Source organism: Sphingomonas canaveralia, from assembly GCF_047238125.1.
In the GTDB taxonomy this organism is placed as follows: Bacteria; Pseudomonadota; Alphaproteobacteria; order Sphingomonadales; family Sphingomonadaceae; genus JBDFMH01.
On the sequence record NZ_JBDFMH010000001.1, the window covers coordinates 2,995,016 to 3,103,464 of the forward strand.

The window sequence follows — 108,449 nt, forward strand, 5'->3', positions numbered from 1 at the left end:
CGCCTCGACCAGCGGCACGATCTCGGGCCGAGTCTTGAAGGCGGCACGATTGACGATCAGGCGCGCCGAAACCTCGGCGATCACCTCGACTTCGACGAGCCCGTTTTCCTGGAGCGTGCGTCCCGAGGAGACGAGATCGACGATGCGATCGGCGAGGCCGAGCTTCGGTGCGATCTCCATCGCGCCATTCAGCTTCACGCATTCGGCCTGCACGCCGCGCGCTTCGAAATGGCGGCTCGTCAAAGCCGGATATTTGGTGGCGACGCGGACATGGCTCCAACTGCGCGGATCGTCCGCAGCGGCCAGACTGGCGGGCTCGGCCACCGAGACGCGGCAGTGACCTATGTCGAGATCTACCGGGGCATAGAGTTCCGAATAATCGAACTCCATCAGTACGTCCGACCCGACAACGCCCAACTGGGCCGCGCCGTGGGCGACGAAGGTCGCCACGTCGAATGCGCGGACCCGGATCAGGCCGATCTCGGGGCGATTGGTGGCGAAGGCGAGCGCGCGGCTATCCTCGTCCGCAAAGGCAGGCTCGGGCTCGATCCCGACGGCAGCGAGCAGCGGCAGCACCTCGCCCAGGATGCGTCCCTTCGGAATCGCGATGATCAGCTGTCCGGCCATGCGGCGCGCCTTAGGACGGCCGCACGGCCATGGCAATTTGGCTCAGGCGCTGCGGCTGGCTTCGAACAGGAACCACGCGCGCTCCTCGGCCTGGTCGGTCCAGTCGTCCAGGATGCCGCTGGTCGCATTGTCCTTGGCTTCGTCGACGATGTCCTTGGCGTCGCGCAGATATTCCACGAGCTTCAGATTGTCCTCGCGCAGCTCGATCAGCATGTCCTGCGGCGACACGAAATCGGCGTCATTGTCCTTGATCCGCTGGCGGCGGTGGATGTCGCCGATCGACCGCAAGGTGACGTTGCCGGTCTTGCGCACCCGTTCGGCAATGGCGTCGGTGGTGCCCAGGATCTGGGTCGCCTGATCGTCGAGCATCAGGTGATAATCGCGGAAATGCGGGCCCGAGACGTGCCAGTGGAAATTCTTGGTCTTCAGGTACAGCGCGTAGCTGTCCGCTAGGATTCCATTCAGCGCATCGGCGACGGTGCTGACCGCGTTGCTGGACAGGTCGGTCGGGGTCGCGAGCTTGGGCTTGGGCGCTTTCGCCATGGCAATTGGCCTCCATCGGGCTGGTTTCGATTCGCTGGCCCAACGAACTATCGCATGTTTGGTGGCATCGGGGAGCCCGCGGCGACCGATTAAAAATCGCGATCAGGCTGATCGCCGGCAGTGACTCAGATCAAGCGCAGCGCATTCAGCGCGACGATCGTGCCGATCAGTACGAGCAGCGCGCCGGCGGTGGCGCGCATCGGCCGCAGCGGCAGCCGATCGGCCAGCTGCCGGCCGGCCAGCGCCACGGGCAGCGTCGCCGCCAGCGCGCCCAGGCCGCCGCCGATGCCGGCCAGCACGACGGAATCGGCCCGTGCCGCCAGGGCGAAGGTCAGGAACTGGGTGCGATCGCCGAACGCCATCACGCCGATCGCGAATGCCGCCGCGCCGAACGCGCCGAGCCGATCGTAGATCGCCTCGCGCGGCGTGGCCGGGGGGCGGAACATCGTGATGCCTGCGAAGATCAGGGCGAGCCCGCACATCAGCGAAACGGCTCTGAAATTGACGAGATCGGCAACCAGCGCGCCGCCGGCCGCGGCCAGCAATGCGGTCGCCAGCAACCCAGCGGCGATCCCGCAGAGCACCGCGCCGCGACGATCCGGGAAGCGCGCGACCAGGGCGAGCGCCATCAGCTGGCTCTTGTCGCCCAGTTCGGCGACCAGCGCGGCAAGGAATGTGGTGAGGAGCGCGTCCACGGGGTGGCGGGCGCGCGATGGATCAGGGGCGCAGTGCGGCGGCAAGCGCGTGGCCGGCAGGGCCATAGAGCGCGCTGCGGCCATCGTTCGCCAGGCCGGCAGACAAAGCTGCGGCGGCATCGACGATCGCACCATAACCGTAGAGGCCAGCCAGACCGGCGATCGAATCGATACGGCGGCCAAGCTCGCGCGTCGAGAAGAGGCGGTGATCGCGGGTCACCTGATCGATCCGGGCGCGAAGCTCCGCCTCGATGGCGGGATTTTCGAACGTGGTGTCTGCTGCCGTCGCCATCATGGCCTCCTTGATGGCAGCACCTTGGCCCGGCTTTGGTTAGCGGAGGCTTAAGCACGCTGACAGCCAAGGTTCAGCAAGGCCGCGACCATATGGCCGTTCGGCTTGACTTTCGGGGCGGGGTCCCGCATTGGCCGCGGCTCCAGCGGAATCGGGCGGCGGCGACGCCGCCTTGTTTTTTCGTGCCACCGATCATTTCGTCCAGAAGGTTTCAGGGTCATGGCCAAGCCGACCACCGTCAAGATCAAGCTCGTCAGCACGGCCGATACGGGCTTCTTCTACGTCACGAAGAAGAACCCGCGCACCCAGACCGAAAAGCTGAGCTTCCGGAAATATGATCCGGTCGTGCGCAAGCATGTCGATTTCAAGGAAGCCAAGATCAAGTAAGCGGGCAGTCACGCGCTGCTTGTCGGCTGTGTGACTAGACCAGCGCTTCGACCGACTGGATGAAGCGCATCACCGAGATCGGCTTCGAAATATAGCCTTCGGCTCCCGCCGCCCGGATCCGATCCTCGTCGCCCTTGGCGGCATAGGCGGTGACGGCGATGATCGGGATCCGCGCCAGCGTCTCGTCCTGTTTCATGGCGTCGATCAGTTCCAGCCCCGACACATGGGGCAGCTGGATATCCATGATGACGAGTTCCGGCTGGAAGCTGCGCGCCGCATCCAGCGCGTCACGGCCATCGCTGATGGCCATGGCATCGAAATCATGAGCGCGCAGCAGATCGCAGAACAGCTTCAGGTTGAGTTCGTTATCCTCGACAACCAGAACTTTCTTCGTCACCTGCGACCCTCTGCTGCGGAGGCCCGACACTAGGTTATGCACGTCAAGGACACAATCGCCGAGGACGACGCCCAGACGGTGGCGCTGGCCGCGCTGGCCTGGACGCTGAGCGAGGATGCGCGCGCCCAGCGGTTGCTGGCGCTGACCGGGCTCGACGGCGATTCGCTGCGTATGCGTGCGACCGATCCGGCCTTGCTGTCCGCACTGATCGGCTTCCTGGAAACCCATGAGCCCGATCTTATCGCCTGCGCCGATGCGATCGGGCGAACCCCGGCCGATCTGGTCAGCGCCGGGCAGCGGTTGGGCGGCGATCGGGCCGGCAGCGATTTATGAGCAGGCCGCTGCTGATCACCGATTGCGATGAAGTGCTGTTGCACATGGTGACGCATTTCGGCGATTGGGTGGGCGAGGCGCACGACGTCGATTTCGCGCTGGAGACTGGCGAGTTCGCATCCGCTCTGACCCGGCGGGCAGACGGCAGCGTGCTCGAGAAAGAAGCGGTCTGGCCGCTGCTCGACGGGTTCTTCGCAACCGAGATGCACCGCCAGACGCTGGTGCCGCATGCCCGCGAAGCGCTTGTGGCGATCGGCGAGCATGCCGAGATCGTGGTGCTGACCAATCTCGGCGATCATTGCCACGCCGGGCGTGTCGCGCAGCTCGAGGCAGTCGGCATCCGGCACCGTGTGGTCTGCAACCAGGGCGGAAAGGGCCGCCCGGTCGCGCGGCTGATCGAGGAATATCGGCCGAGCGTGACGGTGTTCGTCGACGATCTGCCGATCCATCACGCGTCGGTCGCGAAACATGCACCGTCGGTGTGGCGGCTGCACATGGTGGCCGAACCGCGGCTCGCCCCCGGCATCCCGGCGGCGCCCGAAGCGCATGCGCGGATCGACGACTGGGCCGATGCCGAGCCCTGGGTGATCGCGAAGCTACGTGCCGGCGCACCCGCTGACGCCTGATCCGCCTCGCCTTCACGCCAGTTGAGTGAGTCCAACCGGCGCGCCAAGCTCGGCCGGGCGATCGGCGGGGACACTGCAATGACGAGCGAGCTTTTCACGGCCGAGGATCGCGCCCGGCTGAACCGGCTCACCGACGAGGCCGAGCTTCGGGCGATGCTGGCCGATGTCGCTGCCCGCATCGACTGGCTGGACTGGCCCGGCCTGGCGGCGTTGTTCTGGCCGGACGCGCAATTCGACTTCGGTATGTTCAAGGGCGATCTCGCTGCATATCTCGAATTCGTGCGGACGCTGGAAGAGGGTTATCGGCGGCGCATGCATCTGTTCGGCATGCCCACCATCCGGATCGATGGCGCCCGCGCGCGACTCGATGCGCCGTCGATCATCGTCTGCCGCACCGACAATGGCGGCGGCGGAATCGAGGATGTGTTCACCGGGCGCTACGTGCTGTCCGCCGAACGACGCGGAACGGAGTGGCGGTTCGCTTCGCTCGATTATCTGATGAATTCGATCGACCGGTGGGACCGCGAGACTGACGATCGCACGGCGCCGATGAATTTCTTCGAAGGGTTCGGACCCGATCACCCGTTGGCCTGATCCGTCGTTCCGCATTCCCGCTAAAGCCGGACTCCGGGGGAGCGCCGCCGATCAGCCGGTCAGTCCGGCCGCGGTGGCGAGGCCGAGGAAGGCAAGGAAGCCCATCGAATCTGTCGTCATCGTGACGAACACCGACGAGGCGACCGCGGGGTCGGCATCGAACCGGTCGAGCGTCAGCGGCACCAGCACGCCGGCCAATCCGGCGATCACGATATTGGCCAGCATCGCGCTGGCGATGACGCCGCCCAGCGCCATGTTCTGGAACACGATCGAGACGCCGGCGCCGATCACGACGGCGATCGTCGCGCCGTTCAGCAAGGCCACGCGCAATTCGCGCGTCACGCTGCGCACCATGTTGGATCCGGTCAGCTGGTTCGTGGCCAGCGCGCGCACAGTGACCGCCATCGTCTGCGTGCCGGCATTGCCGCCGACCCCCGCCACGATCGGCATCAGGGTCGCCAGCGCCACCATCTGCGCGATCGTGCCTTCGAACAGCGCAATGATCGACGAGGCGACCAGCGCCGTCAGCAGATTGGCGAGCAGCCAGCGGACGCGGCTGCGATAGCTGTCGAACACCGGCTCGTTGATGTCGCCTTCGCCCGCGCCGGACAGCTTCAGGATATCCTCGCCGGCCTCTTCCTGGATGATGTGGACGATGTCGTCGACGGTGATCATGCCGACCAGCCGGCCCGATCCATCGACGACGGCGGCGGAGATAAGGGCATATTTCTGGAACTTGAGGGCTACTTCCTCCTGATCCATGTCGACCGGGATCAGCGTCTGTTCGCGCTGCATGACATCGGCGATGGCGATGCCCCGCGGCGTGCGCAGGATCCAGCTGAGCGCGCAGGTGCCGACCGGGTGATGGCGACCGTCGACGACGAAGATCTCCCAGAAATCGGTCGTCAGATCCTCGTTGCGACGCAGATAGTCGAGCACGTCGCCCACCGTCCAATGTTCGGGCACCGCGATCAGATCGCGCTGCATCAGCCGGCCGGCCGATTCCTCCGGGAATGACAGCGCTTCCTCGATCGCGGCGCGATCGTCCGGCTCCAGCGCGCGCAGCACGGCGCGCTGGTCCTCGTCGTCCATCTCCTCGATGATGGCGACGGCATCGTCGGTATCGAGCTGGGCGGCGATCTCCGCCACTTCCTGCGGATTGAGCGCGTCGATCAGCTCGTCGCGCACCCATTCGTTCATTTCGGAAAGGACTTCGCCGTCGAGCAGCTCGGCCAGCGCGGATGCCAGCGGGCGGCGTGCATCGGTCGGGGCAAGCTCGAACAGATCGGCAATGTCGGCGGGATGGAGCGGGGCGACCGCATCACGCGCCGCTTCGACATCGCCTTCCTCGACATAGGCCACGATCCGCGCGACGAACTCCGGCGTCAGCCGATCTTCCTCGTCATGGCTGGCGCGCGCTGCCGGGGCGTCGAAATCGGTTTCCGTCATGGGCGGGCTCCCTGCCGCAGGCGCGAAGCGGCGATCTAGGCCGGAAATTCGCGGCTGTCAGCCTTTGTCAGGGGGATTCCGCTGCATAGCGGCTTATGGATGTCGGCGCGGTTTCGGCCGTGCGGGCAGGATGTCAGACGCGACCCGCATCCTGTCCGGTTGGACGGCGCACCGAAGGGCTACTCCCTGCGGCTGCGTCGTCCGCCTCCGCATCAGTGGCCCGCGTCGACCGGCACCGATGTGCCGCCCCGGGCCGGACGCATCACCGCGACCAGCGGCGCCGCCAGCAGCGCGATCCACATCATCAGCCAGAAATCGTCGACATAGGCGATCATCAGCGCTTGGCGGTTGATCTCGCCATCGATCATCGCCAGCAGCGCGTTGCCCTGCACGCCCAGCCGTTCGAGCAGGCCGCCGTCGAGATAGGGCAACGTGACCGCGGTGATATGGCCGCCCAGATCGCTGTGGCTGGTCTGCAGGTTGGAGGCGAGCATCGCTGTCATCACCGAGATCGCGATCGCGCCGCCGATGTTGCGCATCAGGCTGTAGAGCGCCGCACCCTCGGTGCGGAGCGCAGGTTCCAGCGTAGCGAAGGCCAGCAGATTGAGCGGCATCACCACGAAGCCGAGCCCGAGCCCCTGGATGACGCCGGAAATGACGACCGGGCGACTGTCCATCTCGAGGCTGAAGCCGGACATCATGTGCAGCGACCACGCGATCAGCAGCATGCCCGAGAAGATGGTGATCCGCGGATCGATCTTGCCCGCGATCCGGCCGGCCACGATCATCGCGATCAGCGTGCCCACCCCGCGTGGCATGATCAGCAGGCCGGCATCATAGACCGAATGGTTCATCAGCCGCTGCAGCAGCGGCGCAGTCAGCGCGGCGCCGGCCAGCAGCACGCCACCGGCGATGGTGACGAACAGCAGCGCGGTGGTGAAGTTGCGGTTCGTGAACAGCGCCAGCGGCACGATCGGGTCGCGCGCATTCATCGAGTGGAAGACGAACAGCCACAGCGTCGCGACCGCAAGGCCCGCCTCGATCCAGATCTCGGCCGAGTCGAACCAATCGAGATGGGTGCCGCGATCGAGGAACAGCTGGAAGCTGCCGAGCATCACCGCCAGCAGCGCGAAGCCGATCAGATCGAACCGGCGTGCGGGGCCGCGATCGTCGGACAGCAGCAGCCAGGCACCGACCACGGTGACCGCGCCGATCGGCACATTGATGAAGAACACCCAGCGCCAGTCGTAATTGTCCGTCAGCCAGCCGCCCAGCACCGGGCCCATGATCGGCCCGATCATCACCACCATGCCCCAGATCGTCATCGCGCGGACATGGCGTTCGGGCGGATTGATGTCGTAGGTGATCGCCTGGCCCATCGGCAGCAGGAACGCGCCGAAGATGCCCTGCGCCACGCGAGCAGCCACCATCATCTCCAAAGAAGTGGAGACGCCGCAGAGCGCCGATGTGATCGTGAAGCCCAGCGTGGCGATGGTGAAGAGCTGGCGGCGGCCGAAGCGATCGGACAGCCAGCCGGTCAACGGCATCGCGATCGCGCTGGCGACGACATAGCTGGTCAGCACCCACGCCACCGTTTCGCTGGTCGCGCCGAGCGCGGCCTGCATGTGCGGCAGCGCCACGTTGGCGATCGTGGTGTCGAGCACGACCATCAGCGTGGCCGACATCACGACGATGGTGACGAGCAGCCGCCGCGCGGGGGGCAACGGATGAGTGGCATCCATGCCGACGCAGCTAGGCGCGCCGCGAGCGGGGGACAAGGGCTGCAGCCTGCGCCATGATGGCGGACATGGTGGAAACGGGGGGCGGGCCCCCTATCTTGGTTCGCATGACCTATCGTCTCTCGGTGCTGGACCAGACTCCGATCGCGGAAGGCAGTAACGCTGCCGAAGCGGTGCGCAATACGCTGGACCTGGCGCGCCAGGCCGATGCGCTCGGCTATCACCGTTACTGGCTGGCCGAACATCACGCTTCGCCCGCATTGGCGGGAGTGGCGCCCGAGGCACTGATCGGCCCGGTGGCGCTGGCCACCAGCCGGATCCGGATCGGATCGGGGGGGATCATGCTGCCGCACTTTTCTCCCTTCAAGGTGGCCGAGACGTTCCGGCTGCTGGCGGCGATCGCGCCGGGTCGTATCGATCTGGGGCTGGGCCGCGCGCCGGGCAGCGACCAGCGGACGGCCTATGCGCTGCAGCGTGATCGCAGCCGGCGCGTGCCCTCCGACGATTTCCCCGAGGCGCTGAGCGAACTGCTGGCCTATCTGGGAGAGGGCCTGCCATCCGACCATCCGTTCGCGCCGCTTGCGGAAACGCTGCCATCGGGCGGCGGTGGATCGCCCGATCCGTGGCTGCTCGGCTCGTCCCCCGATTCGGCGCGCTGGGCAGGCGAACTGGGGCTGCCCTACTGCATCGCCGACTTCATCAATTCGTCCGCGGTGCCGCTGGCCGAGATCTACCGCCAGAATTTCCGCCCATCGCGCTGGGCCGATGCTCCGCAGCTGATCGTGGCGAGCTGGACGATCGCCGCGGACGACCGCGAGACGGCCGACCGGCTGGCCGCGCCATCGCGAATGATGATGGCGCACTTGCTGGCCGGCCAGCTGATCGCGGTGCCGTCGGTCGAGACGGCGATCGCCTGGCTCGCCGATCACCGCGCGCCCGAACGCGGGCGGCGGATGATGCTCGGCAGCCCGGCCGAGGTGCATGCGCAGCTCGACGAGGTCGCTTCGATCTACGGCGCGGACGAGATGATGCTCGTCAACATCCTGCCCGATCATGCGCCGCGCGTGCGCAGCTATGCACTGATCGCAGCCGAATATGGGCTGGCAGGGCTGGCTGCCGCCGCCTAAGCGCGCTTCCACAATTTCAAACGGAGATGACTATGGCCGATCAGACTTTGACGCTTTCGCTCGATTCGGGCGGCGACGTGACGATCAAGCTGCGCCCCGACCTGGCCCCCGGCCATGTCGAGCGGATCACCGAGCTCGCCAAGGAAGGCTTTTACGACGGCGTGGTGTTTCACCGCGTGATCGACGGCTTCATGGCGCAGGGCGGCGACCCGACCGGCACCGGCACCAGCGGATCGAAGAAGCCCGACCTGAAGGCCGAATTCTCGGCCGAGCCGCACGTCCGCGGGGTCTGCTCGATGGCGCGTACCGCAGCCCCGAACAGCGCCAACAGCCAGTTCTTCATCTGCCTAGACGACGCCACCTTCCTCGATCGCCAGTACACGGTTTGGGGCGAAGTGACCGACGGGATGGAATGGGTCGACAAGCTGCCCAAGGGCGAGCCGCCCCGTACCCCGGGCAAGATCGTGAAGGCGACCGTTTCCTGATCCGCGTGCGTCAGCCTCGCTTCGGTGGGGCTGGCGCCGCTGCCGGCTGGCTGTCCGATCCTTCGAACAGCCAGTCGTGGAACAGCCTGACCGCACGGTTGGCGAGCGCCGGCCGGCGGCAGGCGAACCAGTAATTATAGCTCGATTCCACCGGCAGATCGAAGAGCGCGACCAGATCGGGATCGTTCGCATTTTCGAGATGGATGTCGAGCATGAAGGCGATGCCGAGACCCTGCGCGGCGGCATCCAGCATCAGCTGACCCGAATCGAACATGTCGATTTCCTGCGGTTCGAGCCGATCGAGCCCCGCCGCGGCGCGCCAATTGGCGAAGGTCTCCGGCATGTCGCGGTGCAGCAGGATCGTGTGCCCGGCAATCTGTTCGGGGCGCACGAGCGGATCGATGCCGTCGCGCAGCCGCCGGGGGCCGATCGCGACCACCTGATTGCGATCGATCCGCCGCGAATAGAGCGCGGGATCGACATCGCGCGCCAGCACGATCGCGGCATCGATACCGTCGCCGAGCCGCGACAGCGCATGGCCGCCGGTTTCGAGATCGAGATGCAGCCCGGGATGGCGCGCCCGCAGATCGGGCAGCCGGCCGACGAGGCGCTGCGACGCGTAGAGCGGCAGCACCGCCAGGCGAAGACGAAGCTGCTCACCCTCGCCGGTCAGCGCTTCGATCGCTTCACCCAGCGTATCGAGCGCAGGCGCGATCCGGGACAGCAGCTGCTCACCAGCCCGCGTGAGCAGCATCTGCTGATGGCGACGTTCGAACAGCGGCTGGCCGAGATGGCGTTCGAGGGCCTGGACCCGACGGCTAAGCGCGGGCGACGATAGCGCCAGTTCTTCCGCAGCGGCTTTCACCGAGCCGAGCCGCGCCACCTGTACGAAAGCCTCGATGGCAGTGAGGGGCGGCAATCGGCGCAAGGAACACTCTCCTTCGTGACCGAACTTGTGCGGTGCAACGCGCGAGGGGCTCAAGCGCTGCAGCAGCCATCCGGCTTCCTACCGAGTATGAAACCGGTTGCGAAATTTGCAAGCAGGGATGACTTTTTTTGCAATTGCACGATTCGTCGCTGCGATGCACAACGATCAGGCCTTTCAGGCATCCTCTCCTAAAACTTTCGGGTCGGCCCATCGGGCTGGCCCGTTTTTTTTGCCTGCGCGGGATCGCAATCGGGGCCGCCCTGCCTATCTCGCACAGCAACGAGCGGGCAGGACATCGATGGCTGATAGCGAGACGACCGGCAAGAAACTGCAAGTGGCGAACGCACGCCCCGATGATAGCGGGCGCGGGTTGGCGCGATTGTCGCGCACCACGATGAACGCGCTCGGGCTTGTCGAAGGCGATGTCGTGGAGATCGAGGGCAAGCGCGCCACGCCGGCCCGCGCGGTGCTGCCCTATGCCGAGGACGAGGGGCTCGACATCCTGCGGCTCGACGGGCTGCAGCGCGCCAATGCCGGGGTCGGTTCGGGCGATTTCGTCGAGGTGCGCAAGGCCGAGAGCAAGCCGGCCCAACGCGTGGTGTTTGCCCCGGCGCAGCAGAATCTGCGGTTGCAGGGATCCGGCCAGGCCCTGAAGCGATCCTTCGGCATGCGGCCGCTGGTGGCGGGCGATATCGTCGCCACCGCGGGCCAGCAGCGTGTCGATCAAGACCAGATGCCGCCGCAGCTGCGCCAGATGCTCAACGCGCCTGCCTTCGCGCTGCAGGAAATCCGGCTGACGGTGGTTTCGACGGTGCCAAAGGGCATCGTCCATATCGACGCCGAGACCGAAGTCGAGTTGCGCCCCGAATATGAGGAGGCAGCCGACGCGCGTCGGGCAGACGTGACCTATGACGATATCGGCGGGCTCGGCTCGACCATCGATCAGGTGCGCGAGATGGTGGAACTGCCGCTGCGCTATCCGCAGCTGTTCGAGCGGCTGGGCGTCGATCCGCCCAAGGGCGTGCTGCTGCACGGCCCGCCCGGCACCGGCAAGACCCGGCTGGCCAAGGCGGTGGCGAACGAAAGCGACGCCAGCTTCTTCTCGATCGCGGGGCCCGAGATCATGGGATCGGCTTACGGCGAGAGCGAGAAGCGGCTGCGCGACGTGTTCGAGCAGGCGACCAAGGCCGCGCCGTCGATCATCTTCATCGACGAGATCGATTCGATCGCGCCCAAGCGCGGCCAGGTGACCGGCGAGGCCGAAAAGCGGCTGGTGGCGCAGCTGCTGACGCTGATGGACGGGCTCGAATCGCGCGCCAACCTGGTGGTGATCGCGGCGACCAACCGGCCCGAGGCGATCGACGAGGCGCTGCGCCGGCCCGGCCGGTTCGACCGCGAGATCATCATCGGCGTGCCCGACGAGCGCGGCCGGCGCGAGATATTGGGGATCCACACCCGCGGCATGCCGCTGGGTGACAAGGTGGATCTGAACGCGATGGCACGCCAGACCTATGGCTTCGTCGGCGCCGATCTTGCCGCGCTGACCCGCGAGGCCGCGATCGAGGCGGTGCGGCGGATCATGCCGAAGCTGGACCTTTCGACCAACACGATCCCGCCCGAGATCCTGGATTCGCTGGCCGTGACCCGCGAGGATTTCGAGCAGGCGATCAAGCGCGTGCAGCCATCCGCGATGCGCGAGGTGATGGTGCAGGCGCCGAACGTGGGCTGGGACGATATCGGCGGGCTGGACGAGGCGCGCGAGAAATTGCGCGAAGGCGTCGAGCTGCCGCTGAAGGATCCGGACGCGTTCCGGCGGCTGGGCATCCGCCCGGCCAAGGGCTTCCTGCTCTATGGTCCGCCCGGAACCGGCAAGACGCTGTTGGCGAAGGCAGTGGCGCGCGAGGCGGAGGCGAACTTCATCGCCACCAAATCGAGCGACCTGCTGAGCAAATGGTATGGCGAGAGCGAGCAGCAGATCGCCCGGCTGTTCGCGCGCGCCCGACAGGTGGCGCCGACCGTGATCTTCTTCGACGAGCTCGACAGTCTGGTCCCCGCGCGCGGCGGCGGCATGGGTGAGCCGCAGGTGACCGAGCGCGTCGTCAACACCATCCTGGCCGAGATGGATGGGCTGGAGGAACTGCAATCGGTGGTGGTGATCGGCGCCACCAACCGGCCGAACCTGATCGATCCGGCGCTGCTGCGGCCGGGCCGGTTCGACGAGCTGATCTATGTGAGCGTGCCCGATGCCGGCGGGCGGCGGCGGATCCTGGGCATCCACGCGCAGAAGATGCCGCTGGCCGACGATGTCGACCTCGACGCGATCGCCGAGCGGACCGAGCGCTTCACAGGGGCCGATCTCGAGGATCTGGTGCGGCGCGCGGGCCTGACCGCGCTGCGCGAATCGCTGGACGCGAAGAGCGTGACCGCCGCCCATTTCGAAGCTGCGCTGGAGGAGACGCGGGCAAGCGTGACGCCCGAGATCGAGCGCGAATATGAGCAGATGTCGGCGCGGCTGAAACAAGATTCGCTGTCGCTGGATCCGGTCGGCTTCATCGCGCCGGGCATGCTCACCCCGCGCGGGCCGAAGGGGTCAGAGCCCTGAGCGCATAGCCCAGCAGCAGGATCAGCGCGGCCGCCGCGGCGAGATAGGGCAGCGGCCGCGCCACCTGATACAGCGCGATGCCGATCGCGGGGCCGACGACATAGACCGCGCCGTTTATCGACGTGACGCGCCCGGCGACCGCGCCCTGTTCGCGGCTGCCGACCGCCAGGCTGGCACCCGCGGTGAAGCCCGGACGCAGCAGTCCGAAGCCGAGCGACGCAATCGCGAACGAGGTGGCGAGCGCGTGGATCGTATCGGCCAGCGCGATCAGTCCGCAGCCGGCGGCGCCCGCCATTGCCCCCCACAGGATCAGCGCGCGCGGTGACAGCTTCAGGCGCGGAATGATGCCCCACTGCGCCAGCAATGCCGCGCCCGCGCCGGCCATCAGCACCAGACCGATCAACGGCTGCGCGGCGATCGGCGGCAGCGCGAGCCGATCTATGATCAGGAAGCCCATCGCCTGGCTGGCCATCGCCTGGGCGTGACCGGCTACGACTCCGCTGACCATCCACGGCCAGAGCCGGGCATCGTTCCAGGCAAGCTGCCCCGGCGACTGCGTGTTGACCGCGGCGATCACCGCGGCGCCCGACGGCTCGCCCCCGATCGACGGTTCGGCATTGGCGGCGCCGCCCACGTCACCCAAGTCGCGTTCGTCGCCCAGCAGCCGGCCGACCACCAGCCAGGTCGCGACGCCGAACAGCGCGAAGATATAGGCCGGCCCTGCCAGCCCGACGCCGGGCAGCATGAAGAAAGGCGCGAGCGCCGGGCCGAGGATGGTGCCGAGCCCGAACGCGGAGGCGAGCAGGGTCAGCGCCTGCACGCGCTCGCCCGGGCCCGTGCGCGCCGCCACCAGTGCCTGCGCGGCGGGCGGAGCAGCCGCGCCGAAATAGCCGTAGAGGATGCGCCCGCCGACGAAGAGGATGAAGGTCGCGGCCGGCCCGGTCCAGCCCCACAGCCCTGCCGTCAGCGCCAGCGCACACACGAAGCAGGATCCGGTGAAGCCGCCGAGCCCGATCAGCACCATCTGCCGCCGGCCACGACGATCCGAGCGCCGTGCCCAGACCGGCGCGGCCAGCGACCACACCAGCGCCGAGAAGGAGAAGACCAACGCCACCACGAGATCGGGCAGGCCGAGCTGCCGACCGATCGCGGGCAGCACCGATTGCAGCGCGGTGTTGCCGGCGGCGGTCGTCAGCATCACCAGGAACAGCAGCGCGAAATCGCGGCGATCGGCGTCTGCGGTCAAGCCGGGCGCGCCCAGGTATAGCCGCGCGTGACGGTGGCGACCGTGATCCGGTAGCTCTCGTACCAGCGATCGCGACCGGCATCGCGCGCGGCGCGGTGCGCGGGATCATCGCGCCAGGCGATCGCATCCGCCTCGCTGGCCCAATAGCTGACGGTGAGGCCGAACCCATCCGCCCCGCGCGTGGCTTCCATCCCCAGATAGCCGGGCATGGCGGCGGCGCGCCGATCCATCTCGGCGGCGGCGGCGGCATAGCCGGCCGCGTCGCTGCCGTTGCGGGTCGACGAGAAGATCACCGCGACCGCGTTTGCGGGAATGACATCCATGGGGGGGACATAGCGGCGGCCGGCGACCCGCGCCACGACCAGTGCGCGAGGCGAAGGCGCGCGCGGCAGCGCAAAAGGGTGACCATCCCGCCGATCATGCTAAGGCGCGGATGCGGGCAATGATACCGCACCGGGGCGATAGGAGAAGATGCGTGCTTTTTCACACCATGATCGGATCGAACGACATCGATCGTTCCAAGCGCTTTTATGACACGGTGCTCGGCACGCTTGGCGTGGGGCCGGCGATGGTGAATGTCGCCGACAGCGGCCACACCCGCCTGATCTATCGGGGCGAAGGCGGGACCAATTTCATCGTCACCCAGCCGATCGATGGCCAGCCGGCCACGGTCGCGAACGGCAGTACCGTCGCTTTCTCCTGCAATTCGCCGGAACAGGTGAAGCAGTTTCACGATGTCGCGGTCGCCAACGGTGCCGTGTCGATCGAGGCGTCCCCCGGCCCGCGGCAGACCGCCACGATGGGGACGATCGAGCTCGCCTATTTTCGCGATCCCGATGGCAACAAGCTGTGCGGAATCCATTTCCCCACCTGAGCGATAGCAAGGCAGTTAGGCTGCCGCGGTGCGCGGTCAGGGGCCGGCGCGCACCGCTAATCGCCGCGCTGGCGGTCGCGGCCGAGCCAGTCCGCGCCGCCGATCAGCAGCATCACGCCGGTCAGCGCCAGCATGAATGTGGCGAGCGCGAGCGCGGCTTCGAGCCCGCCCGGCGGGGCGGCCGGTGACGGGCCGATCGCTTCGCGGTGGAGCAGCGAGGTCGCGCAGCCAGCCAGGAACAGGGTGGCGCCGATCGCGCGGAAACGGAAATCCCTAGCCGTCATGGCGGGGCTCCCCGGCGATCCGGTGCAGCACGACCAGCGCACGCGCGTGCGGGCCAGTGCCGAGCGGAATCAGCGCGCGATCGAAGTCTTCGTCGCGCGGGATCGAATCAGGCGGCCGATCGGCGGGTGCGGTGACGATCAGCGTATCGCCGGTGGCGGCGCGGAGCCGTTCCGCCACAGCGGGGCTGTGCGCCGTGCGGCCCGCGGCCAGGATCAGGTCCGCGCCGTCGCGCTCGGCAGCGATCGCGCTGGCGGGATCGGCGACGTCGAACTGCCAGCCGATCGCCGGATCGCGGTGGGCGGCACCGGCCCGCCGCGCCGCGGCGATGGCGAGCGGAGAGCGATCGCAGCCGCGTGCCTCGATCGCGAGGAAACCCTTTGCGCGGGCGCGAGCGGCGATATCGATCAGGCGGCGGCCCGACCGGCAATCAAGATCGACGATGCGGATCGCGCGACGGCCCCGGCGCCGGAGCGCGGCAAGCACATCATCGATGACGCTGGCAGCGGATCGGGCCGGTCGGACGCGGGACAGGATGGTGGCGGCCATTCGGTTCTTCCTGAGCGCGCGGCCGGGATGGCGGCGCGGCCCTGGAATCTAGGCAGCCGCGGCGTTGGAATTCGAGATCGATCCGGGCCGGGGGCATAGCATTTGCGTATCGCCGCGCGCGCCAGCCTCCGTCCGCCGCGCGGGACGCTGCCGGAACTTGCTTTCACGTGCGGCATTTGCAACGGAGTCGCCTGTCTCTGCCCCCGCACCGGGAGTTCCCATGCCGTCTCCGTCCGCCGATACCGCCCTCGAGCAGCGCCGCCGCCGAGGTGAACCGGGTCCGATGGGCATGTTCTTCCGCGAATTCCTGAAGCATCCGGTGATGGTCGGCTCGATCATCCCGTCGTCGGACAAACTGATCGCGCGGATGCTGGCGCGCACGGATTGGGCGAACACCAAGCTGTTCGTGGAATATGGGCCTGGCGTGGGCACGTTCTGCCGCCCCATCCTGGAGCGGATGGCGCCGGACGCGACCCTGCTGGCGATCGATACCAATGCCGACTTCATCAACTATCTCGGCCGGCGGATCACCGATTCGCGGTTCCGCCCGGTGCTTGGATCGGCGGCGGACGTGCGGCGGATCATTGCCGAGCATGGCTTCCAGCAGGCGGATTATATCCTGTCCGGCCTGCCATTTTCGACGCTGCCGCCGGGCATCGGCCCGCGCATCGCCGCCGAGACCCATGCCGCGCTGCGGCCGGGCGGGGCATTCCTGGTCTATCAGTTCAGCCCCAAGGTGAAGCATTTCCTGACCCCGCATTTCGAGCGGATCGACCATGCGTTCGAGCCGGTGAACATCCCGCCGGCGCAGCTTTATTGGGCATGGAAGGACTGACCCCGCCGCGCCTGGTGCCGGATGCCAAGCTGCTGGCAAAGTAGGATTTCGTCTGTCATCACCGGATCATGGTGATTCGCCTTTTGTTCCTGATGCTGTGCGCGCTGGCCGCGGCCCCGCTGCACGCCGAGCCGCGTGCCGACGCCTGGTGGAAGCATGTCGCGGTGCTGGCCGACGACAAGATGGAAGGCCGGCTGACCGGCACCCCGGGCTATGACCGCGCTGCCGCCTATGTCGCCGGGCGGTTCCGGAAATATGGGCTGAAGCCTGCCGGCACCGATGGCTATCTGCAGCCGATTGCGTTCGAGACGCAGGTGGTGGACGCCGCAGGCTCGACAGCGACGCTAATCGCGAAGGGCGTAGAGACTCCGCTGGCGATCGGCGCTCAGCTGCTGATCAGCGCGCGCGGCGGGCCGCGGCCGGCCGCGACCGAAGCGCCGCTGGTGTTCATCGGCTATGGGCTGCACATCCCCGAGGCGGGGCATGACGATTTCGCGGGCGTGGACCTGAAGGGCAAGATCGCGGTGTTCGTGGCCGGGGGGCCGCAATCCATTTCCGGCGCGCTCAAGAGCCATGCGCGTGCCGAGCGCGGCAAGCTGCTTGAGGCGCGGGGCGCGGTCGGGTTCATCTCGATCGACACGCCCAAGATGATGGAACAGCCATGGGCGCGCGCGGTGGCGCTTTCCACCCAGGCCGGCCTGTATTTCGCGGACGCCGCGCTGCGCGACGTGAAGGGCGTGCAGTTCGCGGGCAGCTTCAACCCGGCCGAAGGCGAGCGGCTGTTTGCCGGATCGGGCCGGCGTTTCGCCGAGATCGCGGCGCTGGCCGACGCATCGAAGCCGATCCCTGGGTTCGCCCTGGGGCAGGTGCTGAAGGCGACGGTGGCGACCCGGCTGGGCACTGCCGCCGCCGCCAATGTCGTCGGTGTGCTGGAGGGCAGCGACCCCGCCTTGAAGGCGGAGCATGTCGTGCTGTCCGCGCATCTCGACGGGCTGGGGATCGGCGCGCCCGAGGGCGGCGATGCGATCTACAATGGCGCGATGGACAATGCCGCCGGCGTGGCATCGCTGCTGGAGATCGCGCGCGGCTATCGCAAGGGCAAGGTGCGGCCGCGACGATCGATCCTGTTCCTGGCGGTGACCGCTGAGGAGAAGGGTCTGCTGGGCTCGCGTTATTTCGCGCGCCGGCCGAGCGTGCCGAAGCCGAGCCTGGTGGCCGACATCAACCTGGATATGCCGCTACCGCTGTGGCCGCTGACATCGCTGCTGGCGTTGGGACAGGAGGAGAGCAGCCTAGGATCCGACGTGCGGGCCATCGGCGTGGCGATGGGGCTGCCGGTGATCAACGACCCGCTGCCCGATCGCAACAGCTTCATCCGATCGGACCAATATGCCTTCATCGAACAGGGGGTGCCGGCGCTGTTCCCCAAATTCGGCTTCAGCAGGGGATCGGCGGCGTTCGACATCGAGAAGCAGTTCCGCGCGACCCGCTATCACGGGCCGTCCGACGACCTGGCGCAGCCGGTGAACAGGGCCGATGCGGTGCGGTTCAACGATTTCCTGGCGGCGCTGGCACTGCGGGTGGCCGATGCGGACCAGAAGCCGCGTTGGAACACGAACAGCTTCTTCCGCAGGTTCGCAAAGCCCTGAGGCTGGCTATCGCGCTCGGGAAGCGGGCTTTTCACAGGGATGCGGAACGTCCGCCGATTGCGGGTCGTTCACCCTGAACCCCATCCGGAGACGCCCCATGATCCGCACCCTCGCCATCGCAGCCATATTCGCGGCCGCGCCTGCCGCCGCCCAGCTTTCGACATCGCCGTCGACCGGTGCTGCCGGCGGCACATCCGGTTCGCTCTCCACCGGCACGGGAACCGGCGCCGGGACCGGGCTGAACTCGACCGCGATCGGACGGCCCCCCGCGCCGCTCGGTTCGACATCGTCGTTGAGCGAGCGGATCGATTCCGCAGCGGGCCTGTCACCCGTGCAGCGCCCCGGCGCACGATCAACGCTGGACCGGCCGACCGGATCGATCGGCAGCGGCGGCGGCGTATCGGGTGTGGCCAATTCGAACTTGGATGATCGCCTGCGCCCGGCCGGCCAGCCGCTCGGCCCGACCACGACCGGTCAGGACACGCGCACGGCCGACCCACTGGTCCCCCGCCTTTAATTCACAACGGTTTGCATTGATGCTGCAATGCGGCGAAAGGGAGTGATGAACGCTCCCACGCCAACATTCGCCCGCGCACCGATCGGCTTTGCCGAGTTCGTGACCTTCGTGGCATCGCTGATGGCGATCAACGCGATGGGGATCGACATCATCCTGCCGGCGCTGCCCGCGATCGGCACGTCGTTGGGCATCGCCGACGAGAATAGCCGCCAGCTGATCATCGCCTGCTACATGCTCGGCTTCGGCGCGATGCAGATCGTGTACGGGCCGCTGGCAGACCGGTTCGGGCGCCGGCCGGTGCTGCTGTGCGGACTGCTGGCGTTCGTTGCGACGAGCCTGTTCGCGAGCTTCGCCACCGATTTCCTGACGATCGTCGCCGCGCGCACGCTGCAGGGCATGACCGCGGCGACATCCCGCGTGCTGGCCGTGTCGATGGTGCGGGACCGGTTTTCGGGCCGACAGATGGCACGGGTGATGTCGCTGACCTTCATCGTCTTCCTGGCGGTGCCGATCCTGGCGCCGACGCTTGGCCAGATGATCCTCTACATCGCGCCCTGGGAGGCGATCTTCTACGCGCTGGCGATCTATGGCGCGCTGGTTGCAGTGTGGGGGTTCTTCCGCATTCCGGAGACGCTACACGCCGAGGATCGCCGCGCGATCGCGGTGCGGCCGCTGCTGGAGGCGGCGCGGCTGGTGCTGACCAACCGTTATTCGCTGGGCTACACGATCGCGATGACCTTGCTGTTCGCCGGGTTGATGGGGTTCATCATGTCGGTGCAGCAGATCTTCTACGACGTGTTCCGGCGGCCCGACATCTTCACCTATGTGTTCGCGCTGGTGGCGAGCGGCATGGCGGTGGCGTCGTTCGCCAACTCGCGGATCGTGGAGCGGCTGGGGACGCGGTTCGTATCGCACTGGGCGCTGATCGGGTTCGTCACCTTCGGTGGGCTGCACACCGCGTGGGCGCTGGCGGGCTTGGAGACGGTCTGGTCGTTCTCGGTGTTCCAGACCGGGCAGATGATGTGCTTCGCGCTGGCAGCATCCAATTTCGGCGCGATGGCGATGGAGCCGGTCGGGCATATCGCGGGCACCGCATCGTCGATCCAGGGCACGGCATCGACGATCGGCGGTGCGCTGCTGGGGCTGGCGATCGGGCAGAGCTTCGACGGGACCACGCTGCCGGTGGCGATCGGCTATCTGCTGCTGGGGCTGGCATCGCTGACCGCAGTGGCGATCACCGAGCGTGGGCGGCTGTTCAGGAGCCATCCGGTGGCACAGGTCGAGGCCTGAGCCTACCCAGCCCGCGAGCCCGCCTGTGCCGAGGTCGTAAAAGCACTGTCCGTCTCGCCCGCGAAAAAGAAGAAGACGGCCTTTCGACGGGCTGAGAGCGAGCGGAGAGAGGGAATCTCCCGGTCCTCAATAATCCTTCGAGATGCGCACGTTCGCGCTCTGGCGGCCGATCGTGGAGATCGAGGACAGCAGCGACAGCCAGCGCGTGATCTGGAATTCGACCCGCGTGGCCGAATAGCCGGCGCCATCCGAGATCACTTCGACATAGGTGCGGCGGCCGAGATATTTGCCGGCCGCGACCGAGGTGCCCTGACCGGTGGTGGGATCGGCGGGCAGGATGCGGAGCCGATCGAGCCCGGCGGCGCGGCGCACGGAGTTGATCGGGTTCAGGCCATCGCCGCTGCCGCCGGCATTCAGCGAGGCGACCGCGGCGGCGAGCTGGAGCGCCTCCGGCGCGGACAGGTTGGTGATCGACGATCCGAACAGCAGGCGTGACAGCAACTCGTCTTCCGGCAGTGCGGGGACGCTGGCGAAATCGATGTCGGGCTTGAGGCCGGTGCCGGTGACGCGGATGGTGGCGTTCAGGCCCTGGAGATTGGCCTGGGCCACGATATCGAGCGCGGGATCGGGCGGTGCTTCGCCATTGAAGCGGATCGCGCCGCGATCGAGATCGAAGCGCCGGCCGGCGAATTCATAATTGCCACGGATCAGATCGGCGGTGCCGGTAATCGCGGGGTTATCGACCGTGCCCTTGATGACGATGCGCGTGCGCCATTCGCTGTCCAGCCCGAGGCCCGAGACCATCAGCCGGTTCCGCGCATCGGCCTTCAGATCCAGCCGCCACGGGCTCGGCGGGCGAGTGGCCTCGGGCTCGTCGGCGGGGCGGTTGATCTCGCGGACGGCGAGACGGGGCACGGCGGCGGCGGCGGCACGGCCGAGCCGAAAGCGTGAGGCGATCAGATCGACGTCGCCGGCGATCGTGCCGCCCGAGCCATCCGACCGGATGGTGAGCGGGCCGGTGACGGTGGCGCCGATATCGTCACGCGCGAGCAGGATCGCGCGGTCCGCAGTCAGCGCCAGATCCATGCCCAGCCCCTGCGCGGCGGCCAGATCGAACACGCCGCGGCCCGCAACCGAGCCGCCATTGGCTGTCGCGCCGACGAAGCGATCGATCACCAGGCGCGAGCCGTTGAAGCGGCCGGCGGCAGCGATCTTCTGGATGACCGTGCCGGTGACCGCGCTTTCGAGCCGGGCATTGTCGGTGCGCAGCGATCCCCGGATGCTGGGATCGGCCAGCGTGCCGCGCATATCCGCCCCGATCGAGACCGGGCCGGACAGATCGATCGTCTCGACCCCGGTCAGCCGCCAGAGCGTGTCGGCGGGGCCGGCGTAGCGGAGCTGGGCGAACAGCGGGGCACGCTGAAGCCGGGCCATCAGATCGGCGCCTGGGCCGAGCGGCGAGAGCCGGGCCTGGGCGCGGCCGATCGTCTTGCCGCCGCTGGCGACGATGGCGCGCCCGGCGGCGCCACTGGCGCCGAGCACGGCAGTGAGGCCAACATCGACCGGCTGCGACGACAGCACGAGCCCCGAGCGCGTGAGGCCGCGGACGCGCAGATCGGTGCGGCCCGTGGGGATGCCGCCGGCGGGCAGGCGATAGGAGAGCGTGCCGCTGGCCGATCCGCCGAGGCCGAGGCCCGGGAAGCCGATATCGAGCACGGTGAGCGGCATGCGCTGCAAGGTGGCGTCGAACTCGGTGGCGCTGGCCCCGAACCGCCCGCCGACCCGCGCCTCGCCGCCGGCGAAGGCGAAGCGGGCTGGGGCGAGCCGCCAGCCATCGCCGTCACGGGTCAGGCGGGCCGCTTCCTCCAGCCGGATCGGCCGGCGATCGACCGTGCCCGCGCCGGTGAGCGCGACACTGTCGGGCGTGACATCGGCCGCGACATCGAGTGCGAAGGCGCGGCCGCGGGATCCGGCGACGCGGCCCTTGATGATGCCGGTGCCAGCGCGCAGCGCGGCGGTGGCGGACAGGCTGGCGAAATAGACCGGGCCCACGCGCGCGCCCTGCGCCATCGCGCTGCCATCGATCATCGCGCCGGCCGGGGTCAGCAGGATCGCGCCGTCGAGTTTGCCGCGGCGGAGGACGATCGGGGTGGCGGCGGTGAGCGTCGCGCCATCGGCGGTCAGGTGCGTCTCGATCCGCTGATCATCGCCGACGGGGGCGAACAGCAAGCGGCCGCCGAGCCCGCCGCCAGCGAGATCGAGTGCGCCGGTGAAGCCGCCGGGGTCGGAGCGCAACGTGCCGGTGGCGTTCGTGCCGGAAACGGCGAGCGCAGCGACCCGGATCAGCGCCGGCGCGGCGCGCGGCAGATCGATACGCCCGCTGGAGGTGAACGGGCCGAGCGTGGAACCGCCGGCGGCGGCATAGGCATAGCCCTGAGCATCGGGATCGAGCTGGAGCTTCACATCGGCCAGACCCAGCGCCTCCATCGGGCTGGCGAGCGCGATCGCGAGGCGGGGGCGATCGATGCGGCCATCGAGCACCATGCGCAGCGGGCCATATTCGCGCTGGCGGCCACCGCCTTCGAAGAAGAAGGTGCCATCCTTGCGGCGATAGCCGTTGCCGGTGAGCGCGATGCCGGGGGCAGTGAGCCGCAGCCCCATGAAGCGCACGATGCCATCATTGCCGCGCACCAGCCGCGTATCGATCGCGGGCAGGCCACCGGCGAGGCCGGCCAGGAAGCCATTGTCGAGCCGGCGGACCCAGGCGCGGCCGCGCCCTTCTACGCGCGTCCCACGGCCGCTGGGATCGGGGACGACGCGAAGCTCGCTCGTCACATCGACGATGCCGAGACCGGGGATCAGATAGCGGGTAAGCCCGCCCGACAGCGTGACGGTGTAGCGCCCGGTAACAAGATCGAGCAGCAGCGCGAGCTTGCCCTTCAGCTTGTCCGACCCGAGCGCGATGTTGCTGCCGGTGACCGTCTTGGCAGTGACATCGAGCGTGCCCGACAGCGCCAGATTGCGCAGGATGCCGCCGGCGACATCGCCGACCCCCGTGACGCGAGCAGCAGTGAGGCGGACGGGCAGCTTGACCGGGCTGGGCGACAGGCGACCGGTGCCGACCGCGCGCACGGTTTCGAACCCCGTCTGATCGAAGGCGACGCGATCGGCGACCAGCCGGTAATCATAAGCGGCGGTGGCGAACGGGCCATCGAGCGTGGCTTCGAGCCGGATCGCCCGCCCCGTCATGTTGGGGAACAGGGCGGGCGGGCGCAGCAGGCTGGCCGCGATCTTGAGCTTGTCGAATCCTGATTCCGCCAGATCGATCGTGCCATCCGCATCGACCGACAGCGCGGGCGTACGCAGCTTGAGCAGGCCGGCCAAGCGGCGATCGGCCAATGTCGCCTGGCCATCGATCAGGATCCGCGGCGCGGACAGGCGCTGCAGTTTGCCGGCGAGGAAGGGGGAGGGCGCGGCCTGCCCTTTCAGCAGATAGCGGCCATCGCGCACGCCGAGCGCCAGATCGACCGTACGGCGGCCCGACAGATCCATCCGCGCGACGCCGTTCCAGCGCGCCCAGCTGCCATCGCCGGTGACGATCAGTGCGATCGGCCGGCGCGTGCCGACGATGCCGCCGACCACGCTATCCGCCGGGGCGGCGAGCCGGGCTTCGAGATCGAAGCGATCGCGATCAGGTTCGGCATCGAGCCGGATGCGGAGCCGATCGCCACCGCCGGCGACGCGCGCATCGAGCGTGATCAGCGCACGGCCGCGGCGGATATCGGCGCGCCCGTCGAGCCGGGCGATGCGGCGGGTGCCCGCGACCGGCGGCTCGATCCGGATCGCGGCGATGGCGAGGCGATCGATGCGGATGTCGAAGCCGGGCAGGATCGGCGTCTGGCGACCGGTGGGGCGCAGTTTCGGCAGGCGGTGCAGCACGACCAGATCGGATTCGAGCCGGCGGATATCGAGCATGTTGGCCAGCCAGCGCGTCGGCCGCCAATCGAGATCGACCTCGGGCGCCTCGAGGAACAGGCCCTGCGGATCATAGAGGCGCAGATCGCGCAGGGTGGCGCGGCCCCAGATCGAGCCATCGATGCGGCCGATGCGGATCTTGAGCCCGGATCGGATCGGCAGCGACGCGATGCGATCGACGATGAAGCGATGGCCGGGGCCGGTATCGATCGCCCAAATCGCTACGCCGATCGCCAGCGCCAGCGTGAGCAGCAGGCCCAGCGCCCAGCGCAGCGGCCAGGGCCAGCGGCGCCGCACGGCCGGTGGCGGCAGAGACTCCCCCGCATCGGGCATCAGAAGGCCTGGCCCAGCGAGACATAGACCGCGACCCGGGCATCGCCTGCGCGGCGATTGAGCGGCGTGCCGACATCGACGCGGATGGGGCCGAAGCTGCTGTGGTAGCGCGCCCCGATGCCGGCACCGTAGCGCAGGCCCGAAAAGTCCGGATAGGTCTTGGTGTAGAGATTGCCCGCGTCGAGGAAGGGCACGACCCCGAAGTTGCCGAAGCGGACGCGGGTTTCCACCGCGAATTCGGCCAGGCTGCGGCCGCCGACCGGATCGCCATTCACATCGATCGGGCCGATATCCTGGAAGCCATAGCCGCGCACCGAGGCGCCGCCGCCGGCATAGAAGCGGCGCGACGGCGCGATGCGATCCCGCGACGCACCCAGGATCGAGCCGAGCCGAATGCGGCCGGCAACCACCACGCGCTCGCCGATCGGCTGATAGGCCGATGCATCGATCTGAGCGCGGGCATATTGAAAATTGCCGGCCTGGAACGAGGCTTCGGGCGAGAGCCGGCCCGACAGCCGATAGCCCGTCTTCGGATCGAGCAAATCATCCGAGCCATCATAGCTGAGGCTGGTGGGGAAGGCGGCGATGAAGAAGGTGCGTCGGCGCGGAATACCCGACAGGCCGGTGGAATCGCGTTCGTCCGACGCGATCAGTTCCGCGCCCAGGCTCCACGTCCATTTCTTCTGCCAGATGATATTGGTCTGGCGTTCGAGGCCGCCGGCCAGCGTGAACGTCTTGGCATCATAGGCATCGCGGCGGATGCGCGCGGCCGAGACCAGCCCGGTCAGCACCCGATCGCGGCCCTTGTAGTTGTTGCGGCGGAGCGAGAGCGAGGCGAGCTGTTCGCGCGTGCCGGCGACACCGCGCACGGTGACGGCGCCTTCGGGCTTGACCAGGTTGCGATGCGTCCAGCTTGCCTCGACCCGCGCGCCTTCGCCGGTGCCATAGCCGAGCTCGCCCGCGACGGTGCGGGGCGGCGCAGGCTCGAGCCGCGTTACGATATCGACGACGCCGGGTTCCGCGCCGGGGCGCGGCTTGATCTGCACCGTCGACACCAGCCCGGTCTGGATCAATGCGCGGCGATAATCCTCGACCAGCGCGGCATCATAGGGCTGGCCCGGGCGGAAGCGCGCGATGCGGCCGAGATGGCGGGTGCCGAACAGCCGCGTGCCATCGACGGCGATCGCGCCGAACCGCTGGGCCTGCCCGGTCTCGACCGGCAACGAAAGCGTGGCGGTGCGGGTGGCGTGATCGATCACAATATCGGGATCGGCGACGGTGCCGAAGGCGAAGCCCTCGCGGCCGAGCTTGGTCTGCAGCGACGCTTCCGCGGCGATCACGCGTTCGGCGTCGACCGGATCCTGCGGCTTGATCGGGAAGGCCCCGGCCAGCGCGCCAGCCTTGTCTCCGGCAGCGGACAGGCCGGGCGTTTCGACATCGACGAAGCGGTAGATCGGACCCGGCTCGGCCGCCAGCGTGACCGTGATCCGGCGCGTGACCGGATCGGAATCGACGCGCGCGGTGACCAGCGCATCATAATAGCCATAGGAGCGCAGCAGATCGGCGAGCAGCTGTTCATCCTGACGGGCACGGCGATCGATCTGCGCGACATTGGCGTCGCGATCCTTCGCGGTCTTGAGCGCCGACAGATCATTGAAGCGGGTGCGCAGACGATCGTCGGCAATTCCGTCCAGCCCCTCGAGCACGACGCCGTAGCGCTGTTCTGCGGTGAGATCGACCGCGGCGGCAGCAGCGGAGGGATCCGGTGTATCGCCGTCGGCGACGTTCAGATCGGGCCAGTCCACCCCGAGATCGGGCAGATCGGCCAGCGGCGATCCGGGATCGAGCATATCCGCTGCGGGATCGGAAGCGGGCTGATCCTGCCCGAGCGCAGGCGCCACCGACGACAGGAGAAAGCCGGCGATCGCAGGATACGCATGCGAGCGCCGCGGAAGAACCGACCACATGGCCGCCACGCTACCCGCAACCGCCGGCCATCGCCAGCGGGGATGCAATGGATCAGTGCCGGGTTCCGGTGACGCTGTCGCTTTCCAGCAAGCCCAGCAGCCGTTCGACTTCGCGCCACCGGCAGAAATGGATCACATTGCCGGCATCGCGACTGCGGCCGGCGCGGATCGCGGCCTCGATCGCGGCGCCGGTTCCGAAGCTGTGACGAAGATCGACTGCGCTGTCCCAGACGGCGCGATCGGCGATGACGGGCGTGGATTGCATGGGCCAGCCCTATCAAGCGCCGTGCCAGTCTGGCCGGTGACGACAGGCTGCGGGTGACGATGGTGAAGGACGCTTCACCAAGTCCCGCCGCGGGACGGCGATCCCGGCGCGGGACGATGCTGGCGCACGCGGCCCAGCGATGGCATGGGCAACGGATGAGCCAGCCTTCCCGCAGCCGCGCCGCCGGCGCGCCCATCGCCTTCCTGCTGATCGCCGGGGCGCTGATCGGCGCGGTGCTGGGCGAGCCATCGATCGGTTTCCTGATCGGGCTGGGGCTGGGTGTATCCCTGGCGCTGCTGCTGTGGTGGCGCGATCGGCGGGGTTAGGCCGAAGCCGATCTAGCGCAGGCGGCGGCCGGCCCAGACCGCGCGACCGACGATATCGAGGCGGGCGGGATCGACGCCGGGGATCGGTGGATAGGCCGGATTGTCGCTGAGGATCGCGACGCGGCCATCGCCGGGATCGCGCTGCAGCCGTTTGACGATCAGCGCATCCTCGCGCCGGAGCACGAAGATGCCGTCGCCGATGCGGCGGGCATCGGGGGCGGTATCGACCAGCAGTTCATCGCCATCGGACAGCGTCGGTTCCATCGAATCGCCGGCGACGCGGATCGCGGACAGGCTGCCGGTGCCGTTGCGCGCCACCCCGCGCAGCCAGCCGGCATCGAACGCGATCCGGCCGGCGCGCGCCTCTGCATCGGCGACCGATCCGGGCCCGGCCGAGGCGGTGACCGCCAACCGCGGCACGAGCAGCAGATCGGCGGCGGCCGATCGCGTGCCGGCCACCGCCACCGTGAGCGGGGCAGGGCCCGGCGGTCCGCCAAGTTCCGATTCGTCGATCCCGAAATAATCGGCGAGCGTGCGGCGATCCCCCTCCGCCAGCACGCGCGGGCTGCCGCGGCGGACATATTGGTGGAGATAGGCGGGGTTGCGGCCGAGCAGGCGCGACAGGCCGGCATAATCCTCGCGCCGATCGCGGATCAGCGCTTCCAGGCGCGAACGGGCCGATGCCGGATCCATCCCCATCTCATAGCGATGAGAAAAATCCTAGACAAGTAGGATTTCCGATGAGAACAAGATGGGAACAAAGGAGTCGGGCGATGGAGTCGTTTCATGCATCTGCTAAGCCGGATCGAGAAGTTTCTGAGGAAGACCGGCATGAAGCCGAGCCGGTTCGGCCGAGAGTCGGTGGGCGATCCGCGGCTGGTGAAGGACCTGCGCAGGGGACGCGAGCCGCGCCCCACGATGACCGCGCGGGTGCACGCCTATCTGGACAGAGCTGGTTGATGCCTGCGCCCGACGCTCACCGCGCGGTGCTGCGCGCGCTCGATCGGATGCTGCCGGAGGGTACTGCGATCCTGACCAGCGAGGCCGAACCCTGGGCAAGCGCCACGTTCAGCGGGGCGCGTCACCTGGTGCTGGTGGAATGCGTGGATCTGCACGCCGCGGTCGATATCGTGAGCGCGCTGCCCGAGCATGAGTTCAGCGTGCCGGGCCACATCATGATCGATGCGAACGGACTGGCGGCAGGTACCGCCGTCGCGGTCGAGCTGCTGACCGTGGAGGATCGGTGAGTGGGGATCAACCGCGCTTGGCGAGCTTGCCCAGATCGGCGAGCGCGGCGCGGAGCGCCCCATCGACATCGTCGGCCGGGGCCTGATCGCGGGTGGCGCGGCGCGCGAGGCCAGCCTCGAGCCGGGCCATCAGCTCGGCCGTGCTGCGCGGCGGGCCGGGGGGCGGAACGGGCGCGGCGGCGGTGGGCGTGGCGGCAATGGGATCGGGCGCGGGGGTTTCCGACGGAGCGACCACGACGGTTTCGGGAGGAGCGGCCCCCGCCACATCCGACGGGATGGGTTCGGGATCGACGAACGGCGTATCGAGCAGCAGCGGTTCGAGCTCCGCTTCCGGCTCGTCCACCGCAACGTGCTCGACCATCAAGGGTTCGGCCGGCGGATCGGGGAAGATGCGGGCACGCTGCGCGATATTGCCTTCCGGCTCGGGCACGCGCGCGACCGGGTTGCCGAGATCGGCGGCGGCGAAGATCGGGCGGCGGACGGGTGCATCGGGGTGCGCATCTTCCGCGCGCGGCGTGAAGACATAATCGCGCTCGGCATCGGTATCGACCGCGGCACGCTGCGGCCAGTGATCGATCAGCCAGAAGATCGCCCAGACGAGCAGGAACGCAGCGAGCGCGCCGGCGAAGACCACGCCCGAGCGCGCAGTATGGCCGAGCGGCGGGGTGGCGGCATCGATCAGCCCGGGCAGGCCGCTGGCTGCAACGATCGCCTCGAGCAGCGGCTGCGGCATGGCATGCAGCGCGAAGCCGGTGCTGGCGGCGAGCAGGCTGGCCATTACCGGTTCGATCGGGAAACGCGCCAGCCGGGCGGCGAAAGTCTTGGCCATCAACGCGATCTTTCCATCAGCTGGCGGTAAACCGGCGCGTACCGTGCAATATTTGAAGACCAGTTACGATCCCGTTCGACAAAGGCGCGGCCGGCATCGCGCCGCCGATCCCATCCGGCGCGATCGGCGAGCAGCGCGGCGAGCGCAGCGGCCATCGCCGGCGGATCATCGGGCGGGAACAGCGTACCGGTGACGCCATGTTCGATCAGTTCGCGATGGCCACCGACATCGGAGGCGGCGACCAGCCGGCGCTGCGCCATCGCTTCCAGCGGCTTCAGCGGCGTGACGAGCTCGGTCAGCCGCATCGCCTTGCGCGGATAGGCCAGCACATCGATCAGGCTGTAATAGCGTTCGACCTGATCGTGCGGCACGCGGCCGACGAAGCGGATCCGCTCCGCCACCGGCGAAGCGGCGGCCTGGGCGGCGAGCGCGGATTCCATCGGCCCGCCGCCGACCAGCAGCAGATGCGCGTCCGGGCGCGTGGCGACCAGCAGCGGCATCGCCGCGATCAGATCGTCCAGCCCTTCATAATCGTAGAAGCTGCCGATGAAGCCGATCGTCTCGGCATTGGCGGGCAGACCCAGGCTTTCGGCCAGCGCGGTATCGGCGGGTGGCGGATCGCCGAACAGGCCAAGATCGACGCCGTTGGGCGAAACCATGATCTTGGCGGCCGGGATCCCGCGCGCGACGAGATCGGCGCGCAGCCCTTCGCAGATCACCGCGACCGCATCGGCCTGGCGCGCGGCGCGCGTCTCCAGCAGCTTCGTGACCCGGTAGCGCGCCGATCCCTCGCGATCGGTGCCGTTGCCGACCGCCGCATCCTCCCAGAAGGCGCGGATCTCGTAGATCAGCGGCAGGTTGCGGCGTTTGGCGACCTTCAGCGCAGCCATGGCGTTCAGCACCGGCGAATGGACGTGGAGCTGATCCGGCCGCCAGCTTTCGCAGATGTCGTCGATCCGTGCGGCGAGCGCGGCGATCTCGCGAAGCTCGCGGAGCGGCGGCGGGGCGGGCGATGGCTTTGGCGTTCGATGGAAGGTGAGGCCGTCGATCGTCTCGGGATCGGGCGTGGACGGATTGTAGCGCGGCCCGGTGACGCCCAGCACCTGCCAGCCCATCGCGATCTGCGCCGTCAGGATCGCGCGGGTGCGGAAGGTATAGCCGCTGTGGATCGGCAGGCTGTGATCGAGGATGTGTAGGATCCGCATGGTCGGGGGATCGCACGCGGCGGGTTAAGGCGGGGTTAGGGAGGAGGCGACCGGACCCTTCACCCGATCCTAACCCGCCGCCCCTATCGCGGACGCTGCGATGATCGATCTGTTCTCCCTCGCGCTCACCCATGGGCTGATGCTGCTGGCGGCATGGCGGCTGATCGCGCGCGATGATCTCGACCGGGAGGCGCCGCCGGCGCGCGACGCCGATGCGTGATCTGGCGCTGGTGGGGTTCCTGGCCGGGCTGATCGCGCTCGGCTTCCGGCGGCCGTTCCTGTTCGTGCTGGCCTATGCCTATGTCGACATCGTCTCGCCGCAGCGGCTGTCATACTACATGCTCAACTCGGTGCCGGTCTCGCTGATCTGCGTGGCACTGGCTGTGCTCGGCTGGATGGTGGCGGACGACAAGCGGGGGATGCGCTTCGGGGGGCGGCAGGCGATCATGCTGATGCTGCTCTGCTATTGCGGCTATACCACGATGAACGCCGACTTCCCCGCCTCCGCCGCGGAGAAATGGGCATGGGTATGGAAGGCGCTGGCGTTCGCGATCTTCCTGCCGCTGACGCTGCGCACGAGGCTTAGAATCGAGGCGCTTTCGCTGTTCATGATCCTGTCGGCAGCATCGATCATCATCGTGGGTGGCATCAAGACGCTGGCTTCGGGCGGCGGCTATGGCGCGCTGAACCTGATGGTGGACAACAACAGCGGCCTGTATGAATCGAGCACGATCGCGACGGTGGCGATCGCGATCGTGCCGCTGATCCTGTGGCTTTCGCAGCATGGCAGCATCTATCCGACCGACTGGCGGGTGAAGGCGTTCGCGTGGGCGCTGTGCTTCGCCTGCCTGCTGATCCCGATCGGCACCGAGGCGCGCACCGGGCTGATCTGCATCGGGCTGCTGGCAGTGCTGATGATCCGCGAGGTGAAGAAGCGCGGCCGATACATCGCGGTGCTGGCACTGCTCGGGCTGTGCGCGGTGCCGATGCTGCCGTCGAGCTTTTCCGACCGGATGGACACGATCAAGGAATATAAGGCCGACAGTTCGGCCTCCACCCGGATCGCGGTGTGGAAGTGGACGCTGGGCTATGTCCGCGATCATCCCTTGGGCGGCGGGTTCGACGCCTATCTGCAGAACAAGCTGGTGATCGACAAGGTGGCGACCACCGAGGATGGCGGCGGCCAGGTGATCCAGGCGGTGCAGGAATTCGACAAGGCCCGCGCCTATCATTCGGGCTATTTCGAGATGCTGGGCGAACAGGGCTGGCCGGGGCTGGGGCTGTGGCTGCTGCTGCACGGCATCGGCATCGCGCGGATGGAGGCGGTGCGGCGGCGCTATCGCCGGCGCGGCAAGGCGGACGAAGCCTGGGTTGCGCCGCTCGCGACCGCGCTGCAGCACGGCCATCTGATCTATATGACCGGATCGCTGTTCGTGGGCATCGCCTTCCAGCCGTTCGTCTACATGCTGGTGGGGATCGAGATCGGGCTGGACGCCTATCTGCGCCAGCGCCGCGCGGCCGAGGCGTGGCGGCCGATCGTGGCGAAGCGCACGGCAGCGAAGCCGGCGGTGGTAGCGATCAGCTAGCGCCCCTTCGGATCCGGGCCATAGCGATTGGGGCCGACGGTGCCATCCTGTGCTGTAAAAAAGATGATGATAGCGAGGTAGCCAAGGTAAAGGATATTGTTCGCGAACAGCAGCATCAGGGCCGTATCAGACGGTGGCTGCGCCGACCGGAACGCCATCATTATAAGTGCCATTCCGCCGAGGCCGTTGGCCAGCAGCAATAGGAGCGGCGCAGCCCACCATCCGCTACGACTTGTATCGTGAAGCCGCCGAACGAGAACTGCGGCCAACGGGGGTCCGAAGGCAAGCAGCCAGAGCCCGTAGCCGACGAGTGGACCAACGAAAAAGTATCCGGACGGACCGTCTGATGACGGCCCGGCCGCCAAGGCGGCGAACGTGAAGACCACGCCGGCAATCATCAGCAACTGGCCCGCTACGATCATCATCAAAACGAAGAACCAGAACTGGGGGCGGTCGGATCGTCCCCGATAATCGCGCGTGCGCATAAACGCCGACAAAGCCGTCCGAAATTCGCCCGCCATCGATATCCCCGTTCCGACGATCCAGAAGACTGCAACCCCAAACGATGCGTGGCAAGGCAGCGAGCGGTGTGCAACGTCGATACCAAGATCGACTGCTGTCCGCCGCCATACCGTGGGCTGCTCTCTCGCTCTGCGTCCGAGAAGGATCTGCGCTTCCATTGGCGGATGGCTTTGGCCATGAGCATCCGCCATGGACATCCTTCTCATCGGGGGCGGCGGGCGCGAGCATGCGCTGGCCTGGGCGCTGGCGCGATCGGCGAGCTGTGGGCGGCTGTATGCGGCGCCCGGCAATCCCGGGATCGCGATCCATGCCGAGTGCATCGCGCTCGATCCGGCCGATCAGGCGGCTGTGGTCGATTTCTGTCACGATCGGGCGATCGGGCTGGTCGTGATCGGGCCGGAGGCGCCGCTTGTCGCGGGGCTTGGCGATACGCTGCGGGCGGCGGGCGTGCCGGTGTTCGGGCCGGGCGCGGCGGCGGCGCAGCTGGAAGGATCGAAAGGCTTCACCAAGGATCTGTGCGCGGCCAATGACATCCCGACCGCGGGCTATGTACGCTGCTCATCCGCCGACCAGGCGGTCGCCGCGCTGGCGCCGTTCGCGCTGCCGGTAGTGATCAAGGCGGACGGCCTGGCCGCGGGCAAGGGCGTGGTGATCGCGATGAGCCACGACGAAGCCGAGGCTGCGATCCGCGATATGTTCGCCGGATCGTTCGGCGCGGCGGGCGCGGAAGTGGTGATCGAGGAATTTCTCGACGGCGAGGAGGCGAGCCTGTTCGCGCTGACCGACGGCGAGACGGTGGTGGCGTTCGGATCGGCGCAGGATCACAAGCGGGTGGGGGATGGCGATACCGGCCCCAATACCGGCGGCATGGGCGCCTACAGCCCGGCTAGGGTGCTGACCCCGGCGCTGGAGCGGCAGGCGATGGAGGAGATCGTCGTGCCGACGGTGAAGGCGTTGGCGGCGGCAGGGACACCCTATTCGGGCGTGCTCTATGCCGGGCTGATGCTGACCCGGACCGGGCCGAAGCTGATCGAATATAACGCCCGTTTCGGCGATCCGGAGACGCAGGTGCTGATGCCGCGCTTTCGCGGCGATCTGGCGGCGTTGATGCTGGCGGTGGCCGAGGGGCGGCTGGCAGAGGCGACGGGCTGGAGCATGGGCGATGAGGCCGCGCTGACGGTGGTGATCGCGGCCGAGGGCTATCCGCGCATCCCCAAGGCGGGCGGGCGGATCGACGGGCTGGCTGCGGCCGAGGCAAGCGGCGCGATCGTCTTCCAGGCCGGGACCAAGCAAGCGGGCGACGCGCTGGTGGCGAGCGGTGGGCGCGTGCTGGCGGTCACCGCGACCGGGGCTGACGTGGCGGCCGCGCAGGCCGCCGCCTACCGCGCGGTCGATGCGATCGACTATGCCGACGGGTTCTGCCGGCGCGATATCGGCTGGCGCGAGATCGCGCGCGGAGCCTGAGCCGCGCTGACGGGTTCAGGAATGCGAGACTGACAAGGAGTGACGATGGACACCAACCTGATCCTGATCATCGCCGGGGTGGCGGTGCTGGCGATCGTGCTGCTGCTGGTACTGACCCGCGGCCGGAAGCCGATCCTGCCCGGCGAGGAACGCGACGGGGTGGGCGATGCCGGCGCAGCGGCGATCGGCGATGTCGTCGACGAGCTGCTCGGGGTCGATTCTCACCCCGCAATGCCGGAGGCGGCGGGCCCGCCCGACGATCTGACGCGGATCAAGGGATTGGGGCCGAAGGCGGCGGCGCTGCTGAACGGCCATGGCATCACCCGCTACGACCAGCTGGCGGCGCTGGATCAGACGCAGGCCGCGTCGCTCGATGCGCGGATGGATGCGTTCAAGGGCCGGCTGGAGCGCGACCGCTGGCTGGAACAGGCCGGACACCTTGCCAGCGGCGATACCGCGGGGTTCGAGGAGAAGTTCGGGAAACTGGGGTAAGGCTCGAAACCCGAACCGTTGGTGCTGAGCATGTCGAAGCACTGTTCCTTCTCCGTCGAAAGAGAAGGCAGACCTTCGACAAGCTCAGAGCAAACGGAGATACTTCCCGAAGTTATTCGTAATCGCCGCCCAGGTTCTGATTACGCGGCGGCGCGGCCGCAGTGAGGCGCAGCGCTTCGGCGGAGGCGGCCAGCGAGCCGATCTCGTCCGGCGCATCCTCTTCGTCGACCTGGACCCGTTGCAGGTTGCTGACGACCGATTCGTGCAGATCCTTCGGCGTCACCGTCTCCTCGGCGATCTCGCGCAGCGCGACGACCGGGTTCTTGTCGCGATCGCGATCGAGCGTGAGTTCGGCCCCGCCCGAAATCTGCCGGGCGCGCTGCGCCGCAAGCAGAACCAGGTCGAACCGGTTGGGAATCTTGTCGACGCAATCCTCGACGGTCACGCGCGCCATGTGAAACGCTCCGTATGAATTCGGGCTGTCCGGAAAGCGAAGGCCCCTAGAGCGCGGGGGCCTGAATGTCAATCAAGGTGGCGGCGCTTGCATCCTGGGGGCGGGGGGACGATGGCGGAACCATGCCCGATCCCGAGCCAGCCGCTACCGCCCAACGGATCGATCTCGGCCCGATCGACGTCGCCGGCCACCGGCTGACGCTGCTGCCCGACGGGCCCGAGCGGATGGACGCGCTGATCGCGCTGATCGACGGTGCCGAGCGAACGCTGCGCCTGCTCTATTATATCTACTGCGAGGACGATGCCGGACGGACGGTGCGCGCAGCAATCGCACGCGCGCTGGAGCGGGGGGTGCGCGTCTCGCTAATCGTCGACGGATTCGGCAGCGATGCCGACGACGAGTTCTTCGCCCCGATCAAGCTGGCGGGGGCCGAAGTCTGCCGGTTCCTGCCGCGGATCGGCCGACGCTATCTGCTGCGCAACCATCAAAAGCTGGCGCTGGCCGACGAGGCGCGGGTGATCATCGGCGGCTTCAATGTCGAGGACAGCTATTTCGGGCCGACGCCGGGCGACGGCAGCGCCTGGCGCGACCTGGGCCTATTGGTGGAGGGCGAGGCGGCCGGGCGGCTGGCGCGCTATTTCGACGCGCTTTCCAAATGGTCGCATACGCCGAAGGCCAAGATCCGCGACCTGCGACGAACGCTGAAACAGCATAGCGAGACCGAGGGCCCGGTGCGCTGGCTGATGGGCGGGCCGACCCGGCGGCTGAGCCCCTGGGCGGCGGAGATCAAGGCGGAACTGCGCCAGGCGCGTCGGGCGGATCTGATCGCCGGCTATTTCGCGCCGAACCCGGGCATGCTGCGCCCGATCGAGGGCATCGTGCGCCGCGGCGGCAGCGCGCGGGTGGTGACGGCGGCCAAATCGGACAACAACGCCACCATTGCGGCGGCGCGCCACACCTATCACCGGCTGTTGAAGCGCGGCGTGCGCGTGTTCGAATATCAGGCGACCAAGCTCCACACCAAGTTGTTCGTGGTCGACGACGCATCGCATATCGGATCCGCCAACTACGACATGCGCAGCCTGTACGTGAATCTGGAGCTGATGATCCGGATCGAGGATGCGAGCTTCGCGGATCTGATCCGCCGCTATTTCGAGCAGGAGCTGGCATCGGCCCGCGAGATCGGCGAGGGCGATCACGAGCGCGCCGGCTGGTTCGACCGCATCAAGTGGGGCTGCGCCTATTTCCTGGTCGCAGTGCTCGACTACAACCTGTCGCGGCGGCTGAACTTCGGGCTCGACGGGCGATAGCGGTCGTGGCGTGAGGCTTGGCGCCGCCGTGGGGGGCAGGTTCGCCATGCTTCAATGAAGCCGTGAAACGAACGCTCTGACCGGGGAACGGACCCGGCATTGCTGCCGGGCCAACCCGTAGCGATCAGCCGGCGTGTTCGTCTGCCGACTTGCTCTGCAGCTGGACATAGTTCTGGATGCCCATCTGCTTGATCATGTCGAACTGCTTTTCGAGATAATCGACATGCTCTTCCTCATTGTCGAGGATCTTGAGCAGGAGATCGCGGCTGACATAGTCGCGCACGCTTTCGGCATGCTGGATGCCGTCACGCAGCACCGGGATCGCTTCCTCTTCCAGCGCGAGATCGGCCTTCAGCACTTCTTCAACCGTCTCGCCGATCTTCAGGCGGCCCAGCAGCTGGAAGTTCGGCAAGCCATCGAGGAACAGGATGCGTTCGGCAAGCCAATCGGCATGCTTCATCTCGTCGATCGACTCACCATATTCAAACTTGGCGAGCTTCTCGACGCCCCAATGGTCGAGCATGCGGTAATGCAGGAAATATTGATTGATTGCCGTCAGCTCGTTCTTGAGCGCGACGTTGAGATATTCGATGACTTTCGCGTCGCCCTTCATGACGGCCTCCGATCAATGGACAGGCCATGCAGATAGACGCTGCGATCAACTTGGGAAAGGCGGAAAATGGCTGATTTCAGCCATTTTCTAGCTGCGAACGCTAGGCAACCGCACGCTCTGAATCAATGATCTGACGTGCGAATGGGACGCATTGTCCACAGCGCGGACGCATCCCGAGGGTTGCATAGGCGCTGCATGGGCTTCGCGCACCCTGGCGTGCCGCCGCGCGGACATCCTTTTCACGGATTGCATTGCAGACGCACACGACCATGCCCGATTCCCTCTCCGCTCTGCATGATCTAGCGCTAGTGCGATTAAGTCGCAATAGGCTTGCGCATCTTTCGCAACTGCTGGAATTGACGCCTCGCCAAGCTGCGCCACAGCCATTCGAAGGGGCCGTAGGAAAATCTCTGAAGCCAGAGCGCGCTCCACAACAGGATCAGCATCCAGACCGCGGCGACGACGAGGTACAGATCGGCCCGGCCCAGCCAGGCATAGAGGCCGAGCCCATAGCCATAGAAAAGGGTGGTGCAGATCAGGCTGGTCACAAGATAATTGCTGAGCGCCATCCGCCCCGCGGCAGTGAGCCGATCCGCCAGCCAACTGGCCCGACCAGACCGCACCCACAGAATGATCAGGCTGGCATAGCCAATCGCGATCCAGGGCCGCAGCAGGAAGCTCAGCAGATCGTTGCGCTGCATTCGCACGACATCGAAGCTGGCCACGATCGTATCGCGCGCGATCAACGCGGTGGCCGGGATGGCCGCCAACAGCGCGATGGCCGCGAGCAGGCGATAGAGCCGGGGGTTGCACGCACCGGTCAGGAAGCCGGTCCGCAACAGCCACAGGCCGAGCGCTGCGAAGCCCAGCGTTTCGAACAGGCTGCTCGGCAGCACGATCGTCTGCATGAATATCGTCATCTCGGCGCGCGCCTCGAACACCTGCGCGAAGCCACCCCGATAGAGCGCGATATCCTCCGCGATGCCGGCCGGATCGGGGCGGAAGCCGGCAAGCGTGAGATCCCACGCATCGCGCACGGCCAAGCTGGCACCAGGCGCGGCCGCCGCTGCCTGCGCGTCCGCCATGCCACGCCAAAGCGCGACGTCGAACGCCGCCGCCATGACCAGCAGCACGACCGCGCCTGTCAGCACCGCCGACGGTCGCCATTCGCGCGCGACATACAGCAGCGCGCCGACCAGCGCATATTCCACAAGGATATCGCCGTACCAGATCAGCCAGGCGTGGATCATGCCGAACAGCAGCAGCCAGCCCATCCGCCGATAATGCGCCGCCGCGGGCGAGCGGCCATCGGCTTCGGCGGCATCGGCCATGATCGCCATCGACGCGCCGAACAGCATGGTGAAGAGCGCGCGCATCTTGCCATCCGCCAGCACGAACGCCGTGGCCCAGGCCCACAGGTCGGTACCCTGCGCGCCGCCATAATAGGTCGGATCGACATAGGCATAGGCGGGCAACCCCATGCCGACGATGTTCATTACGAGGATGCCGAGCACCGCAAAGCCGCGAATCGCATCGATCGAAACGATGCGTGGCGCGGTCCCCGGCAAGGGGGCAGGATCGGATGCGGCGGTGGCGATCAGGCGAGCGCCGCGTCTGCGCCCATCAGCGCAGGGAAGAAGCCTTCGTGGGCAGCGCGCAGATCGAACAGCGTGACATTGCAGAGCCCGCGGACCTCGATCGTCTCGCCACCGGTGCGGCCGATCCGCTGCAGCGGGACGGCACGGGTGCTCGCGAGCGCGGCGATCGCGGGATCGCCGGCGGCGACGGTGACGAGATAGCCGCCCTGATCCTCGCCGAAGCACCAGCCGGCGGGTGACGCGCGTTCGTCCGGCTCGATCGCGGCGCCGATGCCGCCGGCCAGCGCCATTTCGGTGAGCGCCACTGCGACGCCGCCGTCGCTGATGTCGTGAACCGCCGTGGCGACGCCATCGGCGATCAGCTTGCGAACGAGATTGCCGGCGGCCTTCTCCGCCGCCAGGTCGACGGGCGGCGGCGAGCCGGCTTCGGCGCCGGCGCATTCGCGCAGCCACAGCGACTGGCCGAGATGGCCGCGCGACCCGCCGATCAGCCAGATCTCCTCGCCATCGGCCTTGATCGCGATCGTCGCGCTCCTCGACCAGTCGGCAAGCAGGCCGATACCGCCGATCGCGGGGGTGGGCAGGATCGCCGATCCGCCGCCGGTGGCCTTGCTTTCATTGTAGAGCGAGACGTTGCCCGACACGATCGGGAAGTCGAGCGCGCGGCAGGCATCGCCCATGCCGTCGAGGCAGCCGGTGAGCTGCGCCATGATCTCGGGCCGCTGCGGGTTGGCGAAATTGAGGCAGTTGGTGACGGCAAGCGGCATTGAGCCAACGGCGCTCAAGTTGCGCCAGCATTCGGCGATCGCCTGCTTGCCGCCCTCATACGGGTCCGCATAGCAATAGCGGGGCGTGCAATCGGTGCTGATCGCGAGGCCCTTCGCCGTGCCGTGGACGCGCACCACCGCCGCGTCGCCGCCGGGGCGCTGCACGGTATCGGCACCGACCATGTGATCATATTGCTCCCAGATCCAGCGGCGGCTGGCGATATCGGGGGAGCCCATCAGACGGACGAGATCGGCCCCGATATCGGCGCTGGCGGCCCCTTCGGCGATCGGGGCAACGCCCGACCATGCGAGATACTGATCGCGCGGCATGGCAGGGCGATCGTAGAGCGGGGCATCGTCAGCCAGCGGACCGAGCGGAATGTCGCACACCGTCTTGCCCTTGTGGACGAGGACCATGCGGCCGGTATCGGTGACGCGGCCGATGATCGCGAAATCCAATTCCCATTTGTGGAAGATGGCTTCGGCAAAGGCCTCGCGGCCGGGCTTCAGCACCATCAGCATGCGCTCCTGGCTTTCGGAGAGCATCATCTCATACGCGGTCATGCCGGTTTCGCGCTGGGGCACGGCATCCATGTCGAGCTCGATCCCGACGCCACCCTTCGACGCCATCTCGACCGAGGAGGAGGTGAGGCCGGCCGCGCCCATGTCCTGGATCGCGACGATCGCATCCGACGCCATCAGCTCGAGACAGGCATCGATCAGCAGCTTTTCGGTGAAGGGATCACCCACCTGCACGGTGGGCCGCTTGGCTTCGGCATCCTCGCCGAAATCGGCCGAGGCCATGGTGGCGCCGTGGATCCCGTCGCGTCCGGTCTTCGAGCCGACATAGACGATCGGATTGCCGACGCCGGAGGCCGCCGAATAGAAGATCCTGTCCTGATCGGCGATGCCGACCGTCATCGCGTTGACGAGGATGTTTCCGTCATAGGCGGGATGGAAATTCACCTCGCCACCGACGGTGGGGACCCCGACGCAATTGCCATAGCCGCCGATGCCGTGGACGACGCCGGCGATCAGGTGGCGCATCTTCGGATGATCGGGGCGGCCGAAGCGAAGCGCGTTCATGTTGGCGACGGGGCGCGCGCCCATCGTGAACACATCGCGCAGAATGCCGCCGACACCGGTCGCGGCGCCCTGATAGGGCTCGATATAACTTGGGTGGTTGTGGCTCTCCATCTTGAAGATGGCGGCCTGGCCGTCTCCGATATCCACGACGCCTGCATTTTCGCCGGGGCCGCAGATCACCTGGGGCCCGGTGGTGGGCAGCTTCTTGAGGTGGATGCGGCTCGACTTGTAGCTGCAATGCTCGGACCACATGACCGAGAAGATGCCGAGTTCGACGAGGTTTGGCGCGCGCCCGAGCGCGGAGAGGACGCGCTGATATTCGTCTTCGGACAGGCCGTGCTCGGCGACGATCTGGGGCGTGATCTCGGTCATGCGCGGCCGATAGCGGAGCCGGCGGGGCTTGTCAGCGGCTGGTCTGCGGGTTTAGCGTTCGATCCCGGTTTGTTCCGATTCTCTTTGGGAGGATGCGATGCCGCAGACGCCGCCGCAGGGCTATCACAGCGTGACGCCGTATATCATCGTCGACGATCCGGTCGCCGCGCTGGATTTTTATACGCGCGCCTTCGGCGCGGAGACGGTGATGAAGCTGACGATGCCGGACGGCGCGATCGCGCATGCCGAGATACTGATCGGCGATTCGCATGTGATGGTGTCGGGCGAATGGCCGGATCGGGGAGCGCTGGGGCCCAAGTCGCTTGGCGGCAGCCCGATCAGCCTGCTGCTGTATGTGGCCGATGTGGATGCGCAGTTCGCGCAGGCGATCGCGGCTGGCGCGACCGAGGTAAGCGCGGTCGCCGATCAATTCTATGGCGATCGGACGGGCACGCTGACCGATCCGTTCGGGCATAAATGGATGCTGGCAACGCATATCGAGGACGTCAGCGAGGCCGAGGGGCAACAGCGGATGGATGCGATGATGGCGGGCGGCGGCTGATCCGGCCCTCTTGATCGGCGCGGGCCGTTTCGACTAGGGGAGCGGCCATTCGCATGGACCCGGTGAAATTCCGGGTGGCTATTCCGGCCGCCGATCCGCCGGACAACAGCGCAGATCCAACCTGTTCGGACCGCGAAGCGGCGACAGCCATCTGCCTGGTTCTGGTAATCCGATGACATTCAATCCTACCGCCACCGCGCGGTCTTTCCATGTGGCCGACGTGCGCCGTGAGACGCTAGCGGGCATCGTCGTGGCGCTTGCCCTGATCCCGGAAGCGATCGGCTTCTCGATCATCGCCGGCGTCGATCCCAGCGTCGGCCTCTATGCGTCGGTCGCGATCGCGATCGTGATTTCTCTGCTGGGCGGGCGGCCGGCGATGATCTCCGCTGCCACCGCTGCGGTGGCCGTCGTCGTCGTGCCGCTCGTGCGCGATCATGGCGTGGCCTATCTGTTCGCGGCCACCGTGCTGATGGGCGTGCTGCAGATCGCGGCCGGGCTGCTGCGGCTGGACCTGTTGATGCAGTTCGTGTCGCGATCGGTGATCACCGGCTTCGTCAACGCGCTGGCGATCCTGATCTTTATGGCGCAGCTGCCGCAGTTGATCGGGGTCAGCTGGCACAGCTATGCGATGATCGCGGCGGGGCTGGTGATCATCTACGCGCTGCCGCGGATCACGAAGGCGGTGCCGTCGCCGCTGGTGGCGATCCTGGTGCTGGCGGCGATCAGCATCGGGCTCGGCCTGCCGGTGCGCACTGTGGGCGATATGGGGCAGCTGCCGAGCGGGCTGCCTGCATTCGCGCTGCCGCAGGTGCCGCTGAGCTGGGAGACGCTGCGCATCATCCTGCCCTATTCGCTGACGATGGCGGCGGTAGGCCTGCTGGAATCGCTGCTGACCGCGCAGATCGTGGACGACATGACCGACAGCGAAAGCGACAAGCGCCGCGAATGCGCTGGCCAGGGCGGCGCCAACATCGTCGCCGCGCTGTTCGGCGGGATGGGCGGCTGCGCGATGATCGGCCAATCGGTCATCAACGTCAGCTCGGGCGGACGCACCCGGCTGTCGACCTTTGTGGCGGGCGCGTTCCTGCTGTTCCTGCTGGTGGCGCTGGGCCCGATCGTGGGGCGGATCCCGATGCCGGCGCTGGTGGCGGTGATGATCATGGTTTCGATCGGTACCTTCAGCTGGAATTCGATCCCCAATCTTCGACGCCATCCGTCGACATCGTCAGCGGTAATGCTGGTGACGGTGGCGGTCGTGGTGGCGACGCACGATCTGGCGCAGGGCGTGCTGGCCGGCGTGCTGCTGTCCGGCATCTTCTTTGCGGCCAAGGTGCGGCGGATGTTCGCGGTTGAGCGCGGCGCGCAGCCGAACGGATCGGTGCGCTACCGCGCGAGCGGAGAGATCTTCTTCGCCTCGGTCGATCGCTTCACCCGGGCGTTCGGGGCGGAGGCAGGGCGGCCGGTGACGATCGATGTCACCGATGCGCATTTCTGGGACATTTCGGGCGTGGCCGCGCTCGACAAGATCGTGGCGCGACTGCGGCGCGACGGATCGGCAGTGTCGGTGATCGGCTACAATCAGGCGAGCGCCGATCTGGTCGACAAGTTCGCGCTGCATGACAAGACCGGGTTTGAGATGGGCGCGGTGCCGCACTGAACCGACCCGCCGCACATAAGAAAAGGGCCGGCGCGACGGCCGGCCCCTTCATGATCGGTGCGGAAGCGTCAGGCCTTGCAGCTCTGGCTGGGCTTGCCGGGCTGGGCCAGCGTCACGGTGGTGCCATTGCCAGTCAGCGTATAACCTTCCGCCGAGAAGGCGTCGCCGGCGGCCGGAGCGGTCAGCTTGGTGGCCGGACCGGTCTTTTCGGACCGCAGATCGGCGGTCAGATTGTCGCTGAAGAAATCGATGTAGACGAGGCTGTTGTCCTTGCAGCGATAGGTGCGGCTGGCCAGCAGCGATGGCGGCAGCTGCACCGGCGGCGCGGCGGCGATTTCGGCCGCATTCGGATCGACCGGGTTCGCGTTGATCGTCTCGGGCTCCGAATTGCAGGCGGCGAGCGCCAGGAGCGGGAGGGCGGAGAGCGGGATAAGCTTGTTCATGACGCCGCTGACTTTGCGGACTGTTCCTGTCGCGTCAAGCGACAGATTCGCAACTTCGCAACACGGCAGGCGCGAAGCTGCAGCGGCGGGCTGCGAAAAAACACGCCGTCGTCCAGCGATCATTCATGAAATTCGGCGAGTTCTGGGATGCGCCCGAACGCGATCTTGCTGCCGACGCGATCGATCCGGCCGCCGGTCGCCGGGCCCAGCGTCACTGCGTTGCGGCCGAACCGTTCGTTGATCCGGTCCATCGCGCGCGCCAGATGAAGCGTGCGCGCCTCGCGCGCCAGCGGATCATCGGCGGCGAGATGCGCGAACAGCGATCCTTGCTCGCCCTGCACGGGGGCAAGCTCGGTCAGCGCGATGCCGATCCGGCGGAGCTGGCCGCCCCCGGGCCGCGCCCGCGCCTCCGCGGCCAGCCGCGGCCAGATCAGATCGAGCGCTGCGAGGATACGGAAACTATCCTCGGTCGCGGGCAGCCGGGCCGAGCCATGCCACTTGCCGCGATCCACTTCGAACAGCGCATCGACGGTGAGCAGGGATGCGGCATAGCGCGCGCGGCGGAGCCGGCTGCCCGCCTTGAGCGCCAGCCGCCGGGCGGTCAGCCGCGCGGCTTCCAGCCCGCGCTGCGATGGCGAGAGGACATGGCTGTGGCCGATGCTGCGCGTCTGCGTCGGCTTGTCGGGCAGATCATGGCCGTGCAGCGCATACCAGAGCCGATCGCCGTTCACGCCGCCCCAGGCATCGCCGGCATCGCGCGGGCGGCGCGCGCAATAGGCCTCGATATCGAGGATCCCCTCGCGCGCCAGCCGTCGTTCCATGTTGGCGCCGATGCCGCTGATGTCGCGCAGCTTCAGCGCATAGAGCCGTTGCGGCAGTTCGTGCGCCTGCAGCATCACCAGCCCGTCGGGCTTCTGCATATCGGAGGCGAGCTTGGCGAGCAGCCGGTTGGGCGCGATCCCGATCGAGGAGCGCAGGCACACGCCCACGTTGCGCGCGATGCCGGCCTTGATCCGCCCGGCCAGAGCGATCGCGGCGGCGGGATCATTCTCGTTATCCGCCAGCCGGCAGGCCACTTCGTCGATCGAGCAGACCTTGGTGACGGGGATGTGCTTCCACACCTCTTCAACGATCGCGTCGTGGAACTCGACATAGCGTTTGTGATCGGCCGGCACGATGATCAGGTCACGGCATTTCTGCTTCGCTTCCCAGACCGGCGTGCCGGTCGAGATGCCGAATGCCTTCGCTTCATAGGAGGCGGCGATCGCGACCGTCGTATCACTGTCCACCGGGGCCACGAGGATCGGACGCCCGCGTAGCGCGGGATCGACCTGCTGCTCCACACTGGCGAAATAGCTGTTCAGATCCAGGAACAGCCAGCGCAGCGGGCGAGGGAGCGACTCGAAGCTCATCGCAACAGTTTATCTGAAGAACAAAAAAGGAACAGTCTTGACGCTGCCGCCGCCCGGCCCGACAAGCGCCGCCATGACGATCGACTCCCACCTCGCCGCGCTCGGCATCGACCTGCCTGCACCAGCCGCCCCCGTCGCCGCCTATGTGCCGACCGTGGAGGTGGGCGGGCTGATCCATGTATCGGGCCAGCTGCCGTTCCTGGATGGCGCGCTGATGACCGGGCGGTTGGGCGAGGACCGCGACGAGGCCTTTGGCCGGCAGGCGGCGGAGCGCTGCGGCGTAATGTTGCTGGCGCAGATCAAGGCGGCGCTGGGCTCGCTCGACCGGGTCGAGCGGGTGGTGAAGCTGGGCGTGTTCTGCGCATCCGCGGACGGGTTCACCGATCAGCCCAAGGTAGCCAACGGCGCGTCGGAACTGATGGTGGCGGTGTTCGGCGATGCCGGGCGCCATGCCCGCAGCGCAGTGGGCGTGCCGGTGCTGCCGCTGGGCGCGGTGGTCGAGGTCGATGCCGTCTTCGCCGTTCGCCCCGCTTGATCGCGCGCTGGCGCCGGCGCCGGGCGACGCCCGTACCGCGTTCCTGAAGACCCAGCCGTTCGCGCATCGCGGGCTGCACGGCGCGGGCCGGATCGAGAATAGCCGTGCTGCATTCGATGCGGCCATCGCCGCCGGCCACGGTATCGAACTTGACGTGCAGGCCAGCCGCGATGGCGAGGCGTTCGTGTTTCACGACGCCATGCTGGATCGGCTGACCGACGAGAGCGGCCCGATCACCGACCGGACCGCTGCGATGCTGGATCGGGTGCGACTGCGCGGCACAGACGAGCCGATCCCCAGCCTGCACGCGGCGCTGGTGCAGGTGCTGGGCCGGGTACCGGTGCTGATCGAGGTGAAGTCAGCGGGCCGATCGGTCGCCGCGCTCTGCCTGGCGGTGCACCGTGCGCTGGAGGGGTATCGCGGGCCGGTGGCGGTGATGAGCTTCAACCCCGAGATCGGCCACTGGTTCGCCGAACATTCACCGCGCACGCTGCGCGGGCTGGTGGTGAGCGAGGAGGGCAAGCAGGGCAAGCGCGGCGCGGCCGAGCGGCGGCTCTCGCTCTGGCGATCGAAGGCCGAATTCCTGGCCTATGACATTCGCGACCTGCCAAGCCGCTTTGCCGCCGAACAGCGCGCGCGCGGCTTGCCGGTGGTGACCTGGACGGTGCGCGATGCCGCGGCCGAGCAGGTGGCGCTGATCCACGCCGACGAGATCATCTACGAGCGGACTGCGTGAACCTGCCCTCCACCCACCATCGTCATCCCGGCGGAAGCCGGGATCCAGGGTTTCGGGCATCGGCGTTCGTGGCTTTGGATCCCGGCGTTCGCCGGGATGACAGCGGCGGGCGATGAGCGACCTCGTCGCGGGGCTGGGAGAGGGGGTGGCGGCGTTCGATCCTGCCGACTGGGATGCGTGCGCAGGCGGGGCCAATCCGTTCGTGAGCCACGCCTTTCTTTCCGCGCTGGAGGATTCGGGCAGCGCCGTGCCGCGTGCGGGCTGGCAACCGGTGCCGATCGCGATCGACGGGGCGGAGGGGCGGCTGGCGGCGGCGATGCCGGCCTATCTGAAGAGCCACAGCCAGGGCGAATATGTGTTCGATCATGGCTGGGCGGATGCCTGGACGCGCGCGGGCGGCGATTATTATCCGAAGCTGCAGATCGCGGTGCCGTTCAGCCCGGTGCCGGGACCGCGGCTATTGTCTGCCGACCCCCTGCTGAAGCGCGGGCTGATCCAGGCGGCGGAGGCGGTGGTGCGCCAGCACGATCTGTCGTCCGCGCACGCGACGTTCATCGATCCCGGCGAGGTGGCGCTGTTCGAGGCGGCGGGCTGGCTGATCCGCACCGATCGCCAGTTCCACTGGACGAACGACGGCTATGCCGGGTTCGACGATTTCCTGGGCGCGCTGGCATCGCGCAAGCGCAAGGCGATCCGCAAGGAGCGGGCGGCGGCCGTCGCGGGACTGGAGATCGTGCACCTGACCGGCGACGCGATCGAACGCTGCCACTGGGATGCCTTCTGGCATTTCTACCAGGACACCGGCGCCCGGAAATGGGGCCGCCCCTATCTGACCCGCCGCTTCTTCGACCTGCTGGGCGAGCGGATGGCGGACAAGGTGCTGCTGGTGCTGGCGCTGCGCGGCGGACAGCCGATCGCCGGCGCGTTGAACCTGATCGGGGCGGACACGCTGTACGGCCGCTACTGGGGCGCGCGCGAAGACGTGCCCTTCCTTCATTTCGAGCTCTGCTATTATCAGGCGATCGATGCCGCGATCGCGCGCGGTCTGGCGCGGGTGGAGGCGGGCGCGCAGGGCGAGCACAAGCTGGCGCGCGGCTATGTGGCGACGCCGACCTTTTCGGCGCACTTCATTCCCGACCCCGGTTTCCGCCGCGCGGTCGCCGAGTTCCTGGCGCGCGAGCGCGACGCGGTGGCGCGCGAGATCGAGTTTCTGGGCGAGCTGGCGCCGTTCAGGAAGGGTTAGGTCAGGCGGCCTGGCGCGTGGTGGCCGACAGCCAGGCGCGGGCCTGGCGCTGCGCCTCGGCGATTTCGCGTGCGCTCATCTCGTCGGCGATCTCGGCGCGGCATTCCTGCGCGCGGACCGAGCCGCGCACCGCGGCCAGGTTGAACCATTTGTGCGCCTCGATCAGATCGACCCCGATCCCGCCGCTGCCCGAGGAATAGGCCATGCCGAGATCGAGATAGGCATCGATATCGCCGCGCGCCGCATCGGCGATCAGGCTGTCGAGGAAGAAGGAAGCCGTCTTGAAGCTGTGCGCCATCGGATTTCGTCCCATTGGATGAAGGGACAATGGCCGCTGAGTCGCCAAGAAATGGTTAACGCGAAAAATACTGTGTTTCGAAGCGGTTGAGCCCCGTCAGTCGCGTCCCGCACGCAGTGCCGCAGCCGCCGCGAACGGCGCGATCGCGACCAGTGCGAGCGCGGTGGCGGCCAGCAGTTTCAAGCCGCCGGCATCGACCGCGCCGAGCGATCCGGCACCGAAGATCAGGATCGGGATCGCCAGCGGCAGCATCAACAGTCCGGCCAGCGCTCCCGCCCCGCGCAACCCTGCGGTGAAGGCCGCAGTCATCACACCAAGGGCTGCGAGCGCGGGCGTGCCGAGCAACAGCCCGAGCTCGATCTTCACGAGGCTCGCGCCGTCCAGCCGCAGCAGCGCGGCGCCGGGCAACGCTGCCAGCAACAGCGGCGGCCCGAACGCCAGCCAGTGCGCGACGATCCGCGCAGTCATCGCCAGTTCTTCGGACAGGCCGCGCACGGCAAGTTGATCGAACAGTCCCGATTCGACATCGGGCGCGACCAGCCGATCGACCGGCAGCAGCGCCGCCAGCAGCGCCGCCATCCACAGTGCGCCGCCGCCGGTGCGCGCCAACAGCGCGGCATCGGGGCCGACCGCGAACGGGAACAGCGTGGCGACCAGCAGGAAGAAGGCGATCGGCAGCGCTACCCCGCCGCCGCGCCAAGCCGCCGCCAGATCGCGCTTGACCAGGGTTAGGAACATGGGCGGGGCCGATGCATGGACGGCATTTGACGGCTATCGCGGGTGACACATCTTCCAGACATGGGCCCCTGCCTGCGCAGGGGCGACGGGAGCGGGAGGCTCACGCCAACACCACTTCGCGGGCATCCGCCAGGCCGATCGGCTGGTGGGTGGCGGCCAGCACGATGCCGCCGGCGGCGCGGTGCGCCGCCATCGCCGTGGCCAGCCGGTCGAGCGAGGCCGTATCGAGACCGTTGCCGGGCTCGTCGAGCAGCCAGATCGCCGCGCCGCCGGCGATCGTGCGCGCAAGCGCGGCGCGCTTGCGCTGGCCGGTGGAGAGCATCCGCACCGGCACGTCGGCAAGCGCCGCGATCCCCATCGCATCGAGCGCGGCGGTGACCGCGCCCCCATCCACCCCGTCGAGCCGCGCCCAGAAGCCGAGCGCCTGCGACAGCGGCAGCGCCGCATCGAGCGCGGCGGCCTCGGCCGTGAGCGCGAGCCTGCCTTCGCGCGCGATGCTGCCGGCGGCAGGTGCCAGCAACCCCGCCGCCAGCCGCAGCAGGCTGGACTTGCCGACGCCATTGGGGCCGGTGACGAGCGCGGCCTCCCCGGCATCCAGCGCGAACGAGAGGCCCTCGAACAGCAGGCGATCGCCGCGCAGGCAAGCGACCCGATCGAACGCCACCCGCGCCGCGATCATCCGGCGGCATCCTCCAGCGCGTGCATATCACCGTCGGACAGGCCGAAATGATGCCCCGCCTCGTGCACCACGACATGGGTGATCAGCGCTTCCAGGCCCACCCCGGTCTCGATCCATTCCAGCAGCAGCGGCAGCCGGAACAGGTGGATCATGTCGGGCAGCGCACCCGAATCCGCGATCGATTTCTGTCCGACCGCGACGCCGGTGTAGAGCCCGGTCAGCTCCCACGCGTCCGCGATGCCCATTTCCGCGAGCACGTCTTCTTCCGCGAAATCCTCGACACGGACAATCACGCCATCGAGCAGCGCGCGGAAGGCATCGGGAAGCCGCGCGATTGCGGTGCGGGCCAGCGCGTCGAGCTCTTCGGCAGTGGGGGCGTGTCGATCGGCCATCAAGGCTGGACCTAACCGCCGCGCCGGGCATAGTCGAGCAGGCGAAAGGGAGAGAGATGATCGAACCGCTGAACGACGAGGAACGCGCCGACGCGCTGGACGGACTGCCCGATTGGGATCTGGACGATGCGCGCGACGCGATCCGGCGCAGTTTCGTGTTCGCCGATTTCGCCGAGGCGTTCGGCTTCATGGCGCGAGTGGCGCTGATCGCGGAAAAGGCGGATCATCATCCCGAATGGAGCAATGTCTGGAACCGGGTGGATATCCTGCTGACCACGCACGACGCCGGCGGCCTTTCCACCCGCGATATCGAGCTGGCCGAAGCGATCGACGCGATCGCGGGGTGAGCGGGCCGGCGATCCGTTTCGATGCGGTAACCGTGCGCCACGGCACGCTGGTGGCGGTCGACGCCGTGTCGCTGGAGATCGCGGCCGGCAGCTTCGTGGCGCTGGTCGGCGCGTCGGGATCGGGCAAGTCGACGCTGCTGAAGACGATCAACCGGCTGGTGCTGCCGGATGCGGGGCGGGTGCTGCTCGATGGGGCCGATAACGCGGCCCAGCCGGTCCATCTGCTGCGGCGATCGATCGGCTATGTGTTCCAGAATATCGGCCTGTTCCCGCACCGCGACGTGGCCGCCAACATCGCGCTGGTCGCCCGGCTAGTGGGGCGCGAGGCCGATGTCGGCGCGCTGCTCGATCTGGTCGGCCTGCCGCGCGCGGTGGCCGGGCGGATGCCGGCGGCGCTTTCGGGCGGGCAGCAGCAGCGTGTGGGGGTGGCGCGCGCGCTGGCGGGCGGGCAATCCCTGTTGCTGATGGACGAGCCGTTCGGCGCGCTCGATCCCGTGACGCGCGATGCGCTGGGCCGGGCGGTGCGCGATCTGCACGGGCGGCTGGGGCTGACCACGATCCTGGTGACACACGACATGGCCGAAGCGCTGCTGCTGGCGGATCGGGTGCTGGTGATGGCGGCCGGGCGGATCGTGGCGGATGCGACGCCGGCCGTGATGCTGGCGGGCGGTGCCGGCCCCGAGGCGGACGCGCTGGTGGCGGTGCCGCGCGCGCAGGCGGCAGCGCTGGCCGCGATGGGCGCGCGCTGATTTCGCGCTTCCCAAGCCGACCTGCGCGTGGTTGATGCCCGGCGGGGCGACCAGAGACTTGATAACAGGGAGATTGAGATGCGCCTGATCCTCGCGGCGGCTGCGGCCGCCCTGCTTGCCGGCACCGCACTTGCGCAGGCGCCCGCCGCCCCCGCGCCGGCGCCGCAGCCGAAGCTGACCTACATTCATGCCGGCGCGTTGCTCGACCGGCCGGGCCAGCGGCCACGCGGGCAGAGCACGATCATCGTGCGCGGCGACCGGATCGAGGCGATCCGCGACGGCTTCGTGCCGCCGGAGGCGGGCGCGACGCTGGTCGATCTGAAGGATCGGTTCGTGCTGCCGGGGCTGATCGACATGCATGTCCATCTGTGGGGAATCGGCGGCGATCCGCTGCGCAGCCGGCTGACGGCGCTGGGCAATGACGATGCCGACAACATGGTGGTGGCGATCGAGAATGCGCGCACCACGCTTGACGCGGGCTTCACGACAGTGCGCGATCTGGGCGGCAATCCGCGCGGTATCCGTGCGATGCGCGACGGCATGGCGCGCGGTGCGCTGACCGGGCCGACGATCGTGAATGCCGGCCGGATGATCTCGATCACCGGCGGGCACGGCGACGGCACGAACGGTGTGTCCGAAGTTTTCGCCGACGCGATCCACGAGCATCAGATCAACACCTGCGACGGGGCGGACGATTGCCGCCGCGCAGTGCGCGCGCAGATCGGGCTGGGCGCGCAAGTCATCAAGTTCGCGGCCACCGGCGGCGTGCTGTCGAACGTGGCAGGTGGCCTTGGTCGCGCGATGACGCAGGAGGAGATGAAGGCGATCTGCGATACCGCGCATGAGTTCGGCCGCAAGGTGGCGGCGCATAGCCATGCCGCCGAGGGCACCAAGGCGGCGATCCTGGCCGGGGTCGACACGATCGATCATGGCACCTTCCTGGATGACGAGGCGATCCGCCTGTTCAAGCAGAAGGGGGTGTGGCTGGTGCCGACGATGATCGCGCCGCAGACCGCGCTGGCCTTCGCGCGGGGCGGTCAGCTGCCGGCCAACACCATCCCGAAGGCGGAAGAAGCCGCGACTGCCGCGATCGCCAGCCATCGGCGCGCGATCGCATCGGGCGTGAAGATCGCGTTCGGCACCGATACCGGCGTGTCGAAGCATGGCGAAAACGCCAAGGAATTTGCGCTGATGGTGGGTGCGGGGATGACGCCGATGCAGGCGATCACCGCCGCCACCGTATCCGCATCGCAGGCGATCGGGCGCGAGGCCCAGATCGGCACGATCGAGCCGGGCAAGACTGCGGACATCATCGCAGTGACCGGCGATCCGCTGGCCGATGTGCGGCGGCTGGAGACGGTCGACTTCGTGATGGCGCGGGGCGCGGTGGCGAAGCAGGACGGGCGGCGCACGCTGGCTGAGTAGGGCCGGAACTGCCCCGACAGGACTTGTCCGGGCTGAGCTTGTCGAAGCCCCGTCCTTCTTCGGCGATCGGCCGGTTCTGAAGAACGACCTTTCTACACGCTCAGGACGGACGGATCGGGTGATCGAACGAAAGGGCCTCGCACATCTCGCGGCGCAGGCGCGCGCCGCCGATTACCTATGGCGTTCGTCGTCCTGATATACCGTTTCATCGAAAGCCGTTGTGATGTTGTAACATGCTGGCCATAGCGGCGCGCGAGTAAGAAAAGGGATTCGCGTCGTGATGAAACATGCTGCTTTGCTTGCCGGGATCGCGCTCGGCGCGCTGGCGCTGCCGGCCCACGCCCAAGGGATCGGCCACCGCGAGGGGGAGGATCAGGCGGGCGGCTATCATGTGCCCGATGATGCCACGATCGTGATCACCGCGCCGTTCCGCCGCGACCGGCGCGATCTGCTGGCCGGCGTGTCGGTGGTGACGGGCAGCGAGCTGGTCCGCGAGACGCGGCCGACGATCGGCGAGACGCTGACCCGCCAGCCGGGCGTTTCCGCGACCTCGTTCGGCCCCAACGCATCGCGCCCGGTGCTGCGCGGCTTCCAGGGCGATCGGGTGCGCGTGCTGACCGATGGGATCGGCAGCTTCGACGCGTCATCGACCAGCGTCGATCATGCCGTCGTCATCAATCCGCTGACCGCGGACCGGATCGAGGTGCTGCGCGGGCCGTCGGCGCTGCTGTTCGGGTCGTCGGCGATCGGCGGCGTCGTGAACGTGATCGACAGCCGCATCCCGCGCCGGATGCCAGACGAGGCGCTGCACATCGATGCGCAGGCGACCTATGGCTCGGCCGCCGACGAGCGCGCGATCGGCAGTGCGGTCGACGTGCCCGTTGGCGGCAAGATCGTGCTGCATGTCGACGGCAGCTATACCAAGACCGGCGATCTCGACACGGGCGGCTTCATCCTCTCCCCCACCCGCCGCGCGGAGGCGGCGGCCAGCGCCGATCCCGAGATCCGCGATCTCGCCAATCTGAAGGGCAAGCTGCCGAACAGCGCGGCGCGCACCTGGGACGTGGCGGGCGGCGCCGCGATCGTGACCGATACCGGCAATCTGGGCTTTTCGGTCAGCCGGTACGACAGCCTGTACGGCGTGCCGATCCGCTATGCGCTGGAGCCGGGCGAGGAAGCCGAGGCGGTGCGGCTGGACGTGCGGCAGACGCGCGCCGACCTGCGCGGCGAGGTGGAGACGGGCGACGGCTTCCTCGAGCGGATCCGGCTGCGCGCCGGGTTCGCGGATTATCGCCACGACGAGCTGGAGGAGGATGGCGCGATCGGCACCACCTTCCTGAACAAGGGGATCGAAGGCCGCGTCGAATTCGTGCAGGCCAAGCGCGGCGGCTGGCAGGGCGCGTTCGGCGGCCAGCTGCTGACCCGCGATTTCCAGGCGATCGGGGAGGAGAAGTTCGTCCCCAAGACCGAGAGCCAGCAATATGGCCTGTTCACGCTGCAGCAGTTCGATCTGGGCGCAGTGCGGGCGGAGGCCGGCGGCCGGTTCGAACGCAGCATCATCAGCGCCGCCGCCGACGAGGATCTGGGCAATCCCGATCTGCGTCGCAGCTTCAACGCCTTTTCCGGATCGCTGGGGGCCAGCGTCGCGATCGCGCCGGCCTGGCGGGTGGGCCTGAACCTGTCGCGCACCGAACGCGCGCCCTCGGCCGAGGAGCTTTATTCGAACGGGCCGCACGCCGGCACGCAGGCGTTCGAGATCGGCGATCCGAACCTGGCGAAGGAGAAGAGCTGGGGGGTGGAAGCGACGCTGCGCGGATCGGGCCCAGGCTATTCGCTGGAGGCATCGGCCTATCACAGCTGGTTCGACGACTATATCTATGATTCGCTGACCGGCGAGATCGAGGACGGCCTGCCGGTGTTTGCCTATTCCCAGGCCGATGCCCGCTATTACGGCTTCGAGATCGAGGGATCGGCGACGCTGGCGACGCTGGGCGAAACCGCGATCGTGGTGGACGGCGTGGCCGATTATGTCCGCGCGCAGATCCGCGGCACCGGCCCCGCCCCGCGGATCCCGCCGCTCCGCCTGCTGGGCGGAATCGAGGCGCAGGCGAACCATGTCCAGGGCCGCGTCGAGGTGGAGCATGCCTTCCGCCAGGACCGCGTGTCCGCGTTCGAGACCGAGACGGCGGGGTGGACGATGGTGAACGCGTCCGTATCGGTGAGCCCGTTCGGCCGCGCGAACCCCACCCGGCTGATCCTGTCCGCCAACAATATCTTCGATATCGTCGCGCGGCGCCATGCCAGCGTGCTGAAGGATTTCGCGCCGCTGGCGGGACGTGATCTGCGCGCTTCGGTGCGGTTCAGCTTCTGAGGCTTTCCGTCACCCCGGCGGAAGCCGGGGTCTAGGGCCATGGGCGCGGTGTTTGCGGCTCTGGATCCCGGCTTTCGCCGGGATGACAAGCTAGCGTTCGATCTGCCCTGCCAGCCAGGTCGCGGCCTGATCCGGCGTCTGCTTGTCGCGGTCGCGATCGACCCGGTAGTTCGCCTCGCGCATGCGGGCAACGTCGATCGCCCCCTTCAGCGGAAGCAGCGCCGCGCGCAGCGGGGCATCGCGCGCGTGAGCCCCGCTGATCAGCAGCAGCGCATCATAGCCCGGGATCGCCTGCGCGGGATCGGAGAGCACGACCAGATCCTGCGCGGCGATCCGCCCGTCGGACGAGAAGGCGGCGATCACGTCGGCCTGGCCGCTCTGCAGCGCGCGGTACATGAAAGTGGGGCTGTAGGCCTTGGCGGAGGCGAAGCGCAGGCGATAGGCCTTGGCCAGCGCCGCCCATTCGGGGCGGTCCAGGAACTCGAGATCGGCCGCCAGCCGCAGCCGCGGCGCGGCGGCGGTGAGATCGGCGATGCTGCGGATGCCGAGCCGCTGCGCATCGGCGCGCCGCATCGCCAGCGCGTAGGCATTCTCGAAGCCGAGCAGGGCGAGCACGCGCGCGCCTTGTCGCGCGGCCAGCCAGCGATCGATCTCGGCGATCATCGTCGCGCGCGGCGGGGCATCTGTGCGGCGCATCGCATTGGCCCAGATCGTGCCGGCATAATCGACATAGACCGCGACATCGCCGCGCTCGAGCGCGGACAGCGCGACCGACGAGCCCAGCCCTTCATCGTATCGCACAGCCATGCCCGCAGCTTCGAGCCGGCGGCCGATCAGGCGGGCGAGGATATATTGCTCGGAGAAATTCTTCGCGCCGACCGTGATCGCCGGGCGGGAGGGGGCGAGGGTGGCGACCAGCGCGGACAGTACCGCCGCAAGAGCTATCCCGCCGGCGACCAGCGCGCGCAGCGGCCGGCGGCGGGCGATACCCTGCTCGACCGCGCCCAGCAGCAGATCGGCCGCGATCGCGAGCCCGGCCGCGCCGATGCAGCCGGCCAGCACCAGATCCCACGTCTCGGTCTGCAGGCCGGAGAAGATCAGGTTGCCGAGGCTGGGCTGGCCGACCGTGGTGGCCAGCGTCGCCGCGCCGATCGTCCACACCGCAGCGGTGCGGATGCCGGCCATCGCCACCGGCGCGGCCAGCGGCGCTTCGACCAGCCGCAGCTTCTGGCCACGCGTCATCCCCAGTCCATCGGCCGCCTCCAGGATCGCTGGATCGATGGTGGTGAGCCCGGCGATCAGGTTCCTGAGAATCGGCAGCAGTGCATACAGGGTCAGCGCCAGCAGTGCGGGCAGGAAGCCCAGCGCCGGGATGCCGCCGCCGACGAGATCGGACAGCGCCAGCAGCAGCGGATAGAAAAGCGCGAGCAGCGCCAGCCCCGGAATCGTCTGGATGAGGCCGGCGACCGCCAGCGCCACGCCGCGCAGCCGCGGCCGCCTGGCGACCAGGATGCCGAGCGGCAGGCCGATCAGCAGCGCCAGCGCCAGCGCTGCCGCCGACAGCAGCAGATGCTGGGCGGCGAGTGCGGGTAGCTGGGCGAACGCGTCGCGCAGGATCAGTGGGCCTGGTTCAGCGCGATGCTGGCGTTCATGCGGGCGATCTGCTCGTCAGTGGCCGGCTGCTGGTGATCCGCCTTCCACTGCGCATAAGGCATGCCATAGACGAGCTCGCGGCCCTGATCTCGGGTCAGCCGGCCTTCGGAAGCATCGGCCAGCCAATCGCCCAGGCAGTTGCGGCAGAAGCCGGCCAGCCCCATCAGATCGACATTCTGGGCATCGGTGCGGTGGCGCAGATGCCCAACCAGCCGGCGGAACGCGGCGGCGGCCAGCGCATCATCGATTTCGGGCAGCGTATCGGCCGGTGAATCGCAGGACATGGTCACTCCATTCTTGATCTGGCGTGATTAACCCCTAACCACGGGCGCTCGCCAGCCAGACCCAAACATTCAAGGATCGCGCCGTGGCCCAGCAGATCGTTGCCCCCCGTTCCCGCAAGGTGCGCGTGCTCGCGACCCTTGGGCCGGCCAGCAACACGCCCGAGATGATCCGCGCGCTGTTCCTGGCTGGGGCCGACGCGTTCCGGATCAACATGAGCCACGGCGCGCATGACGACAAGGTGCCCGTGATCCAAGCGATCCGCGCGCTGGAAAAGGAGATCGGGCGGCCGACCACGATCCTGTTCGATCTGCAGGGGCCGAAATTGCGCGTCGGCCGCTTTGCCGAGGGGGTGGTGACGCTGAAAGTCGGCGAGCCCTTCCTGCTCGATCGCGATCCCGCGCCGGGCGACGTCACCCGCGTGCAATTGCCCCACCGCGAGATCTTCGAGGCGCTGCGGCCGGGCGCCCGACTGTTGCTGGACGACGGCAAGCTGGTGCTGCGCGTGACCGAATGCGACGAGACGCTGATCCGAACCCGCGTGGAAGTCGGCGGCACGCTGAGCAACAACAAGGGCCTGAACGTGCCCGACGTGGTGGTGCCGATGGCGGCGCTGACCGAGAAGGATCGCGCCGATCTCGCCTTCGCGTTGGAGATGGGGGCGGACTATATCGCGCTCAGCTTCGTGCAGCGGCCCGAGGACGTGGCCGAAGCGCGGCGGCTGATCGGTGGCCGCGCGGCGCTGCTCGCCAAGATCGAGAAGCCGGCGGCGGTGGACCGGCTGGAGGAGATCCTCGAGCTGGCCGATGCGGTGATGGTGGCGCGCGGCGATCTCGGCGTGGAACTGCCGCCCGAACAGGTGCCGCCGGTGCAGAAGCAGATCGTGGAAGCCGCGCGACGGCTGGGCCGGCCGGTGGTGGTCGCCACGCAGATGCTGGAATCGATGATCGTAGCGCCCACGCCGACCCGCGCGGAAGTGTCCGACGTGGCAACCGCGATCTATGATGGGGCGGATGCGATCATGCTGTCCGCCGAATCGGCGGCGGGGGCCTGGCCGGTGGAATCGGTCGCGATGATGGACAAGATCGCGATCTCGGTGGAGAATGATCCCGGCTATCAGGCGCGGCTGCACTTCACCCAGACCACGCCCGATGCCACCACCGCCGATGCGCTGTCCGAAGCCGCCGATCGCATCACCCGCACGGTCGGGGCGGCCGCGATCATCTGCTTCACCATGTCGGGATCGACCGCGCGCCGGATCGCGCGCGAGCGGCCATCGGTGCCGACGCTGGTGCTGACCCCCAAGCGCCAGACCGCGCGCCGGCTGGGCCTGCTGTGGGGCGCGCATTCGGTGGTGACGAAGGATGTCGCCAGCTTCGAGGAGATGGTGGCCAAGGCCAAGCGGATGGCGCTGCGCCACGGCATCGCGCAGGCCGGGCAGCGGCTGATCGTGATGGCGGGCGTGCCGTTCGGGACCCCCGGATCGACCAACATGCTCCATGTCGTCCGGCTGACCGGAGACGAACTGAAGGGGTATGCCGACTGAGAGCTGGCGTTCAGCTCCTACCCCTCCAGCGCCAGCAGATGATCGCGCAGCGCGCGGGCGTCGTGGAGCGCGTTGTGGGGCACGGCGCTGTTGCGCGCGGTCGAGAAGCCGGGGGTGCGGACATAATCGAAGCCGAGCCGTGGCAGATCGACCACGTCGGTCGCGTGGATTGTCAGCAGGCGGCAAAGCAACGCGATATCCTCGGGCCAGTCCGCCACCAGCACGGGATCGGGATCGGCCGAGAGATAGCGGGCCAGATCATGCGCCGCAGCCACCCGATCCAGCCGATTGTCGAACGCGGGCGGCACGTTGAAGAGATAAGGCACGACATGGCGTTCGACCCAGGGGTCGAGATCGTCGGGCAGCGGCAGCGCGACATAATAATCCTCGCCGCCATGTTCGGCGGCCAAGCCGATACTGATCAGCGCGCCGCCGAAGCCGTTGAATTCGGTATCGAGGAAATAGCGCAAGGGTGTCAGGCTTCGGAGGGTGCGCGCGCGACGATCGCCAGCGCATGGACGCGCTCCACCAGCAGGTCGCCGAGCGCTTTGTTCACCGCGCGCTGGCGGGCGACCCGGCTCTGGCCTTCGAACGCGGCGGCAACGATTTCCACGGTAAAGTGCGATTCGCCGCGCGCGTCGTGGCCGGCATGGCCGCGATGCTTTTCGCTGTCGTCGATCACGGCGAGGCGATCGGGTGAAAGGGCGGCGGTCAGGCGGCGGGTGATTTCGGCCGCGACGGGGCCGGTGGCGGTGTTGGTCATCGCGCCTATATAGGCGAATTGGACGACGGAAGGCAGCATTGAACGACGGCAGGGCAGGACGCGCGAGAGGGGATCGCTTCCACGGTCGAGTGATCGACGGCGGTCGCGCCTGCGCGCATGCGGGCTGCCGGGAAGCGGGCGAATTCCGCGCGCCGACCGAGCGCCACCGCGCCAATCCCGATGCACCGCCAGCCTGGCAGTGGCTATGCCTGGAACATGTGCGCGCCTTCAACAGCGGCTATAATTATTTCGAAGGCATGAGCACCGACGAGATCGAGGCCGAGCAGCGGCCTTTCGCCGGCTGGGAACGCGAGACGAGGGCGTTCGCCGCCAATGGCGCGCCCGGGCCGAAATGGGCCGACTTCACCGATCCGCTGGACGCGATCGGCGCGCGCTTTGCCCGCGCCGAGCGCGCCGAGCGCAAGGATGGGCGGCCGCTGGCGGAGGGCGATCGCAAGTCGCTGAAGCTGCTCGGGCTGGAGGTGGATGCCGACCGGCGCGCGCTGCGCCAGCGCTACGCCGATCTGGTCCGCCGCTACCATCCCGACCATAATGGCGGCGACCGCAGCCATGAAGCGACGCTGCAACGGGTGGTGGAGGCCTATCAACAGCTGAAGGCGTCGCCCGCCTTCGCCTGACGTTCAATCCCGTCCGGCGATCCGGCGGGCGACCTCGGCCAGCTGATCGGACGCGGCGCCCCAGCCGGCTTCGAAACCCATCGCCGCATGCTGATCGCGCGCTTCAACCGTCCAGTGTCGCGCGATCGCGGTGTAACGCGTCCTGCCGCCCTCTTCGGCGAACTCGTCGATCCGCACCATGAACGGGCCGGCCGGCGCCCAGCCGGCGGTGAAGGCGTCCGTCGAGACGATCCGGCGCTGGGGCACGACTTCGAGGAAGACGCCTTCATGGGCATGTTCCTCGCCTTGCGGACCGCGCATCACGATGGCCGAGCGGCCGCCTGCCCGCAGCTCCTGCGCCACGATTTCTGCAGTCCAGGGCCGCGGGCAGAACCATTCGCCGCCATGTTCGGTCCAGGCGCGCCAGACCGCATCGACCGGCGCGTCGATCAGCCGTTCGATGCGCAGCTCATGCTCGGCGCTCATGCCGGTCCTCCGCGACGGGCTGCCTCGATCGCGGTGATGTCGATCTTGCGCATGGTCATCATGGCCTGCATCGCGCGCTTGGCGGCTTCGGGATCGGGATCGGCCATTGCGTCCATCAGCGCCCGCGGCGTGATCTGCCAGTTGTGACCCCAGCGATCCTTGCACCAGCCGCATTCACTCTCCGCGCCGCCATTGCCGACGATCGCGTTCCAGTAGCGGTCGGTCGTTTCCTGATCGTCGGTGAAGATCATGAAGCTGACGGCTTCGTTCGGCTTGAACATCGGGCCGCCGTTGAGCCCGACGAACGGCTGGCCGAGCAGGGTGAATTCCACCGTCAGTTCCGATCCCGCGGTGCCGTCGGGATAATCCACCGGCGCGGTGCGGATCGCATCGACATGACTGTCCGGGAATACCGATGCGTAGAATTCGGCGGCATGCCGGGCCTGGCCATGATCGTACCAAAGGCAGGCAGCCATCGGGTGCTGGTTCATGTCACTCTCCCTTGCCGCCGGGTGCCACGATGCCGAACGGGGCTCCCATCGGATCGCTGGCGACGATGATGCGATCGCCGCCCGGCACGTCCATCGGACCGGCATGAACGGTGCCGCCCTCGGTCCGCACCGTATCGGCAGCGACATCGATGTCGGGTGCGCGGAAATAGAAGAGCCAGCCGGCCGGCTGTTCGGGCGAGCCCTGCCGCATCGTGGCACCGATCGTCTCGTCGCCGACCGCCACGAAGATGTAATCGCCCATGTCGCCCATCGGCATGCTGCCGGGGAAGCTCCAGCCGAAGACATTCGCGTAGAAGTCGTTGCCCGCCGCCTGGTCGGTGGTCGTCAGTTCGTTCCAGTTGCATTTGCCCATGCCGGTGCGATCCCAGGCAGTGCTGCTTTCGGTACTGGCGCCGCGCATCACGTAGAAGGGGTTGCCCTGCGGATCCGCGACATAGGCCATGCGGCCGACGCCCGGCAGGTCGAAGGCCGGGATCCGCACGCTGCCGCCTGCGGTCGCGATCCGCGCGACGGTTGCATCGACATCGTCGACGCCGACGTAGAAATGCCAGCCGGGATCGATCTGGGGCGGAGACTGCCCCGGCTGATGGCCGGCGAGGCCGCCCACGAACGCGCCCCCGCCCGCATCGATCATGCGGTAATCCATGCCCCCCGGATCGGCGGGATGGATCGTCCAGCCGACGACGGCTTCATAGAATCGCTTCGCGCGATCCGGCTCTGCACTCAGCAGTTCGTACCAGATCGGGGTGCCGTGCGGATTGGTCATCGATCCTCTCCCCGTCAGGCGTCGACGACGGGCGTGAACCCGCCATAGATCATGCGCTTGCCATCGAACGGCATGTCGTCGGGCGGCGTCTTCATCCGCTCGTCGGCCATGAACTTCTCCCAGCCGGCGACGTGCGCCTCCTTCGAGGGCCATTCGACCCAGCTGAACACCACTTGTTCGCCATCCTTGGCGTGGGTCGCGCGCCGGAAATCGGTGATCTTGCCATCCGGCACGTCGACGCCCCAGCATTCGACGACGCGCGTGGCACCGGATTCAAGAAAGATCGGCGCGACCCTGCGCGCCATATCGAAATAGGCGCCCTTATTTTCCGTCGGCACGGGAATCAGATAGCCGTCGGCATATCCCATGGTGCCGCCCGGGCCTTCGTCGACTTCCGGTACGAATCCGGCGAAAATCATGCGCTTGCCATCGAACGGCATTTCGCCGAGCTCGGCCATGCGCGGGTCGCTCATCATCTTCTGGCCGGCCGCATCGCAGGTCGTCTTGTCGGGAAACTCGATCCAGCTGAACAGGACGGCTTCGCCAGGCTCAGCCTGGACCGCGCCCTTGAAATCGTTGATCTTCCCATCCGGCACGTCATCGCCCCAGCCTTCGACCAGGCGATCGGCGCCGAATTCCTTGAACAGCGGCAGCGCCTTGGTGGCATGATCGACATAGCGCGCCTGATTCGCGGTGGGCACCGCCAGCACGAACCCTTGAACATAGGTCATTGGCCCTCTCCTCGGTTCTGTTTCATCTTGGCCTCCCATTCGGCGAAGCCCGGCGGCGGGCTGCCGGTGAAGCCTTCGAGCTGCGCGGCCAGCGCGCGCTGAAAGGCCGGCCTCGCCTCGCCCCGGGCGACGTAGGCCACCAGCCCCGGATATTTTTCGAGCAGCGGATCGCCACGCAGGATGCGCAGCACCGATATCATCAGCAGATCACCGGTGGTGAACTGGCCGTCGAACCATTCACGCTCGCCCAGACGGGCAGCGACTTCGCCCAGCCGCTCGTCGATCCGCTGGCAGATGGCGGGCAGCCGCGGCTTCGACCATGGCTTGTCGGCTTCGAACAGCGTAGCGATGGCATGATCCATGATCGGCGGCTCGACCGTATTGAGTGCGGCGAACATCCATTCGATCGCGCGAGCACGACCACCCGGATCCTTCGGCAGCATCGCGCCGCGCGTCTCCGCGATGTGCAGCACGATCGCGCCCGATTCGAACAAGGTGATGCCGTCTTCCTCCAGCGTCGGCACCTGCCCGAACGGCTGGATGCCGCGGTGAGGTGGCGCCTTCTGATCGCCCTGGCTCAGATAGCGGACGGCATAAGCCTGTCCGGCCTCTTCCAGCGCCCAGCGTGCGCGCAGATCGCGGACTTGCCCCCTGGCGAAATCGGGCACCCAATCGAATGCGGTTATGGTGGGGCGCGGCGGGGCGTGTCGTTGACCCGCGGCGTTGCCTGACCCGCTGTCTTCTGGTCGTGAATCGGTCATGGTGTCTCCTCTCACCTTGTCCGGATCAATATTGCCTTGGCTAGCGGAATGAGTTATCAAAAGCAACTATGAAGTCAGAAAAAGTTACCGATGAGCGATTGTCCACCGAACGCTGGTATGACGATGCATGCGGCACCGCTCATGCGCTCGAGCTGGTCGGCGAGCGCTGGTCGCTGCTGATCGTGCGCGAACTGATGTTTGGCGGACGCCGGTTCAGCGAGTTGCGGGCCAGCCTGCCGGGCATCAGCGCGAACATATTGACGCAGCGATTGGCCGGCCTTGAGGCAGCGGGCATCGCGCGGCGGCGACGGTTGCCGCCGCCCGCCAATGTGCAGGTCTACGAACTGACCGATTGGGGCTATCAGGCCGAGGTCGCGATCCAGGAACTGGGTCGCTGGGCGGCACGCTCGCCCACCCATGATCCGTCGCTGCCGCTATCGGCGGCATCGCTGATGCTGTCGTTCCGCACGATGATCGATCGGCCGCGCGCCGCATCATGCCCGGCCCGGATCGGATTCAGGTTCGGGGCGGAAGCGTTCGTCGCCCGGATCGGCGCCGACGGGATCGAGATAGAACGTGGCGAACCCGCCGGCGTGGATGCGGTCCTCACCAGCGATCCGATGACGATCGCCGGCATCGTCTATGGCGGCCGCCCGATCGCAGATGCCGAGGCCGCCGGCGTGCTGCGGGTAGAGGGCGATCGGGCCATTGCCGAGCAAGTGACTGGGCTGTTCGTGCTGCCGCCCAAGGCCGGGGCGGGTTGACGGACGCGCTCCGGCTTCCCACTAGCCAAGGCGATAGCGACCGGAACCCATCGAAGCCGGCGCCATTCTTCACGTGACCCCAAGCGATCCGGATGTGGTGATGACCGACCTGCCCAATATCCAGCCCGATAGCCGCACCGCGACCGTGCTGGATGCACCCGACCGGATGGTGAAGCTACGCGACGCGTTCGGCATCGACAGCGACATGGAAGTGCCGGGCTTTTCCGAGGCGGACGAGCGGGTGCCAGATCTCGACCCCGCCTATGTATTCGATCCGGATACGACGTTGGCGATCTGCGCCGGCTTCGCCCACAACCGGCGGGTAATGGTGCAGGGCTATCACGGCACCGGCAAGTCGACGCACATCGAGCAGGTGGCCGCGCGCCTGAACTGGCCATGCATCCGCATCAACCTGGATGCGCACATCAGCCGCATCGATCTGATCGGCCGCGACGCGATCGTGCTGCGCGACGGCCAGCAGGTGACCGAATTCCGCGAAGGCCTGCTGCCCTGGGCGCTGCAGACGCCGACCGCCTTGGTGTTCGACGAATATGATGCCGGCCGGCCCGACGTGATGTTCGTGATCCAGCGGGTGCTGGAAACCGAGGGCAAGCTGACCTTGCTCGACCAGAACCGCGTGATCCGGCCGAACCCCTATTTCCGGCTGTTCGCGACGGCGAATACGGTAGGCCTGGGTGATACCAGCGGACTTTATCACGGTACGCAGCAGATCAACCAGGGCCAGATGGACCGCTGGAACATCGTGGTGACGCTGAACTATCTGCCGGCCGCGGTCGAGGCGCAGATCGTGCTCGCCAAGAGTGGCGAGTATGACAAGCCCGACGGCAAGAAGCTGGTCGACAACATGGTCAAGGTGGCGGACCTGACCCGCGCCGGATTCATCGCGGGCGATATCTCGACTGTGATGAGCCCCCGCACGGTGATCAGCTGGGCGCAGAATGCGCTGATTTTCGACGATGTCGGCTTCGCCTTCCGGCTGAGCTTCCTCAACAAGTGCGACGAGGCCGAGCGCTCGCTTGTCGCCGAATATTATCAGCGCGTGTTCGGCAAGGATTTGCCGGAGAGCGTGGTTAGCAAAGGCTGAGCCGGCGTTGGTTGAAAGGCGTCGATTGCATAGGATGGCATCATGCGCGCCGATAGGGTTATCAAGACATTGAAGGATCACGAAGGCGAACTGCGGCAGCTCGGCATCGCCAGCCTATCCCTGTTCGGATCGGTAGCACGTCGGCAGGAGCACGCGGTTTCCGATGTGGATATCGCGATTACTTTGGATAGCGCTGCGCATGTGGGCGCTTTCGCATTTGCGGCGATCGCTGGCCGGCTCGGCAGCTTGCTCGAGGCGACGGTCGATGTGGTAGGCGAGCCCGCTCGCAAGCCGGCCATCCAGCGAGAGATCGATCGGGATCGCTGGCTTGTCTTTTGATCGCGAGTTCAGGCGGGTCGAGGATATCGTCGCCAATATCGATCTGGCGATCGCCTATCTCGGGGATCACGACGAGGCCTCTTTCGCGGCCGACCGCAAGACCATGGATGCCGTTGAACGATGCCTGCAGCGGCTGACCGAGGCGGCGATTCGCATTGGGGCTGAGCGGATGTCGCTGATTGCGCCCGACCTGCCCATGTCCGAGGTCCGTGGTCTTGGGAACATGCTGCGCCATGAATATGAGAACATCGACGCGCTGACCATTTTCAATACCGTGCAGTTCGATCTGCCGGCGCTGAAGACGTCTGTCGCTTACCTGGCTGATCTTCGAAATGGCTGAGCAGACACCTCTCGATCGCTTCAAGGCCTCGCTCGGCGGGGCGGCGCGGGCGATGGCGCGCGAGCCCGAGCTGGAACTGGGCTTCACCACCGATGCGCCGCAGCTTCTCGGCAAATCGATCAAGGTGCCTGCGCCGGCGCGCTCGCTGCCGGCCGATCAGGTGGCCGAGGCGCGTGGCTTTGCGGATGGGGCGGCGTTGCGGCTGCGGCACCATGATGGCGCGCTCCATGCCCGGGGCGCCCCGGCGGAGGCGATCGCGCGCGCGGTATTCGATGCGGCCGAGCAGGCGCGGATCGAGGCGATCGGTTCGCGCCAGATGGCGGGCGTGCGCGATAATCTTTCGGCCTCGCTGGCGATGCGGATGAAATCCGATCCGCTGGTGCGCGCGCGCACCGCGGAGGAAGTGCCGCTCTCGACCGCGATCGGGCTGATGGTCCGCGAAAGGCTGACCGGCGATCTGCCGCCTGCTGCCGCCGAGCCCGGCTTGGCGCTGGTGCGCAGCTGGATCGAGGAGCGGGCGGGTGCTGATCTCGACGCGCTGGCGCTGGCGCTGGACGACCAGCGCGCCTTTGCGAAACTCGCGACCCGGCTGCTGGAGGATCTGGCGCTGATCGATGTCGAGGCGCAGCCGGAGAGCGACCCGCAGGACAGCGAGGACAGTGACGGCGACGAGCCCGACGAGGGCCAGGAAGGCGCACAGGACGAGGAGGACGGCGGGAGTTCCGACAGCCAGGTCGAAGCCCGCTCGGAGGAATCCGAGGGCGGCGACGAGGAAAGCGACAGCCGCGAAACCGACGACGAGATGTCGGACGAGATGGATGGCCAGGACGGCGACGAAGGCGACGAGGGCATGATGCCCGTCCGGCCCAATCGGCCGCCAGCCGACCTGTCCCCCCAGTTCGACTATAAAAGCTTCACGACGGCGTTCGACGAGGTGATCGCGGCGGAGGATCTCTGCGACGAGGACGAGCTCAACCGGCTGCGCGCCTATCTCGACCAGCAGCTGATCCACTTGCAGGGCGCCGTCACCAAGCTGGCGAACCGGCTGCAGCGCAGGCTGATGGCGCAACAGTCGCGCAGCTGGGATTTCGACCAGGAGGAAGGGATGCTGGATGCCGCGCGGCTGGCGCGCGTCGTCGTCAGCCCGGGCCATTCGCTGAGCTACAAGATCGAGCGCGATACCGAGTTCAAGGATACGATCGTCACGCTCCTGATCGACAATTCGGGATCGATGCGCGGCCGCCCGATCTCGATCGCGGCGATCTCGGCCGACATCATGGCGCGCACTCTGGAACGGTGCGGGGTGAAGACCGAGATACTGGGCTTCACCACCCGCGCCTGGAAAGGCGGGCAGGCGCGCGAGAAATGGCTGGGGGAAGGGCGGCCCGCGCATCCCGGGCGCCTGAACGATCTGCGCCACATCATCTACAAGCAGGCGGACGCGCCGTGGCGGCGGGCGCGACGCAATCTCGGCCTGATGATGCGCGAAGGCCTGCTGAAGGAGAATATCGACGGCGAGGCACTGCTCTGGGCGCACGGGCGGCTGATCGCGCGGCCCGAGGACCGCAAGGTGCTGATGGTGATATCGGACGGGGCGCCGGTCGACGATTCGACGCTGTCGGTCAATTCCGGCAGCTACCTCGAACGCCATCTCCGCCAGGTGATCGGCTGGATCGAGAGCAGGTCCCCGGTGCAACTGGTGGCGATCGGCATCGGGCATGATGTGACGCGATACTATCAGCGCGCCGTGACGATCATGGATGCCGAGCAGCTGGGCGGCACGATGGTGGAGCAGCTGGCGGGGCTGTTCGAGAGCGAGTGATCTACCGGCAAAGAAAAGGGCCGGGCCTCCTTTCGGAAACCCGGCCCTCCGCGAACCCGGATAAGCAACTGCGGGAAACGCGTAGCTGGTACTGATCGATCAGCAGTTGCGATCGATCGCGCGACCGGCGAGGGCGCCGATGCCCGCGCCCACGATGGCGCCGGCCGTATCGTCGCCGCGACGACCCACCGCCGCATCGCCGAGCAGACCGCCCGCAATCGCGCCGATGATGGTGCCGCCAGTGCCGTTGTCGCGGCAGCGGCCACGGCCGCCATAATAGCGGCGATCGCCATAATAGCCGCGCCCGCCGCGGTAATAGCCGCGATCGCCACGATAGTAGCCGCGGCCGCCATAATAGCGGTCGCCGCCGCGATACCGGCCACCACGGTAGCGATCACCGCGATAACGGTCGCCGGCCTGCTGGTAATAGCCGTCATAATAGCCCTGCGCCTGCGCGGCAGCGGGTAGGGCAGCCATGCCGGCCGCGGCGACGCAGCCTGCAGTGGCGATCGAAAGCAGCTTCTTGAACATGGCGAAATCTCCTTTCCGTCTTCAAAAGCCGTCCGGTCAGTGCCGGTTCCCTGCTCGGCAGGGGCCAGCCTTCGTCGACATGAGAGCCTTATTTCATGATTCGTGTGAGCCCTGGCTGAATGCGCGGGTTAGCCGCCGTTCAGCTTGGCGGCTGTGCTGGCGCGCACTGGCGGGCACGTTAAGAGGCGCGGGTGCGCCATCTTGCGATCCTGCTGCTGCTTGCCGTCTTCCTTGCCCTGGGCGGGGCGATGCGCGTCCATCGGTTCGATCCCGCGCCGATCATCCATGCACGGCCCGTCCCGCTGGACCGCGATCGACCCGATCTTCGGCAGGTAGGGCGGCTGACCTTCGTCGCCGGCTGGTCGCTATCCAGCCGCGAGGCCGACATGGGCGGCATATCATCGATGAGCATCGTGGGGAGGCGCGTGACTACATTGTCCGATCGCGGCACCGTGATCGCGTTCGACGTGCCGACCGGCGGCCTTGCGGGCGATGCACGCCTGTCGCCGCTGCCGGAAACACCTGGCGACCGAACCTACAAGGGCGGGCGCGACAGCGAATCGATGACGATCGATCGGGCGACGGGCCGGCTTTGGGTAGGGTTCGAAGGCGCCAACGCGATCTGGCGCTACGGAGCCGGACTGGCGACCAGCGAGGGCGGCACGGCGCCGCCGCAGATGGCGGACTGGTCATCGAACTCGGGGCCGGAGGCGATCGTGCGGTTGCCGGACGGACGTTTCCTGGTCTTTGCCGAAGGCAAGCGCGGGCCGCGCGGGGGCCGCGAGGCGCTGCTGTTCGCGGGCGATCCCAGCCGCAAAGGGATGCGTGCGATCCGTTTCGAGTATCGGCCGCCCGAAGGCTATCGCCCGACCGAGGCGGCGCTGCTGCCCGATGGCCAGGTGCTGCTCCTAAACCGGCGCGCATCGCTTCGCGATGGCGTGTCGGCGGTGATCGAGCGAATCGATCCGGCCCGGATCAGGCCGGGGCAGATCGTGCCGGCGGAGCGGATCGCACGGATCGCGCCGCCGCTGATCGTCGACAATCTCGAGGCGATGGCAGTCACCCGCGAGCGCGGGCGCACGATGCTGTGGATCGCGTCGGACGACAATTTCCTGTTCTTCCAGCGCACGTTGCTGCTGAAGTTCGCGCTGGATTGAGACTTCGCGACGGGCGCACACGCGAAACGCCCGCCCGGCGATGCCGGACGGGCGATCAGATCTCGGCAGTCCGGGCCGTCAGGCCCGGGCGCGGATCAGGCGGCGACGGCCTTCTTGGCGATCTGCCGCTTCAGGCGGCGCGCGCGCAGCGACAGCTTGTCTTCCGATGTCTTCAGCAGCCAGTTGTCCAGCCCGCCGACATGCTCGACCGAGCGCAGCCCGTGCGTGGAGACGCGCAGCTTGACGCCTTCGCCCAGCGCGTCCGAGATCAGCGTCACATTCTGCAAGTTCGGCAGAAAGGTCCGCTTGGTCTTGTTGTTGGCGTGGGACACATTGTGGCCCACCTGACGGCCCTTGCCGGTCAGCTCGCAAATGCGCGACATGTCTTCGTCCTGGTAATCGGGGTTGCCCGGAAAGTGGGGGCGGATAACCGCCGCATGCGGATTCGTCAAGCAGAGCCGACCGCTTGTTGATCGTTCCAGTGATGCAACCGTTTCGGAAAGCTCGCGTTGGGCGTGCATTAACAGGAGGGACATTCCAATGCGTGCAGGAATCATCGTCGTCGTCGTGCTGCTCGCGATCGCCGCGATCGCCACGGGCTTCGTCGATCTGAGGAGCAAGGGCGGCGCGCTGCCCGAGGTGCAGGTCAAGGGCGGTGATCTTCCGTCGGTGGATGCGGATGTCGGCTCGATCGACGTCGGCACGAAGACCGAGACGATCGAAGTGCCGAAGGTCGAAACCACGACCGAGAAGGTTGAGCTGCCGACCGTCGACGTGAAGAAGGCGGGCGAATAAGCCTGAGGGAGCCGCGACATGCCGATCCTTGCCATCATCGCGGCCATCCTGCTGCCTCCGCTGGGCGTTTACATCGCCCGGCGGAGCCTGGGTCCCGCTTTCTGGGTGTCAGTCCTGCTGACGCTGATCGGTTGGGTACCGGGCGTCATTTTCGCCCTTGTGGTGATCGCGAAGCCCGATGTGATGCCCGCGCGCATCAGCGGCTGATCGCGCTGGCATGCAGGACCGGCGCTCACTAAGTGCAGGTCCATGCTGACCGTATCCGAAGCCCAGTCCCGCGTCGCCGATCTGGTCGCTGCCGCCACGCGTAGCGGTGCAGATGCCGCCGATGCGCTCTATGCCTGCGATGCCGCGACGCAGGTGTCCGTCCGGCTTGGTGCGCTTGAGGATGTTGGTCGGTCCGAGGGCGAGGAAATAGGCCTGCGCGTGTTCGTCGGCCGGCGTTCTGCCAGCGTGTCGTCGTCCGACCTGTCGCCCGATGCGCTTGGCGTGCTCGTGGAGCGCGCCGTTGCGATGGCACGCGAGGCTCCCGAGGATCCCTGGTCCGGCCTGGCGCCGCAGGATCGGCTGATGCACGGCACGGCCCCTAATCTGGATCTAGTCGACCGTCATTCGGCGGAGCCGGCCGCGCTGAAGGAACGCGCGCTGGCGGCCGAGGATGCGGCGCGCGCCATCGCCGGCGTCACCAACAGCGAAGGGGCCGGCGCCAGCGCCAACCACGCATTGATCGCGATCGGCACCAGCCACGGTTTCACCGGCGGCTATGAGACGACCGGCTTCGGCTGTTCGGCCAGCGTGATCGCGGGCAGCGGCGCCGGCATGCAGCGCGACTACGCCTATCATTCGGCGCGCCATCAGGCGGATCTCGAGGATCCGGCCACGGTCGGCCAGCGCGCGGGCGAGCGCGCGGTCGCCCGGCTGAACCCCGGCAAGCTGGCCAGCGGGCCGATGCCGGTGCTGTTCGATCCGCGTGTTGGCGCCGGGCTGCTTGGCCATCTGGTTGGCGCGATCACGGGATCGGCGATCGCGCGCAAGACCAGTTTCCTGCTCGATGCGCTGGGCAGCCAGATCTTTGCGAAGGGCGTCACGATCAGCGATGATCCACATCGCCCGCGCGGTCTGCGCTCGCGTCCGTTCGACGGCGAGGGACTGCCGACCGGCCCACGCGATATCGTGGCCGATGGCGTGCTGACCGGGTGGCTGATGGATTCGGCCTCCGCCCGTCAGCTGCACCTGGAGCCGACCGGCCATGCCACGCGCGGGATCGGCGGCAGCCCGGGCGCGGGGGCCAGCAACCTGTTCCTCGAACGCGGGCTCGTCAGCGTCGAGGGGCTGATGAGCGACATCCGGCTGGGCGTGTTCGTGACTGAGCTGATCGGACAGGGCGTGAACGGCGTCACCGGCGACTATAGCCGCGGCGCATCCGGCTTCGTGATCCGCGACGGCGCGCTGGCCGAGCCGGTGGCCGAGATCACGATTGCCGGCAATCTGAAGGACATGTTCCGGCAGCTGACAGCGGCCGATGACCTGGTGTTCCGCCGCGCGATAGACGTGCCCACGATCCGGATCGACGGGATGACGATCGCCGGTGCCTGAAACGCTTCTCGATGCAGTCAGCGCGGTCGCGGCCGATGTCGGCCGGATGGTGCACGGCCGCTGGCAGCAGGATTTTCGGCGCTGGGAGAAGCTGCCGGGCCATCCGGTGTGCGAGGTCGACCTGGAAGCGGATGTCATGCTGCGCGAACGGCTGCGCGCGATTGATCCCGAAGCCGGCTGGCTATCGGAGGAGACGATCAATTCGGCGGACCGGCTGATGCGGGTGCGCGCCTGGGTCGTCGATCCAATCGACGGCACGCGCGACTATATCCGCGGCCGCGACGGCTGGGCGGTGTCGATCGCGCTGGTTGAAGGTGGCAGCGCAGTGCTGGGCGTCCTCGATGCTCCGGCGCGGGGGGAACAGTGGCGAGCGCAGGCGGGCCAGGGCGCCACGCGCAACGGGGCGGCGATCGCCGCATCCGATCGCACCGTGCTTCCGGGTGCCCGCGTGCCGGCCGATGGATTGCCCAAGGCGGACTCTGATCTGGTGGCGGTGCACAAGCCGAATTCGATCGCGCTCAGGATGGCAATGGTGGCTGCCGGACAGGCAGACCTGCTGGCTACGCTGCGCTGGGGCCACGAATGGGATATCGCCGCCGCCGCCCTAATTGCGCAGGAGGCCGGGGCGATCGTGACCGACGCACAGGGCCAGCCGCTCCGATTCAATTCGACCAAGGGCGAGATGTTCGGCGTGTTGGCGACGGCGCCGGCGATCCATGCCGCCGCGGTCGACCGGCTGGCCGGCCGGGCAGCGGCAGCGCGGGTGCGCTGACACTGCCCGGCTGCGATCAGGCGAGCGTACGGACGCCGGGCTCACGATCGTAGAAGCGCTGCGCGGCTGCCGTCAGGAACGTATCGTCCAGCCCGGTCACGCCGTCATCCGGCTCAATACCGGCCTTGTCGAGCAGCGGCTGGGCGGCGTCGCTGGCACCGATCGCCTTCAGATGGCCGAACGCGTCCATCGCGAACTGTACTGCGGCCGCTTCCTTCAGCAGCGCCTGGCAACCTTCCTCGGATAACAGGATCGCCACGGCATCGAACAGCTGCGACGGCGTGCCCGCCAGCTGGCCGTCGGCCTTACGCATCGATCCATCCGCCAGCTTCGCGCCGCCGACCTTCGGCGCGATGATGACCGGCTTGCCCTTGGCGCCGTCGATCGCGGCGACCAGCGTGTCGAGTGCAGCGCCATCGGTACCATCGGCGATCAGGATGCCGACCGCGCGGCCCTCCAGCGTGGCCTTCATCTTCTTGTGGATCGACAGCGCATCGGACGGCGGCATGTCCACCGGCTCGAGCGCGGCTTTGGCCTTGGCAGGGAGCTCCAGCGCGAGCCCGTCCGCGACGCGCTGTGCCAGATCCTCGTCCACGTTGCGCAGATTTGCCAGCATCCGCGGCGGCACCTGATCCAGCAGGCCGACCTTCGACAGCTCGAACACGAAGGACGACGCGATGTGCGCCTGTTCGCTCGGCGTCTGCGACCGGAAGAACAGCCGCGCCTGGCTGTAGTGATCGGCGAACCGTTCCGCCCGGATGCGCAGTTTGTCACCCTGCTCGTCCGCGCCGGTGGCCGCATTGACGGTCGCGAAGCCGCGTGACGGGCTTTCGCGCGGGCCGCCTTCCTCGCCATGCTCGGCCAGGCTGTTCGGCTCGTAATTGGCGCGGCCCTTGGGCACCTGGGTCTGCATCAGCCCGTCACGCTGGAAATTATGCATCGGGCAGCGCGGCGCATTGATCGGGATCTGGTGGAAGTTGGTGGTGCCCAGCCGCGACTTCTGCGTGTCCATGTAGCTGAACAGCCGGCCCTGCAGCAGCGGATCGTTGGAGAAATCGATGCCGGGCACGATGTTGGTCGGCAGGAAGGCGACCTGCTCGGTCTCGGCGAAGAAATTGTCCGGATTGCGATCGAGCACCAGCCGGCCGATGACGCGGAGAGGAACGTCCTCCTCCGGGATCAGCTTCGTGGCATCCAGCACGTCATAAGGCTGCGCTTCGGCGAACGCCTCGTCGAACACCTGGATCGCCAATTCCCACTCGGGGAAATCGCCACTGTCGATCGCTTCCCACAGATCGCGGCGATGATAGTCGTTGTCCGCGGCCTGCAGCTTCAGCGCCTCGTCCCAGATCGTCGACTGGATGCCGAGCTTGGGGCGCCAGTGGAATTTCACGAAGCTGGCGTCGCCCGCTTCGTTGACCAGCTTGAAGGTGTGGACGCCGAACCCTTCCATCATCCGCAGCGAACGCGGCAACGTGCGATCGGACATCGCCCACATCAGCATGTGCGTGGTCTCCGGCATCAGTGATGCCCAATCCCAGAAGGTATCATGCGCGCTGCCGGCCTGCGGATAGGCTCGGTCGGCCTCCATCTTCACCGAATGGACGAGATCGGGGAACTTGATCGCATCCTGGATGAAGAACACCGGGATATTGTTGCCGACGAGATCCCAATTGCCTTCGCGGGTGTAGAATTTCACCGCGAAGCCACGCACGTCGCGCGGCGTATCCACCGACCCTGCGCCGCCCGCCACGGTGGAGAAGCGCACGAACACCTCGGTCTTCTCGCCCTTGGTGAAGACGGCAGCCTTCGACAGATCGCTGATATCGTCGGTCGCCTCGAAATAGCCGTGCGCGCCCGATCCGCGAGCATGGACGATCCGCTCCGGAATGCGCTCGTGATCGAAGTGGAAGATCTTCTCGCGCAGCACGAAATCCTCGAGCAGCGTCGGCCCGCGCGCGCCGGATTTCAGGCTGTTCTGGTTGTCGCTGATCGGCACGCCGTGATTGGTGGTCAGCACTGCGGCGTCGCCGCTCGCCTGCTGATGGGTTTCGCCGCCGTTGCCGGGGTTGCGGGTTTCGTCGGTCATCTCTGATCTCCTGCAGGCGCGGATCGGCCGGCTGTTCAGCGACCCAACGCATCGCGGCGATATGTGTCCCCCCGCTTGATCGAGATCATGACGTTGCTGAAGGAAGCCCGCGGCCCGGCTTGGCAAGTCGCGCCGCGCACCCGATAGTCGCGGCCGACACAGGGGGGACATTCAGGATGCGAATCAGCTTCTTCGCGCTTGCGCTGGCGCTTGCTTCACCGGTGGCGGCCGCACCCGCCGACGATCTGAAGACGGTGATCGACGAAAGCTGGCAGTTCTTCCTGCAGGCGAACCCGGTCTATGCCACGTCGCTCGGCGAGCGGCGCTACGACGACAAGGTGCCCGATCCCTCGCTGGCGGCGCGCGATGCTGAGGCCGCGAAGGCCAACGAGTTCGTCAAGCGGCTCGATGCCATTCCCGATGCCGGGTTGTCGCCGGCCGATCGCACCAACAAGGCGATCCTGCGCCGCAGCCTGGCCGAGTGGGCGGAGGGCAATCGCTATCCGCAGCGGGTGATGCTGTTCACCACCTATTCCAGCTGGCCGCAGCAGTTCGCCGGCATGGCGGATGGGCTGCCGTTCCGCACCCGCGCTGATTATGAGAGCTACCTGAAGCGGCTGGCGCAATATCCGGCGGTCAACGCCGAATCGCTGAAGATCACAAAGCAGGCGGTGGCCGGCGGCTACGTGCTGCCGTGCGTGACGCTCGGAGGGCTCGAGAAATCGGTGCGGGGCGTGGTGGTGGCGGATCCGACCAAGTCGCGGCTCTACGAGCCGTTCACCCGCGCCAAACCGGGCGACATGAGCGATGCCGACTGGCGCGCGATGCAGTCCCGTGCCGGCACCTTGGTCAGCACCACCATCAACCCGGAATTCACCAAGCTCGCCGATTATTTCCGCGACGATTACCTGCCGAAATGCCGCAAGACGGTGGGGGTCTCCGCGCTGCCGCAGGGCAAGGATTATTACGCCTACCGTGTCCGCGTCGAGACGACGACCGACATGACGCCCGACCAGATCCACCAGCTCGGCCTGTCCGAAGTGAAGCGGATCCGCGCCGAGATGGAGGCGGTGTCGAAGAAGGCGGGTTATCCAACCCGCGAGGCGTTCATCCAGACACTGCGGACCGATCCCAAATATTACGCCAAGACGCCCGAGGAACTGATGTCGGCGGCGTCACGCATGGCCAAGATCATCGATGGCAAGATGCCCAGCCTGTTCGGCCGGCTGCCGCGGCTGCCTTATGGTGTGAAGGAGATCCCGGCCGAAACCGCGGAAGGGACGACGACGGCCTATTACATGCCCGGATCTGCGGCCAGCGGCATCGCCGGCTTCTATTATGTGAATACCTCAAAGCTCGATCAGCGTCCGCTATGGGAGCTGCCCGCGCTGACGGTGCATGAGGCGGTGCCCGGCCATCACCACCAGCTAGCGCTGCAGCAGGAGCTGGAGCTGCCCGACTTCCGCAAGCACGCCGCCTTCTTCACGGCGTTCGTCGAAGGCTGGGGGCTCTATTCGGAGCGGTTGGGGATCGAGATGGGCATCTACGACACGCCCGAGAAGAATATGGGCCGCCTGTCGTACGAGATGTGGCGCGCCTGCCGCCTGGTCGTCGATACCGGACTGCACGCAAAGGGCTGGACCAAAGAACAGGCAGTCGCCTTCATGACCGACAATTCGGCCTTGTCGGCCGCCAATATCGATGCCGAGGTCAACCGCTATATCAGCTGGCCGGGCCAGGCGCTGGCCTACAAGCTGGGCGAACTCAAGATCCGCGCGCTGCGTACGAAAGCGGAAAAGGCGCTGGGCACCGGCTTCTCGCTGCCGCGCTTCCACGATGCCGTGCTGGGCCAGGGATCGGTGCCGCTCGACGTGCTGGAAGCGCAGGTCGATGGCTGGATCGCTGGCGGCGGGAAGTGATTGACTCCTCCCCGCGCCGGGGAGGATCTTAGGGCACGCCTGCGGCTTCGCGCTTCGCCTGCTCGCGTTCCTCGCGGGCCATCCGCATGAATTGCTGGAAGCAGCCGGTCTGCCCGTTCGATCCGTTGACCGAACAGCTGTTGGGCAGGCCGGACCGGCCGACCCATTCCAGCTCGCGCGCAGTGTTCGCCCAGCTCTGGCCTCCGCGATCCGCCTTCTTCTCGCGAAAGCGCTTCGGCACGCGGTACCGCTCATTCTCGGGAAGGCGCGCACAGACGATGATCTCGTCGTCATCCCCCTTCGGGCACGCGTCCTCACCAAATACGAGCAGGGTAGCGACGCGTTCGGGCGGGGTGGCGGTCTGCGCCGCGATCGGCGGGGCCAGCATCAACAGGCTGGCGAAAGCGGTGGCGAGCATCAGGCGCGATCCCTTGTCGTGTCGGCGGTCATGTCTGCCGACCACGCGCTGCCGCGGCTGACCCGGACGTGAACGACCGGGCCCGGCGATCAGAATTCGATGTTGGCGGGCTTGCCGTTCTGGCGGTCTTCCTCGCGCGCGTTGCGCAACCGCTGGCGATAACAGCCGGTCTGCCCGCCCGCGCCGGAAGGCGAGCAGCTGTCAATGCCGGTCTGGACCTGTCCCTCGCGATCCATCGCATTGACCGCCTTCTGGTTCAGCACAGCCTGTGGCTGGGCCGGGGCGTTTTCACGCAGTGGATCGCGATAGCGCTCGGTTTCCGGTGCACGCACGCAGATTTCGTTTTCGGGGCAGGGATCGTTGCCGAAGATGCGCAAGATACGTTCAGGCCGCTGGGCATCGGCCGAAGCTGGCAAAGCAAACCCGCCGGCAATCATCGTAACGGCGGCGGCGAAAAGAGCGATCTTCATGAGCCTGATCCTGTTTCCTGTCGCATGGCCAACGCCTGAACGATCATCCCGGTGCCTTCAGATTCGTTTGCTGACCGCAATCGCCGCCCGGCAGCCAAGCCGAATCATCGCCGACATCAGCGGATAGCCCGGCGCGCGTTCGGCGCCGTGCGCGATCGCGGTATCGCGATGCTCCACTTCCTCAGCCCGGAACTCTTCGATCACGGCGCCCAGTTCGGGATCGCTGTCACCGAGCTCGACCAACTGCGCGCCATAATGCCGATCGATCTCGGTCTCGATCGCGGCCGTGCAGGCCATCGCCGCATCCGGACCGATCAGCGCGGTGCCGGCGCCCAGCGCATAGCCCGCCACGTTCCACAACGGCTGCAGCAGTGTTGGCCGCACCCCGCGTTCGGCGATCATCCGATCGAAACGGACGCGATGGCGTTCCTCCTGGGCAGCCATGCCGGCAATGATCCGCGCAGCGGGGCTGCGGCTGCCCATGACCGCCAGCTGCCCGGCATAGATGCGGGTCGCGCCATATTCGCCCGCCTGATCGACGCGCAGCATCGCCGCGCGTTCGGCGTCGCTTATCGGGATCGGGGATGCTTGAGCCATAGCATCACTATGGCGACGAAGCCGCCGATCGAAAAGAGCGCGTTCCACCCGGCAAGCGAAATCCCCGCCAGCGCCCATTGTGGCGCATCGCAGCGGACCAGCGGCGTGGCCAGTATATCGGCCAGCGAACCGCCCTGGCTGAGCGTCGAACAGCGGGTCAGCCCTTCCCACCAGCCATATTCGACCCCGGCGTGGAACGCGCCGATCAGTCCGCTCGCCAGGATCGCGAGCGCCGCCAGCAGCACCAGTGGCCGCGCGACGGACCGCAGCACGAAGGCCAAAGCTGCGATGACGATCGCCGCATAGTGCGGCCAGCGCTGCCAGTGGCACATTTCGCACGGGTAGAGTCCGCCCAGATATTGCGATCCGAGCGCGCCCGCCATCAGCGCGGCGGGCAGGAGGAGCGCGATCAGGCGCGCCTTGGCGAACGGGGTCATGGCGGTCCGATGCATGGCCGCCGCCCCGATCAGGTCGGGGCGGCGGGAGAGGATCAGCGGCGCGAGGCGGTCTTGCCGCCGCCGGCACCGGCACTGGCGGCGGCGATCGCGGCCTGCGCGGCCGGCGTGCCGATCCGCTGGATCGCCTTCAGCGCATAATCGAGCTGATAGTCCTCCACGCCCTGCTTCTTCAGCTGGTCGGCGGTCGCGGCGAAGCGCGGATCGGGCTTGCCGTCATCCTCGAGCACCTTGTCGTCGACCTTGGCCTCGTTGATCAGATGGCGGCGCAGATCCGCCTCGCGCAGCCGCGGGCGATCCTTGTAGTCCGGATCGCTGAGCTGCGGCACCAGGATGTCCGGATCGATGCCGCCTTCCTGCACCGACCGGCCGGACGGCGTGTAATAGCGCGCGGTTGTCAGCCGCAGCGCGGTCTCCTCGGTCAGCGGCAGCAGCGTCTGGACCGAGCCCTTGCCGAAGCTGCGCTCGCCCATCACGAGCGCACGGCGATGATCCTGCAGCGCGCCGGCCACGATCTCGGCCGCGGAGGCCGAGCCCGCGTCGACCAGCACGATCACCGGCAAGCCATGCGCCAGATCGCCAGGCTTGGCGTAATAGCGTTCGATATCGCCCTTCTCGCGCCCACGCTGCGACACCACTTCGCCGCGCTCGAGGAAGGCATCCGCCACCTCGATCGACTGGTCCAGCAGGCCGCCCGGGTTCGAGCGCAGATCTACGATATAGCCGAGCGGCTTGGCGCCCGCGCCCGCCAACTGCTTGTCGATGCCCAGCAGCGCGGCGCGCACCGCCTCTCCGGTCTGCTTGTTGAAGGTGTTGATGTTGACGATGCCGACGCGGTTCTTGACCTCCCACTTCACCGGCTTCAGCACGATGATCTCGCGCTTCAGCGTGACGTCGAACGGCTTGTCGCGGCCGGGGCGCACGATGGTGAGTTTGATCGCGGTGCCGGGGCGGCCACGCATCTTGTCGACCGCTTCGTCCAGCGTGCCGCCGAAGATCAGGTTGCCATCGATATGGGTGATGAAATCGCCCGCCTTGATGCCAGCACGGGCCGCCGGCGTATCTTCGGTCGGCGCGATCACCTTCACCGCGCCGTCTTCCTGGCTGACGGTAAGGCCAAGACCGCCATACTCGCCGTCGGTCTGCGTGCGCAGGTTGGTGAAGTCGCGCGCGTCGAGATAGCTGCTGTGCGGATCGAGGCTGGCGAGCATCCCGTCGATCGCGCCCTTCATCAGCGTCTTGTCATCGACCTTGTCGACATATTCGGAACGGACCCGCTCGAACACGCTCATGAACTGATCGAGCTCGCGATAGGTCTCCACATCGACCGCGGCCACCGCGCTGACGGCGGCGCCGGCGGCAAAGCCGGTCGCGACATAGAGGAAGGGACGCAGGAGGGACTTGGCCATCGATTCCGGTCTTTCGCTGGAAGGCTGTTCAGCAGGATATCGTGTTTCGGGGCGGCGCGCAAAAGGGGCGCTGTCGGCATTTCGGCTCATCCCGATACCAGCCGCGCAATATCAACCGGGCGGTTGCCGCGACGCAGCTCGACCGTGACCTGCGGCCGGCCCGGTCCGGCGCGACCGAGCGGGCTGCCGGCATCCACGCTTTCGCCGACGCGGACCGACAATGTCTCCAGCCCGGTAACGACGCTCGTCCAGCCGCCACCATGATCCAGGATCGCGATCCGGCCATAGCCGCGGAACGGCCCCGCGAACGAGATGCGGCCGCCGGCCGGCGCCACGACCTGGGCATTGGCGGCCGCCGCGATCGTCAGGCCGCGCGCGCGCGCGCCGCTCTCCGATACTTCGCCCAGCCCCGTCACCACCCGGCCGACGACCGGCAGGCGGTAGCGCCGCGATCCGCCGGCCGCGGCCACGGCATCGGGCGGGGGCGTCGCGGCACTGCCCGGTACCGGCGGGCGCAGCACCGGCCCTGGCAGTCCCGCCAGCCGGGCGCGCACCTGCGCCTGTTCGCCCAGATCGGCCATCAGATCGGCGATGTCGCGCGCATCCTCACCCAGCGCCAGCGCACGATCGGATTCCAAAATCGCGGATTCGCCGAGCGCCGCCGATCGGGTGCGATGGCGCGCCTCCAGTGCGGCGAGCGCGTCGCGCTGATCCTTCAGCCGTTGCTGCCCGGCAACCAGCGTGGCGGCGGCGGCATCGGCCTGCGCGCGCAGGCGATCGCCCTGCGCCACTTCGGCACGCAGAGATGCGGTGCGCGCGCGGACCCGCGGCATCGTCGTCGCCAGCAGTGCGCGGACATGGGCGAGATCGGCGAGCGATCCGGGCTGCACGATAGCCAGCGCAGGCGGTCGCCGCGCCATGGTCTGCAGCGCGGCGGCCAGTCGGACGACAGGTTCCTGCTTGGCGGCGAGCCGGGCCCGCTGGCGTGCGCGCAGCCTCTCGACCAGATCGATCCGCGACTGCGCGGCCTCGATATCGGCCTCCGCCGCCTGGATCCGTGCCGCGACCGCGGCCTCCGCGGCGCGCGCACGGGCGGCTTCTGTAGTCGCGCGCACCGCTTCGGCCTCGAAACGCGCCGATCGGCGCGCCGCCGCCTCGGCTTCACGTCGCGCAGACAGCAGCGCGGCGGCTTCTTCCTGGATGGTCTGCGCGATCGCGCCGCCCCCGATCAGGGCGGCCAATCCGGCGATGGCGATCGCGCCGCGCATCATCCCTCGCGGTGATAGGGATGGTTGGCGAGGATGCTGGTTGCGCGCCACAATTGTTCGGCCAGCATCGCGCGTGCCAGCAGATGCGGCCAGGTGGCGCGGCCGAACGCCAGCAGCAGATCGGCACCCTCGCGATCGGCCTGGCCATGGCCATCGGCCGCCCCCAGCAGGAAGCGCGCTTCGCGCACGCCGTCGTCGCGCCAACGCCCCAGCGTCTCGGCCAGCTTCATCGACGGCATCTGCTCGCCGGTTTCGTCCAGCGCAACGATCCGCGTGGCTGGGCCGATCGCGGGAATGCGTCCGCCGGTATCAGGCAGCTCGGTCTGCTTCACCGGCCAGGCGATACGCTTCAGATAGCGATCCACCAGATCCGCCTCGGGCGAGCGGCCGATCCGCCCGCGCGCCACGATGTGCAGCAGCAAGCGATCAGTTCGGGCGCACGGCGGCCGGGTCCGGCGCTTCGCCGAATGCCCACATCCGTTCCAGATTGTAGAAGCTGCGCACTTCGGGGCGGAACAGATGGACGATCACGTCGCCCGCATCGATCAGCACCCAATCCGCCGCGGGCAACCCCTCGATCCGCGCGATGCGGCCGGTTTCGGCCTTGATCCGATCGGCCAGCTTGTTGGCCATCGATGCGACCTGGCGGGTCGATCGGCCGCTGGCGATCACCATATGATCGGCGATGCTGGACTTGCCGGCGAGCGGGATCGTAACGGTTTCGACGGCCTGATCGTCGTCGAGCGATGCCAGGACCAGCTTGTGGAGCGCGTCGACGCTGTCGTCGGATCCGGGGGCGGGTCGTGCGGGGGATGCGGGCAATTGACCTCCTAGGTGACTGGCCGGCGCGACAACCGGTCGCGTGGAGCCTTCGGGTGGATATGCTGGTGCCAAAGCGGATCGCGCAGACGCAGCGCGGTGGCCGAGCGGGGATCGGGGCGGAAACGCAGCAGCACGATCGCCGGCGGACTCCACAGCGTCCAGTCAAGCGCCTGACGTGCGGGCCGGACATCGCGCCGCAGCCAGCCCATCGCGATACTGCGCTGGGCCCTCGCATCATAACCCGGCCGCGCGATGACGGCAATGGGGACGAGTCGCGCGATCCGCCGCCAATCCCGCCAGCGGTGGAACTGGGCCAGATTGTCCGCCCCCATCACCCAGATGAAGCGCCTGCGCGGATAGCGGCGGACGAGCGCAGCGATCGTATCCACGGTGAAGCGGGTGCCCAGCCTCGCTTCGATCGCGGTCGGCACGATCGGCGCGCGCCGGGCGGCGCGACCTGCCGATGCCAGCCGGGCGGGCAGCGGTGCCATCCCGGCGGCCGGCTTCAATGGATTGCCGGGCGAGACTAGCCACCACATCTCGTCCAGCCCGAGCGCGCGGATCGCGAACAGGCTGATCGCGCGATGCCCGCCATGGGCAGGATTGAAGGATCCACCAAGGAGCCCGGTGGCGGTCACGCTGAATCGCGCCAATTCTGGCGTTCCTGATAGACACGGATGATGTCGACTGCTCCGCCATCGAACCGATAGGCGAGGAGATGGCGTGTTCCCAGAATCGGCAGCACGCGAAATCCATGGTTGGGAATGGCACGACCCGATAGCGGAAATTCAGCCAGCTGACCGTTCCGCACCTTGATCGCCGTCAACGTCCGCAGCGCGATTTCAGGTGACGCCTCGCGATTGAGCCAGTCGTTGATCCTGCGAAGGTCCGCCAGGGCCGCCGGTGTCCAGCTCAGCTCCGGCATCGTACCTTCTGACGGGCGATCATCTCGTCGAGCTCGGCCATCACCACGTCGTGAGCGATCAGGGCGCCACGGTCGGCCTCATCTATTCCCACCTGCACGAAAGCGATGAAGTCAGCCTCTCGCTCAGCGACTTCGCGAACAGCCTGCGCGACAAACCACGAGCGGCTTCGCCCCTGCGCTTCCGCGATCCGGTCAACCTTGGCGAGCGTCTCGGCATCAAGCCGGGCGGTGATGACGGCAGACTTGCTCATTGGAGCAACGTATCGTTTGTATACACTCGATTCAAGGGCGCGCCTGGCCGCTGCCGTGCACGATCCACTTGTAGGTCGTCAGACCTTCGAGCGCGACCGGGCCACGCGCGTGCAGCCGGCCGGTCGAGATGCCGATTTCGGCACCCAGACCGAACTCGCCGCCATCGGCGAACTGGGTGGAGGCATTGTGGATCACGATCGCGGAATCGACTTCGGCCAGGAAACGTGCCGACGTGGCCATGTCGTCAGTGACGATCGCGTCAGTGTGATGCGAACCGTGAGCCGCGATATGGGCGATCGCGCCGGTGACGCCATCGACATGCGCGACCGCGCAGATCGCATCGAGATATTCGGTATCCCAATCTTCCGGCTGCGCCGCGACGACGCGCGGATCGAGCGCGCGGATCGTATCGCTGCCGCGCAGTTCACATCCGGCATCGATCAGCGCGGTCAGCAACGGGGCGGGGTCCGGAAAAGCGCGATCGATCAGGATCGTCTCGGTCGCGCCGCAGACGCCGGTGCGGCGCAGCTTGCTGTTCAGCGCCAGTCCGCGCGCCATCGCCGGATCGGCGGCGCCGTCGATATAGAGGTGGTTGATCCCGTCGAGATGCGCCAGCACCGGCACCCGCGCTTCCGCCTGCACGCGCGCGACCAGCCCCTTGCCGCCGCGCGGCACGATGATGTCGATCAGCCCGGCCGCCGACAGCATCGCGCCGACCGCCGCACGGTCGGTCGTGCTCACGAGCTGGATGGCATCGGCGGGCAAGCCGGCCTCGATCACGCCAGCCACCATCGCGCGATGGATCGCGGCGGAGGATCGCGCGGCTTCCGATCCGCCGCGCAGGATGGCGGCATTGCCTGCCATCAGCGCCAGTGCGCCGGCATCGGCGGTCACGTTCGGCCGGCTTTCGTAGATGATCCCAATCACGCCAAGCGGCACGCGCACGCGTTCCAGCACCAGCCCGTTCGGCCGTTCGCTACGATCGATCAGGCGGCCGACCGGATCATCGAGCGCGGCGACGGCCTCGATCCCGGTCGCGATTCCTTCCACCCGGTCCGGATCCAGCTTCAGGCGATCGAGCAGCGCCGGCGAAAGGTCGGCCTGCCCAGCGGCGGCCAGGTCGGCGGTGTTGGCGGCCAGGATCGAGTCGGCATCCGCGCGGATCCGCCGGGCGGCGGCGCGCAACGCGGCCGACTTGGTGGCGGTCGGCGCCCGCGCCAGCAGCGCGGCGGCAGTACGCGCACGCTGGCCAAGGTCGGCGATCAGGGCGGCAGGGTCGGTCATCGACGCTGGGCTATCGAAGGAGTCGGCAAGTTTGGCGAGCCTTTTTTACAAAGCCGCACCTGCTGCCGGAACCTGCCGGTCCGCCGCCTGTTCAGCGGCCACATTCAAAACGGGGGAATTCCATGCGTCTGCAAATCGACGCCACGCTCGACTACAACATGGCCGAGCCGGTGGAGACGATGTTGATGATCGAAGCCGTGCCGATGCACGACCAGATCCTGATCGACGACATGCTGACCATCGACGGCGTCGGCCCGCTGGTGCCGACCACCGGGGAAGATGGCCTTGGTCGGCGCACCATGATGATTGCCGAGGGCCACTTCGTCGCCAATTATCGCGGCGTGTTCGATGTCGATCGGGTCGCTCCCGATCTCCATGCGCTGGCGCGTGTCTCCCGGCTCAATCTGCCGGCAGAGGCGCTGCCCTATCTGTGGCCGAGCCGCTATTGCGAGGCGGACAGGCTGGAGACGTTCGTCGACCGCGAGTTCGGCGAGCTCGACGGCGGCCCGCGGGTGGCCGCGATGGCGGACTGGATCCACGATCATCTCGATTACGTGCCCGGATCGAGCGACGAGGAAACGAGCGCCGCGCGGACTTTCGTCCAGCGTCAGGGCGTGTGCCGCGATTTCGCGCACCTGCTGGCGTCTTTCGTACGGGCTTCGGGGATCCCGGCGCGGCTCGTGTCCGCCTATGCCTGGCAGCTCGATCCGCCGGATTTCCACGCGGTGGTCGAAGTCTGGCTGGCGGATGCCGACGGCGTCGGCGGCTGGCACCTGGTCGATGCCACCAAGCTGGCGCCGATCGAGGGGCTGGTGCGAATCGCGGTCGGCCGTGACGCGACCGACATCGCGTTCATGACCGTCTTCGGCGGGTCGATGATGAACGCGCAGAACGTATCGGTCACGCGGCTGGACTGAAGCCTGGGCGACGCTATGCCAGCGGCATGATGCGTCGCCTTGCCCTCATCCTCGCGCTGGTCTCCGGCACAGCCCAGGCGGCGGAGCCGACGGTCCACGATCGCGCGATCGCTGCCGGATACAAGGCGTTGTTCCTGTGCAACGGCCTGTTCGTGGCAGGGCAGAGTGAGGCGGCGATCGGGCGGGACGATCTGGCTGGCGCCTATCCTGCGATGCAGCCGCTGGTCGACGCGCTGCCGGCACGCATTGATCGGGCCGGGCAGACTGTGCGCGTAGCCTTTGCGGACGCGATGCCGGCGCGGATCGCGGCGCGGCGCGGCGGCTTCGGCTGTGTGCTGGCACCGGCCGGCGCGGCCAATGACTCGATGCTGCCGACGATCGCGCCGCTGCCACTGCATGATGCACGCGCCTGGCCGATGGGGGACAATGGTGCCACCGCCATGCTGCCACCTGCCCGGCGGGCGACGCTGGATGCGAGGGTGAAGCTGGCGTTCGGTGCCGACTATGGCGCAGATGCGCGGACGAGCGCGGTGCTGGTGCTGAAAGGCGATCATATCGTCGCCGAGCAATATCGCGCAGGATATGACCGCCACACGCCGCAGCGGACATGGTCGGTCGGCAAGAGCATCGCTGCCACGCTGATCGGTCGTGCGGCGCAGCTCGGCATCCTGTCGGTCGACGATCCGGTCGGCATTCCCGAATGGGGGCCGGGCGATCCGCGCGGCGCGATCCGGATCCGCCATCTGATGCACATGGCGAGCGGCCTTTACAGCGAGGGGCCGGGCAACCGATCCGACGACATCTATTTCGGGGGCAGCGCGGTCGCCGAAAAAGCCGGCACGTTGCCGCTGGAAGCAGCGCCGGGAACGCGCTGGAACTATGCCAACAATGATACGCTGCTGGCGGTGCGGGCGCTGGAGGTGCGCCTCGGCGATCGCGCGCCGGGCTTTCCGCAGGCCGAGCTGTTCGCCCGGCTGGGAATGACCCGCACCTTTGCCGGCACCGATTGGCGCGGAACCCCGATCCTTTCCAGCCAGATATGGACCACGGCCCGTGACCTGGCGCGACTGGCGCTGCTCTATCGTGCCAACGGGATGTGGGCGGGGGAGCGCTTGCTGCCGGTGGATTGGACGCGGTTCGTGAGCACGGCGGCGCCCGCGCAGCCGCCGGCGGGGCGCGAAGGCTATGGCGCCTTCTTCTGGCTGTTCGGTCCGGACCAGGGGCTGCCGGCGGGCACCTACGCGATGAATGGGAATCGCGGTCAATATGTGATGATCGTGCCGGCGCGCGACCTGATCGTGATCCGTCGCGGTTTCGATCCGATCGGCGGAACCGGCTTCGACATCGCGCGCTTCGCCCGGGATGTGGTGGCAGCGCTCGACTAGGCTGATCGCGCTGGCGATCGCAGGGCTGGCCGCGGCCGCGCCGGCGGCCTCCCGCCCGTCGCCTACCGCAGGCGAGATCATGATCGACATGGATGCCCCGTTCATCATCGCCGAGATCGGCGGCCAGAAGCTGCGCCTGCGAGTCGATCCCGCCGCGCAGGACGTCATCCAGCTGAACCCCGATGCGGCCGCACGGACCGGCATCGCGCTTCCGGATCGGCTGGAGGCGGTGGTCGGGCGGATCGAGGTCCAGGGGCGCAGCGGGCCGGCGCAGGTCCACATTCTCGGGCGGCGCATGCAGGCGCATGTCGCCACGCATGACAAGCGCTGCTGCGACGATGCGGACGGTGAGATCGCGCCGATGCTGTTGCCGTTCGATGTGGTGCGCTTCGTGCGGGCCACGCAATCCGCACCGGGAATGGCGCGCCGATTTCCGCTGCAGGCGTCGGGCGAGAGCGGACAATATGTGCGGGTGCGGACCGCGGGTGGCACGCTGTTCGCGCGCTTCACGCTGCGCTGGCCAGAGACGGTGGCGACAGCGGCAAGCGGATCGATGCTGGCGCGCGCCGGGGGCGGGCGGTTCGAGGGGCCGGGGCTGATGACGGCGCAGGCGTTCGGCATCGCACGACCGGCGCGGATGATGCGATTGGCGCGGCCGGTGGACATCACGGGCTTCGCCATCGACCATGCGATCGTGCGCCAGGCCGATTTTCGCGGGCAGAACCGCTTGCCGTCCGATAAGCCGCGAGCGGACGATATCGCGGTGCGCGGACGCGCGGCGTCGCCGCAGTCTGCCTGGCCCGCGTTGACGATCGGGCGCGATCGGCTCGACCGTTGCGACCGGATCGAGATCCGCCGGATGCCGCCCGAAATCATCCTGTCATGCCGATCCTGAGCCGTCGTGCGCTGCTGGGTGGGCTGGTCGCCACTCCGCTATGGGCTGTCGCGGCCGCCGATCGCGGCGCGGTGTTCGATGCGATCTGGCGAAGGATCGCCCGCGATTATTGGGATCCGGAGTTGAACAGAGTCGATTGGGCGGCGGCGGCCGCGCGGTTCCGTCCGCAGGCGCTGGCTGCCCCGGACGAGACGGGCTTCTACCGGATCGTCAACCGCATGCTGGCGCTGATCGGCGACAGCCATGTCTATGCGCAGTCGCCGGCGGCGCGCAGCTATGACGAACAACGCGAAGACGGCGGTGAGACGGCGGGCTTCGGTATCGCGACGGCCGAGAGCGCCGATGGCTGGCGGATCTTCGCGGTCCGCCCGGGCGGACCGGCCGCGCGCGCGGGTGTGGAGATCGGCTGGGTGCTGCTGGCAGTCGGTAGCCGGCCGCCCGATACCGATTGGCATCCGATGCCGGGCGAGGCCGTGATCCTGGCGCTGCGGGACGATGACGGCCGCACGCGATCGGTGCGCGTTACCGCCGAGCCCTTGGCGACCGATCCGCCGCGCGCGACGCGCCTGCTGGCGGGCGGCATCCTGCTGCTTCGGCTCGACGCGTTCGATGATGGCGATGCGCGTTGGATCGGCCGCGAGATCGAAGCCGCCGCGCCCCGCGCCGTGATTCTGGACCTGCGCGAGAATGGCGGCGGCGGCGCGATCGAGGGCGCGCGCGTGGCAGGCCGGTTCTTCGCTGAAAAACGCACGCTGCTGCGCCGCATCGAGCGCCGACGATCGCTGGACGTTCCGATCCTGAGCGCGGGCCGCCGTGCGTGGACCGGGCCGCTGGCGCTGCTGGTCGGTCCGCGCAGCGCCAGTGCGGCGGAGGCGCTGGCCGCACTGGTCGGAGAGGCCGGGCGGGGGCCGGTGGTGGGCGAGCGTACGGCGGGCGCGCTGACCGGCGCGGTGCGGATCGACCTGCCCGATGGCGGGCTGCTGTCGATCGCGGAGGCCGACGTCCGCACGCCGGGCGGCAAGCGGATCGAAGGGGTCGGGGTCGTCCCCACCGATCCGATCACGCCTGCGCTGGCCGATCTGCGGGCCGGGCGCGATCCGGTGCTGGCGCGGGCGCAAATGCTGCTGTCGGCGGGATAAGCGCCCGCCCGCCCGCGACTTGCGACCAGCCGAGTCGATCGCGGGGATCAGCCGAGTCCGGGCAAGCTGTCCTTCAGGCGCGCCGCTCCATTAAGATTGCCATGGGCATCAGGCACGGGCGGGCGACATGACAGGGGCAGGGCGCAGGGCGGCGACGGCCGCCATCTTCGGGGCGGCTTCGCTATTGGTTGGCTGCGTGCCGCCAGCCGTGGAAACGGCCGCTGCGCCGCCGCCGCGGCCGGCCGCGGTCGCGCCCGTGCGGCGGACCGTGCCGCCAGTGGTGCCGCCTGGCGCCACGCCGCGGCCGCCCTATGATCTGGTGAGCGCGGTCACCGCACTCGGACGCGGGTTCGATGGCAAGGCCGGCATCGCGGTGCGCGATATCCAGGCTGGCTGGGTGATCTCGTTCAATGGCAACGCCGCCTTCCCGCAACAGAGCGTGAGCAAGCTCTGGGTGGCGCTGACCTTCATGGATGCAGTCGATCGCGGCGTGCTTTCGCTCGACGATCCGATCCTGGTGCGCCGCGCCGATTTGGCCGTGTTCCATGCGCCGATCCGCCAGTTCGTGACGGGCGATGGCTATCGCACCACGCTGCGGCGGTTGCTGGAAGGCGCGATGACGCAGAGCGACAATGCCTGCAACGACATGCTGCTGCGCAAGGTCGGCGGCCCGGATGCGATCCGCGCCTTCCTGGCGCGCAAGGGCCTGTCCGGAATCAGCTTCGGCCCGGGGGAGGGCAAGCTGCAGGCCCGTATCGCCGGGCTTGACTGGAAACCGGAATGGGCCGGCACCCAGGGCTTCCTCGAAGCGCGGTCGAAGCTCAGCTACGAGGTGCGCGCGGCGGCGCTGCAGCGTTATCTGGACGATCCCTATGACGGCGCATCGCCCGAAGGCATCACCCATGCGCTGGCGCAGTTGCGCCAGGGTCAATTGCTGACGCCGTCTTCGACCGCGCTGCTGACCTCGCTGATGGCCGCCAGCCGCACCGGGCCGCAGCGGATGCGCGCCGGGCTCGGGCCGGATTGGGCGCTGGCCCACAAGACCGGCACCGGGCAGGAACTGGGTTCGCTTGCCACCGGCTACAACGATGTCGGCATCCTGACCGCGCCCGATGGCCGCACCTATGCCGTGGCGGTGATGATCGCCAATACGCGCCAGTCGATCCCGGTGCGGCAGCGGCTGATGGCGGACGTGGTGCGCGCGGTGGTGCGCAGCGCGCCGGCCACGCGCAGCGGAACCTCGCTCGCGCAATAGCCAGGCGAGTCGCTTCGCTCTGGACAGCGGCGGTATGGGCTGAAAGGGAAGCCGCGACTGTCAATTCGGGAGGAAGCACGATGGAATTGAGCGGAATCGGCGCGATCGTCACGGGCGGCGCATCGGGCCTCGGCGGCGCGACTGCTGAGATGCTGGCCAAGGCCGGCGCGAAGGTGACGCTGTTCGACCTCAACGAAGAGGCCGGCCAGGCCCAGGCGGCCAAGATCGGCGGCCGCTTCGCGAAAGTGAACGTGACTGACGATGCGGAAGTTGCCGCTGCCGTCGCCGCTGCCGAGGAGGCGCATGGCGTGACCCGCGTGCTGGTGAACTGCGCCGGTATCGCGATCGCGGTGAAGACGGTGGGGCGCGATGCGGTCCCGCATCCGCTGGATCAGTTCCGCAAGACGATCGAGATCAACCTGATCGGCACCTTCAACGTGATCTCGAAGGTGGCCGCGCGGCTCACCCAGGCCGAACCGATCGGGGAGGAGCGCGGGGTGATCATCAACACCGCTTCCGTCGCCGCCTATGATGGCCAGATCGGGCAGGCCGCCTATGCCGCATCGAAGGGCGGCGTCGTCGGCATGACGTTGGCGGTCGCGCGCGATCTATCGCAGCACGGCATTCGCGTGATGACGATCGCGCCCGGCATCTTCTGGACGCCGATGCTGGCAGGCCTGCCCGAAGCCGCGCAGGAGTCGCTCGGCAAGCAGGTGCCGTTTCCCAGCCGGCTCGGTCGGCCCGAGGAATATGCCCAGCTCGCCGCCAGCATCCTCGCCAATCCGATGCTCAACGGCGAAGTCATCCGCCTTGACGGCGCGATCCGGATGGCGCCGCGCTGATCGAACGCCGTGGGTGCCGCGTCAGACGGTGACGTGGCACCCCGGCGCCCGCGCTAGCGCACGGACCAGTGCGGCCGAAAGCTGCTCCGCAGTGAATGGCTTCGACAGCACGGCAAGATCCGGCAGGCCGCCTTCCACTTCGGCAAAGCCCGTGATCAGCAGGATCGGCAGTTGCGGCCAGCGATCCGCCACGTCGCGCGCGAGATCGATTCCCGATCGTTCCGGCATCGCGAAATCGGTGATCAACAGGTCGAATGCAGCGTCCGTCTCTAGGATCTGCAGTGCGCGGTTCGCGCTGCGCGATTCGACGATGGTATGGCCGCTGCCACCCAGCTGATCTGCCAGCATCGCCGCAACTCCAGGGTCATCCTCGACCAGCAGGATCCGCTGCGGGGCCATCGGTGCCACGTTGTCGTCACCCGCCGCCGCAGTGAGCGTGTCAGCGGTTAGTGGCAGTAGCAGAGTCACCCTGGTGCCGGCGCCTGGCGTGCTTGCGATCACGACATCGCCGCCAAGCGCGCGTGTCATCGATCGCGCCATCGGCAGGCCGAGACCAGTGCCTTCGCCACGCGGCTTGGTGGTAAAAAACGGTTCGAACACGCGCGCCTGCAGCGCGGCATCCATGCCGACGCCGGTGTCGATCACGCTGATCGCCACGAACGGGCCGTCGCCGAGTTCGGCCGGCACCTCGCTGCCATCGGCGATGCGGGTCTGGATGCGGATCTCGCCGCCATCGGGCATCGCATCGCGGGCATTGATGCACAGATTGACGATTGCCAGTTCGAGCTGGCCCGGATCGCAGCGCACGGCGCCGACCGTATCGCTTGCCTCAATCCGCAGCGTCACCCGGCCCGCCATCGCGCGGACGATCAGCTCCTCGATCCCGCGCAGCGCTTCGGCCGGATCGAACGTTTCGGCGGCCAGGTCGCGCTGGCGGGTGAAGGCGAGCAGACGGCGGCTGACCGTACTGCCGCGGGTCGCCGCCTCGCGGGCATTGGCCAGGTAACGCTCTAGCCGCACCGGATCGTCACGGCGGGCCATTGCCAGTTCCAGATTGCCCAGGATCACGGCGAGCAGATTATTAAAATCATGCGCGATGCCGCCCGCCAGCGTGCCCAGCGCCTGCAGCTTTTCGGCCTGGTGCATGCGCTGCTCGGCGATGCGACGGTCGGTCTCGTCGATCTCGATACGCAGCAGATGGCGCGCATCGGGCTTGTCACCGAACGGGATGCGGCGGATGCGCGTCCAGCGATCGCCCCCGGTGCCCGGCCAATGGCATTCCTCTTCGCTGTAGCGGCCTTCCGCCAGCGCCTCCTCGTCCGCGGCGTCGATCGGATCGCCAGGCAAAGGGCACGTGGCGAGCGCGTTTGCCCGCAGCGTCCGATGGGCACGATCAACCAGTGCGATGCCGAGCGGGGAGCGTTCGGCCAGCGCCGCGAAGGCGGCGCGCTCGAAGGCCACCGCCGCACGCAGCCCATGCCGTTCGGCCGCAGCGGCCACCATCGCGCGAAGGCTCCCGGCCTCCCACGGCTTGTGCGCATAGCCGGAGATCGCCCCGTCGTTGACTGCCGAGATCACTGCCGAAAGATCGGCATAGCCGGTCAGCAGGATCGCCTCGGTCGGCAGGATCGCGCGGGCACGGGCCAGGAACTGATTGCCCGGCAGCTCGGGCATGCGCTGGTCGGAGATGATGACCGCGATATCGGGATGGGCCGCGACCAGATCGAGCGCTTCCAGCGGCGAGGTGGACGCCAATATGTCGTAATCGTCCTCGAACAGATCCCTGAGCGCCACCAGGATCTCGGCTTCGTCATCGACGATCAGGATGCGCGGGCGCGTCATGTCGCGGGCACCGGGATGGCGAGCGTGAAACGGGCGCCGCCGCCGGGCGCTTCATCCACCATGATCTCGCCGCCATGCGCGCGCACTATGCCATACGCGATTGCCAGCCCCAGACCGGTGCCCGATCCGACATCCTTGGTCGTGAAGAATGGTTCGAAGATGCGCGCGCGCTGATCCTCTGGCACGCCCGGGCCGTTGTCGGCGATGCTCATGCGATAGGTTTGGCCGTCGCTGGTGGTGGTGATCGTGATCCGCCCGTGATCGGCTGGCACGGCATCGGCGGCGTTGGACAGGATATTCATGACCACCTGGTTGATGAGCGCAGCCGAACAAACCAGCTCGGGGGGCGCACGATAGTCGCGTTCGATCGATATGCCGACCGCCATTTTCGGTCCGAGCAAGGTGAGTACGGCTTCGATCGCTTCTGGAATGTCGATCCGGCTCGATTCGCCGTCATCAAGCCGCGAGAAGCGGCGGAGCTTGACCACAAGATCCTGGATCCGCGCCAGGCCGTTGCGGATCGCGCCGAGCCGATCCACCGCCTTGGCGATGGCAGCCGAGCGATCGGCCTCGTCCGCGGTCGCCGCACGTTTGACGGCGCGCTCGACCGTGTCCTGATGCGCCAGGATGAAGGCGAGCGGATTGTTGATCTCGTGCGCGATGCCTGCGACCAGCTCGCCAAGCGAGGCCATCTTGGCGGCCTGCACCAGTTGCCCCTGGGTTTCGCGCAGCCGGGCATTGGCGTCTTCCAGCCCGCGGTTGGCGGCGGCCAGCGCTTCCGCCACCTCGGCCTGCGCGCGCGCCTGCGCCAGCGCGATCCCGCGTTCATGCTCGCGTGCCGCCTCGCGCGCCTCATCGTCGCGCGCAGCCTTGCGGCGGATGGTGGCGCGCACGCGGACGAGCAGCATCTCGCGATCGCTGTCGCGCGAGATCACGTCGTCCGCGCCTGCCGCCAGACCGGCGCTGACGCCGCGATTCGATCCGTCCCCCGCCAGCCCGACGATCTCGAACCCCGCGCCCAGGCCTGCACGCAGCGCATCGAGCGCAGTGATCAGCGCGCAATCGCCGACATCGATCGCCAGTACGCAATCGATCGCATCGGGCAGTAGCGACGCCGCCTCGTCCACCGATGCTGCGCGGGCGACGCTATGGCCTTCGGTCGCCAGCAGATCGCCCAGTTCGGCGCGGTCCACGTCGCTGCCGCCGACCAGCAGCAGCCGCGCGGGGCGAAACTCGGGGCCGCCGCTCGGTTCTGTCGGATCGGGCCGGCGCTGCCGGAGCAGTGCGCGCAGTCGCGGCACCAGCAGGTCCGCGCCACCCTGCTTGGGCACATAGGCATTGGCACCGCTGTCCAGCCCGTGGCGTTCGAGATCGGTCGCCGAATCGCCGGTCAGCATCAGGATCGGCAGCGTGCGGGTGCGGACCGCCTGTCGAACCAGGCGGACCAGTTCGTCGCCGTTCATGCCGGGCAGCCGGTAATCGACCACCATCAGGTCGGGCAGCCGTTCGTTCAGCCGGTCAAGCGCTTCCTCGGCGCTGCGCGACCGATCGACGGTGAAGCCCTGCGGTTCGATCGTGCGGCGGAAATGCAGGGCCTGCGTATCCGAATCCTCGACCAGCAGCAGCCGGGGCACGGGCGCGGTCATGGCGTGCCGCCGATCGCGCGAAGCAGCTGCGGACCGATCTGCCCGAGCGGGATCGCGACGGCACCGGCGCGGGCGGCAGCGGCCGGCATGCCGTTGACGATCGCGGTGCTGCCATGCTCGGCGATCGCGCTGCCGCCGGCCTCGACCAGCTTGCGGACCCCGGATGCCCCATCCTCGCCCATGCCGGTCAGGATCACGGCCAGCGCCGCCCCGTCCAGCGCGTCGGCCGCCGATTCGATCAGCACGCTGGCGGCCGGGCGCTGGCCGCCGACCGGCGCGTCCGCGCCGATCGCGATGCGGCCGCCGCGATCCACCTTCAGATGGCGATCGCCCGGCGCGACATGGATCGTGCCGGCCAGCGGCACCGCGCCCTGTTCGGCAAGGACCACGCGCTGCGGCACGACCGTATCCAGCCAGTTGGCAAACCCAGCCATGAAGCTTGGCCCCATATGCTGGACGAGCAGCACCGGCAGCGACAGGTCGGCCGGCAGGCTCGAGAACAGCGCGGCCAGCGCCTGGGGCCCGCCAGTGGATGCCGCGCACAGGATCAGCTTGGGCGCCACTGCGGGACGGCGGCTAACGGCAGCCGCGGTGCGCGGGCGGATGCGGTGGCGCACCACCGCGACCTGGCTCATGATAGCCAGTTGGGTGCAGATTTCCCGCGCCACCCGCGGATGGGCGGGATCGCCGATCCCCGGCGGCTTTTCGACCGCGGACAGCGCGCCCGCGCTCAACGCCGCCATCGCGGTCGATGTCTCGCTGCGATCGATGCTGGCGGAGATGACGACGATGGGGGTCGGCCGATCCGCCATGATCTGGCGTGTCGCCTGCAATCCATCCATGCCCGGCAAGCGGATATCCATCGAGATGACGTCGGGCTTCACGCTTGGCAGCGCGGCGATCGCATCCTCGGCATTGGCGAGAGCCGCAACCACCGCCAGCCGCGGATCGGCCTCGATGATGTGGGTCAACAGCGTGCGGACGACAGCCGAATCTTCCACGATCATCACGCGGACCGGCTTTGCGGACGAGGCCATCGGGTTCAGATCAGCTGCTGCACGATGGCGATCAGTTCACCCTGATCGAACGCCTGCTTGGTCACATAAGCGCTGGCGCCCAGGTCGAGGCCGCGCTGGATATCATCGGGGCTGTTGCGCGAGGTCATCATGACGACCGGAAGCGCGCCGAGCGCAGGATCGTTCCGAATGGCGGACAGCAGGCCAAACCCATCCATCCGCGGCATTTCCACATCGGCCACGACCAGATCGACCAGTTCGATGCCCGCGCGCAGCCGTTCCAGCCCGGCAAGCCCGTCCACTGCCACCAGCACGCGATAGCCCTGCGCCTCCAGGATGCTTTTCTCGAGCGTACGCGTCGTGATCGAGTCGTCCACGACCAGGATCGTCCGCTGCCGTGGTGCGATCTCCGCGACCGGCTGGATGCGACTGGCCGGCAGCGCGTGCCGCCGCGCCAGCAGCACATCGGTGCCCAGCACCAGCGATGCGCGGCCATCGATCAGCGCGGTGCCATAGACCAGAGGCGCATCGACCGCGATCGCCGTCGGATCGCCAACCAGCAGCGCGCGCACTTCGCGCAGCCGATCGACCGCGATCAGCACGCGTTCGGATCCGCTTTCGACCAACGCCGCCTGGATCAGCGCATCGGGCGCTTCGGCGGCGGGCAGGCCCAGCAGGTCGGTCAGCAGCAGCAGTGGAACGGCGGCGCCGTCGATCACGACCACCGGCGTGCCTTCGACCAGCTCGATCTCGGTCGCCGCGATGCGCAGCAGCCGCACGATGCTGTCAGCGGGCAGCGCATAGTCGCCGCCGCCCGCCTCGACCAGCAGCAGCGTCTGCCGAGACAAGGCGAGCGGCACCGACAATCGCACCATCGTGCCGCCGCCGGGCCGTTCGCCGATCTCGATCTGGCCGTGAAGCCGCCGCAGCGCTTCCGCCACCACCGAAAGGCCGACGCCACGGCCTGAAACCTCGTCGATCGTGGCGGCGGTCGAGAAGCCCTGCTCAAACAGGAAACGACGCAGCTGCACGGGATCGGCACGCTGCCCAGGCGCCAAGAGCCCGGCGGCGCGCGCCCGATCCGCGATTCGCCGATAATCGAGCCCGCCGCCATCGTCCGTGATCGTCAGCGACAGGCGTCCGCGGCCGGCACGGGCCGTGATCCGCACCTCCCCGGTTTGCGCTTTGCCGGCATCCGCGCGGGCGGCGAAGGGTTCGATGCCGTGGCTGACCGCGTTGCGCAGCAGATGCAGGATCGGCTCGCGCAATCCGTGCAGCACACGGCGATCCGCCTCGCCATCGGTCGCCTCGATCGCCAGCGTCGCAGCCTTGCCCTGGCTGCCCGCCAGATCGCGCACCATGCGTTCATAGCCATCGAACAGCGTTGCGATCGGCAGCAGCATGATCCGCTCGGCATCGCGCTCCAGCGCCTCGCCCGCCCGCTCCAGCGATGCAGCAAGCCGCGCCTGATCGCGGGCCTGGCGACCGGTCTCGATCCCCGCGCGCACCAGCCGGCGCGCAGTCTCGCCGGCGCCTTCGCGCTCCGCCAGCGCGGCCAGCGATGCCAATTCGGCGGAAAGCGCCGCCAGCCCATCGGCCAGCCCGCCCTGATCCTGGGCCTGCATGCCAAGTTCGACCAGCGAGCGGGAGAGCGCCTCGACATGGGTGGCAGATACGCGCAGCCGTTCCTCCCCGCGCGGGGAGGCGGGCTCCTGCGCCTGTTCGGGGGTGGCGCCGCGCAGGCTGGCGCTGTCCTCCATGCCGTCGGCCAGAGCGCGCAACCGGGCGGTGGTCGGCGGATCGAGCCCGGCTTCGCCCTGCTCGATCGCCAGCAGCAGCGTTTCCGCTTCGTGTGCGATCGCTTCGGTCTCGGCCAGCTCGACTGCGCGCGCGGCCCCCTTCAGGCTGTGCGCGCGGCGGCTGACTTCGCGCAGGTCGATCGCGCGGCCGGCGTCGGCGTCGGCCAGCGCCGCACGGATCGCCGCGAGATGCTCGGCCAGTTCGGCCGCGAAGGCCGCTTCGAGTTCGGCGCGCAGATCGTCCATCGGGCCGCGATCAGATCCGGTAGCGCTCGGTGATTCCGACCAACGTGCGCGACAGCTGGGTGAGGTCGCCCGCCGCCTGGTCGAGCTGGCGGGTGCTGGCGGCGGTCTGCTGGCTGGCCTGGCGGATATTCTGCAGCGCGATCGTCACCTGTTCGATGCCGATCTGCTGCTGGTTGGTGCTGGCCACGATCTGCTGGAAGGTTTGCACGCTTTCCTGGATGCGCATGGCCAGCGCCTCGATCGCGCGCTGGCTGGCATCGGTCCGGTCCTTGCCCGATGCGACCCGCTTCACTGCCTCCTCGGTCAACATCACCGATGCGTTGATGCCGCGCTGGATTTCGCCAAGCAGCGACCGCACCGTGCGGGTGGCCGATTTCGCCTGATCTGCCAGCATCTTCATTTCGGATGCCACGATCGCGAAGCTGCGCCCGCTTTCGCCCGCCGCCGCCGCCTCGATCGCGGCATTCAGCGCCAGCAGGTGCGAGCGTTCGGAAACATCGTTCACGGTCGCGATAATGTCTCCGATCGCCTGCGTCTTTTCCGACAGCGCGACGATATTGCCTGCGACGGCCTCGGCCTGCTCGCGGATCGCATCCATCGCACGCACCGTATCGTCGACCGCGGCGATCCCGTCCTCGCTGGTCTGCGCGGTCGCCTGCGCCGATGCGATCACGTCCTGCGCGCGGCGGCTGATCTGCGCGCCGGAATGAGTGATCTCGTCGACCGTCGCGGCAGTCTCCTGGACTGCGGCCAGCTGTTCCTCGACCGATGCCGCCTGCTGCTGGGTCGATGCGCGGATCTCGGTGGCGGCGGCGTTCAGGTTCTCGGTGGCCTGCCGGCTCTGGCCCGCCATCCCGCGCAGGCTTTCGACCATCATGTTGAGCGTACTGCCGAGCTGACCCAGTTCATCATCGCGGGAGACCGTGGCGGTACCGGTCAGATCACCCTGGCCGACCTGGCCGACGAAGCCCATGAAGGCGGCGAGCGGCGTCGTGATCGATCGGCGGATCGTCCAGGCGATGCCTGCACTCAACAGGATCGCGATCACCAACCCTGCAATGATCGAGTTGCGGCTATCCTCGTACACATCGCGCGCGGCGGCGCGCCCCGTCTCGACGACCTCGCCCATCGTGGCACGCAGATCGGCCAGCTGCTTGATCAGTGTCGCGCGCTGTTGGCCGATCGTGTCCTCGCGGCTGACGACGCCGGCCGCATCGCCGGCTGCGGCGCGATCGATCTGCTGGCTGCCGATCTCGCGGATGCGGTCGAACGCGTCGCTGGCCGTCGCCGCCTGGCCCGCCATCTGGCGCCAGAGGCCGGATCGCGCGCCGGTGACCGCGGTATTTTCGTAGGTCGCCAGATCCTCGCGAAGCCGGTCGATCGCGGTTTCGACGGCGCTGGCCTGGGTCTGCCAGCTCGCCGCGCTCGCTCCGCCGCCGCCCGCCAGCGCGCGCAACCGGGTCTCGGTCAGCGTCGCTTCGGCCCGGCCGATCTGGTCGAGTTGCGAGATCGCCGCAAGATCACGGGTCACGATCCGGTCGACCGTCGTGCGGACCATCCCGATCTGGGCAAGCGCATAGACGCCGAGCCCGATCAGGATTGCGATGATCGCTGCGAAGCCGGCGATGATCCGGTTGGAAATCGACACTTTCATCCTTCCCTATGTGTGCGCCGCGCGATCAGCCGTTCGGCGAGCCTGGTCGTCGAGACCAAGCTGATCGGTGATCCGTCCAGCGTTATGATGTGCGCGAGGGCCGCGTCAGTTTCCACCGCGTGATCGACGGGCACCGCGATCGCCGCGTCGACCCCGGACACAGCCAGTGCGAGCAGCGGCGCGCTGTTCGCCAACACCACCATGTGCCGCGATTCGGCGCGTTCGACGCCGAGCGCCGCCGCGGGATCGAACAGATTCGCGATCAAGCCCCGCCAGGCGACGATGCCCAGCAGCGCCGCTGGCGCGCCGGGCACTGGCGTCGCGCGCGGCAGCGGCGCCACTTCGCGGATCGCGGCGATCGGGCTGGCGAAACGGGCGTCGCCGATCGACCAGCGCAGGTGGAGGATGGTTTCGGCGTCCGCGGCGGCGGGTGGCGCGGCGAACACTGCCTGGCGCTCGGCCAGCAGCCGCGCGATCCCCTCGGCATCGCGGACATCGTCGGTAATGGTGATGTCGCCGGTGTCGCTCATGCCGCGGCACCGATCGCGTGGCGCGCAGCGGCGACGACTGCGCCGGCGGTCATGCCGTCGCCTTCGGGCAGCGGGGTTTCTGCATCGATCCGCAGCACCAGCCGCAGCGCATTGCCGATCGCGCGGCGGCCCTCTCCGTCGCGCCCTCGCGCCAGCAGATGTCGGCCGAACATGTAATGCGCCATGGCGAAGCCGCTATCGAGATAGAGCGCCCTGCGAAAGCCAGCCTCGGCGGCGGCATCCTGTCCCAATGCGAGCGCGCCCAGCGCCGACAGATAATGCGGCACCGGATCGCGCGGCGCGGCGGCCATGCCGCTTGTGGCGAGGCGCATGGCGGCCGCGCCATCGCCTTGCCCCAGTGCGATCCGGGCCGCTGCGATCGCATCCTCCGGCGCATCGGCGGCTGGCGCGGGCGCGGCCGGCTGCTGCCGCGCACGCCGGGGCGGCACGATCGCGACCGGCGGTCGCAGCGCGGGTGCCGCCGCGTGGATCGGGTTCGGAACGTGGATCGGCTCCACCGTCGGCGGCATCGGTTCGGTGGCCGCGCCGCGCCGTCTATAGGCGACCATGCCGTCGATCTCGATCTGACGTGCGACCGTTTCGAAGGCGGGATTGGGCTCGGCATGCCCCAGTAGCAACGTGCCGTCTACCGCCAGCCGATCCACCATTCGGCCGACCATCGCGGTCGCCATGTCGTGGTGGAAATAGATCAGCACGTTGCGGCACAGGATCAGGTCGAAATCGGTGAACTGCAATGCTGATGCCGGATCCAGCAGATCGACCATGTTGTGCGATTCGAACCGCACCAGCCCGCGGTGGACGGCCTTCAATCGATACTGCTCGCCTTCCCGATCGAACATGCGGGTGCGGGCATCCTCGTCCAGCGTGCGCAGCGCCCAGGGCGTGAACAGGCCGGCGCGCGCGGTGGCCAGCGCACGCTCGTCGATATCGGTGCCGGTGATCGCGATCCGCCAATCGGCGATGTCGGCACCGATCAAGTCGCGTAGCAGAATCGCGATCGAATAGGGCTCAGCACCGGTCGAGCAGCCGACGCTCCAGATCCGCAGCCGGCGGGTTTCGCGGCGTGCTTCGATGAGTTTGGGCAGCACGCTTCGACGCAGCATGTCGAACTGTTCGGCGAAGCGGAAGAAGAAGGTCTCGTTGATCGTGACTTCGCTGGCGAGCGCGGTCCATTCGGCCGCACCCGTGTCGCCGTCCAGCAACGCAAGATACGCAGCGGGCGTATCGATGCCGCGCGCGGCCATGCGCTGGGCCAGCCGTTCCCACAGCTGATCGTCCTTGTCGGCATAATAATGATGGCCGGTGCGTGCGATAACGGCCGCCTTCAGTGCGGCGAAGGCGGGGTCGTCGCTCGGCGCGGTCGGCATCTGGCGAACCGCGCGGTTCATACCGGGATCGCCCAGTCGGCCGCGCGGCGGAGGGCGTCGTCGGTCAGGTCGGCGATGCGCGCGCGCTCGGCATCGGCGAGCAGGCGGTCAAGCGACAGCAGATGGGCGATGCCATCCTCCAGCGAGACCTCGCCGATCACTGCGCCGCCCTGACTGTGTTCGGGTGACACCGGGGCGATCGCGGCGGGCTCGGCCGACCGGACATCTTCCACTCGATCGACCAGCAGGCACGGCATCTGCGCGCCGGCGCCGTGCGGCCGGATGATATGCGCGAACAAGCCGGCCGCCTTGCGCGGTGGCGCGCCGAACAGGATGGCCGGATCGAGCACGGGTAATATCCCGCCCGCGATGCTGACGAACCCGGCCAACGGCGCGGGCAGGCTCGGTGGCCGCCACAACGGCAGCATCGGCACGATATCGCGCACCCGGCCGGCATCGATCGCGAACCGGGCTTCGCCGATCCGAAAGACGAGCAGGGTGGCGGGGAGCGCATCCATCGCGCCCTTAGCGCATTTCGCGAGGGCTGGCGCAAGCGCCCCCGGCTGCCCGCCCGCCCGGGATCAACGGTTGAAGCGTTCGCCCTTCGCCGCCTTTTCCGCCAGCAGCGGGGCGACTTCGAACCCATGCTTCTCCAGCCCGGCGACGATGGTCTTCAGTCCGATCGTGTCTGCCCAGAACATCGGCCCGCCGCGATAGGGCGGCCAGCCATAGCCGTAGATCCACACCACATCGATGTCGGACGCACGCTGGGCAATGCCCTCGCTCAGGATCTTCGCGCCCTCGTTGACCATCGTGTAGAGCGTCCGCTCGATGATCTCCTCGTCGCTGATGGCGCGCTTCTCGACGCCGGCCTTGGCGCTGAAATCATCGAGGATCGCCTGCACTTCGGGCGAATCCGAAGGCGTGCGCTTCTCGTCATAATCGTAGAAGCCCTTTCCGGCCTTCTGGCCCATCCGGCCGATCGCGCAGAGCGCATCGCGCACATTCTCGATCCGGCTCGGATCGCGGTGCCAGCCGATATCGGTGCCGGCCAGATCCGCCATCTGGAACGGGCCCATCGGCATCCCGAAGTCGACATGCACCTTGTCCACCTGCGCAGGCGTCGCGCCTTCCATCAGCAGCTTCATCGCTTCCACCTGACGCGGCATCAACATGCGATTGCCGATGAAGCCGTGGCAAACACCCGCCACCACCGCCACCTTGCGGATCACCTTGGCGATCGCCATCGCCGTCACCAGCACGTCATCCGCCGTCTTCGCGCCGCGCACCACTTCCAGCAGCTTCATCACGTTGGCGGGCGAAAAGAAGTGCAGGCCCACCACATCCGCCGGGCGGCCGGTGCTGGCAGCGATCTCGTCGATGTCGAGATAGCTGGTGTTGGACGCCAGGATCGCGCCCGGCCTGGCGACACGGTCGAGCTCGGCGAAGACTGTCTTCTTCACCTCCATCTGCTCGAACACCGCCTCGATGATCAGGTCGCAATCGGCGAGGTCGTCATAGGACAGGGTCGGGCGCAGCAGCGCCTGCGCGGCGGCCGCCTTCTCCTCCGTCATCCGGCCGCGCTTCACATTGCCGGCATAATTCTTCGCGATGGTGGCGAAGCCGCGATCGATCGCGTCCTGCTTCATCTCCAGGATAGTGACGGGGATGCCCGCAGTGAGGAAATTCATCGCGATGCCGCCGCCCATCGTGCCCGCGCCGATGATGCCGACCCTGGCGATCGGGCGCGGCTTCACGTCGTCGCCGATGCCGTCGATCTTGGACACCTGGCGCTCGGCGAAGAAGATGTGGCGCAGCGCCTTCGACTGGTCGCTCATCACCAGCTTCATGAACAGGTTGCGCTCGACATCGATGCCCTTGTCGAACGGCAGCGCCGCCGCCTTGACCGCTTCCACACAGGCCACTGGCGCTTCCAGCCCGCGGAACTTACGCGCGTTGGCGGCGACCAGCGCGTCGATCGCGGCCTCGTCCACTTCCACCGTCTTGTCGCGCAGCTTCGGGCCGGGCTTGCCCGCAACTTCGCGCGCAAAGGCGATCGCGTCCGCCTCCAGGCTGTCCTCGCCGGCCATTCGGTCAAGCAGGCCCATGCCCAGCGCCATCTTGGCGGGCACGGGATCGCCCGTCGCGATCATGCCCAGCGCCGGCACCGCGCCGATCGCGCGCGGCAGCCGCTGCGTGCCGCCGGCACCCGGCAGGATGCCCAGCTTCACTTCGGGCAGGCCCAGCTTCGCCGAAGGAACGCCGATCCGGTAATGGCAGCCGAGCGCCACTTCGAGCCCGCCGCCGAGCGCCGTCCCGTGGATCGCGGCAACCACCGGCTTCTCACTCGCCTCGATCCGGTCGACCACCTCGGGCAGCCAGGGCGACTGGGGCGGCTTGCTGAATTCGGTAATGTCGGCGCCGGCGAAGAAGGTGCGACCCTCGCAGCGGATCACGATCGCTTCGATCGCGGCATCGGCGGCCGCTTCGTCAAGCGCGGCAACGAGGCCGACGCGGACCGCATGGCCGAGCGCGTTGACGGGGGGATTGTTCGACGTGACGACGAGGATCGCGCCTTCTCGGCGCGTGCTGATCGGCGATGACATGGACGGCCTCTCCAAGGTTTCCGTTTACGTCAATGTCGCCAATCCGGAGGCGAGTAAAGTCCCTATCTGGCGCGTCGGGCTCAGGCCTTGCGGTCGTCGCGAAGCATCTTGGTGCCCTGATCCTTCACGCTCGCGCCGATCAGCCCCGCCATGAACGACAGCATCGGCGGCAGGCTCAGCTGTACGCGCACGCGGCTGTCCTCGACGTCGAGCAGCGCGGAGACGAGCTGGCCCATCGCGGTCACGTCGATCGCCATCCGGTGCTCCCCCGGCCATGACGATTTCACATCTGCCACGCCGCCCGGGATATGGCCCGCCAGCTCGCCGATCCGCGCGCGCAGCCGCCGCTCGGCCTCCGCCCGACCCAGCGTGTGGGGAATGTCGATGATGGTCGGTGGGGTCATGGCGCGATCCTGTTGGCGACTCGAGCGGAGGACCGACCCTAACGCATCCGATCGGCCGCGTCGGATGCCAGTCGATCGGCGCGCTCGTTATCGGGATGGCCGGCATGGCCCTTGACCCACTTCCAGTCGATCCGGTGCGGTTCGGCGGCGGCCATCAGCAGCCGCCAAAGGTCTGCATTCTTGACCGGCTGGCGGGCGGCAGTGCGCCAGCCGTTGCGGATCCAGCCGGGAATCCACTTGGTCAGCCCGTCCATCACATATTTGCTGTCGGTGGAAAGCGTCACGCGGCAGGGCTTCTTCAGCGCGCCCAGCGCCTCGATCGCGGCCATCAGTTCCATGCGGTTGTTCGTCGTGTCACGCTCTCCGCCCGAAAGCTCCTTTTCGGTCGCTCCGGTGCGCAGCACCGCGCCCCATCCACCCGGCCCGGGATTGCCCTTGCAGGCCCCGTCGGTCGCGATCTCGACATGCGGCAGATCGCTCATGCGACGCGCGTCACCAACTCGGGGTCATAATGCTTCAGCCGGCGCATATAGGCGAGCGGGTCCTTGCGCGTGACGAGCGCATCGGCCGGCGTATTCAGCCAATCCCATGCGCGCGACAGCGCGAAGCGGATGCACGCGCCACTCGCCAGCTTCGCGAATTCTGCCTGTTCGTGCGGCGTCAGCGCGAAACGCTCTCCATAGCCTGCGATCAGCGCTTCGCCCACAGCGGCATCATGCGTCCGCCCGGTCGCGTCGAAGCTCCACGCGCTGTGCATCACCGCCAGATCATAGACCCGCAGGTCGGTGCAGGCGAAATAGAAGTCGATCAGCCCGGTCACCCGGTCACCCAGCATCAGCACATTGTCCGGAAACAGATCGGCATGGATCGCGCAGGCATCGAGCCGATCCGCCGGCCAATCCTTGGTGATGCGATCGATAGCGAAGCCGAGATCGTCGTGCAGGCCCGGTGCGATCTCGTCCAGGCTGAGGCCGCATCGCTCGAACAACGGCTGCCAGCTATCGACCCCCATCGAATTGGCGCGGGTCGGCGTAAAATCTGCCACGGCGGCATGCATCGCCGCCATCGCGCGACCCGCGGCCAAGGCCTGCGCGGGTGTCGGGTGCGATAGCGACACACCTGGCAGGAATCGGATCAGGCAAGCGGGGCGGCCTTCGAGCTCCTGGATCTCGACACCCGACCGGTCCTTGATCGCGGGTGGCACCGGCAGGCCCTTCGCCGCGAGATGGTCGAGCAGCGCCATGAAGAAGGGCAGGTCGCTGGCATCGACCCGCTTTTCATAGAGCGTGAGGATGAAGCGGTCGCGCGTGGTTTCGACCAGATAGTTGCTGTTCTCGACGCCCTCCGCGATCCCCTTGGCGGAGACGAGCTCGCCCACCTCGTAGCGCGCGAGGAACGCGGCCAGGGCTTCGGCCGAGACCTGGGTATAGACTGCCATGGCGCGTGATCAGGCCGCGAGGCCGCGCGGCAGCTTGAAGACAAGATCCTCGCGCGTCGTCTCGGCTTCCTCCTCGGTCACCGCGAACCGCGTCGCCAGCCGATCGACCAGTTCGCGCACCAGCGTCTCGGGGGCGGAGGCGCCGGCAGTGATGCCCAGCGTCGTCACCCCGTCGAGCCAGCCGAGATCGAGTTCGGCCGCGCGCTGGATCAGCCGCGCCTTCACGCCCTCGCGCTCCGCCACTTCCACCAGCCGCAGCGAGTTGGACGAGTTGGGCGCGCCGATCACCAGCATCGCATCGCAGCGCGCGGCGATCGCCTTCACGGCGGCCTGCCGGTTCGATGTGGCGTAGCAGATATCCTCGCCGCGCGGCCCCTGGATCGACGGAAAGCGCCGCTGCAGCACTGCGATCGTAGCGCGCGTATCATCGACCGACAGGGTGGTCTGCGTGAGGAAGGCCAGCCGATCCGGATCGGCGGGCAGGATCCGCTCCGCATCCTCCACCGTCTCGATCAGCGTCATCGCGCCATCATCCACCTGGCCGAACGTGCCGATCACTTCGGGATGGCCGGCATGACCGATGAACAGGATGTGCCGCCCCGCCTCCACCAGCCGTTCGGCCTGGCGGTGGACCTTGGAGACTAGCGGGCAGGTGGCATCGAGATAGTTCAGGCCGCGCTCCGCCGCCTTGTTCGGTACAGCCTTGGGCACGCCATGCGCGGAGAACACCACCGGCACGCCGTCCGGCACCTCGTCCAGTTCCTCCACGAAGATCGCGCCCTGCGCCTTCAGCGCATCCACCACGAACTTGTTGTGCACGATTTCATGCCGCACGTAGACGGGTGCACCATATTTCTCGATCGCCAGCTCGACGATCCGGATCGCACGGTCGACCCCGGCGCAAAAGCCGCGCGGCGCGGCGATCAGCAGGCGGAGCGGAGGAAGGGAAGCCATGGCCGCGCTCTACGCGATCCCGCCGCCGGGCGGAAGTCCGCGCTTGCTTGTGCGCGCGCCGCCGCCTTCCTATGATGCGGCCTACTTTGCGATACCATCCCAGGGAGTTTCCGTGCAGCGTATCATCCTTTCCGCGCTCGGCCTGGGCGCGCTGGCGCTCGGCGGTTGCGCCGGCGGCAACATGGAATTCGACGAGACCGGCGGCGTCCGGATCGTGCGCTCGGCCTGCCCTGCAGTCGCGATCCCGGCGCAAACCGGTGACATTACGCTGTTCAATCCGCCCAGCAGCCGCGACGCCCGCGCGATCGACGTAGTCGCGACGATCGTGAACCTGAAATCCAGCTGTGATGGAAACAGCGATCCGCTGCGCGCGACCGCCAGTTTCGAAGTGCTTGCCCGCCGAAGCAGCACGGCTGGCGCACGCGAAGTGATCATCCCCTATTTCTCGAGCGTGATCCGCGGCGGCAACCAGGTCGTCTCCAAGCAAGTCGGCCGCGTCGCGCTGCGCTTCGAGGACGGTCAGGCCCGCGCTTCCACCACCGGCCAGGCCAGCGCCACCGTCACCCGGGCGGCCGCGACCATCCCCGAAGACGTGCAGAAGCAGATCACCCGGCGCCGCAAGCCCGGGGATGCCGATGCCGCGGTTGATCCGATGACCGATCCGGCAGTGCGCAGCGCTGTGCAGCGCGCGAGCTTCGAACTGCTGGTTGGCTTCCAGCTGACCGACGCCCAGCTGGCCTACAACGCCACGCGCTGACGGGTGGATCGGGCGCGGCGGCGGCCGCGCCTGCACAGGGTCTATCCGGGGCTGGAGCGGGTGAAGGGAATCGAACCCTCGTCGTAAGCTTGGGAAGCTTCTGCTCTACCATTGAGCTACACCCGCGATGCCGATGCAAGGATCAACCTTGCGACGTTCCGCTTCGCCGCTGTTGAGCGCGATTGCGCCATATCGACCGAAGCGCTTGCCAACTGCCACAATTTGTCAGCCTTGGTCAACGGCGGCTCAGCCACATGGGCTGTCGATTGACAGTCTTATGGGATCGCGCTTCGCAGCGTCGGTGCGCGCCGGCTTTCAGCGCCTTCGGTACCGGAAATACCAGACCTCGTGGCCGATGCGTCGGGCTTTGGCTTCGTAGCGTGTCTCCGGCCAATCGTCCGGGCGGATGAGAAAATCCTGCGGATGTTCGCCCAGCCATTCGAAATCGGGCGAGCGACCCATGATCAGCATTGCCCAGCGCACATAGACCGGGTGATCGGTGCCGAAGCGGAATTCCGCCCCCGGCTTCAGCCGCGAGGCGATCAGCGCGATCGGGCCATCGTTCATGAAGCGGCGCTTGGCGTGGCGCGCCTTGGGCCAGGGATCGGGATGGAGCAGATAGGCGCGATCGAGTGACGCCGGGGCAAGCCTGTCGAGCACGTCGAGCGCATCGCCCATGTGCAGCCGCACATTCTTCAGCACGCCGCGATCGATATGCGAGAGCGCGCCGACGACGCCGTTGAGGAAGGGCTCGCAGCCGATGAAGCCGTGATCGGGCCGGGCGGCGGCCTGGCCGGCGAGATGCTCGCCGGCGCCGAAACCGATCTCAAGCTCGAGCGGGCGATCGCCGCCGAACAGGCCGGCGGCGGTGATCGGGCCGGTGGCGGGAACCGAAACGACCGGCAACAGTCCTTCAACCAGGGCCGCCTGGCCCTGGCGGAGGGCATGGCCTTGGCGGCGGCCGTAAAGACGGCGGATCGTGGCGGGATCGGTCATGATCCGCGCGCACCTAGCGGGTGGCATCCGCGGCGACAATGGTAGGGAGACGGCATGGCGGGGGTACAGGCGGGCAAGCTGCCGATCTGGACGATGGTGACGCCCTTTGCGGGGCTGGCGGCGCTGGCGATCGGCACGGGTGGCGGCATCGCCACCGCGATCGTGGCGCTGATCCTTGGAGCGTGCGTGCTGGCCGCGGTCCATCATGCCGAAGTGGTCGCGCACCGGGTGGGCGAGCCTTATGGCACGCTGATCCTGGCGATCGCGGTGACGGTGATCGAAGTCGCGCTGATCGTATCGATCATGCTGAGCGACGGCGCGGGCGCGCAGGCGCTGGCGCGCGATACGGTGTTCGCCGCGCAGATGATCGTGCTGAACGGGATCGTCGGCACCTGCCTGCTGCTGGGTGCGAGCCGGCATCACGAGCAGAGCTATACCCAGACGGGCGTGAGCGCGGCACTGGCGATGGTGGCGACGCTGGCGGTGCTGACGCTGCTGCTGCCCAACTACACCACCAGCGTACCGGGGCCGGTCTATACATCGTCGCAATTGGCGTTCGTGGGCGTGGTGAGCCTGGTGATCTACGGCGTGTTCGTGCTGGCGCAGACGGTGCGCCACCGCGACTATTTCCTGCCGTTCGACGCCAGCCCCGGCGATGTTGATGCGCATGCCGCGCCGCCGTCGAAACAGGTCGCGTTGAGCGCGGTCGGACTGCTGCTGGTTGCGCTCGTAGCGGTGGTGCTGCTGGCCAAGGCGCTTTCGCCGACCATCAAGGCGGGCGTGGCGGCGATCGGCGCGCCCGAAGCCGCGGTCGGCATCGTGATCGCGGGGCTGGTGCTGCTGCCCGAAGGGCTGGCGGCGGCGCGCGCGGCACGGGCGGACCGGTTGCAGACGAGCCTCAACCTGGCGCTGGGATCCGCGCTGGCCACGATCGGGCTGACGATCCCGGTCGTCGCCTTCCTGTCGATCCTGTTCGACTGGAAGCTGGTGCTGGGGCTGGACGCGAAATCGACCGTGCTGCTGGTGCTGAGCCTGATGGTGTCGATCCTGTCGCTGGGGACGGGCAAGACCACCGTGCTGCAGGGAACGGTGCACCTGGTGATCTTCGCGGCATTCCTTTTCACGACGCTGGTACCGTGACAGGTGCCCGAACCCGTTGGTGCTGAGCCTGTCGAGTCACTGTTCTCCTTCGGCAATCGAAGAGAAGAACGGCACTTCGACAAGCTCAGTGCGAACGGGTTTGGACCGCGTGTGAGCCGGATCAGCGCGAGGCGGTTGCCTGGGCGGGGCTGACGCGCCAGATGCGGTTGCCGACGTCGTCGGCCACCAACAGTGCGCCCGATTTGTCCCCAATCACGCCGACCGGCCGGCCGGCGACCTTGTCCTCGCTGCGCAGGAAGCCGGTCAGCACGTCAACCGGCGGGCCGGCG

Annotated in this window: 119 protein-coding genes, 1 tRNA gene and 1 other annotated feature (2 of these 121 running past the window's edge); of the genes, 50 read left to right on the plus strand and 70 right to left on the minus strand. The window is 67.9% G+C overall.

Annotated features, from left to right (window positions below):
• The 4 genes from hisG to ABC347_RS14990 all read right to left on the minus strand — a co-directional run.
• Window positions 1-627, minus strand: the 5' portion of a protein-coding gene (gene hisG, locus ABC347_RS14975; RefSeq protein WP_413246508.1) for an ATP phosphoribosyltransferase. 36 nt of this gene lie to the left of the window's left edge; the window shows 627 of its 663 coding nt (coding positions 1-627); the start codon lies at window positions 625-627; the stop codon falls past the left edge of the window.
• Between the two features lie 42 nt (window positions 628-669).
• Window positions 670-1,170: a Dps family protein gene (locus ABC347_RS14980; RefSeq protein ID WP_413246509.1), complete on the minus strand. Its 501-nt coding sequence runs from the start codon at window positions 1,168-1,170 to the stop codon at window positions 670-672.
• A 125-nt stretch (window positions 1,171-1,295) separates the two neighbouring features.
• The gene (locus tag ABC347_RS14985; RefSeq protein ID WP_413246510.1) at window positions 1,296-1,865 is read right to left on the minus strand and encodes a TMEM165/GDT1 family protein; all 570 of its coding nucleotides are present in this window, start codon (window positions 1,863-1,865) and stop codon (window positions 1,296-1,298) included.
• A 22-nt stretch (window positions 1,866-1,887) separates the two neighbouring features.
• A complete protein-coding gene (locus tag ABC347_RS14990) occupies window positions 1,888-2,157 on the minus strand; it encodes a hypothetical protein (RefSeq protein ID WP_413246511.1) in 270 nt (89 codons plus the stop codon).
• Between the two features lie 219 nt (window positions 2,158-2,376).
• Here ABC347_RS14990 and rpmG point away from each other — a divergent pair, with 219 nt between their 5' ends.
• Window positions 2,377-2,544 (plus strand): 50S ribosomal protein L33, encoded by a 168-nt coding sequence (rpmG, locus tag ABC347_RS14995; protein ID WP_010125625.1) that lies wholly within the window; start codon window positions 2,377-2,379, stop codon window positions 2,542-2,544.
• Window positions 2,545-2,578: 34 nt separating this feature from the next.
• Here the strand turns inward: rpmG and ABC347_RS15000 are convergent, their stop codons facing one another.
• Window positions 2,579-2,941 (minus strand): response regulator, encoded by a 363-nt coding sequence (locus tag ABC347_RS15000; protein ID WP_413246512.1) that lies wholly within the window; start codon window positions 2,939-2,941, stop codon window positions 2,579-2,581.
• Window positions 2,942-2,977: 36 nt separating this feature from the next.
• On the opposite strand from ABC347_RS15000, the gene ABC347_RS15005 reads away from it, so the two are divergent.
• The 3 genes from ABC347_RS15005 to ABC347_RS15015 all read left to right on the plus strand — a co-directional run bounded on the left by ABC347_RS15005 (window position 2,978) and on the right by ABC347_RS15015 (window position 4,494).
• Complete coding sequence (locus tag ABC347_RS15005; protein ID WP_413246513.1) at window positions 2,978-3,274, plus strand: DUF3572 domain-containing protein; 297 nt, start codon at window positions 2,978-2,980, stop codon at window positions 3,272-3,274.
• A complete protein-coding gene (locus tag ABC347_RS15010) occupies window positions 3,271-3,900 on the plus strand; it encodes an HAD family hydrolase (RefSeq protein ID WP_413246514.1) in 630 nt (209 codons plus the stop codon). Before ABC347_RS15005 ends, ABC347_RS15010 begins: the two co-directional genes overlap by 4 nt.
• 78 nt (window positions 3,901-3,978) lie before the next feature.
• Window positions 3,979-4,494, plus strand: coding sequence for a nuclear transport factor 2 family protein (locus ABC347_RS15015; RefSeq protein WP_413246515.1), 516 nt, complete (start codon window positions 3,979-3,981; stop codon window positions 4,492-4,494).
• Between the two features lie 51 nt (window positions 4,495-4,545).
• On the opposite strand, the gene mgtE is transcribed toward ABC347_RS15015, so the two are convergent.
• Together mgtE and ABC347_RS15025 are read right to left on the minus strand one after the other, a co-directional pair.
• On the minus strand, window positions 4,546-5,943 hold the full coding sequence (mgtE, locus tag ABC347_RS15020; RefSeq protein ID WP_413246516.1) for a magnesium transporter: 1,398 nt from the start codon (window positions 5,941-5,943) through the stop codon (window positions 4,546-4,548).
• A gap of 212 nt (window positions 5,944-6,155) precedes the next feature.
• Window positions 6,156-7,685: a DHA2 family efflux MFS transporter permease subunit gene (locus tag ABC347_RS15025; RefSeq protein WP_413246517.1), complete on the minus strand. Its 1,530-nt coding sequence runs from the start codon at window positions 7,683-7,685 to the stop codon at window positions 6,156-6,158.
• A gap of 104 nt (window positions 7,686-7,789) precedes the next feature.
• Here ABC347_RS15025 and ABC347_RS15030 point away from each other — a divergent pair, with 104 nt between their 5' ends.
• A complete protein-coding gene (locus ABC347_RS15030; RefSeq protein ID WP_413246518.1) occupies window positions 7,790-8,809 on the plus strand; it encodes an LLM class flavin-dependent oxidoreductase in 1,020 nt (339 codons plus the stop codon).
• 32 nt (window positions 8,810-8,841) lie between these two features.
• Entirely contained in the window at window positions 8,842-9,294 is a 453-nt protein-coding gene (locus ABC347_RS15035) for a peptidylprolyl isomerase (RefSeq protein ID WP_413246519.1), read from the plus strand.
• 10 nt (window positions 9,295-9,304) lie between these two features.
• Here ABC347_RS15035 and ABC347_RS15040 read toward each other — a convergent pair whose 3' ends face one another.
• Window positions 9,305-10,222, minus strand: a complete 918-nt coding sequence (locus ABC347_RS15040) for a LysR substrate-binding domain-containing protein (protein ID WP_413246520.1) — start codon at window positions 10,220-10,222, stop codon at window positions 9,305-9,307.
• Window positions 10,223-10,520: 298 nt separating this feature from the next.
• Here ABC347_RS15040 and ABC347_RS15045 point away from each other — a divergent pair, with 298 nt between their 5' ends.
• On the plus strand, window positions 10,521-12,824 hold the full coding sequence (locus tag ABC347_RS15045) for a CDC48 family AAA ATPase (protein WP_413246521.1): 2,304 nt from the start codon (window positions 10,521-10,523) through the stop codon (window positions 12,822-12,824).
• Here the strand turns inward: ABC347_RS15045 and ABC347_RS15050 are convergent.
• A complete protein-coding gene (locus ABC347_RS15050) occupies window positions 12,790-14,070 on the minus strand; it encodes an MFS transporter (RefSeq protein ID WP_413246522.1) in 1,281 nt (426 codons plus the stop codon). The two genes, ABC347_RS15045 and ABC347_RS15050, sit on opposite strands and share 35 nt — an antisense overlap.
• A complete protein-coding gene (locus ABC347_RS15055; RefSeq protein WP_413246523.1) occupies window positions 14,067-14,393 on the minus strand; it encodes an antibiotic biosynthesis monooxygenase family protein in 327 nt (108 codons plus the stop codon). The genes ABC347_RS15050 and ABC347_RS15055 overlap by 4 nt, the downstream gene beginning before the upstream one ends.
• 152 nt (window positions 14,394-14,545) lie before the next feature.
• Here ABC347_RS15055 and ABC347_RS15060 point away from each other — a divergent pair, with 152 nt between their 5' ends.
• On the plus strand, window positions 14,546-14,944 hold the full coding sequence (locus ABC347_RS15060) for a VOC family protein (RefSeq protein ID WP_413246524.1): 399 nt from the start codon (window positions 14,546-14,548) through the stop codon (window positions 14,942-14,944).
• Window positions 14,945-15,000: 56 nt separating this feature from the next.
• Here the strand turns inward: ABC347_RS15060 and ABC347_RS15065 are convergent, their stop codons facing one another.
• Both ABC347_RS15065 and ABC347_RS15070 read right to left on the minus strand, forming a co-directional pair.
• Window positions 15,001-15,228, minus strand: coding sequence for a hypothetical protein (locus ABC347_RS15065; RefSeq protein ID WP_413246525.1), 228 nt, complete (start codon window positions 15,226-15,228; stop codon window positions 15,001-15,003).
• Window positions 15,218-15,775 carry an SAM-dependent methyltransferase gene (locus tag ABC347_RS15070; RefSeq protein ID WP_413246526.1) on the minus strand — a complete coding sequence of 186 codons (558 nt, stop codon included), beginning with the start codon at window positions 15,773-15,775 and terminating at the stop codon, window positions 15,218-15,220. Before ABC347_RS15070 ends, ABC347_RS15065 begins: the two co-directional genes overlap by 11 nt.
• A gap of 220 nt (window positions 15,776-15,995) precedes the next feature.
• Here ABC347_RS15070 and ABC347_RS15075 point away from each other — a divergent pair, with 220 nt between their 5' ends.
• The 4 genes from ABC347_RS15075 (at window position 15,996) to ABC347_RS15090 (ending at window position 20,066) form a co-directional block, all read left to right on the plus strand.
• A complete protein-coding gene (locus ABC347_RS15075; protein ID WP_413246527.1) occupies window positions 15,996-16,610 on the plus strand; it encodes a class I SAM-dependent methyltransferase in 615 nt (204 codons plus the stop codon).
• A gap of 68 nt (window positions 16,611-16,678) precedes the next feature.
• Entirely contained in the window at window positions 16,679-18,259 is a 1,581-nt protein-coding gene (locus ABC347_RS15080) for a M28 family metallopeptidase (RefSeq protein WP_413246528.1), read from the plus strand.
• Between the two features lie 97 nt (window positions 18,260-18,356).
• Window positions 18,357-18,776 (plus strand): hypothetical protein, encoded by a 420-nt coding sequence (locus ABC347_RS15085; protein ID WP_413246529.1) that lies wholly within the window; start codon window positions 18,357-18,359, stop codon window positions 18,774-18,776.
• 45 nt (window positions 18,777-18,821) lie between these two features.
• Window positions 18,822-20,066 (plus strand): multidrug effflux MFS transporter, encoded by a 1,245-nt coding sequence (locus tag ABC347_RS15090; protein ID WP_413246530.1) that lies wholly within the window; start codon window positions 18,822-18,824, stop codon window positions 20,064-20,066.
• A 126-nt stretch (window positions 20,067-20,192) separates the two neighbouring features.
• On the opposite strand, the gene ABC347_RS15095 is transcribed toward ABC347_RS15090, so the two are convergent.
• The 3 genes from ABC347_RS15095 to ABC347_RS15105 are packed head-to-tail and all read right to left on the minus strand — an operon-like array spanning window position 20,193 to window position 26,606.
• A complete protein-coding gene (locus tag ABC347_RS15095) occupies window positions 20,193-24,374 on the minus strand; it encodes a translocation/assembly module TamB domain-containing protein (protein ID WP_413246531.1) in 4,182 nt (1,393 codons plus the stop codon).
• Window positions 24,374-26,341, minus strand: a complete 1,968-nt coding sequence (locus ABC347_RS15100) for an autotransporter assembly complex protein TamA (RefSeq protein ID WP_413246532.1) — start codon at window positions 26,339-26,341, stop codon at window positions 24,374-24,376. Before ABC347_RS15100 ends, ABC347_RS15095 begins: the two co-directional genes overlap by 1 nt.
• A 52-nt stretch (window positions 26,342-26,393) precedes the next feature.
• Window positions 26,394-26,606 carry a hypothetical protein gene (locus ABC347_RS15105; protein WP_413246533.1) on the minus strand — a complete coding sequence of 71 codons (213 nt, stop codon included), beginning with the start codon at window positions 26,604-26,606 and terminating at the stop codon, window positions 26,394-26,396.
• Between the two features lie 155 nt (window positions 26,607-26,761).
• Between ABC347_RS15105 and ABC347_RS15110 the strand changes: the two genes are divergently transcribed.
• The gene (locus tag ABC347_RS15110; RefSeq protein ID WP_413246534.1) at window positions 26,762-26,932 is read left to right on the plus strand and encodes a hypothetical protein; all 171 of its coding nucleotides are present in this window, start codon (window positions 26,762-26,764) and stop codon (window positions 26,930-26,932) included.
• A gap of 12 nt (window positions 26,933-26,944) precedes the next feature.
• On the opposite strand, the gene ABC347_RS15115 is transcribed toward ABC347_RS15110, so the two are convergent.
• Window positions 26,945-27,625 carry a S24 family peptidase gene (locus tag ABC347_RS15115; protein ID WP_413246535.1) on the minus strand — a complete coding sequence of 227 codons (681 nt, stop codon included), beginning with the start codon at window positions 27,623-27,625 and terminating at the stop codon, window positions 26,945-26,947.
• A 93-nt stretch (window positions 27,626-27,718) separates the two neighbouring features.
• Between ABC347_RS15115 and ABC347_RS15120 the strand changes: the two genes are divergently transcribed.
• Window positions 27,719-27,892, plus strand: coding sequence for a hypothetical protein (locus tag ABC347_RS15120; protein WP_413246536.1), 174 nt, complete (start codon window positions 27,719-27,721; stop codon window positions 27,890-27,892).
• The gene (locus ABC347_RS15125; RefSeq protein WP_413246537.1) at window positions 27,892-28,179 is read left to right on the plus strand and encodes a hypothetical protein; all 288 of its coding nucleotides are present in this window, start codon (window positions 27,892-27,894) and stop codon (window positions 28,177-28,179) included. Before ABC347_RS15120 ends, ABC347_RS15125 begins: the two co-directional genes overlap by 1 nt.
• A 7-nt stretch (window positions 28,180-28,186) precedes the next feature.
• Here ABC347_RS15125 and ABC347_RS15130 read toward each other — a convergent pair whose 3' ends face one another.
• Both ABC347_RS15130 and ABC347_RS15135 read right to left on the minus strand, forming a co-directional pair.
• Window positions 28,187-29,008: a hypothetical protein gene (locus tag ABC347_RS15130; RefSeq protein ID WP_413246538.1), complete on the minus strand. Its 822-nt coding sequence runs from the start codon at window positions 29,006-29,008 to the stop codon at window positions 28,187-28,189.
• On the minus strand, window positions 29,008-30,213 hold the full coding sequence (locus ABC347_RS15135; RefSeq protein ID WP_413246539.1) for a TIGR04063 family PEP-CTERM/XrtA system glycosyltransferase: 1,206 nt from the start codon (window positions 30,211-30,213) through the stop codon (window positions 29,008-29,010). Before ABC347_RS15135 ends, ABC347_RS15130 begins: the two co-directional genes overlap by 1 nt.
• Before the next feature lie 212 nt (window positions 30,214-30,425).
• On the opposite strand from ABC347_RS15135, the gene ABC347_RS15140 reads away from it, so the two are divergent.
• Complete coding sequence (locus ABC347_RS15140) at window positions 30,426-31,799, plus strand: putative O-glycosylation ligase, exosortase A system-associated (protein ID WP_413246540.1); 1,374 nt, start codon at window positions 30,426-30,428, stop codon at window positions 31,797-31,799.
• Here the strand turns inward: ABC347_RS15140 and ABC347_RS15145 are convergent.
• Window positions 31,796-32,512 (minus strand): DUF805 domain-containing protein, encoded by a 717-nt coding sequence (locus tag ABC347_RS15145; RefSeq protein ID WP_413246541.1) that lies wholly within the window; start codon window positions 32,510-32,512, stop codon window positions 31,796-31,798. The genes ABC347_RS15140 and ABC347_RS15145 overlap by 4 nt on opposite strands.
• On the opposite strand from ABC347_RS15145, the gene purD reads away from it, so the two are divergent.
• Window positions 32,511-33,785 carry a phosphoribosylamine--glycine ligase gene (gene purD / locus ABC347_RS15150; protein ID WP_413246542.1) on the plus strand — a complete coding sequence of 425 codons (1,275 nt, stop codon included), beginning with the start codon at window positions 32,511-32,513 and terminating at the stop codon, window positions 33,783-33,785. The two genes, ABC347_RS15145 and purD, sit on opposite strands and share 2 nt — an antisense overlap.
• A 45-nt stretch (window positions 33,786-33,830) precedes the next feature.
• Complete coding sequence (locus tag ABC347_RS15155) at window positions 33,831-34,277, plus strand: hypothetical protein (RefSeq protein WP_413246543.1); 447 nt, start codon at window positions 33,831-33,833, stop codon at window positions 34,275-34,277.
• Between the two features lie 112 nt (window positions 34,278-34,389).
• Here ABC347_RS15155 and rpoZ read toward each other — a convergent pair whose 3' ends face one another.
• Window positions 34,390-34,731, minus strand: coding sequence for a DNA-directed RNA polymerase subunit omega (gene rpoZ / locus ABC347_RS15160; RefSeq protein WP_413246544.1), 342 nt, complete (start codon window positions 34,729-34,731; stop codon window positions 34,390-34,392).
• 122 nt (window positions 34,732-34,853) lie between these two features.
• On the opposite strand from rpoZ, the gene ABC347_RS15165 reads away from it, so the two are divergent.
• On the plus strand, window positions 34,854-36,041 hold the full coding sequence (locus tag ABC347_RS15165) for a phospholipase D-like domain-containing protein (RefSeq protein WP_413246545.1): 1,188 nt from the start codon (window positions 34,854-34,856) through the stop codon (window positions 36,039-36,041).
• Window positions 36,042-36,165: 124 nt separating this feature from the next.
• On the opposite strand, the gene bfr is transcribed toward ABC347_RS15165, so the two are convergent.
• The 4 genes from bfr to purL form a co-directional block, all read right to left on the minus strand.
• Window positions 36,166-36,654: a bacterioferritin gene (gene bfr, locus ABC347_RS15170; RefSeq protein WP_413246546.1), complete on the minus strand. Its 489-nt coding sequence runs from the start codon at window positions 36,652-36,654 to the stop codon at window positions 36,166-36,168.
• A gap of 100 nt (window positions 36,655-36,754) precedes the next feature.
• Window positions 36,755-36,925: a (2Fe-2S)-binding protein gene (locus ABC347_RS15175; protein ID WP_413246547.1), complete on the minus strand. Its 171-nt coding sequence runs from the start codon at window positions 36,923-36,925 to the stop codon at window positions 36,755-36,757.
• A gap of 43 nt (window positions 36,926-36,968) precedes the next feature.
• A complete protein-coding gene (locus ABC347_RS15180; protein ID WP_413246548.1) occupies window positions 36,969-38,222 on the minus strand; it encodes a DUF418 domain-containing protein in 1,254 nt (417 codons plus the stop codon).
• 29 nt (window positions 38,223-38,251) lie between these two features.
• Window positions 38,252-40,477: a phosphoribosylformylglycinamidine synthase subunit PurL gene (gene purL, locus ABC347_RS15185; RefSeq protein WP_413246549.1), complete on the minus strand. Its 2,226-nt coding sequence runs from the start codon at window positions 40,475-40,477 to the stop codon at window positions 38,252-38,254.
• Window positions 40,478-40,574: 97 nt separating this feature from the next.
• On the opposite strand from purL, the gene ABC347_RS15190 reads away from it, so the two are divergent.
• Together ABC347_RS15190 and ABC347_RS15195 are read left to right on the plus strand one after the other, a co-directional pair.
• Window positions 40,575-41,039 (plus strand): VOC family protein, encoded by a 465-nt coding sequence (locus tag ABC347_RS15190; RefSeq protein ID WP_413246550.1) that lies wholly within the window; start codon window positions 40,575-40,577, stop codon window positions 41,037-41,039.
• Between the two features lie 52 nt (window positions 41,040-41,091).
• Window positions 41,092-41,147, plus strand: a sequence feature (sul1 is cis-regulatory element that is thought to sense ions involved in sulfur or methionine metabolism; They are found in Alphaproteobacteria).
• Between the two features lie 64 nt (window positions 41,148-41,211).
• On the plus strand, window positions 41,212-42,696 hold the full coding sequence (locus ABC347_RS15195; RefSeq protein WP_413246551.1) for a SulP family inorganic anion transporter: 1,485 nt from the start codon (window positions 41,212-41,214) through the stop codon (window positions 42,694-42,696).
• Window positions 42,697-42,764: 68 nt separating this feature from the next.
• Here the strand turns inward: ABC347_RS15195 and ABC347_RS15200 are convergent, their stop codons facing one another.
• Together ABC347_RS15200 and ABC347_RS15205 are read right to left on the minus strand one after the other, a co-directional pair.
• Window positions 42,765-43,139 carry a hypothetical protein gene (locus ABC347_RS15200; protein ID WP_413246552.1) on the minus strand — a complete coding sequence of 125 codons (375 nt, stop codon included), beginning with the start codon at window positions 43,137-43,139 and terminating at the stop codon, window positions 42,765-42,767.
• 119 nt (window positions 43,140-43,258) lie between these two features.
• Window positions 43,259-44,551: a Y-family DNA polymerase gene (locus ABC347_RS15205; protein WP_413246553.1), complete on the minus strand. Its 1,293-nt coding sequence runs from the start codon at window positions 44,549-44,551 to the stop codon at window positions 43,259-43,261.
• Window positions 44,552-44,624: 73 nt separating this feature from the next.
• Here ABC347_RS15205 and ABC347_RS15210 point away from each other — a divergent pair, with 73 nt between their 5' ends.
• The 3 genes from ABC347_RS15210 to ABC347_RS15220 all read left to right on the plus strand — a co-directional run bounded on the left by ABC347_RS15210 (window position 44,625) and on the right by ABC347_RS15220 (window position 47,065).
• On the plus strand, window positions 44,625-45,086 hold the full coding sequence (locus ABC347_RS15210) for a RidA family protein (protein WP_413246554.1): 462 nt from the start codon (window positions 44,625-44,627) through the stop codon (window positions 45,084-45,086).
• Window positions 45,058-45,822 (plus strand): glycerophosphodiester phosphodiesterase family protein, encoded by a 765-nt coding sequence (locus ABC347_RS15215; protein WP_413246555.1) that lies wholly within the window; start codon window positions 45,058-45,060, stop codon window positions 45,820-45,822. The genes ABC347_RS15210 and ABC347_RS15215 overlap by 29 nt, the downstream gene beginning before the upstream one ends.
• 112 nt (window positions 45,823-45,934) lie before the next feature.
• The gene (locus tag ABC347_RS15220) at window positions 45,935-47,065 is read left to right on the plus strand and encodes a GNAT family N-acetyltransferase (protein ID WP_413246556.1); all 1,131 of its coding nucleotides are present in this window, start codon (window positions 45,935-45,937) and stop codon (window positions 47,063-47,065) included.
• Between the two features lies 1 nt (window position 47,066).
• Here the strand turns inward: ABC347_RS15220 and ABC347_RS15225 are convergent, their stop codons facing one another.
• The 4 genes from ABC347_RS15225 to ABC347_RS15240 form a co-directional block, all read right to left on the minus strand.
• Window positions 47,067-47,363, minus strand: a complete 297-nt coding sequence (locus ABC347_RS15225; protein WP_413246557.1) for an SEL1-like repeat protein — start codon at window positions 47,361-47,363, stop codon at window positions 47,067-47,069.
• 96 nt (window positions 47,364-47,459) lie between these two features.
• The gene (gene ccmB / locus ABC347_RS15230) at window positions 47,460-48,101 is read right to left on the minus strand and encodes a heme exporter protein CcmB (RefSeq protein ID WP_413246558.1); all 642 of its coding nucleotides are present in this window, start codon (window positions 48,099-48,101) and stop codon (window positions 47,460-47,462) included.
• Between the two features lie 100 nt (window positions 48,102-48,201).
• Window positions 48,202-48,780, minus strand: coding sequence for a heme ABC exporter ATP-binding protein CcmA (gene ccmA, locus ABC347_RS15235; protein ID WP_413246559.1), 579 nt, complete (start codon window positions 48,778-48,780; stop codon window positions 48,202-48,204).
• Window positions 48,777-49,172, minus strand: a complete 396-nt coding sequence (locus ABC347_RS15240) for a metallopeptidase family protein (protein WP_413246560.1) — start codon at window positions 49,170-49,172, stop codon at window positions 48,777-48,779. Before ABC347_RS15240 ends, ccmA begins: the two co-directional genes overlap by 4 nt.
• 56 nt (window positions 49,173-49,228) lie before the next feature.
• Between ABC347_RS15240 and ABC347_RS15245 the strand changes: the two genes are divergently transcribed.
• The 4 genes from ABC347_RS15245 (at window position 49,229) to ABC347_RS15260 (ending at window position 54,064) form a co-directional block, all read left to right on the plus strand.
• Complete coding sequence (locus tag ABC347_RS15245; protein ID WP_413246561.1) at window positions 49,229-49,519, plus strand: 4a-hydroxytetrahydrobiopterin dehydratase; 291 nt, start codon at window positions 49,229-49,231, stop codon at window positions 49,517-49,519.
• Window positions 49,516-50,268, plus strand: coding sequence for an ATP-binding cassette domain-containing protein (locus ABC347_RS15250; RefSeq protein WP_413246562.1), 753 nt, complete (start codon window positions 49,516-49,518; stop codon window positions 50,266-50,268). The genes ABC347_RS15245 and ABC347_RS15250 overlap by 4 nt, the downstream gene beginning before the upstream one ends.
• Before the next feature lie 78 nt (window positions 50,269-50,346).
• Window positions 50,347-51,693, plus strand: a complete 1,347-nt coding sequence (locus tag ABC347_RS15255) for a metal-dependent hydrolase family protein (protein WP_413246563.1) — start codon at window positions 50,347-50,349, stop codon at window positions 51,691-51,693.
• Window positions 51,694-51,970: 277 nt separating this feature from the next.
• Window positions 51,971-54,064, plus strand: coding sequence for a TonB-dependent receptor (locus ABC347_RS15260; RefSeq protein WP_413246564.1), 2,094 nt, complete (start codon window positions 51,971-51,973; stop codon window positions 54,062-54,064).
• A 90-nt stretch (window positions 54,065-54,154) separates the two neighbouring features.
• On the opposite strand, the gene ABC347_RS15265 is transcribed toward ABC347_RS15260, so the two are convergent.
• Both ABC347_RS15265 and ABC347_RS15270 read right to left on the minus strand, forming a co-directional pair.
• Window positions 54,155-55,678 carry an ABC transporter permease/substrate-binding protein gene (locus ABC347_RS15265; protein WP_413247079.1) on the minus strand — a complete coding sequence of 508 codons (1,524 nt, stop codon included), beginning with the start codon at window positions 55,676-55,678 and terminating at the stop codon, window positions 54,155-54,157.
• Window positions 55,679-55,680: 2 nt separating this feature from the next.
• Window positions 55,681-56,001 carry a DUF1244 domain-containing protein gene (locus tag ABC347_RS15270; protein ID WP_413246565.1) on the minus strand — a complete coding sequence of 107 codons (321 nt, stop codon included), beginning with the start codon at window positions 55,999-56,001 and terminating at the stop codon, window positions 55,681-55,683.
• A gap of 83 nt (window positions 56,002-56,084) precedes the next feature.
• Here ABC347_RS15270 and pyk point away from each other — a divergent pair, with 83 nt between their 5' ends.
• Entirely contained in the window at window positions 56,085-57,545 is a 1,461-nt protein-coding gene (pyk, locus tag ABC347_RS15275) for a pyruvate kinase (RefSeq protein ID WP_413246566.1), read from the plus strand.
• A 17-nt stretch (window positions 57,546-57,562) separates the two neighbouring features.
• Here pyk and ABC347_RS15280 read toward each other — a convergent pair whose 3' ends face one another.
• Together ABC347_RS15280 and ABC347_RS15285 are read right to left on the minus strand one after the other, a co-directional pair.
• Window positions 57,563-58,015 carry a hypothetical protein gene (locus tag ABC347_RS15280; protein WP_413246567.1) on the minus strand — a complete coding sequence of 151 codons (453 nt, stop codon included), beginning with the start codon at window positions 58,013-58,015 and terminating at the stop codon, window positions 57,563-57,565.
• A 5-nt stretch (window positions 58,016-58,020) separates the two neighbouring features.
• Window positions 58,021-58,308, minus strand: a complete 288-nt coding sequence (locus tag ABC347_RS15285; RefSeq protein ID WP_413246568.1) for a BolA family protein — start codon at window positions 58,306-58,308, stop codon at window positions 58,021-58,023.
• 89 nt (window positions 58,309-58,397) lie between these two features.
• On the opposite strand from ABC347_RS15285, the gene ABC347_RS15290 reads away from it, so the two are divergent.
• Window positions 58,398-58,946, plus strand: a complete 549-nt coding sequence (locus tag ABC347_RS15290; protein WP_413246569.1) for a J domain-containing protein — start codon at window positions 58,398-58,400, stop codon at window positions 58,944-58,946.
• A 3-nt stretch (window positions 58,947-58,949) separates the two neighbouring features.
• Here ABC347_RS15290 and ABC347_RS15295 read toward each other — a convergent pair whose 3' ends face one another.
• Genes ABC347_RS15295 through ABC347_RS15320 form a run of 5 tightly spaced genes read right to left on the minus strand, consistent with a single transcriptional unit; the run spans window position 58,950 to window position 62,181 of the window.
• Window positions 58,950-59,411, minus strand: coding sequence for an SRPBCC family protein (locus tag ABC347_RS15295; protein WP_413246570.1), 462 nt, complete (start codon window positions 59,409-59,411; stop codon window positions 58,950-58,952).
• The gene (locus tag ABC347_RS15300; RefSeq protein ID WP_413246571.1) at window positions 59,408-59,902 is read right to left on the minus strand and encodes a VOC family protein; all 495 of its coding nucleotides are present in this window, start codon (window positions 59,900-59,902) and stop codon (window positions 59,408-59,410) included. Before ABC347_RS15300 ends, ABC347_RS15295 begins: the two co-directional genes overlap by 4 nt.
• A 1-nt stretch (window position 59,903) precedes the next feature.
• Window positions 59,904-60,689, minus strand: coding sequence for a VOC family protein (locus tag ABC347_RS15305; protein WP_413246572.1), 786 nt, complete (start codon window positions 60,687-60,689; stop codon window positions 59,904-59,906).
• A 14-nt stretch (window positions 60,690-60,703) separates the two neighbouring features.
• Window positions 60,704-61,420 carry a DUF1428 domain-containing protein gene (locus ABC347_RS18250; RefSeq protein ID WP_459565464.1) on the minus strand — a complete coding sequence of 239 codons (717 nt, stop codon included), beginning with the start codon at window positions 61,418-61,420 and terminating at the stop codon, window positions 60,704-60,706.
• Window positions 61,417-62,181 (minus strand): glutathione S-transferase family protein, encoded by a 765-nt coding sequence (locus ABC347_RS15320; protein WP_413246573.1) that lies wholly within the window; start codon window positions 62,179-62,181, stop codon window positions 61,417-61,419. The genes ABC347_RS18250 and ABC347_RS15320 overlap by 4 nt, the downstream gene beginning before the upstream one ends.
• A 68-nt stretch (window positions 62,182-62,249) precedes the next feature.
• On the opposite strand from ABC347_RS15320, the gene ABC347_RS15325 reads away from it, so the two are divergent.
• The 5 genes from ABC347_RS15325 (at window position 62,250) to cobT (ending at window position 66,551) form a co-directional block, all read left to right on the plus strand.
• Window positions 62,250-62,945: a winged helix-turn-helix transcriptional regulator gene (locus tag ABC347_RS15325; protein ID WP_413246574.1), complete on the plus strand. Its 696-nt coding sequence runs from the start codon at window positions 62,250-62,252 to the stop codon at window positions 62,943-62,945.
• A gap of 100 nt (window positions 62,946-63,045) precedes the next feature.
• Window positions 63,046-64,050: a cobaltochelatase subunit CobS gene (gene cobS / locus ABC347_RS15330; RefSeq protein ID WP_413246575.1), complete on the plus strand. Its 1,005-nt coding sequence runs from the start codon at window positions 63,046-63,048 to the stop codon at window positions 64,048-64,050.
• A 42-nt stretch (window positions 64,051-64,092) separates the two neighbouring features.
• A complete protein-coding gene (locus ABC347_RS15335) occupies window positions 64,093-64,389 on the plus strand; it encodes a nucleotidyltransferase family protein (RefSeq protein WP_413246576.1) in 297 nt (98 codons plus the stop codon).
• Window positions 64,379-64,729, plus strand: a complete 351-nt coding sequence (locus ABC347_RS15340; protein WP_413246577.1) for a HepT-like ribonuclease domain-containing protein — start codon at window positions 64,379-64,381, stop codon at window positions 64,727-64,729. Before ABC347_RS15335 ends, ABC347_RS15340 begins: the two co-directional genes overlap by 11 nt.
• Window positions 64,722-66,551, plus strand: a complete 1,830-nt coding sequence (gene cobT, locus ABC347_RS15345) for a cobaltochelatase subunit CobT (protein WP_413246578.1) — start codon at window positions 64,722-64,724, stop codon at window positions 66,549-66,551. Before ABC347_RS15340 ends, cobT begins: the two co-directional genes overlap by 8 nt.
• 99 nt (window positions 66,552-66,650) lie before the next feature.
• Here the strand turns inward: cobT and ABC347_RS15350 are convergent, their stop codons facing one another.
• Window positions 66,651-67,082: a glycine zipper 2TM domain-containing protein gene (locus ABC347_RS15350; RefSeq protein ID WP_413246579.1), complete on the minus strand. Its 432-nt coding sequence runs from the start codon at window positions 67,080-67,082 to the stop codon at window positions 66,651-66,653.
• A 191-nt stretch (window positions 67,083-67,273) separates the two neighbouring features.
• On the opposite strand from ABC347_RS15350, the gene ABC347_RS15355 reads away from it, so the two are divergent.
• Window positions 67,274-68,239: an esterase-like activity of phytase family protein gene (locus ABC347_RS15355; protein WP_413246580.1), complete on the plus strand. Its 966-nt coding sequence runs from the start codon at window positions 67,274-67,276 to the stop codon at window positions 68,237-68,239.
• A gap of 95 nt (window positions 68,240-68,334) precedes the next feature.
• Here ABC347_RS15355 and rpmB read toward each other — a convergent pair whose 3' ends face one another.
• Window positions 68,335-68,622: a 50S ribosomal protein L28 gene (rpmB, locus tag ABC347_RS15360; RefSeq protein WP_413246581.1), complete on the minus strand. Its 288-nt coding sequence runs from the start codon at window positions 68,620-68,622 to the stop codon at window positions 68,335-68,337.
• A gap of 157 nt (window positions 68,623-68,779) precedes the next feature.
• Here rpmB and ABC347_RS15365 point away from each other — a divergent pair, with 157 nt between their 5' ends.
• From ABC347_RS15365 to ABC347_RS15380, 4 genes are read left to right on the plus strand one after another with little or no spacing between them, the layout of a single operon-like run.
• Window positions 68,780-69,034 carry a hypothetical protein gene (locus ABC347_RS15365; RefSeq protein ID WP_413246582.1) on the plus strand — a complete coding sequence of 85 codons (255 nt, stop codon included), beginning with the start codon at window positions 68,780-68,782 and terminating at the stop codon, window positions 69,032-69,034.
• Window positions 69,035-69,052: 18 nt separating this feature from the next.
• Window positions 69,053-69,241, plus strand: a complete 189-nt coding sequence (locus ABC347_RS15370) for a YqaE/Pmp3 family membrane protein (RefSeq protein ID WP_413246583.1) — start codon at window positions 69,053-69,055, stop codon at window positions 69,239-69,241.
• A 42-nt stretch (window positions 69,242-69,283) separates the two neighbouring features.
• The gene (locus ABC347_RS15375; protein ID WP_413246584.1) at window positions 69,284-70,630 is read left to right on the plus strand and encodes a TldD/PmbA family protein; all 1,347 of its coding nucleotides are present in this window, start codon (window positions 69,284-69,286) and stop codon (window positions 70,628-70,630) included.
• Entirely contained in the window at window positions 70,623-71,402 is a 780-nt protein-coding gene (locus tag ABC347_RS15380) for a 3'(2'),5'-bisphosphate nucleotidase CysQ (RefSeq protein WP_413246585.1), read from the plus strand. Before ABC347_RS15375 ends, ABC347_RS15380 begins: the two co-directional genes overlap by 8 nt.
• A gap of 16 nt (window positions 71,403-71,418) precedes the next feature.
• Here the strand turns inward: ABC347_RS15380 and ABC347_RS15385 are convergent, their stop codons facing one another.
• Window positions 71,419-73,491: a catalase gene (locus ABC347_RS15385; RefSeq protein WP_413246586.1), complete on the minus strand. Its 2,073-nt coding sequence runs from the start codon at window positions 73,489-73,491 to the stop codon at window positions 71,419-71,421.
• 176 nt (window positions 73,492-73,667) lie between these two features.
• Here ABC347_RS15385 and ABC347_RS15390 point away from each other — a divergent pair, with 176 nt between their 5' ends.
• Window positions 73,668-75,410 carry a DUF885 domain-containing protein gene (locus ABC347_RS15390; protein ID WP_413246587.1) on the plus strand — a complete coding sequence of 581 codons (1,743 nt, stop codon included), beginning with the start codon at window positions 73,668-73,670 and terminating at the stop codon, window positions 75,408-75,410.
• A 28-nt stretch (window positions 75,411-75,438) separates the two neighbouring features.
• Here the strand turns inward: ABC347_RS15390 and ABC347_RS15395 are convergent, their stop codons facing one another.
• From ABC347_RS15395 to ABC347_RS15450, 12 genes are all read right to left on the minus strand, one after another.
• Window positions 75,439-75,828, minus strand: a complete 390-nt coding sequence (locus ABC347_RS15395; RefSeq protein ID WP_413246588.1) for a hypothetical protein — start codon at window positions 75,826-75,828, stop codon at window positions 75,439-75,441.
• 89 nt (window positions 75,829-75,917) lie between these two features.
• Window positions 75,918-76,265, minus strand: a complete 348-nt coding sequence (locus ABC347_RS15400; protein ID WP_413246589.1) for a hypothetical protein — start codon at window positions 76,263-76,265, stop codon at window positions 75,918-75,920.
• A 90-nt stretch (window positions 76,266-76,355) separates the two neighbouring features.
• The gene (locus ABC347_RS15405) at window positions 76,356-76,895 is read right to left on the minus strand and encodes a demethoxyubiquinone hydroxylase family protein (RefSeq protein WP_413246590.1); all 540 of its coding nucleotides are present in this window, start codon (window positions 76,893-76,895) and stop codon (window positions 76,356-76,358) included.
• Window positions 76,868-77,347: a disulfide bond formation protein B gene (locus tag ABC347_RS15410; protein ID WP_413246591.1), complete on the minus strand. Its 480-nt coding sequence runs from the start codon at window positions 77,345-77,347 to the stop codon at window positions 76,868-76,870. The genes ABC347_RS15405 and ABC347_RS15410 overlap by 28 nt, the downstream gene beginning before the upstream one ends.
• Window positions 77,348-77,385: 38 nt before the next feature.
• Entirely contained in the window at window positions 77,386-78,759 is a 1,374-nt protein-coding gene (locus ABC347_RS15415; RefSeq protein WP_413246592.1) for a S41 family peptidase, read from the minus strand.
• 86 nt (window positions 78,760-78,845) lie between these two features.
• Complete coding sequence (locus ABC347_RS15420) at window positions 78,846-80,030, minus strand: murein hydrolase activator EnvC family protein (protein ID WP_413246593.1); 1,185 nt, start codon at window positions 80,028-80,030, stop codon at window positions 78,846-78,848.
• Window positions 80,027-80,449 (minus strand): 23S rRNA (pseudouridine(1915)-N(3))-methyltransferase RlmH, encoded by a 423-nt coding sequence (locus ABC347_RS15425; protein ID WP_413246594.1) that lies wholly within the window; start codon window positions 80,447-80,449, stop codon window positions 80,027-80,029. Before ABC347_RS15425 ends, ABC347_RS15420 begins: the two co-directional genes overlap by 4 nt.
• Window positions 80,450-80,453: 4 nt before the next feature.
• Complete coding sequence (gene rsfS, locus ABC347_RS15430; protein ID WP_413246595.1) at window positions 80,454-80,849, minus strand: ribosome silencing factor; 396 nt, start codon at window positions 80,847-80,849, stop codon at window positions 80,454-80,456.
• 8 nt (window positions 80,850-80,857) lie between these two features.
• A complete protein-coding gene (locus tag ABC347_RS15435; RefSeq protein ID WP_413247081.1) occupies window positions 80,858-81,487 on the minus strand; it encodes a nicotinate-nucleotide adenylyltransferase in 630 nt (209 codons plus the stop codon).
• On the minus strand, window positions 81,484-81,774 hold the full coding sequence (locus ABC347_RS15440) for a type II toxin-antitoxin system RelE/ParE family toxin (RefSeq protein WP_413246596.1): 291 nt from the start codon (window positions 81,772-81,774) through the stop codon (window positions 81,484-81,486). The genes ABC347_RS15435 and ABC347_RS15440 overlap by 4 nt, the downstream gene beginning before the upstream one ends.
• On the minus strand, window positions 81,762-82,025 hold the full coding sequence (locus ABC347_RS15445; protein WP_413246597.1) for a CopG family ribbon-helix-helix protein: 264 nt from the start codon (window positions 82,023-82,025) through the stop codon (window positions 81,762-81,764). The genes ABC347_RS15440 and ABC347_RS15445 overlap by 13 nt, the downstream gene beginning before the upstream one ends.
• A 31-nt stretch (window positions 82,026-82,056) precedes the next feature.
• Window positions 82,057-83,310: a glutamate-5-semialdehyde dehydrogenase gene (locus ABC347_RS15450; RefSeq protein WP_413246598.1), complete on the minus strand. Its 1,254-nt coding sequence runs from the start codon at window positions 83,308-83,310 to the stop codon at window positions 82,057-82,059.
• 122 nt (window positions 83,311-83,432) lie between these two features.
• On the opposite strand from ABC347_RS15450, the gene ABC347_RS15455 reads away from it, so the two are divergent.
• The 6 genes from ABC347_RS15455 (at window position 83,433) to ABC347_RS15480 (ending at window position 89,743) form a co-directional block, all read left to right on the plus strand.
• Window positions 83,433-84,227: a transglutaminase-like domain-containing protein gene (locus ABC347_RS15455; protein ID WP_413246599.1), complete on the plus strand. Its 795-nt coding sequence runs from the start codon at window positions 83,433-83,435 to the stop codon at window positions 84,225-84,227.
• Window positions 84,228-84,253: 26 nt separating this feature from the next.
• A complete protein-coding gene (locus ABC347_RS15460) occupies window positions 84,254-85,612 on the plus strand; it encodes a serine hydrolase domain-containing protein (protein ID WP_413246600.1) in 1,359 nt (452 codons plus the stop codon).
• A gap of 79 nt (window positions 85,613-85,691) precedes the next feature.
• Complete coding sequence (locus tag ABC347_RS15465; RefSeq protein ID WP_413246601.1) at window positions 85,692-86,507, plus strand: hypothetical protein; 816 nt, start codon at window positions 85,692-85,694, stop codon at window positions 86,505-86,507.
• A complete protein-coding gene (locus ABC347_RS15470; protein WP_413246602.1) occupies window positions 86,495-87,646 on the plus strand; it encodes a S41 family peptidase in 1,152 nt (383 codons plus the stop codon). The genes ABC347_RS15465 and ABC347_RS15470 overlap by 13 nt, the downstream gene beginning before the upstream one ends.
• A 196-nt stretch (window positions 87,647-87,842) precedes the next feature.
• A complete protein-coding gene (locus tag ABC347_RS15475; protein WP_413246603.1) occupies window positions 87,843-88,901 on the plus strand; it encodes a serine hydrolase in 1,059 nt (352 codons plus the stop codon).
• An 80-nt stretch (window positions 88,902-88,981) separates the two neighbouring features.
• The gene (locus ABC347_RS15480; RefSeq protein ID WP_413246604.1) at window positions 88,982-89,743 is read left to right on the plus strand and encodes an SDR family NAD(P)-dependent oxidoreductase; all 762 of its coding nucleotides are present in this window, start codon (window positions 88,982-88,984) and stop codon (window positions 89,741-89,743) included.
• Window positions 89,744-89,764: 21 nt separating this feature from the next.
• On the opposite strand, the gene ABC347_RS15485 is transcribed toward ABC347_RS15480, so the two are convergent.
• From ABC347_RS15485 to ispH, 13 genes are all read right to left on the minus strand, one after another.
• Window positions 89,765-91,585 carry a response regulator gene (locus ABC347_RS15485; RefSeq protein WP_413246605.1) on the minus strand — a complete coding sequence of 607 codons (1,821 nt, stop codon included), beginning with the start codon at window positions 91,583-91,585 and terminating at the stop codon, window positions 89,765-89,767.
• Window positions 91,582-93,231, minus strand: coding sequence for an ATP-binding protein (locus tag ABC347_RS15490; RefSeq protein ID WP_413246606.1), 1,650 nt, complete (start codon window positions 93,229-93,231; stop codon window positions 91,582-91,584). Before ABC347_RS15490 ends, ABC347_RS15485 begins: the two co-directional genes overlap by 4 nt.
• Window positions 93,228-94,268 carry a chemotaxis protein CheB gene (locus ABC347_RS15495; protein WP_413246607.1) on the minus strand — a complete coding sequence of 347 codons (1,041 nt, stop codon included), beginning with the start codon at window positions 94,266-94,268 and terminating at the stop codon, window positions 93,228-93,230. The genes ABC347_RS15490 and ABC347_RS15495 overlap by 4 nt, the downstream gene beginning before the upstream one ends.
• Window positions 94,269-94,273: 5 nt before the next feature.
• Complete coding sequence (locus tag ABC347_RS15500) at window positions 94,274-96,292, minus strand: hybrid sensor histidine kinase/response regulator (RefSeq protein ID WP_413246608.1); 2,019 nt, start codon at window positions 96,290-96,292, stop codon at window positions 94,274-94,276.
• A gap of 10 nt (window positions 96,293-96,302) precedes the next feature.
• Window positions 96,303-97,946 (minus strand): methyl-accepting chemotaxis protein, encoded by a 1,644-nt coding sequence (locus ABC347_RS15505; RefSeq protein WP_413246609.1) that lies wholly within the window; start codon window positions 97,944-97,946, stop codon window positions 96,303-96,305.
• Window positions 97,943-98,476 (minus strand): chemotaxis protein CheW, encoded by a 534-nt coding sequence (locus tag ABC347_RS15510; RefSeq protein WP_413246610.1) that lies wholly within the window; start codon window positions 98,474-98,476, stop codon window positions 97,943-97,945. Before ABC347_RS15510 ends, ABC347_RS15505 begins: the two co-directional genes overlap by 4 nt.
• Window positions 98,473-99,885 carry a CheR family methyltransferase gene (locus ABC347_RS15515; protein ID WP_413246611.1) on the minus strand — a complete coding sequence of 471 codons (1,413 nt, stop codon included), beginning with the start codon at window positions 99,883-99,885 and terminating at the stop codon, window positions 98,473-98,475. Before ABC347_RS15515 ends, ABC347_RS15510 begins: the two co-directional genes overlap by 4 nt.
• A complete protein-coding gene (locus ABC347_RS15520; protein WP_413246612.1) occupies window positions 99,882-100,382 on the minus strand; it encodes a chemotaxis protein CheW in 501 nt (166 codons plus the stop codon). Before ABC347_RS15520 ends, ABC347_RS15515 begins: the two co-directional genes overlap by 4 nt.
• 63 nt (window positions 100,383-100,445) lie before the next feature.
• Window positions 100,446-102,470, minus strand: a complete 2,025-nt coding sequence (locus tag ABC347_RS15525; protein WP_413246613.1) for a 3-hydroxyacyl-CoA dehydrogenase NAD-binding domain-containing protein — start codon at window positions 102,468-102,470, stop codon at window positions 100,446-100,448.
• Window positions 102,471-102,550: 80 nt separating this feature from the next.
• Window positions 102,551-102,874 (minus strand): polyhydroxyalkanoic acid system family protein, encoded by a 324-nt coding sequence (locus ABC347_RS15530; protein WP_413246614.1) that lies wholly within the window; start codon window positions 102,872-102,874, stop codon window positions 102,551-102,553.
• Between the two features lie 38 nt (window positions 102,875-102,912).
• The gene (gene rnhA, locus ABC347_RS15535) at window positions 102,913-103,356 is read right to left on the minus strand and encodes a ribonuclease HI (RefSeq protein ID WP_413246615.1); all 444 of its coding nucleotides are present in this window, start codon (window positions 103,354-103,356) and stop codon (window positions 102,913-102,915) included.
• The gene (gene thrB / locus ABC347_RS15540) at window positions 103,353-104,312 is read right to left on the minus strand and encodes a homoserine kinase (protein ID WP_413246616.1); all 960 of its coding nucleotides are present in this window, start codon (window positions 104,310-104,312) and stop codon (window positions 103,353-103,355) included. The genes rnhA and thrB overlap by 4 nt, the downstream gene beginning before the upstream one ends.
• Before the next feature lie 9 nt (window positions 104,313-104,321).
• Window positions 104,322-105,266 (minus strand): 4-hydroxy-3-methylbut-2-enyl diphosphate reductase, encoded by a 945-nt coding sequence (gene ispH, locus ABC347_RS15545; protein WP_413246617.1) that lies wholly within the window; start codon window positions 105,264-105,266, stop codon window positions 104,322-104,324.
• A 112-nt stretch (window positions 105,267-105,378) separates the two neighbouring features.
• Between ispH and ABC347_RS15550 the strand changes: the two genes are divergently transcribed.
• A complete protein-coding gene (locus ABC347_RS15550) occupies window positions 105,379-106,023 on the plus strand; it encodes a hypothetical protein (RefSeq protein WP_413246618.1) in 645 nt (214 codons plus the stop codon).
• A 52-nt stretch (window positions 106,024-106,075) separates the two neighbouring features.
• Here the strand turns inward: ABC347_RS15550 and ABC347_RS15555 are convergent.
• Window positions 106,076-106,149, minus strand: a tRNA-Gly gene (locus ABC347_RS15555).
• Between ABC347_RS15555 and ABC347_RS15560 the strand changes: the two genes are divergently transcribed.
• Window positions 106,135-106,293, plus strand: a complete 159-nt coding sequence (locus ABC347_RS15560) for a hypothetical protein (RefSeq protein WP_413246619.1) — start codon at window positions 106,135-106,137, stop codon at window positions 106,291-106,293. The two genes, ABC347_RS15555 and ABC347_RS15560, sit on opposite strands and share 15 nt — an antisense overlap.
• A gap of 45 nt (window positions 106,294-106,338) precedes the next feature.
• Here the strand turns inward: ABC347_RS15560 and trmB are convergent, their stop codons facing one another.
• Window positions 106,339-107,019, minus strand: a complete 681-nt coding sequence (gene trmB / locus ABC347_RS15565) for a tRNA (guanine(46)-N(7))-methyltransferase TrmB (RefSeq protein WP_413246620.1) — start codon at window positions 107,017-107,019, stop codon at window positions 106,339-106,341.
• A gap of 54 nt (window positions 107,020-107,073) precedes the next feature.
• Here trmB and ABC347_RS15570 point away from each other — a divergent pair, with 54 nt between their 5' ends.
• Complete coding sequence (locus ABC347_RS15570) at window positions 107,074-108,159, plus strand: calcium:cation antiporter (protein WP_413246621.1); 1,086 nt, start codon at window positions 107,074-107,076, stop codon at window positions 108,157-108,159.
• Between the two features lie 121 nt (window positions 108,160-108,280).
• Here the strand turns inward: ABC347_RS15570 and ABC347_RS15575 are convergent, their stop codons facing one another.
• On the minus strand, window positions 108,281-108,449 hold the end of the coding sequence (locus ABC347_RS15575) for a PQQ-dependent sugar dehydrogenase (RefSeq protein WP_413246622.1). Its footprint extends 1,181 nt past the window's final position; 169 of the gene's 1,350 nt are visible here — the last part of the coding sequence; its start codon lies off the right edge, out of view — the gene reads right to left on this strand; the stop codon is at window positions 108,281-108,283.

Bases quoted from the DNA above. Each gene is read 5' to 3' on its own strand.
- ABC347_RS15490 (WP_413246606.1), bottom strand. From the start codon at position 93,231: ATGACCGCGCCCGTGCCCCGGCTGCTGCTGGTCGAGGATTCGGATACG.
- ABC347_RS15015 (WP_413246515.1), top strand. From the start codon at position 3,979: ATGACGAGCGAGCTTTTCACGGCCGAGGATCGCGCCCGGCTGAACCGG.
- mgtE (WP_413246516.1), bottom strand. From the start codon at position 5,943: ATGACGGAAACCGATTTCGACGCCCCGGCAGCGCGCGCCAGCCATGAC.
- ABC347_RS15120 (WP_413246536.1), top strand. From the start codon at position 27,719: ATGCATCTGCTAAGCCGGATCGAGAAGTTTCTGAGGAAGACCGGCATG.
- ABC347_RS15450 (WP_413246598.1), bottom strand. From the start codon at position 83,310: ATGACCGACCCTGCCGCCCTGATCGCCGACCTTGGCCAGCGTGCGCGT.
- thrB (WP_413246616.1), bottom strand. From the start codon at position 104,312: ATGGCAGTCTATACCCAGGTCTCGGCCGAAGCCCTGGCCGCGTTCCTC.
- rnhA (WP_413246615.1), bottom strand. From the start codon at position 103,356: ATGAGCGATCTGCCGCATGTCGAGATCGCGACCGACGGGGCCTGCAAG.
- ABC347_RS15420 (WP_413246593.1), bottom strand. From the start codon at position 80,030: ATGATGCGCGGCGCGATCGCCATCGCCGGATTGGCCGCCCTGATCGGG.
- ABC347_RS15075 (WP_413246527.1), top strand. From the start codon at position 15,996: ATGCCGTCTCCGTCCGCCGATACCGCCCTCGAGCAGCGCCGCCGCCGA.
- ABC347_RS15080 (WP_413246528.1), top strand. From the start codon at position 16,679: ATGGTGATTCGCCTTTTGTTCCTGATGCTGTGCGCGCTGGCCGCGGCC.
- ABC347_RS15005 (WP_413246513.1), top strand. From the start codon at position 2,978: ATGCACGTCAAGGACACAATCGCCGAGGACGACGCCCAGACGGTGGCG.
- ABC347_RS15470 (WP_413246602.1), top strand. From the start codon at position 86,495: ATGCCGATCCTGAGCCGTCGTGCGCTGCTGGGTGGGCTGGTCGCCACT.
- ABC347_RS15440 (WP_413246596.1), bottom strand. From the start codon at position 81,774: ATGCCGGAGCTGAGCTGGACACCGGCGGCCCTGGCGGACCTTCGCAGG.
- ABC347_RS15455 (WP_413246599.1), top strand. From the start codon at position 83,433: ATGCGTCTGCAAATCGACGCCACGCTCGACTACAACATGGCCGAGCCG.
- ABC347_RS15320 (WP_413246573.1), bottom strand. From the start codon at position 62,181: ATGACCGATTCACGACCAGAAGACAGCGGGTCAGGCAACGCCGCGGGT.
- ABC347_RS14990 (WP_413246511.1), bottom strand. From the start codon at position 2,157: ATGGCGACGGCAGCAGACACCACGTTCGAAAATCCCGCCATCGAGGCG.
- ABC347_RS15270 (WP_413246565.1), bottom strand. From the start codon at position 56,001: ATGTCCTGCGATTCACCGGCCGATACGCTGCCCGAAATCGATGATGCG.
- ABC347_RS15395 (WP_413246588.1), bottom strand. From the start codon at position 75,828: ATGCTCGCCACCGCTTTCGCCAGCCTGTTGATGCTGGCCCCGCCGATC.
- ABC347_RS15415 (WP_413246592.1), bottom strand. From the start codon at position 78,759: ATGGCCAAGTCCCTCCTGCGTCCCTTCCTCTATGTCGCGACCGGCTTT.
- ABC347_RS15480 (WP_413246604.1), top strand. From the start codon at position 88,982: ATGGAATTGAGCGGAATCGGCGCGATCGTCACGGGCGGCGCATCGGGC.
- ABC347_RS15085 (WP_413246529.1), top strand. From the start codon at position 18,357: ATGATCCGCACCCTCGCCATCGCAGCCATATTCGCGGCCGCGCCTGCC.
- ABC347_RS15135 (WP_413246539.1), bottom strand. From the start codon at position 30,213: ATGCGGATCCTACACATCCTCGATCACAGCCTGCCGATCCACAGCGGC.
- ispH (WP_413246617.1), bottom strand. From the start codon at position 105,266: ATGGCTTCCCTTCCTCCGCTCCGCCTGCTGATCGCCGCGCCGCGCGGC.
- ABC347_RS15365 (WP_413246582.1), top strand. From the start codon at position 68,780: ATGCGTGCAGGAATCATCGTCGTCGTCGTGCTGCTCGCGATCGCCGCG.
- ABC347_RS15010 (WP_413246514.1), top strand. From the start codon at position 3,271: ATGAGCAGGCCGCTGCTGATCACCGATTGCGATGAAGTGCTGTTGCAC.
- ABC347_RS15115 (WP_413246535.1), bottom strand. From the start codon at position 27,625: ATGGATCCGGCATCGGCCCGTTCGCGCCTGGAAGCGCTGATCCGCGAT.
- ABC347_RS15510 (WP_413246610.1), bottom strand. From the start codon at position 98,476: ATGAGCGACACCGGCGACATCACCATTACCGACGATGTCCGCGATGCC.
- ABC347_RS15500 (WP_413246608.1), bottom strand. From the start codon at position 96,292: ATGGACGATCTGCGCGCCGAACTCGAAGCGGCCTTCGCGGCCGAACTG.
- ABC347_RS15385 (WP_413246586.1), bottom strand. From the start codon at position 73,491: ATGACCGACGAAACCCGCAACCCCGGCAACGGCGGCGAAACCCATCAG.
- purL (WP_413246549.1), bottom strand. From the start codon at position 40,477: ATGACCGAGATCACGCCCCAGATCGTCGCCGAGCACGGCCTGTCCGAA.
- ABC347_RS15305 (WP_413246572.1), bottom strand. From the start codon at position 60,689: ATGACCAATCCGCACGGCACCCCGATCTGGTACGAACTGCTGAGTGCA.
- ABC347_RS15350 (WP_413246579.1), bottom strand. From the start codon at position 67,082: ATGTTCAAGAAGCTGCTTTCGATCGCCACTGCAGGCTGCGTCGCCGCG.
- ABC347_RS15465 (WP_413246601.1), top strand. From the start codon at position 85,692: ATGATCGACATGGATGCCCCGTTCATCATCGCCGAGATCGGCGGCCAG.
- ABC347_RS15195 (WP_413246551.1), top strand. From the start codon at position 41,212: ATGACATTCAATCCTACCGCCACCGCGCGGTCTTTCCATGTGGCCGAC.
- ABC347_RS15460 (WP_413246600.1), top strand. From the start codon at position 84,254: ATGATGCGTCGCCTTGCCCTCATCCTCGCGCTGGTCTCCGGCACAGCC.
- ABC347_RS15200 (WP_413246552.1), bottom strand. From the start codon at position 43,139: ATGAACAAGCTTATCCCGCTCTCCGCCCTCCCGCTCCTGGCGCTCGCC.
- ABC347_RS15375 (WP_413246584.1), top strand. From the start codon at position 69,284: ATGCTGACCGTATCCGAAGCCCAGTCCCGCGTCGCCGATCTGGTCGCT.
- ABC347_RS15295 (WP_413246570.1), bottom strand. From the start codon at position 59,411: ATGAGCGCCGAGCATGAGCTGCGCATCGAACGGCTGATCGACGCGCCG.
- ABC347_RS15055 (WP_413246523.1), bottom strand. From the start codon at position 14,393: ATGGATGTCATTCCCGCAAACGCGGTCGCGGTGATCTTCTCGTCGACC.
- trmB (WP_413246620.1), bottom strand. From the start codon at position 107,019: ATGACCGATCCCGCCACGATCCGCCGTCTTTACGGCCGCCGCCAAGGC.
- ABC347_RS15335 (WP_413246576.1), top strand. From the start codon at position 64,093: ATGCGCGCCGATAGGGTTATCAAGACATTGAAGGATCACGAAGGCGAA.
- ABC347_RS15225 (WP_413246557.1), bottom strand. From the start codon at position 47,363: ATGGCGCACAGCTTCAAGACGGCTTCCTTCTTCCTCGACAGCCTGATC.
- ABC347_RS18250 (WP_459565464.1), bottom strand. From the start codon at position 61,420: ATGACCTATGTTCAAGGGTTCGTGCTGGCGGTGCCCACCGCGAATCAG.
- ABC347_RS14980 (WP_413246509.1), bottom strand. From the start codon at position 1,170: ATGGCGAAAGCGCCCAAGCCCAAGCTCGCGACCCCGACCGACCTGTCC.
- bfr (WP_413246546.1), bottom strand. From the start codon at position 36,654: ATGAAGGGCGACGCGAAAGTCATCGAATATCTCAACGTCGCGCTCAAG.
- ABC347_RS15400 (WP_413246589.1), bottom strand. From the start codon at position 76,265: ATGATTGCCGGCGGGTTTGCTTTGCCAGCTTCGGCCGATGCCCAGCGG.
- ABC347_RS15125 (WP_413246537.1), top strand. From the start codon at position 27,892: ATGCCTGCGCCCGACGCTCACCGCGCGGTGCTGCGCGCGCTCGATCGG.
- ABC347_RS15505 (WP_413246609.1), bottom strand. From the start codon at position 97,946: ATGAAAGTGTCGATTTCCAACCGGATCATCGCCGGCTTCGCAGCGATC.
- ABC347_RS15300 (WP_413246571.1), bottom strand. From the start codon at position 59,902: ATGAACCAGCACCCGATGGCTGCCTGCCTTTGGTACGATCATGGCCAG.
- ABC347_RS15065 (WP_413246525.1), bottom strand. From the start codon at position 15,228: ATGACGGCTAGGGATTTCCGTTTCCGCGCGATCGGCGCCACCCTGTTC.
- ABC347_RS15205 (WP_413246553.1), bottom strand. From the start codon at position 44,551: ATGAGCTTCGAGTCGCTCCCTCGCCCGCTGCGCTGGCTGTTCCTGGAT.
- rpmB (WP_413246581.1), bottom strand. From the start codon at position 68,622: ATGTCGCGCATTTGCGAGCTGACCGGCAAGGGCCGTCAGGTGGGCCAC.
- ABC347_RS15030 (WP_413246518.1), top strand. From the start codon at position 7,790: ATGACCTATCGTCTCTCGGTGCTGGACCAGACTCCGATCGCGGAAGGC.
- ABC347_RS15090 (WP_413246530.1), top strand. From the start codon at position 18,822: ATGAACGCTCCCACGCCAACATTCGCCCGCGCACCGATCGGCTTTGCC.
- ABC347_RS15045 (WP_413246521.1), top strand. From the start codon at position 10,521: ATGGCTGATAGCGAGACGACCGGCAAGAAACTGCAAGTGGCGAACGCA.
- ABC347_RS15140 (WP_413246540.1), top strand. From the start codon at position 30,426: ATGCGTGATCTGGCGCTGGTGGGGTTCCTGGCCGGGCTGATCGCGCTC.
- ABC347_RS15245 (WP_413246561.1), top strand. From the start codon at position 49,229: ATGATCGAACCGCTGAACGACGAGGAACGCGCCGACGCGCTGGACGGA.
- ABC347_RS15100 (WP_413246532.1), bottom strand. From the start codon at position 26,341: ATGTGGTCGGTTCTTCCGCGGCGCTCGCATGCGTATCCTGCGATCGCC.
- ABC347_RS15105 (WP_413246533.1), bottom strand. From the start codon at position 26,606: ATGCAATCCACGCCCGTCATCGCCGATCGCGCCGTCTGGGACAGCGCA.
- ABC347_RS15485 (WP_413246605.1), bottom strand. From the start codon at position 91,585: ATGACGCGCCCGCGCATCCTGATCGTCGATGACGAAGCCGAGATCCTG.
- ABC347_RS15325 (WP_413246574.1), top strand. From the start codon at position 62,250: ATGAAGTCAGAAAAAGTTACCGATGAGCGATTGTCCACCGAACGCTGG.
- ABC347_RS15370 (WP_413246583.1), top strand. From the start codon at position 69,053: ATGCCGATCCTTGCCATCATCGCGGCCATCCTGCTGCCTCCGCTGGGC.
- cobS (WP_413246575.1), top strand. From the start codon at position 63,046: ATGACCGACCTGCCCAATATCCAGCCCGATAGCCGCACCGCGACCGTG.
- ABC347_RS15190 (WP_413246550.1), top strand. From the start codon at position 40,575: ATGCCGCAGACGCCGCCGCAGGGCTATCACAGCGTGACGCCGTATATC.
- ABC347_RS15210 (WP_413246554.1), top strand. From the start codon at position 44,625: ATGACGATCGACTCCCACCTCGCCGCGCTCGGCATCGACCTGCCTGCA.
- ABC347_RS15405 (WP_413246590.1), bottom strand. From the start codon at position 76,895: ATGGCTCAAGCATCCCCGATCCCGATAAGCGACGCCGAACGCGCGGCG.
- ABC347_RS15285 (WP_413246568.1), bottom strand. From the start codon at position 58,308: ATGACCAACACCGCCACCGGCCCCGTCGCGGCCGAAATCACCCGCCGC.
- ccmA (WP_413246559.1), bottom strand. From the start codon at position 48,780: ATGATCGCGGCGCGGGTGGCGTTCGATCGGGTCGCTTGCCTGCGCGGC.
- ABC347_RS15070 (WP_413246526.1), bottom strand. From the start codon at position 15,775: ATGGCCGCCACCATCCTGTCCCGCGTCCGACCGGCCCGATCCGCTGCC.
- ABC347_RS15220 (WP_413246556.1), top strand. From the start codon at position 45,935: ATGAGCGACCTCGTCGCGGGGCTGGGAGAGGGGGTGGCGGCGTTCGAT.
- ABC347_RS15390 (WP_413246587.1), top strand. From the start codon at position 73,668: ATGCGAATCAGCTTCTTCGCGCTTGCGCTGGCGCTTGCTTCACCGGTG.
- ABC347_RS15240 (WP_413246560.1), bottom strand. From the start codon at position 49,172: ATGGCCGATCGACACGCCCCCACTGCCGAAGAGCTCGACGCGCTGGCC.
- ABC347_RS15110 (WP_413246534.1), top strand. From the start codon at position 26,762: ATGAGCCAGCCTTCCCGCAGCCGCGCCGCCGGCGCGCCCATCGCCTTC.
- ABC347_RS15520 (WP_413246612.1), bottom strand. From the start codon at position 100,382: ATGGATGCGCTCCCCGCCACCCTGCTCGTCTTTCGGATCGGCGAAGCC.
- ABC347_RS15525 (WP_413246613.1), bottom strand. From the start codon at position 102,470: ATGTCATCGCCGATCAGCACGCGCCGAGAAGGCGCGATCCTCGTCGTC.
- ABC347_RS15410 (WP_413246591.1), bottom strand. From the start codon at position 77,347: ATGCATCGGACCGCCATGACCCCGTTCGCCAAGGCGCGCCTGATCGCG.
- ABC347_RS15025 (WP_413246517.1), bottom strand. From the start codon at position 7,685: ATGGATGCCACTCATCCGTTGCCCCCCGCGCGGCGGCTGCTCGTCACC.
- ABC347_RS15570 (WP_413246621.1), top strand. From the start codon at position 107,074: ATGGCGGGGGTACAGGCGGGCAAGCTGCCGATCTGGACGATGGTGACG.
- ABC347_RS15530 (WP_413246614.1), bottom strand. From the start codon at position 102,874: ATGACCCCACCGACCATCATCGACATTCCCCACACGCTGGGTCGGGCG.
- ABC347_RS15515 (WP_413246611.1), bottom strand. From the start codon at position 99,885: ATGAACCGCGCGGTTCGCCAGATGCCGACCGCGCCGAGCGACGACCCC.
- cobT (WP_413246578.1), top strand. From the start codon at position 64,722: ATGGCTGAGCAGACACCTCTCGATCGCTTCAAGGCCTCGCTCGGCGGG.
- ABC347_RS15175 (WP_413246547.1), bottom strand. From the start codon at position 36,925: ATGGTCGTGTGCGTCTGCAATGCAATCCGTGAAAAGGATGTCCGCGCG.
- ABC347_RS15165 (WP_413246545.1), top strand. From the start codon at position 34,854: ATGCCCGATCCCGAGCCAGCCGCTACCGCCCAACGGATCGATCTCGGC.
- ccmB (WP_413246558.1), bottom strand. From the start codon at position 48,101: ATGTTCCTAACCCTGGTCAAGCGCGATCTGGCGGCGGCTTGGCGCGGC.
- ABC347_RS15215 (WP_413246555.1), top strand. From the start codon at position 45,058: ATGCCGTCTTCGCCGTTCGCCCCGCTTGATCGCGCGCTGGCGCCGGCG.
- ABC347_RS15255 (WP_413246563.1), top strand. From the start codon at position 50,347: ATGCGCCTGATCCTCGCGGCGGCTGCGGCCGCCCTGCTTGCCGGCACC.
- rpmG (WP_010125625.1), top strand. From the start codon at position 2,377: ATGGCCAAGCCGACCACCGTCAAGATCAAGCTCGTCAGCACGGCCGAT.
- ABC347_RS15155 (WP_413246543.1), top strand. From the start codon at position 33,831: ATGGACACCAACCTGATCCTGATCATCGCCGGGGTGGCGGTGCTGGCG.
- ABC347_RS15495 (WP_413246607.1), bottom strand. From the start codon at position 94,268: ATGGCCTCGTCCGCAAAGCCGGTCCGCGTGATGATCGTGGAAGATTCG.
- ABC347_RS15035 (WP_413246519.1), top strand. From the start codon at position 8,842: ATGGCCGATCAGACTTTGACGCTTTCGCTCGATTCGGGCGGCGACGTG.
- purD (WP_413246542.1), top strand. From the start codon at position 32,511: ATGGACATCCTTCTCATCGGGGGCGGCGGGCGCGAGCATGCGCTGGCC.
- ABC347_RS15145 (WP_413246541.1), bottom strand. From the start codon at position 32,512: ATGGCGGATGCTCATGGCCAAAGCCATCCGCCAATGGAAGCGCAGATC.
- ABC347_RS15095 (WP_413246531.1), bottom strand. From the start codon at position 24,374: ATGCCCGATGCGGGGGAGTCTCTGCCGCCACCGGCCGTGCGGCGCCGC.
- rpoZ (WP_413246544.1), bottom strand. From the start codon at position 34,731: ATGGCGCGCGTGACCGTCGAGGATTGCGTCGACAAGATTCCCAACCGG.
- ABC347_RS15130 (WP_413246538.1), bottom strand. From the start codon at position 29,008: ATGGCCAAGACTTTCGCCGCCCGGCTGGCGCGTTTCCCGATCGAACCG.
- ABC347_RS15445 (WP_413246597.1), bottom strand. From the start codon at position 82,025: ATGAGCAAGTCTGCCGTCATCACCGCCCGGCTTGATGCCGAGACGCTC.